Source organism: Leclercia sp. G3L, from assembly GCF_021117075.1.
Classification (GTDB): Bacteria; Pseudomonadota; Gammaproteobacteria; order Enterobacterales; family Enterobacteriaceae; genus Enterobacter; species Enterobacter adecarboxylatus_C.
On record NZ_CP088265.1, the window covers coordinates 3,730,371 to 3,843,033 of the forward strand.

At 54.8% G+C, this 112,663-nt stretch carries 115 protein-coding genes, 7 pseudogenes and 1 riboswitch (2 of these 123 only partly in view); of the genes and pseudogenes, 41 read left to right on the top strand and 81 right to left on the bottom strand.

Annotated elements, in window-relative coordinates; all coding sequences use genetic code 11:
- The 3 genes in view from pgaC to pgaA are tightly spaced (at most 9 nt apart) and all read right to left on the bottom strand, a layout consistent with a single transcriptional unit that may run on beyond the window.
- On the bottom strand, nt 1-105 hold the 5' portion of the coding sequence (pgaC, locus tag LRS40_RS19260) for a poly-beta-1,6-N-acetyl-D-glucosamine synthase (RefSeq protein ID WP_231312397.1). It extends 1,230 nt beyond the left edge of the window; 105 of the gene's 1,335 nt are visible here — the first part of the coding sequence; the start codon lies at nt 103-105; its stop codon lies off the left edge, out of view.
- Nucleotides 102-2,117, bottom strand: a complete 2,016-nt coding sequence (gene pgaB / locus LRS40_RS19265) for a poly-beta-1,6-N-acetyl-D-glucosamine N-deacetylase PgaB (protein ID WP_255673255.1) — start codon at nt 2,115-2,117, stop codon at nt 102-104. Before pgaB ends, pgaC begins: the two co-directional genes overlap by 4 nt.
- A 9-nt stretch (nt 2,118-2,126) precedes the next feature.
- A complete protein-coding gene (gene pgaA / locus LRS40_RS19270; RefSeq protein WP_370649922.1) occupies nt 2,127-4,592 on the bottom strand; it encodes a poly-beta-1,6 N-acetyl-D-glucosamine export porin PgaA in 2,466 nt (821 codons plus the stop codon).
- A 64-nt stretch (nt 4,593-4,656) separates the two neighbouring features.
- Between pgaA and LRS40_RS19275 the strand changes: the two genes are divergently transcribed.
- From LRS40_RS19275 to LRS40_RS19285, 3 genes are all read left to right on the top strand, one after another.
- Nucleotides 4,657-5,354, top strand: a protein-coding gene (locus tag LRS40_RS19275; RefSeq protein WP_103215986.1) for an IS1-like element IS1A family transposase whose coding sequence is annotated in 2 segments (ribosomal slippage) — nt 4,657-4,906 and nt 4,906-5,354 — 699 coding nt in all. Because the reading frame shifts where the segments join, the coding sequence is not laid out codon by codon here.
- A gap of 42 nt (nt 5,355-5,396) precedes the next feature.
- Nucleotides 5,397-6,875 carry a DUF1254 domain-containing protein gene (locus tag LRS40_RS19280; RefSeq protein WP_231312399.1) on the top strand — a complete coding sequence of 493 codons (1,479 nt, stop codon included), beginning with the start codon at nt 5,397-5,399 and terminating at the stop codon, nt 6,873-6,875.
- Between the two features lie 14 nt (nt 6,876-6,889).
- Nucleotides 6,890-8,353 (top strand): DUF1254 domain-containing protein, encoded by a 1,464-nt coding sequence (locus LRS40_RS19285; protein ID WP_231313920.1) that lies wholly within the window; start codon nt 6,890-6,892, stop codon nt 8,351-8,353.
- A 337-nt stretch (nt 8,354-8,690) separates the two neighbouring features.
- Here the strand turns inward: LRS40_RS19285 and dcp are convergent, their stop codons facing one another.
- Nucleotides 8,691-10,736 carry a peptidyl-dipeptidase Dcp gene (gene dcp / locus LRS40_RS19290; protein WP_231312400.1) on the bottom strand — a complete coding sequence of 682 codons (2,046 nt, stop codon included), beginning with the start codon at nt 10,734-10,736 and terminating at the stop codon, nt 8,691-8,693.
- A 153-nt stretch (nt 10,737-10,889) separates the two neighbouring features.
- On the opposite strand from dcp, the gene ydfG reads away from it, so the two are divergent.
- On the top strand, nt 10,890-11,636 hold the full coding sequence (gene ydfG, locus LRS40_RS19295; RefSeq protein WP_142489361.1) for a bifunctional NADP-dependent 3-hydroxy acid dehydrogenase/3-hydroxypropionate dehydrogenase YdfG: 747 nt from the start codon (nt 10,890-10,892) through the stop codon (nt 11,634-11,636).
- A gap of 91 nt (nt 11,637-11,727) precedes the next feature.
- Complete coding sequence (locus tag LRS40_RS19300) at nt 11,728-12,414, top strand: GntR family transcriptional regulator (protein ID WP_142489360.1); 687 nt, start codon at nt 11,728-11,730, stop codon at nt 12,412-12,414.
- Between the two features lie 42 nt (nt 12,415-12,456).
- Here LRS40_RS19300 and LRS40_RS19305 read toward each other — a convergent pair whose 3' ends face one another.
- The 4 genes and pseudogenes from LRS40_RS19305 to LRS40_RS19320 form a co-directional block, all read right to left on the bottom strand.
- Nucleotides 12,457-12,888, bottom strand: coding sequence for a universal stress protein (locus tag LRS40_RS19305; RefSeq protein WP_231312401.1), 432 nt, complete (start codon nt 12,886-12,888; stop codon nt 12,457-12,459).
- Nucleotides 12,889-13,046: 158 nt separating this feature from the next.
- Nucleotides 13,047-14,510: a mannitol dehydrogenase family protein gene (locus LRS40_RS19310; RefSeq protein WP_231312402.1), complete on the bottom strand. Its 1,464-nt coding sequence runs from the start codon at nt 14,508-14,510 to the stop codon at nt 13,047-13,049.
- 218 nt (nt 14,511-14,728) lie between these two features.
- Nucleotides 14,729-16,273, bottom strand: a complete 1,545-nt coding sequence (locus tag LRS40_RS19315; protein WP_231312403.1) for an MFS transporter — start codon at nt 16,271-16,273, stop codon at nt 14,729-14,731.
- A gap of 115 nt (nt 16,274-16,388) precedes the next feature.
- Nucleotides 16,389-17,684 (bottom strand): annotated as a pseudogene (locus LRS40_RS19320) (MFS transporter); the annotation flags it as partial.
- 228 nt (nt 17,685-17,912) lie between these two features.
- On the opposite strand from LRS40_RS19320, the pseudogene LRS40_RS19325 reads away from it, so the two are divergent.
- Nucleotides 17,913-18,029: pseudogene (locus tag LRS40_RS19325) on the top strand (DinI-like family protein); the annotation flags it as partial.
- An 85-nt stretch (nt 18,030-18,114) separates the two neighbouring features.
- On the opposite strand, the gene LRS40_RS19330 reads toward LRS40_RS19325, so the two are convergent.
- The 3 genes from LRS40_RS19330 to LRS40_RS19340 all read right to left on the bottom strand — a co-directional run bounded on the left by LRS40_RS19330 (nt 18,115) and on the right by LRS40_RS19340 (nt 19,288).
- A complete protein-coding gene (locus LRS40_RS19330) occupies nt 18,115-18,525 on the bottom strand; it encodes a hemerythrin domain-containing protein (protein ID WP_103179535.1) in 411 nt (136 codons plus the stop codon).
- 191 nt (nt 18,526-18,716) lie between these two features.
- On the bottom strand, nt 18,717-19,049 hold the full coding sequence (locus LRS40_RS19335; protein WP_103179534.1) for a hypothetical protein: 333 nt from the start codon (nt 19,047-19,049) through the stop codon (nt 18,717-18,719).
- Complete coding sequence (locus LRS40_RS19340) at nt 19,049-19,288, bottom strand: hypothetical protein (protein ID WP_103179533.1); 240 nt, start codon at nt 19,286-19,288, stop codon at nt 19,049-19,051. The genes LRS40_RS19335 and LRS40_RS19340 overlap by 1 nt, the downstream gene beginning before the upstream one ends.
- A gap of 640 nt (nt 19,289-19,928) precedes the next feature.
- On the opposite strand from LRS40_RS19340, the gene LRS40_RS19350 reads away from it, so the two are divergent.
- Nucleotides 19,929-20,120: a hypothetical protein gene (locus tag LRS40_RS19350; protein WP_231312404.1), complete on the top strand. Its 192-nt coding sequence runs from the start codon at nt 19,929-19,931 to the stop codon at nt 20,118-20,120.
- A 287-nt stretch (nt 20,121-20,407) separates the two neighbouring features.
- On the opposite strand, the gene LRS40_RS19355 is transcribed toward LRS40_RS19350, so the two are convergent.
- From LRS40_RS19355 to LRS40_RS19470, 24 genes are all read right to left on the bottom strand, one after another.
- A complete protein-coding gene (locus tag LRS40_RS19355; protein WP_231312405.1) occupies nt 20,408-21,364 on the bottom strand; it encodes a tail fiber domain-containing protein in 957 nt (318 codons plus the stop codon).
- A 9-nt stretch (nt 21,365-21,373) separates the two neighbouring features.
- Complete coding sequence (locus tag LRS40_RS19360; protein WP_231312406.1) at nt 21,374-21,676, bottom strand: hypothetical protein; 303 nt, start codon at nt 21,674-21,676, stop codon at nt 21,374-21,376.
- Nucleotides 21,676-23,349 carry a hypothetical protein gene (locus LRS40_RS19365; RefSeq protein ID WP_231312407.1) on the bottom strand — a complete coding sequence of 558 codons (1,674 nt, stop codon included), beginning with the start codon at nt 23,347-23,349 and terminating at the stop codon, nt 21,676-21,678. The genes LRS40_RS19360 and LRS40_RS19365 overlap by 1 nt, the downstream gene beginning before the upstream one ends.
- Before the next feature lie 158 nt (nt 23,350-23,507).
- On the bottom strand, nt 23,508-28,505 hold the full coding sequence (locus LRS40_RS19370; protein ID WP_231312408.1) for a DUF1983 domain-containing protein: 4,998 nt from the start codon (nt 28,503-28,505) through the stop codon (nt 23,508-23,510).
- 52 nt (nt 28,506-28,557) lie between these two features.
- A complete protein-coding gene (locus LRS40_RS19375; RefSeq protein WP_231312409.1) occupies nt 28,558-28,965 on the bottom strand; it encodes a hypothetical protein in 408 nt (135 codons plus the stop codon).
- Nucleotides 28,966-29,004: 39 nt separating this feature from the next.
- Complete coding sequence (locus LRS40_RS19380; protein WP_231312410.1) at nt 29,005-29,604, bottom strand: tail assembly protein; 600 nt, start codon at nt 29,602-29,604, stop codon at nt 29,005-29,007.
- On the bottom strand, nt 29,592-30,323 hold the full coding sequence (locus LRS40_RS19385; RefSeq protein WP_231312411.1) for a C40 family peptidase: 732 nt from the start codon (nt 30,321-30,323) through the stop codon (nt 29,592-29,594). Before LRS40_RS19385 ends, LRS40_RS19380 begins: the two co-directional genes overlap by 13 nt.
- A gap of 12 nt (nt 30,324-30,335) precedes the next feature.
- Nucleotides 30,336-31,106 carry a phage minor tail protein L gene (locus LRS40_RS19390; protein ID WP_231312412.1) on the bottom strand — a complete coding sequence of 257 codons (771 nt, stop codon included), beginning with the start codon at nt 31,104-31,106 and terminating at the stop codon, nt 30,336-30,338.
- A complete protein-coding gene (locus tag LRS40_RS19395; RefSeq protein ID WP_231312413.1) occupies nt 31,106-31,456 on the bottom strand; it encodes a phage tail protein in 351 nt (116 codons plus the stop codon). The genes LRS40_RS19390 and LRS40_RS19395 overlap by 1 nt, the downstream gene beginning before the upstream one ends.
- Before the next feature lie 33 nt (nt 31,457-31,489).
- Entirely contained in the window at nt 31,490-34,849 is a 3,360-nt protein-coding gene (locus tag LRS40_RS19400) for a phage tail tape measure protein (RefSeq protein WP_231312414.1), read from the bottom strand.
- The gene (locus LRS40_RS19405; protein WP_032611784.1) at nt 34,849-35,163 is read right to left on the bottom strand and encodes a DUF1799 domain-containing protein; all 315 of its coding nucleotides are present in this window, start codon (nt 35,161-35,163) and stop codon (nt 34,849-34,851) included. Before LRS40_RS19405 ends, LRS40_RS19400 begins: the two co-directional genes overlap by 1 nt.
- The gene (locus tag LRS40_RS19410) at nt 35,160-35,471 is read right to left on the bottom strand and encodes a phage tail assembly chaperone (RefSeq protein ID WP_231312415.1); all 312 of its coding nucleotides are present in this window, start codon (nt 35,469-35,471) and stop codon (nt 35,160-35,162) included. Before LRS40_RS19410 ends, LRS40_RS19405 begins: the two co-directional genes overlap by 4 nt.
- Before the next feature lie 51 nt (nt 35,472-35,522).
- A complete protein-coding gene (locus LRS40_RS19415; protein ID WP_231312416.1) occupies nt 35,523-36,200 on the bottom strand; it encodes a phage tail protein in 678 nt (225 codons plus the stop codon).
- Nucleotides 36,201-36,249: 49 nt separating this feature from the next.
- Nucleotides 36,250-36,660: a phage tail terminator-like protein gene (locus tag LRS40_RS19420; protein WP_231312417.1), complete on the bottom strand. Its 411-nt coding sequence runs from the start codon at nt 36,658-36,660 to the stop codon at nt 36,250-36,252.
- Entirely contained in the window at nt 36,632-37,240 is a 609-nt protein-coding gene (locus LRS40_RS19425) for a hypothetical protein (protein WP_231312418.1), read from the bottom strand. Before LRS40_RS19425 ends, LRS40_RS19420 begins: the two co-directional genes overlap by 29 nt.
- A 1-nt stretch (nt 37,241) precedes the next feature.
- Nucleotides 37,242-37,592: a hypothetical protein gene (locus LRS40_RS19430; protein ID WP_231312419.1), complete on the bottom strand. Its 351-nt coding sequence runs from the start codon at nt 37,590-37,592 to the stop codon at nt 37,242-37,244.
- A gap of 1 nt (nt 37,593) precedes the next feature.
- Nucleotides 37,594-38,076, bottom strand: a complete 483-nt coding sequence (locus tag LRS40_RS19435) for a DnaT-like ssDNA-binding protein (protein ID WP_103179518.1) — start codon at nt 38,074-38,076, stop codon at nt 37,594-37,596.
- Between the two features lie 37 nt (nt 38,077-38,113).
- Nucleotides 38,114-38,470, bottom strand: a complete 357-nt coding sequence (locus LRS40_RS19440) for an Ig-like domain-containing protein (protein WP_158251047.1) — start codon at nt 38,468-38,470, stop codon at nt 38,114-38,116.
- Nucleotides 38,395-39,348: a major capsid protein gene (locus LRS40_RS19445; protein ID WP_103179517.1), complete on the bottom strand. Its 954-nt coding sequence runs from the start codon at nt 39,346-39,348 to the stop codon at nt 38,395-38,397. The genes LRS40_RS19440 and LRS40_RS19445 overlap by 76 nt, the downstream gene beginning before the upstream one ends.
- Nucleotides 39,349-39,360: 12 nt before the next feature.
- Nucleotides 39,361-40,131 carry a hypothetical protein gene (locus tag LRS40_RS19450; protein WP_103179516.1) on the bottom strand — a complete coding sequence of 257 codons (771 nt, stop codon included), beginning with the start codon at nt 40,129-40,131 and terminating at the stop codon, nt 39,361-39,363.
- Between the two features lie 80 nt (nt 40,132-40,211).
- Entirely contained in the window at nt 40,212-41,297 is a 1,086-nt protein-coding gene (locus tag LRS40_RS19455) for a phage head morphogenesis protein (RefSeq protein ID WP_231312420.1), read from the bottom strand.
- Nucleotides 41,281-42,687, bottom strand: coding sequence for a DUF4055 domain-containing protein (locus tag LRS40_RS19460; protein ID WP_231312421.1), 1,407 nt, complete (start codon nt 42,685-42,687; stop codon nt 41,281-41,283). Before LRS40_RS19460 ends, LRS40_RS19455 begins: the two co-directional genes overlap by 17 nt.
- Before the next feature lies 1 nt (nt 42,688).
- Nucleotides 42,689-43,996, bottom strand: coding sequence for a terminase large subunit domain-containing protein (locus LRS40_RS19465; RefSeq protein WP_231312422.1), 1,308 nt, complete (start codon nt 43,994-43,996; stop codon nt 42,689-42,691).
- A complete protein-coding gene (locus LRS40_RS19470) occupies nt 43,974-44,963 on the bottom strand; it encodes a terminase small subunit (RefSeq protein ID WP_231312423.1) in 990 nt (329 codons plus the stop codon). The genes LRS40_RS19465 and LRS40_RS19470 overlap by 23 nt, the downstream gene beginning before the upstream one ends.
- A gap of 833 nt (nt 44,964-45,796) precedes the next feature.
- Here LRS40_RS19470 and LRS40_RS19475 point away from each other — a divergent pair.
- A complete protein-coding gene (locus LRS40_RS19475) occupies nt 45,797-45,997 on the top strand; it encodes a glycogen synthesis protein GlgS (RefSeq protein ID WP_231312424.1) in 201 nt (66 codons plus the stop codon).
- A 155-nt stretch (nt 45,998-46,152) separates the two neighbouring features.
- Here LRS40_RS19475 and LRS40_RS19480 read toward each other — a convergent pair whose 3' ends face one another.
- The 5 genes from LRS40_RS19480 to LRS40_RS19500 form a co-directional block, all read right to left on the bottom strand.
- Nucleotides 46,153-46,473 (bottom strand): hypothetical protein, encoded by a 321-nt coding sequence (locus LRS40_RS19480; protein WP_370649966.1) that lies wholly within the window; start codon nt 46,471-46,473, stop codon nt 46,153-46,155.
- Between the two features lie 34 nt (nt 46,474-46,507).
- Nucleotides 46,508-47,005 carry a lysozyme gene (locus LRS40_RS19485; RefSeq protein ID WP_231313922.1) on the bottom strand — a complete coding sequence of 166 codons (498 nt, stop codon included), beginning with the start codon at nt 47,003-47,005 and terminating at the stop codon, nt 46,508-46,510.
- Between the two features lie 6 nt (nt 47,006-47,011).
- The gene (locus LRS40_RS19490; RefSeq protein ID WP_168192050.1) at nt 47,012-47,242 is read right to left on the bottom strand and encodes a class II holin family protein; all 231 of its coding nucleotides are present in this window, start codon (nt 47,240-47,242) and stop codon (nt 47,012-47,014) included.
- A 530-nt stretch (nt 47,243-47,772) separates the two neighbouring features.
- Nucleotides 47,773-48,096, bottom strand: coding sequence for a four-helix bundle copper-binding protein (locus LRS40_RS19495; protein ID WP_103179202.1), 324 nt, complete (start codon nt 48,094-48,096; stop codon nt 47,773-47,775).
- 161 nt (nt 48,097-48,257) lie between these two features.
- Nucleotides 48,258-48,443 (bottom strand): hypothetical protein, encoded by a 186-nt coding sequence (locus LRS40_RS19500; protein WP_103179507.1) that lies wholly within the window; start codon nt 48,441-48,443, stop codon nt 48,258-48,260.
- Nucleotides 48,444-48,529: 86 nt separating this feature from the next.
- Between LRS40_RS19500 and istA the strand changes: the two genes are divergently transcribed.
- On the top strand, nt 48,530-49,552 hold the full coding sequence (gene istA, locus LRS40_RS19505; RefSeq protein ID WP_000627495.1) for an IS21-like element ISSen3 family transposase: 1,023 nt from the start codon (nt 48,530-48,532) through the stop codon (nt 49,550-49,552).
- Nucleotides 49,549-50,331: an IS21-like element ISSen3 family helper ATPase IstB gene (gene istB / locus LRS40_RS19510; protein ID WP_231312426.1), complete on the top strand. Its 783-nt coding sequence runs from the start codon at nt 49,549-49,551 to the stop codon at nt 50,329-50,331. Before istA ends, istB begins: the two co-directional genes overlap by 4 nt.
- 1,262 nt (nt 50,332-51,593) lie before the next feature.
- On the opposite strand, the gene LRS40_RS19515 is transcribed toward istB, so the two are convergent.
- Genes LRS40_RS19515 through LRS40_RS19550 form a run of 8 tightly spaced genes read right to left on the bottom strand, consistent with a single transcriptional unit; the run spans nt 51,594 to nt 55,043 of the window.
- On the bottom strand, nt 51,594-52,376 hold the full coding sequence (locus LRS40_RS19515; RefSeq protein ID WP_231312427.1) for an antitermination protein: 783 nt from the start codon (nt 52,374-52,376) through the stop codon (nt 51,594-51,596).
- Nucleotides 52,373-52,513 carry a YlcG family protein gene (locus tag LRS40_RS19520; RefSeq protein WP_103179505.1) on the bottom strand — a complete coding sequence of 47 codons (141 nt, stop codon included), beginning with the start codon at nt 52,511-52,513 and terminating at the stop codon, nt 52,373-52,375. The genes LRS40_RS19515 and LRS40_RS19520 overlap by 4 nt, the downstream gene beginning before the upstream one ends.
- Nucleotides 52,510-53,316, bottom strand: a complete 807-nt coding sequence (locus LRS40_RS19525; RefSeq protein ID WP_231312428.1) for an HNH endonuclease signature motif containing protein — start codon at nt 53,314-53,316, stop codon at nt 52,510-52,512. Before LRS40_RS19525 ends, LRS40_RS19520 begins: the two co-directional genes overlap by 4 nt.
- A complete protein-coding gene (gene rusA / locus LRS40_RS19530; RefSeq protein ID WP_103179504.1) occupies nt 53,313-53,675 on the bottom strand; it encodes a crossover junction endodeoxyribonuclease RusA in 363 nt (120 codons plus the stop codon). Before rusA ends, LRS40_RS19525 begins: the two co-directional genes overlap by 4 nt.
- On the bottom strand, nt 53,672-53,962 hold the full coding sequence (locus tag LRS40_RS19535) for a DUF1364 domain-containing protein (protein ID WP_103179503.1): 291 nt from the start codon (nt 53,960-53,962) through the stop codon (nt 53,672-53,674). Before LRS40_RS19535 ends, rusA begins: the two co-directional genes overlap by 4 nt.
- Before the next feature lie 2 nt (nt 53,963-53,964).
- Nucleotides 53,965-54,165: a hypothetical protein gene (locus LRS40_RS19540; RefSeq protein WP_103179502.1), complete on the bottom strand. Its 201-nt coding sequence runs from the start codon at nt 54,163-54,165 to the stop codon at nt 53,965-53,967.
- A gap of 4 nt (nt 54,166-54,169) precedes the next feature.
- Nucleotides 54,170-54,769 (bottom strand): DUF1367 family protein, encoded by a 600-nt coding sequence (locus LRS40_RS19545; protein WP_231312429.1) that lies wholly within the window; start codon nt 54,767-54,769, stop codon nt 54,170-54,172.
- 34 nt (nt 54,770-54,803) lie between these two features.
- Entirely contained in the window at nt 54,804-55,043 is a 240-nt protein-coding gene (locus LRS40_RS19550; protein WP_103179500.1) for a hypothetical protein, read from the bottom strand.
- A 771-nt stretch (nt 55,044-55,814) separates the two neighbouring features.
- Between LRS40_RS19550 and LRS40_RS19555 the strand changes: the two genes are divergently transcribed.
- Complete coding sequence (locus tag LRS40_RS19555) at nt 55,815-56,009, top strand: hypothetical protein (protein WP_139156339.1); 195 nt, start codon at nt 55,815-55,817, stop codon at nt 56,007-56,009.
- 68 nt (nt 56,010-56,077) lie between these two features.
- On the opposite strand, the gene LRS40_RS19560 is transcribed toward LRS40_RS19555, so the two are convergent.
- The 10 genes and pseudogenes from LRS40_RS19560 to LRS40_RS19605 all read right to left on the bottom strand — a co-directional run bounded on the left by LRS40_RS19560 (nt 56,078) and on the right by LRS40_RS19605 (nt 62,035).
- Complete coding sequence (locus tag LRS40_RS19560; protein WP_370649967.1) at nt 56,078-57,922, bottom strand: DNA cytosine methyltransferase; 1,845 nt, start codon at nt 57,920-57,922, stop codon at nt 56,078-56,080.
- Nucleotides 57,913-58,170, bottom strand: coding sequence for a hypothetical protein (locus LRS40_RS19565; protein ID WP_103179497.1), 258 nt, complete (start codon nt 58,168-58,170; stop codon nt 57,913-57,915). Before LRS40_RS19565 ends, LRS40_RS19560 begins: the two co-directional genes overlap by 10 nt.
- Nucleotides 58,170-58,352, bottom strand: a complete 183-nt coding sequence (locus LRS40_RS19570; protein ID WP_103179496.1) for a hypothetical protein — start codon at nt 58,350-58,352, stop codon at nt 58,170-58,172. Before LRS40_RS19570 ends, LRS40_RS19565 begins: the two co-directional genes overlap by 1 nt.
- Nucleotides 58,349-58,633, bottom strand: a complete 285-nt coding sequence (locus LRS40_RS19575) for a hypothetical protein (RefSeq protein WP_231312431.1) — start codon at nt 58,631-58,633, stop codon at nt 58,349-58,351. The genes LRS40_RS19570 and LRS40_RS19575 overlap by 4 nt, the downstream gene beginning before the upstream one ends.
- A complete protein-coding gene (locus tag LRS40_RS19580; protein ID WP_103179495.1) occupies nt 58,630-59,139 on the bottom strand; it encodes a hypothetical protein in 510 nt (169 codons plus the stop codon). The genes LRS40_RS19575 and LRS40_RS19580 overlap by 4 nt, the downstream gene beginning before the upstream one ends.
- Nucleotides 59,140-59,155: 16 nt before the next feature.
- Nucleotides 59,156-59,394: pseudogene (locus LRS40_RS19585) on the bottom strand (DUF977 family protein); the annotation flags it as partial.
- A gap of 12 nt (nt 59,395-59,406) precedes the next feature.
- A complete protein-coding gene (locus LRS40_RS19590; protein ID WP_103179493.1) occupies nt 59,407-60,096 on the bottom strand; it encodes a replication protein P in 690 nt (229 codons plus the stop codon).
- Nucleotides 60,080-61,066: a replication protein gene (locus LRS40_RS19595; protein WP_103181079.1), complete on the bottom strand. Its 987-nt coding sequence runs from the start codon at nt 61,064-61,066 to the stop codon at nt 60,080-60,082. Before LRS40_RS19595 ends, LRS40_RS19590 begins: the two co-directional genes overlap by 17 nt.
- Before the next feature lie 184 nt (nt 61,067-61,250).
- On the bottom strand, nt 61,251-61,805 hold the full coding sequence (locus tag LRS40_RS19600) for a toxin YdaT family protein (RefSeq protein ID WP_231312432.1): 555 nt from the start codon (nt 61,803-61,805) through the stop codon (nt 61,251-61,253).
- Nucleotides 61,806-61,816: 11 nt separating this feature from the next.
- Nucleotides 61,817-62,035, bottom strand: a complete 219-nt coding sequence (locus LRS40_RS19605) for a YdaS family helix-turn-helix protein (RefSeq protein WP_187799159.1) — start codon at nt 62,033-62,035, stop codon at nt 61,817-61,819.
- A 99-nt stretch (nt 62,036-62,134) separates the two neighbouring features.
- Between LRS40_RS19605 and LRS40_RS19610 the strand changes: the two genes are divergently transcribed.
- The 3 genes from LRS40_RS19610 (at nt 62,135) to LRS40_RS19620 (ending at nt 64,271) form a co-directional block, all read left to right on the top strand.
- Nucleotides 62,135-62,527 (top strand): helix-turn-helix domain-containing protein, encoded by a 393-nt coding sequence (locus tag LRS40_RS19610; protein ID WP_231312433.1) that lies wholly within the window; start codon nt 62,135-62,137, stop codon nt 62,525-62,527.
- A 271-nt stretch (nt 62,528-62,798) separates the two neighbouring features.
- Entirely contained in the window at nt 62,799-64,103 is a 1,305-nt protein-coding gene (locus tag LRS40_RS19615; protein ID WP_231312434.1) for a hypothetical protein, read from the top strand.
- Between the two features lie 9 nt (nt 64,104-64,112).
- Entirely contained in the window at nt 64,113-64,271 is a 159-nt protein-coding gene (locus LRS40_RS19620; RefSeq protein WP_231312435.1) for a hypothetical protein, read from the top strand.
- Between the two features lie 40 nt (nt 64,272-64,311).
- On the opposite strand, the gene LRS40_RS19625 is transcribed toward LRS40_RS19620, so the two are convergent.
- On the bottom strand, nt 64,312-64,509 hold the full coding sequence (locus tag LRS40_RS19625; RefSeq protein ID WP_231313923.1) for a hypothetical protein: 198 nt from the start codon (nt 64,507-64,509) through the stop codon (nt 64,312-64,314).
- A gap of 364 nt (nt 64,510-64,873) precedes the next feature.
- Here LRS40_RS19625 and LRS40_RS19630 point away from each other — a divergent pair, with 364 nt between their 5' ends.
- From LRS40_RS19630 to LRS40_RS19680, 11 genes are all read left to right on the top strand, one after another.
- The gene (locus LRS40_RS19630; protein WP_155166698.1) at nt 64,874-65,227 is read left to right on the top strand and encodes a hypothetical protein; all 354 of its coding nucleotides are present in this window, start codon (nt 64,874-64,876) and stop codon (nt 65,225-65,227) included.
- A 26-nt stretch (nt 65,228-65,253) separates the two neighbouring features.
- Nucleotides 65,254-65,454, top strand: coding sequence for a hypothetical protein (locus tag LRS40_RS19635; RefSeq protein ID WP_155166697.1), 201 nt, complete (start codon nt 65,254-65,256; stop codon nt 65,452-65,454).
- Nucleotides 65,454-65,651 (top strand): DUF1482 family protein, encoded by a 198-nt coding sequence (locus tag LRS40_RS19640; protein ID WP_155166696.1) that lies wholly within the window; start codon nt 65,454-65,456, stop codon nt 65,649-65,651. The genes LRS40_RS19635 and LRS40_RS19640 overlap by 1 nt, the downstream gene beginning before the upstream one ends.
- A 9-nt stretch (nt 65,652-65,660) precedes the next feature.
- Nucleotides 65,661-65,816, top strand: a complete 156-nt coding sequence (locus tag LRS40_RS19645) for a YdaE family protein (RefSeq protein WP_196221598.1) — start codon at nt 65,661-65,663, stop codon at nt 65,814-65,816.
- A gap of 138 nt (nt 65,817-65,954) precedes the next feature.
- A complete protein-coding gene (locus LRS40_RS19650) occupies nt 65,955-68,891 on the top strand; it encodes a RecE family exodeoxyribonuclease (protein WP_231312436.1) in 2,937 nt (978 codons plus the stop codon).
- A gap of 11 nt (nt 68,892-68,902) precedes the next feature.
- On the top strand, nt 68,903-70,018 hold the full coding sequence (locus LRS40_RS19655; protein WP_231312437.1) for a RecT family recombinase: 1,116 nt from the start codon (nt 68,903-68,905) through the stop codon (nt 70,016-70,018).
- 34 nt (nt 70,019-70,052) lie between these two features.
- Complete coding sequence (locus tag LRS40_RS19660; RefSeq protein ID WP_231312438.1) at nt 70,053-70,397, top strand: hypothetical protein; 345 nt, start codon at nt 70,053-70,055, stop codon at nt 70,395-70,397.
- Nucleotides 70,390-70,593 (top strand): hypothetical protein, encoded by a 204-nt coding sequence (locus LRS40_RS19665; protein ID WP_231312439.1) that lies wholly within the window; start codon nt 70,390-70,392, stop codon nt 70,591-70,593. The genes LRS40_RS19660 and LRS40_RS19665 overlap by 8 nt, the downstream gene beginning before the upstream one ends.
- Nucleotides 70,580-70,819 carry a DUF4060 family protein gene (locus LRS40_RS19670; RefSeq protein WP_231312440.1) on the top strand — a complete coding sequence of 80 codons (240 nt, stop codon included), beginning with the start codon at nt 70,580-70,582 and terminating at the stop codon, nt 70,817-70,819. The genes LRS40_RS19665 and LRS40_RS19670 overlap by 14 nt, the downstream gene beginning before the upstream one ends.
- A 99-nt stretch (nt 70,820-70,918) precedes the next feature.
- A complete protein-coding gene (xisR, locus tag LRS40_RS19675; protein ID WP_231312441.1) occupies nt 70,919-71,170 on the top strand; it encodes an excisionase family protein in 252 nt (83 codons plus the stop codon).
- Nucleotides 71,171-71,202: 32 nt separating this feature from the next.
- On the top strand, nt 71,203-72,486 hold the full coding sequence (locus tag LRS40_RS19680) for a site-specific integrase (protein WP_231312442.1): 1,284 nt from the start codon (nt 71,203-71,205) through the stop codon (nt 72,484-72,486).
- Between the two features lie 184 nt (nt 72,487-72,670).
- Here LRS40_RS19680 and LRS40_RS19685 read toward each other — a convergent pair whose 3' ends face one another.
- The 3 genes from LRS40_RS19685 to LRS40_RS19695 form a co-directional block, all read right to left on the bottom strand.
- Nucleotides 72,671-73,684, bottom strand: coding sequence for a Zn-dependent oxidoreductase (locus tag LRS40_RS19685; protein ID WP_231312443.1), 1,014 nt, complete (start codon nt 73,682-73,684; stop codon nt 72,671-72,673).
- 11 nt (nt 73,685-73,695) lie between these two features.
- A complete protein-coding gene (gene manD, locus LRS40_RS19690) occupies nt 73,696-74,910 on the bottom strand; it encodes a D-mannonate dehydratase ManD (RefSeq protein ID WP_231312444.1) in 1,215 nt (404 codons plus the stop codon).
- A 110-nt stretch (nt 74,911-75,020) separates the two neighbouring features.
- Entirely contained in the window at nt 75,021-75,347 is a 327-nt protein-coding gene (locus tag LRS40_RS19695) for a YnfA family protein (protein ID WP_231312445.1), read from the bottom strand.
- Between the two features lie 148 nt (nt 75,348-75,495).
- Here LRS40_RS19695 and LRS40_RS19700 point away from each other — a divergent pair, with 148 nt between their 5' ends.
- Nucleotides 75,496-75,825: a DUF1283 family protein gene (locus LRS40_RS19700; protein ID WP_231312446.1), complete on the top strand. Its 330-nt coding sequence runs from the start codon at nt 75,496-75,498 to the stop codon at nt 75,823-75,825.
- 39 nt (nt 75,826-75,864) lie between these two features.
- Here LRS40_RS19700 and LRS40_RS19705 read toward each other — a convergent pair whose 3' ends face one another.
- The gene (locus tag LRS40_RS19705) at nt 75,865-76,575 is read right to left on the bottom strand and encodes a YnfC family lipoprotein (RefSeq protein ID WP_231312447.1); all 711 of its coding nucleotides are present in this window, start codon (nt 76,573-76,575) and stop codon (nt 75,865-75,867) included.
- Nucleotides 76,576-76,681: 106 nt separating this feature from the next.
- On the opposite strand from LRS40_RS19705, the gene LRS40_RS19710 reads away from it, so the two are divergent.
- A complete protein-coding gene (locus LRS40_RS19710; protein WP_142489351.1) occupies nt 76,682-76,987 on the top strand; it encodes a DUF1161 domain-containing protein in 306 nt (101 codons plus the stop codon).
- A 150-nt stretch (nt 76,988-77,137) separates the two neighbouring features.
- Nucleotides 77,138-78,562: pseudogene (locus tag LRS40_RS19715) on the top strand (molybdopterin-dependent oxidoreductase); the annotation flags it as partial.
- 463 nt (nt 78,563-79,025) lie between these two features.
- On the opposite strand, the gene LRS40_RS19720 reads toward LRS40_RS19715, so the two are convergent.
- Both LRS40_RS19720 and LRS40_RS19725 read right to left on the bottom strand, forming a co-directional pair.
- Nucleotides 79,026-80,006 carry a hypothetical protein gene (locus LRS40_RS19720; protein ID WP_231312448.1) on the bottom strand — a complete coding sequence of 327 codons (981 nt, stop codon included), beginning with the start codon at nt 80,004-80,006 and terminating at the stop codon, nt 79,026-79,028.
- 62 nt (nt 80,007-80,068) lie between these two features.
- Nucleotides 80,069-80,560, bottom strand: a complete 492-nt coding sequence (locus LRS40_RS19725) for a hypothetical protein (protein ID WP_231312449.1) — start codon at nt 80,558-80,560, stop codon at nt 80,069-80,071.
- A 222-nt stretch (nt 80,561-80,782) separates the two neighbouring features.
- Here LRS40_RS19725 and LRS40_RS19730 point away from each other — a divergent pair, with 222 nt between their 5' ends.
- Nucleotides 80,783-81,091: a hypothetical protein gene (locus LRS40_RS19730; protein ID WP_231312450.1), complete on the top strand. Its 309-nt coding sequence runs from the start codon at nt 80,783-80,785 to the stop codon at nt 81,089-81,091.
- Here LRS40_RS19730 and LRS40_RS19735 read toward each other — a convergent pair.
- The 4 genes from LRS40_RS19735 to LRS40_RS19750 all read right to left on the bottom strand — a co-directional run bounded on the left by LRS40_RS19735 (nt 81,072) and on the right by LRS40_RS19750 (nt 84,721).
- Entirely contained in the window at nt 81,072-81,257 is a 186-nt protein-coding gene (locus LRS40_RS19735; protein ID WP_231312451.1) for a hypothetical protein, read from the bottom strand. The two genes, LRS40_RS19730 and LRS40_RS19735, sit on opposite strands and share 20 nt — an antisense overlap.
- A complete protein-coding gene (locus tag LRS40_RS19740) occupies nt 81,254-81,994 on the bottom strand; it encodes a KilA-N domain-containing protein (protein WP_231312452.1) in 741 nt (246 codons plus the stop codon). The genes LRS40_RS19735 and LRS40_RS19740 overlap by 4 nt, the downstream gene beginning before the upstream one ends.
- A 779-nt stretch (nt 81,995-82,773) precedes the next feature.
- On the bottom strand, nt 82,774-83,382 hold the full coding sequence (locus LRS40_RS19745) for a hypothetical protein (RefSeq protein WP_231312453.1): 609 nt from the start codon (nt 83,380-83,382) through the stop codon (nt 82,774-82,776).
- Nucleotides 83,383-83,395: 13 nt separating this feature from the next.
- Nucleotides 83,396-84,721: a site-specific integrase gene (locus tag LRS40_RS19750; protein WP_370649923.1), complete on the bottom strand. Its 1,326-nt coding sequence runs from the start codon at nt 84,719-84,721 to the stop codon at nt 83,396-83,398.
- A 300-nt stretch (nt 84,722-85,021) separates the two neighbouring features.
- Between LRS40_RS19750 and LRS40_RS19755 the strand changes: the two are divergent.
- The 4 genes and pseudogenes from LRS40_RS19755 to dmsD form a co-directional block, all read left to right on the top strand.
- Nucleotides 85,022-86,056: pseudogene (locus LRS40_RS19755) on the top strand (molybdopterin dinucleotide binding domain-containing protein); the annotation flags it as partial.
- Between the two features lie 10 nt (nt 86,057-86,066).
- A complete protein-coding gene (locus tag LRS40_RS19760; protein ID WP_231312455.1) occupies nt 86,067-86,684 on the top strand; it encodes a DMSO/selenate family reductase complex B subunit in 618 nt (205 codons plus the stop codon).
- Nucleotide 86,685: 1 nt separating this feature from the next.
- Entirely contained in the window at nt 86,686-87,540 is an 855-nt protein-coding gene (locus tag LRS40_RS19765; protein WP_231312456.1) for a dimethyl sulfoxide reductase anchor subunit family protein, read from the top strand.
- Between the two features lie 43 nt (nt 87,541-87,583).
- Complete coding sequence (gene dmsD, locus LRS40_RS19770; protein ID WP_231312457.1) at nt 87,584-88,183, top strand: Tat proofreading chaperone DmsD; 600 nt, start codon at nt 87,584-87,586, stop codon at nt 88,181-88,183.
- A 17-nt stretch (nt 88,184-88,200) separates the two neighbouring features.
- Here dmsD and atzF read toward each other — a convergent pair whose 3' ends face one another.
- From atzF to LRS40_RS19810, 8 genes are all read right to left on the bottom strand, one after another.
- Nucleotides 88,201-90,000, bottom strand: a complete 1,800-nt coding sequence (atzF, locus tag LRS40_RS19775) for an allophanate hydrolase (protein ID WP_231312458.1) — start codon at nt 89,998-90,000, stop codon at nt 88,201-88,203.
- A complete protein-coding gene (uca, locus tag LRS40_RS19780; RefSeq protein ID WP_231312459.1) occupies nt 89,997-93,599 on the bottom strand; it encodes an urea carboxylase in 3,603 nt (1,200 codons plus the stop codon). The genes atzF and uca overlap by 4 nt, the downstream gene beginning before the upstream one ends.
- A 152-nt stretch (nt 93,600-93,751) precedes the next feature.
- Nucleotides 93,752-94,384 (bottom strand): urea amidolyase associated protein UAAP2, encoded by a 633-nt coding sequence (locus LRS40_RS19785; protein WP_142489344.1) that lies wholly within the window; start codon nt 94,382-94,384, stop codon nt 93,752-93,754.
- A gap of 11 nt (nt 94,385-94,395) precedes the next feature.
- Complete coding sequence (locus LRS40_RS19790; protein ID WP_231312460.1) at nt 94,396-95,106, bottom strand: urea amidolyase associated protein UAAP1; 711 nt, start codon at nt 95,104-95,106, stop codon at nt 94,396-94,398.
- A 4-nt stretch (nt 95,107-95,110) separates the two neighbouring features.
- Nucleotides 95,111-95,887: an ABC transporter ATP-binding protein gene (locus LRS40_RS19795; protein ID WP_231312461.1), complete on the bottom strand. Its 777-nt coding sequence runs from the start codon at nt 95,885-95,887 to the stop codon at nt 95,111-95,113.
- The gene (locus tag LRS40_RS19800) at nt 95,884-96,699 is read right to left on the bottom strand and encodes an ABC transporter permease (RefSeq protein ID WP_231312462.1); all 816 of its coding nucleotides are present in this window, start codon (nt 96,697-96,699) and stop codon (nt 95,884-95,886) included. The genes LRS40_RS19795 and LRS40_RS19800 overlap by 4 nt, the downstream gene beginning before the upstream one ends.
- 17 nt (nt 96,700-96,716) lie before the next feature.
- Nucleotides 96,717-97,775, bottom strand: coding sequence for a putative urea ABC transporter substrate-binding protein (locus LRS40_RS19805; protein WP_142489340.1), 1,059 nt, complete (start codon nt 97,773-97,775; stop codon nt 96,717-96,719).
- 57 nt (nt 97,776-97,832) lie between these two features.
- Nucleotides 97,833-97,931: riboswitch (guanidine-I (ykkC/yxkD leader) on the bottom strand.
- Between the two features lie 217 nt (nt 97,932-98,148).
- Complete coding sequence (locus LRS40_RS19810; RefSeq protein ID WP_231312463.1) at nt 98,149-98,742, bottom strand: DUF4142 domain-containing protein; 594 nt, start codon at nt 98,740-98,742, stop codon at nt 98,149-98,151.
- Nucleotides 98,743-99,101: 359 nt separating this feature from the next.
- On the opposite strand from LRS40_RS19810, the gene LRS40_RS19815 reads away from it, so the two are divergent.
- Entirely contained in the window at nt 99,102-101,291 is a 2,190-nt protein-coding gene (locus LRS40_RS19815; RefSeq protein WP_231312464.1) for a TonB-dependent siderophore receptor, read from the top strand.
- A gap of 98 nt (nt 101,292-101,389) precedes the next feature.
- Nucleotides 101,390-101,629 (top strand): DinI family protein, encoded by a 240-nt coding sequence (locus tag LRS40_RS19820; RefSeq protein WP_106993802.1) that lies wholly within the window; start codon nt 101,390-101,392, stop codon nt 101,627-101,629.
- A gap of 161 nt (nt 101,630-101,790) precedes the next feature.
- Here LRS40_RS19820 and LRS40_RS19825 read toward each other — a convergent pair.
- Together LRS40_RS19825 and LRS40_RS19830 are read right to left on the bottom strand one after the other, a co-directional pair.
- A protein-coding gene (locus tag LRS40_RS19825) for an IS1-like element IS1B family transposase (RefSeq protein ID WP_095033700.1) occupies nt 101,791-102,488 on the bottom strand; the annotation gives its coding sequence in 2 pieces (ribosomal slippage) (nt 101,791-102,239 and nt 102,239-102,488; 699 coding nt in all).
- 244 nt (nt 102,489-102,732) lie between these two features.
- A protein-coding gene (locus LRS40_RS19830; protein WP_088569505.1) for an IS3 family transposase occupies nt 102,733-103,940 on the bottom strand; the annotation gives its coding sequence in 2 pieces (ribosomal slippage) (nt 102,733-103,619 and nt 103,619-103,940; 1,209 coding nt in all).
- Nucleotides 103,941-104,010: 70 nt separating this feature from the next.
- On the opposite strand from LRS40_RS19830, the pseudogene LRS40_RS19835 reads away from it, so the two are divergent.
- The 3 genes and pseudogenes from LRS40_RS19835 (at nt 104,011) to LRS40_RS19845 (ending at nt 106,464) form a co-directional block, all read left to right on the top strand.
- Nucleotides 104,011-105,195, top strand: a pseudogene (locus tag LRS40_RS19835) (IS3-like element ISEc52 family transposase).
- A gap of 9 nt (nt 105,196-105,204) precedes the next feature.
- Nucleotides 105,205-105,795, top strand: a pseudogene (locus tag LRS40_RS19840) (arginase family protein); the annotation flags it as partial.
- A gap of 96 nt (nt 105,796-105,891) precedes the next feature.
- Entirely contained in the window at nt 105,892-106,464 is a 573-nt protein-coding gene (locus tag LRS40_RS19845) for a TetR/AcrR family transcriptional regulator (protein ID WP_231312465.1), read from the top strand.
- A 140-nt stretch (nt 106,465-106,604) separates the two neighbouring features.
- Here the strand turns inward: LRS40_RS19845 and LRS40_RS19850 are convergent, their stop codons facing one another.
- Nucleotides 106,605-107,498, bottom strand: coding sequence for a LysR family transcriptional regulator (locus LRS40_RS19850; RefSeq protein ID WP_231312466.1), 894 nt, complete (start codon nt 107,496-107,498; stop codon nt 106,605-106,607).
- A 130-nt stretch (nt 107,499-107,628) separates the two neighbouring features.
- Between LRS40_RS19850 and LRS40_RS19855 the strand changes: the two genes are divergently transcribed.
- Nucleotides 107,629-108,480, top strand: a complete 852-nt coding sequence (locus LRS40_RS19855; RefSeq protein ID WP_231312467.1) for a nitroreductase family protein — start codon at nt 107,629-107,631, stop codon at nt 108,478-108,480.
- Between the two features lie 186 nt (nt 108,481-108,666).
- Here LRS40_RS19855 and melR read toward each other — a convergent pair whose 3' ends face one another.
- The gene (gene melR / locus LRS40_RS19860; protein ID WP_142489322.1) at nt 108,667-109,593 is read right to left on the bottom strand and encodes a transcriptional regulator MelR; all 927 of its coding nucleotides are present in this window, start codon (nt 109,591-109,593) and stop codon (nt 108,667-108,669) included.
- Between the two features lie 272 nt (nt 109,594-109,865).
- Here melR and LRS40_RS19865 point away from each other — a divergent pair, with 272 nt between their 5' ends.
- Together LRS40_RS19865 and melB are read left to right on the top strand one after the other, a co-directional pair.
- Nucleotides 109,866-111,221, top strand: coding sequence for an alpha-glucosidase/alpha-galactosidase (locus LRS40_RS19865; RefSeq protein WP_142489321.1), 1,356 nt, complete (start codon nt 109,866-109,868; stop codon nt 111,219-111,221).
- An 84-nt stretch (nt 111,222-111,305) separates the two neighbouring features.
- Nucleotides 111,306-112,663, top strand: partial view of a melibiose:sodium transporter MelB gene (gene melB, locus LRS40_RS19870; RefSeq protein WP_142489320.1) — the 5' portion only. The gene runs 70 nt beyond the window's last position; only the first 1,358 of its 1,428 coding nucleotides appear in the window; it begins with the start codon at nt 111,306-111,308; the stop codon falls past the right edge of the window.

Genomic DNA, 112,663 nt, shown 5'->3' on the forward strand with positions numbered 1-112,663 from the left:
AAAGATGAAATCAAGGATCACTTCACCGGTAAAAATCACCGCCACGCCGAGCGGAAAACTGAACATCAGGCAAAGGATCAGGAAGGCGATGAGGCGATCGGTCATTTTTGCGGATACCAGTAGGAGGAAAAAGCAGAACGGATCTCTGCCATCCGGGGTTGATCGTTAATGAAATCGTCCGGGTAGTAGCCATAGTTTCTGGCACCGCTCAGCTTGAGCTGCCGCATCCACCCGTTAAGCATTTCACCGCTAATGTTGTCCTGCCCTGCCCCCTTACGCCAGTCGCGTGCCTGAAGTTCAAAAACCGTTTTATCCAGCGCGCCAGGGTAACGGGCTACCTGCCCGACGAGTCTGTCCAGCCAGGCATTGGCATCGTTGACCGGGACATTCTCCATCAGCGGCATCGCCATCGGGGCTGTCCAGTCGTAAGTGCCGAGAAAATCATTCAGATTCTGCGCAAACCAGGTTTCGCTCTGGGGATCCAGTACCGGCATGGCGTAAATGTTGCGGGCGGTTTTGATCTGTGGGCCGCGCACGGCACGCACGGTTTGCGTGAGCTCCCGGGTAAAATCAATCAGGGCGCGACTTTTAAAGCGCGTCCAGCGCGCCAGCAGTTCCGGGTTGGCGCGGATCTGCGCGAGATCGTCCGGGAAGCCTGCTAAACGATAGGCTTTGAGCGCATCCGGGGAGGCATCCTCAAAATCGGTCAAAAAAGCGTCATCATGGAACAGAATGCCGCTGAAGTTGGCATGGCGCGCCAGGTCCTCGTAGATGTCGTTGATTCTCTGCCGGGCAACCGCACTCCAGGGTGATAAGCGCAAATACTGGCGATTATCTGGCGCAATTCGTCCGGTGTCTGACGACCAGGCCGCCACGCGAGGCACCGAGGGGTCTAACCCAAACGCCAGTACCGGCATCCAGGCGTAAACCTTCACTGCGGCACGGGTCTGCAACTGCCAGGAAACGAAGTTAAACAGATCCGCCCGCATAGGGAGCCAGCGACTGGGGAAATAGAGCGCATTGACGTTGCCGTCCCCTTTCGGATCGGCATAGGCCTGTAAAAAGACATGGGTGATCTTCATATCGAAAACCCGCTGAATGAGCAGATCGATATTTTTACGCTGTTGAGCCAGGTTTTTGTCGTACACATAGTCGAGATCGACATGCATAACCCGCATAGTTTCAGGTTCCCTGACCTGAGCTATCTGGCTGGCGAAGCTACGCAGCGAAGGGTTATTGGAAATCAGCACCCGGGGAACATCTTCCAGATTTGCGGCATTTGCCAGCCCCTGGTTCAGGGTGAAAGCTATCTGGTAGCCCTGCTGATGCGCGAGCTTCAGTGTTGTCCCGCTCGCCGCACCGTAGGGCCAGACCCAGGCTCGCGGTGCTTTCCCGGTGACCTCTTCGATTTTGCCCGAAATGCGCGACAGGTCAGCACGAATACGCTGTTCAAACTGCGCATCCGTTTCGTACTGTCCGCTGGTTTTATCGTAAAACCGGTTAGCGACTGCGGGCTCCTTACTGCCTTGCGGATTGGCCTGATGGCCGTAATGGGATGCCCAGGTGTGCGCCCCCACTTCCACAAGCCCCGACTCGCTGGCCTCGCGTACCATCTTCCAGGTGGCAAACTTTTCCCGCGGCGTCTTTAGTCCGCCAAAATCCACCAGCGAATGTTCCGGTGCATCCACCCAACTGCCGACAGGCGCCCACAGAGCAGGCCATTTGAACAACCGAAGCAGCGGCAAAACGCGTGTCGAGAAGCTACTGTATCCATCATCAAAGGTCAGCATCACCGCCTTTTCAGGCAAGGTGATTTTTCCGGCATGGGCATCCAGCACCTGCTGCACGCTAATCGGGTGGTAGCCGTTATCATGCAACCAGGCAAACTGGTCGTTCAGGGCGCTGGTGCGCACGGACAGATAGCGCTGATCGGCGGCACCGTCCTCCACGTCATGCCAGCCCAGCACCAGAAAGCTGTTTGTGGGCCAGCGCTGGTCCTCATACAGCGCCGGACGCTCGGAGGGAGGAAGGTAACGCGGTGCCGCGGCCAATGCACACATGCTCATCATCATCCACCCGACGATTACCCTCGCGGCGAGAAGCCATCGTTTCATCATGAAGCGCCCTTAAAACCTGACATTCAGATCAAATGCGAGGGCAATATTGCGCTCCCGCTTCCCGTCGTATGGACGCTTATCCCAGGTCAGTTTCACCCCGGCATCCACTACGTTATTCCATTGAATACGTTGCCCGTAACCTAACTGATTGATGGCCCCGGCACTGTGCCCTTTTTGCCAGTAGCCGCCCGCCCCCGCCTCAAACTGCTGCTTCCAGACCGTGTCGTAATGGCGGTACAGCACCTGTTCGGCGCGCAGCCCTGCAACCGCTGCAAGATCGCGTTTGGGGTTGTAATAAGGCACATTTTCTTTGCTGTTATGGCTGCCGCCGATGCCGGGGAGAAAATCCAGAGTAAAACGTGGTAGCGTCCAGAGGCGTTCTTTACCGCTGATACCGTATTCCAGTCGATCGTTGCCGTCGGTGAAATGGGCACCGAAAAGCGAAACTTGATATTCGCGTCGTTCGTTCTGATACCAGCGTAACCACAGATCGCCACCGTTGGCGTTTACCCCATTGCGCAGGGCACGCAGCGGCGTGTTACGGGATAACCGCTCCGCCGAGCCCCCGACCCGCCAGCTGTCGCTGAAATCGTACCAGCCAGAGAGGCGTCCGCCGATTTTCTGATCGCTGCCATCGTTGCGCCCGGAGACCTCCATTTCGGCCCAGCTATTCCTTGACGTCCATTCCACGCCCGCCAGCAGGTCCCGGCTTATTCCCTTCCCCTCCTCAAATTCGCCACGGGCAAAGTTGTAGCCGGTAAACAGTCGCCAGTTTTGGTTAACAGGTGGGCTATAAAGCGCAGCGTTGAGGGTAAAATCATTTTTGCCACTGACCGGACTGTCGGATGAGATGCCCTGAGACCCGGCTATCCGCAGTTCAGCTTTGTTATGCAACGCCATCAGTCGTTCAAGCTGCAACGTGGCGGCGTCATCCGGGCTGCGGGTAACTACATCCTTCGTCAGTTCGTCGGCCTGCTGCCACTCCTGTAGCTCCATGGCCGTCCATGCTTGTTGCCGTTCCAGCTCCAGGTTGCTGGGTTCAATGACTTCAGCAAGCTTAAGTTCGCGCTCTGCGGCACGGGGTAATCCTCTCGCCAGCAGCACTGACGCATAGGCAATACGCAGTGCCTGGTTACCCGATCCTGTACGCGCCAACCGCTCCGCATGCGTCTCGGCTGCAGGCAAATTATTGGTAGCGACCAGATATTCGGTTTTTAAGGTTCTGGCCAGCAGCCAGCTGTCATTGGGCTCCGGCGTAGGAGAACCGTAGACCTGTCGCAGGTAAGGGTTCTCTTTAGTGTATGTATCCAGTTGCTGCTTCGCTTCGTCGAAATGGTTGTTATCGAGACGGGCAAACAGCAGTTCCTGTTGATCGTCCATGGTCAACGGCTGTGATGCCAGGGTCGAGCCTCGCGGAAAATAGATGCTTTCAAGCAGCGACTCAGCTTTGTCCGGCTGCTTCTGCGCAAGATATGCAGAAGCGATCCATCGTCTGGCGTAGTCAGCAACCGGCGTTCCGCTCGCCTCGAGCGATTCAAATTCGGCGATCGCTTCATCCATGCGTTTACGGATAACCAGCGCCCCCAGCCGGTCAATTCTGGCGCGTCGCACATCACCTTGCGCCTCGGGATGGGATTTCCACTCGGCAATCAGCGCGTCATAGCGAGCCAGTGCTTTATCTGCCACCAGAAATCGTTCCTCTTCATTGCGGGTGGGCGTGAACGCAGTGCGGACGGTTTGCGCCGCCGCATCCAGTTCAAGTTGACGTGTAATGGCATCAGGCTGCGGGAAGCGCTCTGAAAGGGTCAGCGCGGGGCCGGCAATGCGGTTGGCCGACATGGCAGCCAGCAGCGTGGGCACCACGTTTTTGTTGTGGTCTGAGTCGGTATCGATTTGGCTGGCCGCCAGTACTGAATCCCAGTTTTTCCCCTGAGCATGATAAACATAAGCCAGCAGTGCCTCCCTCTCTGGCCCCGGCTCCTCGTCTGCCCAGCGCCGGGCTTCGGTGATGGCCTGCTCGTTGCGATGGGCATCTGCGAGCGTCATTATCCAGCCGGTGCGGGCGTCGCTATTGCCGGGCTCATCTTGCAGAACGGTTTCCCAGACGGCCAGCGAGTCATTCCACTGCTTTTGGTTACGCAGCGCGCGGGCGGCAGCGACCTGCCCTCTGGCAGGGATGGCCATGCTTTGGCGATAACGATCCCATACCGCCAGCGTCTCAACGTCATTATTGGCCCATGAGGAAACCTGAAGCCAGTCAGCAATCTCTCCCGCCGTTAACTGTGTCTGCTTTTCCCGAACGGCAAGGTATTGCAATAAAGGCTGGCGGTCGCCATCCCGTGCCTGAATAATAAGTTCGTCGTAGGCAGACATTTCGGCGTATGCCCATGTCGGGAATAACATGCTCACCATTAATAAATATCGTCCTGAACGTAAGGGTTTAATAACGCAAGAGGAGCAGGAAACTCTGAACATGGCTAACCCGGTGATGCTGCCAACTTACTGATTTAGTGTATGATGGTGTTTTTGAGGTGCTCCAGTGGCTTCTGTTTCTATCAGCTGTCCCTCCTGTTCAGCTACTGACGGGGTGGTGCGTAACGGCAAAAGCACCGCCGGACATCAGCGCTATCTCTGCTCTCACTGCCGTAAAACATGGCAACTGCAGTTCACTTACACCGCTTCTCAACCCGGTACGCACCAGAAAATCATTGATATGGCCATGAATGGCGTTGGATGCCGGGCAACCGCCCGCATTATGGGCGTTGGCCTCAACACGATTTTACGTCACTTAAAAAACTCAGGCCGCAGTCGGTAACCTCGCGCATACAGCCGGGCAGTGACGTCATCGTCTGCGCGGAAATGGACGAACAGTGGGGCTATGTCGGGGCTAAATCGCGCCAGCGCTGGCTGTTTTACGCGTATGACAGGCTCCGGAAGACGGTTGTTGCGCACGTATTCGGTGAACGCACTATGGCGACGCTGGGGCGTCTTATGAGCCTGCTGTCACCCTTTGACGTGGTGATATGGATGACGGATGGCTGGCCGCTGTATGAATCCCGCCTGAAGGGAAAGCTGCACGTAATCAGCAAGCGATATACGCAGCGAATTGAGCGGCATAACCTGAATCTGAGGCAGCACCTGGCACGGCTGGGACGGAAGTCGCTGTCGTTCTCAAAATCGGTGGAGCTGCATGACAAAGTCATCGGGCATTATCTGAACATAAAACACTATCAATAAGTTGGAGTCATTACCTTACTACTCTATTGTCGGGATATACCTATGAGACTCCGAATAATCACCTCTGCCGTTTTGCTATCACTCGCTTTAACCCAACTGACAATTGCCGCAGACGCGCCGCTTTCTCCCCTGATGAAGCAACTGAATAACGGTAACTGGCTACCGGAGCAGGAGGCGCAGTCATTAAGCGACGAGCTCTATTATCAGGATGCGATTCAGGCCTACATTCAGACCCTGCCGCTGCTGAATACCATTGGCCTGCGTGATGGCTCTGAAGCCGCGTTTGGCAAAGGCTATAACATACTGCCTATCTGGAAAGAGCGTATGGACAGCCGGGCGGTAGTGCCTACGCCTAACGGGGATGTGATTTATTCCATGAGTTATCTGGATCTGAAGGAGACCGGGCCGCTGGTTATCAAAGCGCCCCCGAACGTCATCGGCATGTTTACTGACTTCTTCCAGAAAACTATTACCGATGTGGGTGCCATCGGGCCGGACCGTGCCCGGGGCGGCCTCTATTTACTCCTGCCGCCGGATTACAGCGGGCCTGTGCCGCAAGGGTATTACGCGTTTAAATCCTCCACCTATAACGTCTTCCTCTTCTTCAGAACCATCATGGGTAAAGGAGAAGGTAAACCCGATCCGATACCGGCGGTGAAAAATGCCGAAACCACTCGCGTTTATCCTCTCTGGGATGTGGAAAAAGATGTGAAGCCGATGCAGTTCCCGGATGCCAGCGGCAAGCGGGTGAACATGGTTTATCCCACCGACGCCAGCTACTGGCAAAAGCTGAAAACCTTCGTCGATTATGAACCCCTTACCGCGATCCCGGATGCAACCCGCAGTGCGCTGCTCAGTATCGGCATTGTGAAGGGCAAGCCTTTCACCCCAACGGCCAAACAGCAGGAGTTACTGAATAAAGCCGTGGAAACCGCCCCTCGCATGATCCTGGCACGTCGTCAGATAGGGCGTGATGACCATCGTCAGCTCTATTACAAAGACCGCCAGTGGGAGACCTCATGGGCAGGCGCTACAGCAGAATGGATGCAGTACGGCACGCTTGATGCCAATCAGCGAGCGGCCTTCTTCCAGATTGCTTACTCCAGCGCGGCGGCGATGGTGATGCATACCACCGGCGCGGGTTCCAAATATCCGTTTGCCACGAAAGACAGTACCGGAAAATTCCTGAACGGTAGCAATACCTATAAATTGCACCTGCCGCCAAACCCGCCTGCGGCGCTGTTCTGGGCCGTAACTGCCTACAACATCACTGACGGCACCATGCCGGAAACCGATCAGCTGCTGCCGTCCACCAACGGCTATTACAACATCCCGAAAAATAACGACGGCTCCATCGACCTCTGGTTCGGTCCGAACAAACCGGACGGTGTGGAAGACAGTGCGTTTATCAAAACCGTCCCTGATCGTAATTTCCTCGTGGCCCTGCGTTTGTACGGTACTGAAGATGGATTTTATGACCAGACCTGGATCCCGGACGACCTGGTTCAGACAAACCAATAAAGGTGAATAACGTGATGAAAATAAAATATCTGGCGCTGTTTACGACGCTGACGCTGAGTGCGGGTGCGTTCGCACAAACCGAACCGCTGACCATTCCTCATGCCACCCAGTTCGATCAACTCACGCAACCTTCGGCTGATGTCACCATGCCGGAGAGCTATGTAAAGGCCATCGCGCAGCAGGCCTATATCTGGGGCTGGCCAATGGTCAATCAGTTTAACCGTCGTGAAACCATCACCAAAGCGCCTTACCCGGCGCTGAACGGCGGCATGGTGCCGGTTGCGCCGATGGGCCAGCTCAGTATGCTGACGGACTACATCAAGCCGGAGGAGACCTTCGTCACCTGTCCAAACCAGGACGTGGCGTACGGTCTGGGCTTCTTCGAACTTGATAAAGAGCCGATTGTCATTCAGGTTCCCGATTTCGGCGATCGGTTCTGGGTCTATGCCATTTACGATGCCCGCACCAATCAGATTGGTAACGTCGGTAAGCCTTACGCCACCAAACCCGGTTTCTATCTGCTTGTCGGGCCCAAATGGAAAGGGGAAACACCGCAGGGCATTACCGGTGTGATTCAGTCCTCTACCGAGATGGCTAACGTTATTCCTCGCGTCCAGATGGATGACACCCCGGAAGACCGGGCGGCGATTCAGGCCCCGATCAAAGAGATTATGACCTACCCGCTGAGTCAGTTTGACGGCAAAATGAAATCATTCGAATACTCGAAAATCCCGGCGATCGGCGATAAACCGGATGCCAGCGCAGGCGAGACGCGCTGGGTCATTCCGGAGAAATTCTTCGACCAGTTCGCCAATGTTCTGGAAAAAGTGCCACCACTGCCTGGCGAAGAAGCCATGTACGCCCAGTTCCGTCACCTTGTCGAAGCTGGCAAGAAAAACCCGGAAATTCGCAAATGGATGGATGCTGCTGCCGTTGAGACGGATAAAACCGTCATTGCGGATTTCTTTAAGTGGAAGAACAACGGCGTACCGGCGGGCAACGGCTGGAATCGCTCGAAAAACAACGCCGAGTTTGGGGTGGACTACTACAACCGTACCGGCACATCTAAATCGAATATGTTCGATAACAAACCGAACGAAACCCAGTACTTCTATACCGATAATGATGCCGCGGGTAACCAACTTTCCGGCGACCACGATTACACGGTGACCTTTGCCAAAGGCGAACTGCCGCCGGTGAAAGGGTTCTGGTCGTTAACGCTCTATAACAGCAAACATCTGTTCAGTCCTAACGAACTGAACCGCTTCTCCCTGGGCACCAAAAACAAAAACCTGAAGTACAACGACGACGGCTCCCTGACCCTGTATGTCAGCAAAACCCGCCCATCAGAAGATAAAGTCAATAACTGGCTACCGGCGCCTGACGGCAACCTGTCCCTTTATATTCGCGCATACTGGGGTGAACAGCCGATTCTGGACGGCACCTGGCAACCACCTAAAATTGAATCAGTGAAGTAAACCTATCTTTTGGCATCTTTCCAGGCAAGGTGCCTTTCTTTTCTTTATTGCTGATGTAATGTCCGCTCTTCGCTCATAGCGGACCAGACTGTTGCAAAAAAACCACGCTAAAGCGGCATCAAAGACGGTCAGGCCGATTTCTCGGCTGCGCATAGTTCTGAAGCCTGATGTATGAAACGCCGGGCACTACGTGAATTATTGAACCGTATCCCCCTGCAAATTTCGCAGAATTTAAGGATTCATTTTGGGGAGAAATTTTGGAGGAGTTTTGGGGAAGAAAAAAACGGACAAAAAACCGGGCATCGCGCCCGGTTCTCTTTCCAGCCTGAAAAAACCTCTACGCGCTCAACCCGCGATTCACCAGCATCGGCTCGATCTGCGGATCGTGCCCGCGCCATGCACGATAAAGTTCAGCTAAATCAGTGCTATTGCCACGGGACAAAATCGCCTCGCGGAATTTCTGCCCGTTTTCGCGGGTCAGGCCGCCCTCTTCCACAAACCACTGGTAGCCATCGTCGGCCAGCATTTGCGTCCAGAGATAGGCGTAATAGCCCGCCGCATAGCCGCCGCCGAAGATATGGGCGAAGTAGCTGCTGCGATAGCGCGGCGGTATCGCGGAGAGATGCAGCTGTTCGCGCTCCAGGGCTGCGGTTTCAAAGGCCTCAACATCCTCTGGCGCTTCGCTGGCGGCTAACCCGTGCCAGTTCATGTCCAGCAGCGCGGCGCTGAGCAGCTCGGTCATGTCATAGCCTTTATTGAACTGGGTCGCACTGAGCATTTTCTCGCGCAGGGCGTCTGGCATCGGCTCCCCGGTTTCATAGTGGCGGGCATAGTGGGCAAAGACCTGCGGATGGCTGGCCCAGTGTTCGTTGATTTGCGACGGGAATTCGACAAAATCGCGCGGCGTGTTGGTCCCGGAGAGCGTAGCGTAACGCTGGCTTGCAAACAGTCCGTGCAGGGTATGACCAAATTCATGGAACAGGGTGATCACATCATCCCAGGAGATCAGCGCCGGCTCGCCCTCCGCCGGCTTTTGATAGTTGCAGACGTTATAGATCACCGGACGGGTGCCAGATTCATGGGACTGTTCGACAAAATTCCCCATCCACGCCCCGCCGCCTTTCGAGTCGCGGGCGAAGAAGTCGCCGTAAAATAGCGCCATCCCTTCCCCGTGGTGGTCGAAGATTTCCCAGACGCGCACGTCAGGATGATAAACCGGGATGTCGTTGCGCTCGACAAAGGTAATGCCGAACAGCTGGGTCGCCGTCCAGAAGACGCCGTCGCTCAGCACCCGGTTGAGGGCAAAATAGGGTTTGACCTGTGATTCATCCATGGCGTACTTCGCCAGCCGCACGCGTTCGGCATAAAACGACCAGTCCCAGGCCTGCACGTTAAATCCGCCCTGTTCATCATCAATCACCTTCTGGATATCGGCCTGCTCCTGCAATGCGCGCCCGCGCGCGGCCGGGACAATGCCGCGCATAAACGCCAGCGCGGCGTCGGGCGTTTTCGCCATCTGGTCGGCAATTTTCCAGCTGGCATAGCTGTCGAAGCCCAGCAGTTCAGCCTGACGCGCCCGCAGCGCTACCAGACGACGTACCAGCTCACGGGTATCGTTGGCATCGTTTTTTTGCGTGCGCAGCCAGCCCGCGTTGAACAGATTTTCCCGGGTCTGGCGATCGCGTAGCTGTTGCAGGGCCGGTTGCTGGGTGGTGTTGAGCAGCGGAATGAGCCAGCGATCGCTAAGCCCCTTCTCCGCTGCCGCCTGGGCTGCTGCCGCCTGCTCTGCCTGGCTCATGCCATCCAGCTGATGAGGATAATCCACCACCAGCCCGCCCGCTTTATCAGCCGCCAGCAAACGCTGGTTAAACTGGCTGGTGAGGGCGGCAGACTCCGTATTAATTGCTTTCAGCGCCTGTTTTTGCGCCTCTCCCAGGCGAGCACCGGCCAGGATAAAGCGCTGGTGCAGCTCCTCGATCAGGCGCAGGGACTCTGCGTCCGGAGCCATCGTCTGCCGCGCGTGATAGACAGCATCCACCCGGGCAAAGAGCGCGTCGTTCAGCCAGATATCATTGGACAGCGCCGCCAGTTCGGTGGCGATAGCCTCCTCCAGCTGCTGCAGATAGTCATTAGTATGTGCCGAGGTCATGGCAAAGAAGACGTTGCTCACCCGGCTCAGCAGGCCGCCGCTGTTCTCCAGCGCCAGCACGGTATTGTTAAAGTCAGGCGCCGCCGCAGACCCGGTGATTGCGGCGATCTCTTCGCGCTTCTGGCGGATGGCGTCGTCGAAGGCCGGGCGATAGTGGCTGTCGTCAATCAGATCAAAATGCGGTGCCTGGTACGGCAAAAGGCTGCTTGCGGTAAAAGGGTTAGTGCCAGACATATCAGACTCCTGAATACGATGAATTTCACCAGAGTAGGCCAGCCCGGCAGTCGCTGCAATCTCTGTGACCCAAAGGGGGCAAAATGTCGCCTTACTCTGCGTCAGATCACATGCTATGGTAGTAAAACACAAAAAGCGTTGAGGAACAGTGAGATGATTATATTAGTTACCGGGGCGACAGCGGGTTTTGGTGAAAGCATCACGCGTCGCTTCGTCGCCAACGGGCATAAGGTGATTGCCACCGGTCGTCGTCAGGAGCGTCTGCAGGAGCTGAAAGAGGAGCTCGGAGAGAACATTCTGACCGCGCAGCTGGACGTGCGTAACCGCGCATCCATTGAAGAGATGATGGCTAACCTGCCGGCTGAATGGCGTGACATCGACGTACTGGTTAACAATGCCGGGCTGGCGCTGGGGCTGGAGCCTGCCCACAAAGCCAGCGTGGAAGACTGGGAAACGATGATCGACACCAATAACAAAGGCCTGGTCTATATGACCCGTGCCGTCCTGCCCGGAATGGTCGAACGTAACCGTGGTCATGTGATCAACATTGGCTCAACCGCGGGCAGCTGGCCTTACGCAGGCGGTAACGTCTACGGCGCGACCAAAGCCTTTGTGCGCCAGTTCAGCCTGAATCTGCGCACCGACCTGCACGGCACCGCCATCCGCGTGACGGATATCGAGCCAGGCCTGGTCGGCGGGACGGAGTTCTCCAACGTGCGCTTTAAAGGCGATGACGATAAAGCCGGTAAAACCTACGAGAACACCACCGCCCTGACGCCGGATGATGTCACTGAAGCCGTCTGGTGGGTGGCCACCCTGCCAAAACACGTCAACATTAACACCGTTGAAATGATGCCGGTCAGCCAGAGTTTTGCCGGTCTCAGCGTCCATCGCGGATGACCTTTCCCCGCCCGGCCTTAGGGCCGGGACTGGGATGCCGGGCAAAAGAATGGTAGTATTTACCGGTTAATTCTTTGAGAAATCACAACCAATGGCCGCTGAATCGCAACTCAATCCGACCCAACCCGTTAATCAGCAGATTTACCGTATTTTGCGCAGCGACATTGTGCACTGTCTGATCCCGCCGGGCACCCCGCTCTCTGAAAAAGAGGTGTCGGTCCGTTTTGATGTCTCTCGCCAGCCGGTTCGTGAAGCCTTTATTAAGCTGGCTGAAAACGGTCTGATTCAGATCCGCCCCCAGCGCGGCAGCTACGTGAATAAGATCTCCCTCACCCAGGTGCGTAATGGCTGTTTCGTCCGTCAGGCCATTGAGTGCGCCGTGGTACGACGCGCAGCGAACCTTATCGACGATCATCAGTGTTACCTGATCGAGCAGAACCTGCATCAGCAACGCATCGCCATTGAGCGCAAACAGCTGAATGATTTTTTCCTGCTTGACGACGAGTTTCACCAGAAACTGGCACAAATTGCCGACTGCCAGCTGGCCTGGGACACCATCGAGAATATTAAGGCAACCATGGACCGCGTGCGTTACATGAGCCTCGATCACGTCTCGCCGCCGGAGATGCTGCTGCGTCAGCATCTGGATATTTTCAGCGCGCTGGAAAAACGCGACGCCGATGCGGTAGAAAAAGCGATGACCCTGCATCTGCAGGAAATTGGCGAGTCGGTGCAGTTAATTCGTCAGGAAAACAGCGACTGGTTTAGCGAAGAGTAATGGGTCCGCATCCCGTCAAATGCCCGGGATGCGGTAAGTTATTTAGCGCACCACTAAGACCGGAATTTTGGCATAGCGTAATACCGATTCGGCGTTCGAGCCCAACAGATGGGTCGTTACCCCCGGTTTTTTCGAGCCGATAACAATAATATCGAACTCCCCTTCGGCACCCATCGCGATAATTTCATCGCGTACGCTGCCAAAACGCACCGCGGTGTGAATACTGTCAGGCGGAATATCAAAGAGTCGTTTTAACTCATTCATCTTTTTATTTGATTCTGCGGTCATATACGCTTCGAATTTAATGATATCCGAAGAGAAGCCACGCAGCATGGCGCGGCTGTTGACCGGGAGGACGTTTAATAGCGTAATTTCGGCATTATCCGCCCGCGCCAGAAACGCGGCATGACGCACAGCCTTATCACTTAAATCCATTTCAAATACATCGACAGGCATCAAAATTTTTTTATACATACGCCTTCTCCTTATATCGATAATGTTTTATTAACGATATTCAGAGTGACACGCGTTTATCAAACGAAGGTTAAACAGCAGGGTCAGGAAATAAGCGGTCTGCGTAAAGAAGTGTGCGAATAAGATCATGCCGCCGCGAGCGGCGGCATGAGAGAGCATTAGATCTGCGCGGCGTAGTGGGCAACGGTAGCTTTCGCCCCGTTCTTCAGCAACGCAGCGTAAGCACTCATCACGGCGTCAACAAACACCGCATCCAGCGGGAGCTCCTTCCCGAAAATGGTCTCAATCCCCAGCAGGGCTTTGACGCGGCTTTCGCCTTCCGCACTGCCCTGTACCGCCGCCTGGATCACCGGCAGCAGCGGATCGCACACTTCGATAGCCTCGCCACGCTCATCGACGCCGCCGACATAGCGCATCCACCCGGCAATGCCCAGCGCCAGCAGCGGGAAGGATTTCTGATGCACCCGGTGCCAGCGCACGGAGTCCAGCATACGCTGCGGCAGTTTCTGGCTACCGTCCATAGCGATCTGCCAGGTACGGTGGCGTAGCGCCGGGTTGCTGTAACGCTCGATCAGCAGATCGGCGTAACGTGCCAGATCCACCCCGGTGACTTTCAGCGTCGGGGCCTGCTCGTTCAACATCAGCGCGTGGGCGGCGCGCCTGTAGTTCGCGTCTTCCATGCAGTCGTTAATATGCTGATAGCCCGCCAGATAGCCCAGATACGCCAGGAACGAGTGACTGCCGTTGAGCATGCGCAGCTTCATCTCTTCAAACGGGATCACGTCAGCCACCAGTTCGGCCCCGGCTTTCTCCCAGGCCGGACGCCCGGCGACAAAGTTATCTTCGATGACCCACTGACGGAACGGCTCGCAGGCCACCCCGGCCGGATCGCGCACGCCGGTGATCTGTTCGATTTTGCTCAGGGTGTCAGCGGTGACAGCAGGCACAATACGGTCGACCATAGTGGACGGGAAGGTCACGTTGGCCTCAATCCAGTCGGCCAGCTCACTGTTAACCGCCCGGGCATAGGCACAGGTGACATTGCGCATCACGTGGCCGTTCTCCGGCATGTTGTCGCAGGACATCACGGTAAAGGCTGGCAGTCCGGCGTTTTTACGTCGAGCCAGCGCCTCCACCACCACGCCCACCGCGGAAACTGGCCGATGCGGATTCTGCAGATCGGCGGCGATCAGCGGGTGATCCAGCATCAACTGACCGGTGGCAGGCGCGTGGCAGTAGCCTTTCTCGGTGATGGTCAACGAGACGATCGCGACCTGCGGTTCACACATGGCAGCCAGCACCGCTTCCAGCCCATCCACCTGGGCGTGCAGGGCTTTTTTAACCACCCCTACCACCCGCGCCGTCCAGGCATCGGCTGACATTTCGGCGACGGTGTAAAGATTGTCCTGGGCCTTAAGATCCGCGATCTGCTGCTCGCCGCCAATCAGGTTAACCTCGCAGTATCCCCAGTCGCTGCCGTGGTCTGCTGCCAGCATATCGGCGTACACCGCCTGATGAGCGCGATGGAAAGCGCCAAAACCCAGATGCACGATGCGCGACTGCAGGGCATCGCGGTTGTAATGAGGAAGCGTGGCTTGCGCATGTAATAACGGATTTTTCATGATAGTACTCGTTAATGTGATTAAGCGATGGATCCGGGCCGATATTGCTGCTCCGCCCCGGCTTACTAACCCAACTAGAATGGTAGACGGCATAAAAAATTCTCTGCCGTTAACCATACTGATTGTTGATAGGTCGATATTGATTTACGTTAACTTTTCACCATCTGGTGTGACATCAATTGAAAGTTGTGTGACAGCATTAAAATGTTGTAGACCATTCAACCGAGGCTGGTGACGCTCTCAGGTGGCTTCTCTGACAGTGAATCCGTTTCCGTCCAGAGCCTGTCATAGTCATAGCCCGTCAGATCCTCAACAATGCGCCGCACGTGCGGTTCAACCGCCGCTTTGGATCCGTTAGCCCGCAGGCGTTCCACCTCTTCCACAAAAATCTGGTGAGTCTGTTTGTTCAGACGGAACGTCAGGGCCTGCCAGAGGGCGAGGATCAGCAGTCCAGCCGTGCCGATAAACATCAGCATGGCAATCATGTGAATCGCTTCCGGCGGCTGGACCTGACTCCCCTTCACGAAGCCGCCGGTTTGCAGCAGAAAGCCGACCACGAAGGTGGCAATGGCGACCGTGGTTTTGCGCGAGAAGGTCATCACCGCGGCGAACAGCCCTTCCCGGCGCTGGCGGCTGACCATTTCGTCAATATCAGGAATGAACGGGAAAACGTTCCACGGGGTGAACTCCAGCACGCAGCGGCCTACCTGATGCAGCCCGGCAAGGATGAACAGCGTGGCCACGGTATTCAACGCGGGGATCTGATACACCGCGAGGAAACCGGCCAGGCACAGCATCATCACCGCATAGGCGAAGACATACAGCCGGGCCGGACCGTATTTGATGATCCCAAGGCCGGCAATCAGCGTCACCGGCAGTCCCACGATACTCATCGACAGCAGGCTTCCCGCCAGCGATGACGAAACGTTAAGGCAGTAGACGCAGAAAAAGACAAACACGGTGTTGTAGACGTCTTTACCGGTGAATGACAGCAGATAGATCGCCAGATGCTTTCTGAAGGCGCGGATTTTAAGCGTCGAGGCGTAGGATTTAAACAGCTCGCCAATGGCATTCAGTTTGTCAGCCAGGCTGGTGGGTAACGCAGACTTTTCCAGTTCCGCCTGCATCTCCGGGGTGATCTCCCGCTCCCAGGTCACTTTCCACGAGATAAAGACGCAGACCATGAACAGCACGGCGAAGATGACGCCGTTAATCAGATAGGCACTGGCGCTCTGCTCGCCAAAATAGCCGATCAACAGCCCGGGAATAAAGGTCGCCAGAAAGGTGCCGGACGCCGACAAAAACATGCGGCAGGTGGATAATTTGGTGCGTCCATTAAACTCTTTGGTCATCTCTGATGGCAGGGTTTCCCACGGGATCAGCACCATGGCGGCAATGATTTCAAACGCCAGATAGACCGCCAGATAAAAGCCGTAACTCATGCCGTCGAGCCACAGCAAGGCGTAGACCAGCATCAGCGGCGCGCCAATCAGCAGGAAAAAGCGCCGGCGGCCAAATTTTTTACCAAAATAGTTCTTGTAAAAGTGGTCGGTCAGGCTGCCCATAAACAGGCTGACTACCGCGTCGACAATACGGGCGATGGCCACAATCGATGCCGCTTCCATCGGCGATAAGCCCACAAAGGTGGTGTAGAAAAATAACAGCCAGGCGCCAATCACGGTAAAGGCGCCGCCGCCCATAATATCGGTTAATCCGTATCCAATACTCACCGGAATGGTGATGTTTTTCTTTGCACGAGACATACAGTTTCCTTACCTGAAAAAAATCCAGTTAATTCCCTGAAGGGGCCACCTGTTTTTGTTGTTTTAGGGGGGATAAAAAAAGGCTCTCCTGCATTTACAGGAGAGCCTTCAGGCGTCAGGAGATGACGCGATGCTTATTGTTAACGCCCAGCGCGGCAGATTTGTCTTCCGCGGCATCCTCCAGGATGCTCAGGTCACGGTCACGCACTTCTGGCATCAGGAGGGCGGAGATAAGACCGATAGCGGAATAGACCACCACCATAACCGCAATTGGCCACCAGGAGCCGGTCATGTTGCAGAAAATTCCCGCCAGCACCGGACCAAAGCCAACCGCCACCAGACCGCCCGCCTCTTTTGAGATCGCCATGCGGGTGAAGCGGTTTCGTGAGCCGAACATCTCGGCCATGGTGATATTTTCCAGGGCAAAGAGTCCGAGTACCGCAAAGTTATGGATCACGATAATCGAGGTCATGATAACGCCCGGGGTGTAGGAGTTATCGACAATAATCGACAGCATCGGGTAAGCCAGAATAATGGCGGAAATATTCAGCACAATATAAGGCAGACGACGGCCGATTTTATCCGACAGCCAGCCCAGCAGCGGGATGGTAATAAACCCAAGGATCGAGCTGATCATTAAGGCATCGGTCGGAATGCTTTTATTGAACAGCAGCGTCTGCACCAGGTAACCGGCGAGAAACGTCTGGATCAGACCGGAGTTACCCGCCTGGCCGAAACGCAGCCCGGTCGCCAGCCAGAAGGATTTGCTCTTCACCATCGCACCCAGCGTACTTTCCTGCGCAGCAGCCTGTACCGGCGCTTCTTCGGCGTTGACCTGCTCAAATACCGGGCTCTCCTTGAGGTTCATTCGCAGCCAGATAGCAAAGATCATCACCACTACGCTGGCAAGGAACGGCACGCGCCATCCCCAGGCAAGCAGCTCTTCGCGGTCAAGGAAGAAAAACATCACTGCCCAGATGGCTGTAGCGCTGAGGGTGCCGCAGTTGGTGCCCATCGCCACCAGCGAAGAGATAATGCCGCGTTTCCCTTTCGGCGCGTACTCTGCCAGCATGGTGCCGGCACCGGAGATCTCCGCGCCAGCCCCCAGACCCTGGATAATACGCAGCGTCACCAGCAGCACCGGTGCGAAGATACCAATCTGCGCATAGGTCGGCAGCACGCCGATTAGGGTAGTACAGATCCCCATCATGGTGATGGTGATAAACAGCACCTTCTTACGCCCCACGCGGTCGCCCATTTTGCCGAAAATAAAGGCCCCGACAATACGGGCGATATAGCCGGCGCCATAGGTACCCATCGCCAGAATAAGCGCCATCGCGGCCGACTGTTCCGGGAAGAAGATCTCGTGAAAGACCAATGCTGCGCCCAGCGAATAGAGCTGGAAGTCCATAATTTAAAGCGCTGTGACGGGTCTTTGTGGGATTGTCCTTAATTCCTGAGTATTTAACAGTAACTTGCCGCTCGTGAAATGCATCCATTTGTTCTTTTGCATATCACCTGCGGTACTTTTATGCCCCATCCATGCCCCATCCATGCCCCAATATAACAGCACACCACGCCATCATCCGTGATTAATGCCTTGCCTCTGAGCTTAGTGAACTGCGTTCGACAGCCGGGCAAATCGATGCAAACGAACGGCTTAAACAGAGATGCCAGCAAAAGCGATCGGGAGAAGCTGAACCGCATGCTGGAGGAAATGTTTGAAGAATCCGATATGTGGTTAGTTTCGGAGTAGTGCCAGCTTTTACCAAGTCCTTTTCATACCTTTCTGGATACGGGAAACCAAATTCCCGTATTGGATGAACCATTGCCGCCCTTTTTTAAAGCTGCTCTACCAGCGGATAAAAATTATGATCCTCGCGCTGCATTCGTTCATGCACCTTGCGCAACACTACATTCGCGTCGCGGCGAAATGCCTCGTCACAATTGATAAGCTTATTTGCCGTATTCCAGCGACGGGAAAACTTTTCATACTCGGCAACAATATCAGCCATCTCGCGCTGAAAACTTACGCTCATTGTTTTTAGCTTTTGATCGTTCACCTTTTCCAGATAAGGATATAAAAACTGATCTTCGGCAGAAAGGTGTACTTTAATCACAGAACTCATACTGATAACGGTTTGAGCGATTTCTTGCGCATGAGCCGTCACACCCGCCCGGCTAAGCTCCCTGAGGCGGCTAATTTTATGGATAATCTCGGCATGCTGGATCTTCATTTTATCAATATTCACTGGGGAATCCCTTAATGAGCTTTGCAATTTATAACATATATATTAAATGCATCTTTAAAAATAAGCAACCTGAGTTGTTTTTATTAAATTTTATAAATTTACGTTATGTAAATACATAATAAACAAAATTTGAATGCAAATATAAAGAGATCTATTGCCAATCTTCGGAATTTTTCTATCGTACATATGTCTCAAAACTGCGCCAATGCCGCCTCAGGAGATATCGCAGCATCAGTGCTGTTGATAAAGTGCATCACCCGCCTCATAACCTCAGCCTCTTCAGCTGCATCACCTTCGATCGCTTCGCCGTCATCCGTGATTAACGCTTTTTCCATGACCCGAGCGAACTGCGTACGCCCGCCGCTGAGGATCAGCAGCACCTGATTGTTTACCAGACGGCTGACAGGTTCGATCACCGCAAACCCGGTTGACGTTTCCAGGATGCGACTTTCGTTCGTGGTGCAAATGCTGGCCGGGGACAGGCGCTGCTCGACATAATCGGTGGCTGGAGATACGAAACCCATCAGTGAACCATCCCCATGTTGCGCAGGATCCAGTAGTGATTGTCGGTTCCGTCAGTTGTCTTATCCGTGAAATCTGGCTGGTAGCGTTGTATCCACTCGTTAGCGTCGGTCCGGCTGAAATGCCAATGGACCTTTGCCAGTTGTCGGATAAAGTCTTCAGTGCGCAAGCACCGGTAGCCCTTGGGGTTTAGCTGTATTGCGGCCACAAATGCGGCGTGAATGTCGGAACGGCGGGGCATGGTGACCTCTCAATTATTATTACTGTTTATTCACACAGTAATTTTAAGAAGGGGCCAGGGCAAGGAGGCTGTGCCTATTGATAATTACTGCTGAACATCTGCTTGTACTGCCGAATTAACCAAGCGAGTGCATAGAACTTTTTCGGAGACAGAGGTTAAGCCGATGCCGGGCATACTGGGAGAAGTTTTCGAAGAAGCCAATATGTGGCTGGTTTCGGAATGAGTCATGTAAACCCTTAAGGACTGCATCGATCATCGCAAGCCGCTTCGTGTCACAAATGATTAAACCACCTGTTTAGGCCATCGCCTTCTGCGCGGAGTTGGAAGGATGGAGCGCTTAGTAAGCCGGGTTCCGCATACGGAACATACCGCGCCGTGTGGCAGATTTTGCTCGGGATTGAAGGAGGTGAAAAAGAACCGATTACTTTTGCAAGCAGGACAGATGAATTTCATAACAAGTTTGCCCTCAGACTGTTGGCTGAACCAGCCTCAAAACCCTTTCAATGTGCTCAAATGAACATCACTTCACTGCCTTTATTATGCTTCTGGCCCGATACCAAAAGCCCCGGACAATACAGATATTTGGAGCCGGTTCAGGCGTCATTCTGAATGGTTTTAATGATGCTCCGGACCGCACCAGATGTTTAATAACGCCCTTGAAAGACCGATAAGCCCCGACACGATAAGCACAAACAAACCGGCTAAAAACGCAACATTGCCATCCGAAACTCCTTATCAACGTCGTAAAAAAGGCCTGCCGATTAAGCAGGCAAATGAAATCAGCACAAACAAACAGCTTACTCTGATACAGGTGCCGGGTGCCTCCCGGTGACTCGTTACCAGCTATACGAGCCGCAAGCATATTTACACCTACAGAACTGGATTGCCCCGCCGCATAGGGGGATTCACCTTCATTAAATTTAGATGATTTTAAACGAAGCGCTAATGCTTCCTACCTAAAGTAATGGCTAATGCCGCCGATATGTTAACTACCTGCGTCATGAACGCAGGATTAATAACAAAGCTAAGGGAGTTGTGCCCGCTCCCGTGCGGGCTTTTTTTTCTTCAAAGACATCGAAATGCTGCTGATGATAATTACTGATGAACATCCTGGTGCCGTTACGCTTTCAGCGCCTGAACCTCAGCCTGCAGCTTGTCTAACTTCTGGTTTGTCGCCTGTAGCGCTAATGTCAGCTTAGCGATCATGGCGTCTTTATCCAGAATGTAACTTTTTGCAAATACCGCATTGTCATGAATATCCTCTCCAGGAGAGATGCCCTCACCCTTGACAGTTTCTGGTGAAGTCTCAGCCAGGTCGTTTGCAATGAAGCTGAGTTTGGTTTCACTCTCCGGCAGGATGCCACGCGCTTTGTACTTAAAGGTAGCCGGCTTCCACTGCAAAACCTCCGTCAGCGCAGCCATTTTGTCAGTAACGTATACCTTGTTCTTTTTAAGTTCGGCATCACAGGTACTTTGCATCTGGATAGTACCTACGTTTGATGAGTCAATGTAGGCTATTAGCGTGCTATTCAACCAGTTGAAATTGAAGGCGTTATCGTGATTATCAATCCCACCTGTCCCGGCCCGACAGGTATACCCGCCAGCCACGGATATAGACGCGATGTCCTGACTGGCGGAACTTGAAGCACCTATTCTCATAATCCTGCGCGTATAGGGCTCACCCGCTTTATTGTAGGGATAACTGTTCACGAAAACGCCCGCGTTAGTATTCCCGAACAGTTGCAATGAGGGTGATATTCCGGTCTGTCCCTTAAATACTGCCCCGTTACAGAATATCTGCCCATTTTGCCCAATCTCTACGACATCGGCGTCAGCCGGAGGGGTTCCCCCTTTGACAGTGATACGGCCCCGACGGGTAATAGCCCCGGCAGCGTCCTTAAAATACAATGCTTCAAACAAAGCAGAAGCGGCCTCGGCTCCTGCGATATTAAATTGAGAGCGTATCTGACCACCTAAAGTAGACGTGCTATTACCTGGCACTGATGCGCTGTTGATTAATGATATCCATGTACCATTGGCCTGCGTCAGTTCAATGCTGTCAATTCGGTTTGCCATGTAATTTCCTTATGCCCAGACACGAGCAGGCGTTTTGGGTGTCACGATGAATTCATCCAGCGGTGATAAATCAAGCCCGTCATTCATTACCCGGATATTGGCGTGATAACCGGGTTCCCCGGAATATTTTATTAACTCGTTTTCCTGCCCCGGATTTTCAATATCGCTGACGATGGTAATAACCCCGATGACATCCAGGCAGATATCCGGGTGGTATAAACAGCCCTGCTGTTCATCATCAATAAATCCCGCCGCGATTAATTGTGCGTGCATTTCTTCGGCGTCAGCGAAGCGCAGATATAAGTCTTTCATCAGCGAAGTCCTTTAATTTGATTGTCTGTAAGTACGCGATGCCAGATTCGGAAGTTGCGGATGTGATAGACGATGCTTGGGTTTCCTGAAATTCGCAACGACGTAGGAATGCCCCCTGGTGTTGTTGGATCAATCATCCTTGCATTAGATTTTCCATCAAAATAGATAGTGGTTGTGTTTGTTGTATCAATTGTCTGTGCATAGACCTTTGCCGGAAATGGATACGTTACTGAGATAGTGGCTCCGGAAGATCCGATATAAGAAATCAACGACGTAGGGTGGGCTCTCAGAATAATGTCGTTTGCGACACCAATGGCTTGAACAAGATCAGCGTACCCAGCAGTTGGCATAAAATATTTATTAATCGCAATTTCGAAGGCTGTGGTTCTATTGAAGCGATCACCTATTGTTCTGTAGCCAATATTTCCGGAAGGCTGTAACGCTAAAAAGTCACTGGTTCGTGTAGCCGCTGCCGAACCCGTCGGGATATAGCTGGTTGCTATTGGAGCCTTTTCAACCTGTGGCATCTGCACGTAATATTCAGAACCAACCGGTATTACAGAGTCCGCTGCCGCTTTAGCTACAGATAAATAGACTGCATATGTTGCAGTCACAGGAACCGTGAGTGTGGCTGAAATTAACGCATAGCCATCAGAGCCTAAAGATGTATTTATTGTCACATTCGTTGGGGCTGACCCGGATAATGCTCCCGTGATAACATCGAAAAACGCCACGCTTGTTGCTGTACCATCTTGCATAAAAGCAAGGCGTAGAAGTCCGTAATTGCCTTTTACCCTACACGATACAGTTATAAACCCTCCAGTTATGGCACTTATATTGGTGGACAATCCAAAATTTGACACATTAACAGCAGTGTTAATCACACCTTTGCAAGTAGCGGCCTGAGTTGTACCATCGGCAGCAATAACAGTCTTCGTCAAAGAGGATGAACTGGACCACTTTGACGCGTCATCGCTATTAAGAAAATAGTTGGTGCCTTGCCCTTCGACTAATAACCCTCCTCGCTCAAAGCGCGGTTCGTTAATAGATGCCGTCTGAAGCATTCCTGACTTATCAATATACGTCGCTGAGGTTGAGCGGACAAAAGTCATCGACTTTGAAGGTAGTTCCAGAACTTTTCCCGAAATGGTCAGGGTATCGTATGGCGCAAAGCCAGCCAGCAGGCGCAGATCATCACTGAGTGGCGCCCAGACGTCAGGGTATGGGGCGTCCTCATAAGGTACTGACGTCAGCTGCTGCGCGGCGGCCAGCGATGCTGCGGCACTACTGGCGCTGGCCCCTGCGTTGTTCTCTGACGTTTTAGCATTCGTCTCAGATGTTTTCGCATTGGTTTCTGAGGTCTTCGCAGCGTTCTTCGACGCGAGAGCATTCCCCTCAGACGTTGCCGCATTCGTGGCGCTGGTTGCAGCTGCGTTTTTGGAAGCCAGTGCATTCGTCTCACTGGTTTTGGCAGCGGTCGCGCTGGTCCCTGCCGCGTTCGCGGCGGTGATCAGCTTCGACCAGCTGGGGCCCGTTTTTTTCGAACCATTTGCCAGAGTAACGGTGACGTCACCAGTGCCCGATAAAATCAGGTCCTGGTTGACGATATCAATCTGCGCCTGGCGAAAACCTTCCGTGACGGCGTTCGCTAAATCGTCATCAAGTATGGCCATTCGTGATGTCCTTAAAATGAAAAACCCAGCCGGAGCTGGGTTATAAGGGTGTGATTATTGAATTCAGAAGAAATAACGTGTGCGGAGCCGAAATACTCACATCGGATTTTTATTAACAGCCCGTGCAAGCCAAATCGCCAGCATCCACCTGACCGGAATTAATTACCTGAATAACCCGAGAAGTTTGGGGAATTTCTTTTGGTAATTAACGCCATTGATGGCTGCATATCCATAAAAGTATTGGCATTAGTTATTCCTCTCAGGCCAACACGTATAGTTACAGGCCCTGAATTTGCAGGTATATCCAGACTACCTGTCACAGGTACATAACTGTTAACCTGACGACTGACACTATTGGGGTCGTTATACGATAGCTTTAAGCCAAGAGACACTACTGTAATATCTCTCCCGTTTATATTGATATATGCTTCCAGAGAGCCATTATAAGCTTCACTTTCATTCCAGACGACAAATGTCGGAACAGCGATAGTGACGTCATATGGGACACCCCCCGCCCAGGTAACCTGTCGATAAAAATCTCTTTGTTGGCCTGGATCTCCCCTGAATCTGCCACCAGGGAAGGAGAACATATTAACGACATCGCCTACGATTTTGTTCGCGTAAACTGTGCCTTTGAAGTCTCCATCCGTCGCGTAAACTGTCCCTCTGAATTCCCCACTGGTTGCGTATATCGTCCCCCTGACCGTCACGCCGTTAAACGTGGCATACCCGGATTTATTGATATGCCAGCCGACATTGCCGGTCCCGTCCCAGTTGCTGGACTGGAGGTAATTGCCGATCTTGCCGTTGTCGATGGAACCATCCTGGATGAACACCGATCGCATGAACATCTGCCCGCCTGTGGCGGCAAACACCAGTTCCTGTCCTTTTGTCGTCGGGTTATAAACCGCAAACGTATCGGCAGAAATCAGGAAGTTTGAGGACCCGGTTGCATCAATGCCCAGCTGAATACCCGCGATACGTTTAACCCCGTTCGCTTCCACCTGAACCTTAACGCCCCACTGGGCACCCAGCTTACCGGTAATGTCAGCAACAGCTTCGCTGGTCGTCTGCACGCTGGCATTAGTCTCGCCAATCGCAGCCGTAACCTGCTCGATGCTGATCGCCGTGGCGCTTTCCAGATCCGTAACGGCTTTATCAATGCGCGTAATGGCGGCGGCGTTGGTCTGACCGTTTTGCTCAACCGTCGCCTTAAGCGTGGTGACCTGCTCCGCCACGGCACTCGTGGCATCCGCGGCGGTCTTCCGGCTTTCGATGATTTCAGCCATCGTTTTCGTTTCGCCAACAGCATACGTCACGCGCTGTTCAGAGAACGCGGTGAAGCTGGCGAGCGCATTGGTGACGTTGCCGACAATACCGGCGTCCCGGCTGGCCGTGTTGCCGTCCACATCCACTTTCAGCGTATCGATGCGGCGGCCGAGCGCGCTGTCAGCATTCGTGCGGGCCGTGGTTTCCGTGCTGATGTCCGAAGTGTTCTGATCGGTTGTGGCCTTAACCGCAGCCAGCGCGGTGGTCTGCGCCTTGTTGTTATCAGCGACGGCTTTGGTGACTGTGGTGATATCTGCGGTGTTTTTGCCGACGGTAACCTGCAGGCCCGAAAGCGTGGTGGCCTGAGCCTCCTGCTCAGTTGTCAGCGTCGCCAGCTCCTGAGTAACGGAAGCCTGGTTAGCGTTAACGGTCGATTCCAGCTTCTTCCGCTCTGTCACCTCCGCCTCCTGCGCCGTGATGCGCGCCTGGCGTTCGGTGTACAGCAGGCCCGAGGCCAGTTTTGACGGGTCGTCACCGGTATAACCGCCCCGGATCTGCGTCGCCAGCGTCTCGCGCGCCGTGGCTTCCGCCTGGTCGCCGGTAACACGGGCTGTCGTTTCCTGCTGCAGGGCGGCCATCCCGGCGCCCGGCGTTGGCCGCCCGATCGCCACCCAGTCAATCAGGAAGTAGTTTGTCGCGTCCTGTTTGCTGGAAAGGTCCAGCCGAATCTGGTTAATCGTCGTCTCGGCCAGCCAGGGGATATCGTCGCATTCCAGCGTGGCAACGCCATCGGCGTTATACGCCGGTTCGGCCACCACGAAGCGGTTGGTTTCGTTGAAACTGGCCGCATTGCGCCAGCGGATTTCCCCCGCCCATGCAGGCGATCCCACTTTCCTGATGCGCAGCTTCAGAAAACGATACGCAGCTGCTGTTATGCCCAGCGTCGCAGGAGAAGTAACGTACGGGTCCGATGCGTGGTTGGCAGGACGCAGCCAGCCGTTAACAATGGTTGGCGTGCCGTTCCCGGTCCAGCCCTCTGCTGTCGAATCGAAATACCAGATTTTGGCCGGATCGAACTGAGAACCGGTCCCCGCCGACACCTGCGCAATCTGCTGCGCCAGCGATTCGGTGCTGGTCTGAATCGTCTGGTTGACGTTGCTGATATCCGCGACGCGCTCGTTCTTCTCGGTCAGCAGCGCCTGGCCGCGGGCCGCTGCCTCGTCGGTGATGGCTTTCTTACGGTCCGTGATCTCCTTTGCCAGGCCCGCTTTGGTCGCCGCCGACTCTGTTGTGACTGTGCTGATGTCGTCGCGCGCTGACTGGATATCTTCACCCAGATCAGTTATATCCGAAACCAAGTCTTTGTAGGCGTCGGTCTGTTTGATCTGGTTATCGATATCCAACAGGTAATCCGCGGCATCCGAGCTGCTGCTGCCCTGAATGAAGGCAGTCCAGGCTGACTTATTGCCGGTGCGATCCACCAGCCGCGCCCGGTACCAGAACCCTACCCCGGCCTTTAGCCCAAGTTGCTGGTAAATTTGCTGGGGATACGGGACGCCAGCCAGCAGCATCGGGTTCGCGCCGGTTGATACCGTGGAATACTGAATCTCGGTTTGTAGCGTATCGCCAGTGCCCGCAGGGAAATCCCAGTCCAGCTGTACCCCCCAGAGCAATGGTGTAGTGCGGAAATTAACTGGCTTGGGCACATCACCGATCCGGCCCTTAAGGTGGGTCAGCGCTGACGTTGCCCACAGGCTTGATGCGCCACCGGCATTAATTGCCCTGACCCGCACCAGGTAATCACCTTCGAAGATCCCCGGCACTTCGATATTCCGTAGGCCGGTTTGCGGAACGTTCACCCATTCGCTGCTCCCGCGGCGCCACTGAACCTGATAGGCGATCACATCGGCCTGCGGCTTCCCGGCTTTATCCAGTGGGACGTCCCAGGACGCCGTCAGCGTCGCGATGCGCTGCCCCTGGCGCACCGATTCATAACTCGTTACCACGATATTGCCGGGCTGTGAGACAACTCCCGTGGGGATGAGGCTGATCGGCGGGATATCGAGGCGCGCATTGTGGTCGACGGCATCATATTTCGATGCGTTGTATTCCGCGCCGGTAATGGTATAGGTGTTTTCCTCATCGTTAAACGTCAGGTTCGTGACGCGGAAGTACTGCAGGCGCAACTGCCCAGCATCGATAACGAATATAGCGTTTGGCGCTGGCGCCGCTGTGAACGGCGTGGCCACGATCAGCTGCGTACCGTTGACCGCCTGAATAATCCGGCTTTCTACAATGCCACCTTGGGTGCGGATCATCAGTGTGTCACCCGCGACGGCACTGGTACCGCGATCGGTTGTTACCGCTTTAAGCCCGGCGTTATAGTCCGTGAGGCGCCCGCCATATACCCTGCCTGAGACGCGCTCATCAGCAAAAGCGAAGACGGTGCCTGGCACAAAGGCGAAGCCATCCAGCCCGGTCTGCAGCGTAATGATGCGGTCCAGCGAGTTGGAATAAACTGCCCACCCTCCACGGCGTTGCGCCTCACTCTCGCGCGTGCAGCCGATGGCCGTGAGTTGCGTCTGCTTGAATTTGAACTGCTTCACCAACTCAGGAAACATTACTGCGGTGGTGCGGTCCTGATAATGGTTATCCGGGTCGCTGAAGTTAATCAGCGCACTCGAGAATCGCGTCTTTTCGCTGCCGCTGGAATACGTTGGCTTGCCCACCACGGATGCGCGGGTGAGGATCTGCAGTTTCGACGTGTCTGCCGGCATATCAGAGACAACATTGAACATGTTGTTGCCCCAGAACGTCATGCCGTTGAAGCCAGCAGCGATGTCCTTGATAACCTGCCAGGCGTCGGCCTGCGACTGGATATAGACGTCAAACATAAATCGCGGTTCTGTGCCGGTACCGCCCTTCCCGTCCGGTACCTGCTGGTCACAGCGCTGGGCAATGCGGTAGAGCTCCCATTTATCGAGCATATCCACCGTTACCCGGCGGCCCAGACCAAAGCGCGGCTCTGTCAGGACATCAAACCAGATCCACGCCGGATTGTTGGTCCAGCCCCATTTGAATGTGCCGTCCCATGCGCCACTGTACGTCCGCGCAACAGGATCGTAGTTCTGAGGGATGCGGATTACCCGGCCTTTCGGCTTGCAGGATATCTTCGGGATGTTGCTGAATGCTTTGGCGTTGAATGACACATACAGCAGCGCGGTATGCGGATAGCGCAGGCGGGCGTCGATCACCTCAGTGATGGCCTGCACCTGCGTTTTGTTCTGCAGCATCTGGCTGGCGCTGTCGGCAGTATCGCGGACCACACGGATCTGCCAGCCAGTGGTGGCTTTGGGCAGATTGATGCGGTGCGTCAGTTCGTACAGTGAACTGAGCTTTTCCGTTACCGTTTTGGTGAGCACTGTCTGGTATGCCCCGCCATCAACCGCAACGTCGATGTGATATGCGACGGTTGTGCCGACGATATCACCGTCGTTCTCCTGCTGCTGCAGGCCGGTGATCCCGATGCGCACCAGCACAGCATCAATCTGGGTATTGCTGATAGCGCGTGTCCAGGAGGTAGCCTTCGTCAGCGATACGCCAATACTAGTCTCGTTCTCCACAGCAGGAAAGCCGGGGATCGGCGTCTGCGTCTGCGTGCCGGGGCGAAAATCCCAGGAGACATTCTCAAAGTTCATTGAGCCGTCTGGGTTACCCAGCGGCGTGCCGTCGAGGAAAATCCGGGTCGCATCCAGCCCGCCAGCAAACTCACCTTCGCCAAGTGCCAGCAGCATGCGGCAGCGCGCCATTGACTGAGCTGAATCAGGCTGTTCGACAGGCGTGTGCTGCTTCTGGCTGCCACCCTTTGCACCAGTAATCGTTGCCATATTGCATCCATAAAAAAACCCGCCGAAGCGGGTTGGTTTTACCGTGGGTTTATCACTCAAAATACGTGACTGCAGTTATCTCATAATCGTAAGTATTTTCAGTCCCGGGCTTTTCCACATGGGTAATGATCTCTCCCGATTTTAGATGCCTTTCAAGGACGTCAATAGTCGAACTGAATTGCTGATAATCTCTGCCCCAGTCAATTGCCAGAGCCTTCTTATCAACACTCGTTGAACTGATGAATGAATAATCTCCGGGAGGTAGAGAACCATATCCGTATCCAGTGATAACCCCATAAACCCTTTGCTCAGGTTTGATATGCCCTCTGGAATCTATAGCAGCGACAAACTCCAAAGTTGAATCGAGGCGGATATCATTTTCCTGTTTCAACCACTTAGCGATAATTTTTACTGCTGGCATTGTAGTTTTCCCTGTAGTAAATGCTGAAGAAAGTAGCATAACACTCCGCGGGCTAACTGTGGCCTATGTTGCTGAAAATTAAATATCTTCTGCCACGATCCCCGCGCTGATAATCGCACCTCCGATTTCACGCTCGCCATACAGCAGAGCAACCGGATTGCCCATCGCCAGGGTATTCACTGCGCCGCCAAAGGCATAGCTCGGTTTGTTGTCCGGGTCATCGCGCCCCTGCAGGCCTTTGGGCTGCGGCGATAGCATCTGGTAAATTCCGCCGGCCATCATTGAACCACCGGACATTATCAGTCCTGCAGCAAACGTCGCGCCGATACCGGTCCATCCAGTGAGAATGCCCGTTGCAATGCCGGCAACCACCATGACCGCCCCGAGAATGGTCTGGAACATGCCGGCCTTTTTCGCCCCTTCCATAATCGGCGCAATACGGATGTCACTATCGCCGCCCAACTCCTTGTAGTCCTGAACCCCTATATTCCGCTTACCGCGGAACACCGCAAACGTCATGCCGTTCTTTTTGGCGTTCATCAGGTAGCTTTCCAGCCCGTCCAGGTTGATGCAGAGTGCCTTCACAGCTTCTGCCGATGTCTGCACGGCCAGTTTATGGACACGCCCGAACCGGGCTCCCAGCGCTCCATACAGGCGGATAGCGGTTAAACGCGCCATGGCTGTATCTCCTGCGGAAGGTCTTTGTGGCGAACGCAGATCATGGTCCGGTCTTTGAAGTAACCGCGGGCATACGGCGTGATGCAGGATGGCTGTCCATACAGGTGGTGAAGCAGCTCACCTTCCTCGGTGATGATCCCCGCGTGGTTCCACTTGGCAGACTCCACCTGCATGATGACCATGCAGCCGGGCGCCGGTTCGCATTCGACAAACCTTTCCCGCTCCCAGTTTTCGAAATAGAGGTTGTCCGGGTACTGACTTTCCCACCACGGGTAATCAACGCGGAAATCGTTAAGCATCACGCCCTGAGTGACGTGCCAGTCCATGACCAGCCCCCAGCAGTCGTGCGAACCCAGAATGAACGGGCGGCCAATCAGCGGTATGGCGTCCGGCGTTACTTCTGCGTATTCATCGCAGTCCGGAGCGTAGATGCCCCAGACCACGCCGGAGTTATTACACTGCTGGCGATCGAGGTCAGACGGGATAGGCCGTGCGCCGTCGCCCGGGTGGGAGTGAATGACCCGGATAATGGTTCCGACATCCTCAGCGTTCGCCCAGTGTTCGCCATCAATACGGAAATGATCTGTCGGGTTTTCGTGGCTGTTCGGAACCGGGATGTAACGTTGACGCCGCCCCGCTTGGATAACGAAGCCGCAGCACTCGCGCGGGGATTCCTCCAGCGCATGCGCGCGGATCGCCGCCATAATGGTTTTGTTCATAGGTATGTCCGGTTATCGGGAGAAGAGAACGGTTGCCGGGAAGCCGCCAAAGTCGAGGTTTGCTGCGTTAGGCTGTGCCAGTCCGGCCCCAAACCGTTTGCGGCAGTCACTGAGGCAGCCGCCGCACACATCCAGCGCCGGGTCAGCGACCGGATTACCCTTCGCATCAAAATACGCCATACCGTTATAGGTACAGCCATCACCGCTGCGGTACTGCCCGCGCAGGGCCCATTCGCACAGAGAGGTGATTTGCCGTGTGGGAATGACCAGATTTTGCAGGTCGGCTGGACTACTGAGAGACCACGAAACGACTTCGTCGTCTTCCGCGGTTTTGGTATCCAGCCAGAACGTCTGCAGCGTGAACATCGTCGGATCAGCGGTCGGGTTTACACCGCCCGGAAAGTTCACCGCGTCCAGATAGACGGCGTAGGTGTCGATGATGCTCACCTTCGCATTCACCATATCTTTGAACTGAAGGCACAGCGCCGTGATGTGTCCGTCCAGGTTCGACACGCTGAGATCAGGCTCTGCCGCCTGGTCTGTTGAAAGCTCAAGGCCTGACATCTGGAAGGGCCAGAACTCATAGACCTCTCCGTCCCAGATAATGGGCTTTGGCCCGAGCTTATCTTCGTCTCCGTTCGTCGCGTCAATTTCTTCAGGTGTATGCGGTAACGGACTGTAATGGAAGCGGTGGATCCCGCCACTGAATTCTGACGCATCCACCTTGATTAATCGCACCCTGCCACCGGGTGCCAGTTTTGCTGCCTGATCGACCAGAGCCATTATGCGAAAACTCCATATGCACGCCTGATAGTGAACGTCAGCTCCGCAACGTTGCTGCTGATGAGATTCTTACGCACTGAGTTAGCCACGACGCGATAAAGGCCCTTCTCCTCTCCCGGCGGGGTGATAATGAATGCCTTGACCGTGTGGGCCAGCAGGAAGGCGCGGATCTCGTTAACCTCAGTATCCTTGCCGACATATTTCATCGGGACCTGTATGGCTGTGGAGTTAATGCCGTTATCAGCGACCTGCTCATAACCGTCGCCAAACTGGGAGGAGCGGATCGCCTGATCGTACTCAATAGCCCCGCTGCCCAGTTGTACAGGCCATTTATAGGTTTCGACTGCCATGTTTACTCCATAAAAAAAGCCCACCTGAGTGGGCTACCGGCCTTTAACAAAGTTGTAGATCATTCCGCCGTTCTTCAGGTGCTTCTGCACTATCTGGGTGGCTGCATTCTGCATCTCCACCGCCAGCGCCCGGCCCATGGCATCGCCAGAGCCTTCTGATTGCGCTGAAGCATTGCCGTTGGCATCGACGTGTACGGTTGTTTGGATCACTGGTGCCGTATTACCCGCGCCTGCGTCATTGCCCAGGCCGAACATGGGTGCCCGACCGACCAAACCACCGCTGGCATAGCCCCGGGCGTTGTGCATCATGGCATAAAGGTTGCCCACGCCAATTGCAGCTGTGGCCTCTTTGGTGAAAACAAATTCATCCTTATGTACGATGCCTGCAGGCTCATATTTGCCTCCTGGTCCGGTATAGCCACCAGAATCATAAAGGCTTACGCCTGAATTAGCCGCACTGGTGTAGGCACCTGATGGCGTGCTCCAACCGCTACTGCTGACGCTGCCAGTAACCCACCCCAGCGCGGATTGTACGGCATAGGCCACCAGCAACCGGTTGATGACATCAGCGATCATCTTCATCATCGATGCAGCAAAGTTTTTGAAGCTGGCTGTGCCAGTGGTCACGAGGTTCGTCATCATATCGGAGATACCGCCCAGGGCTGACTGCGCCACGCTTTGCATGGAGGCATAGACGTTCGTAGCTGAGTCCAGGTATTCGGACCACCCTTTCTTAAAGCCAGCCCGCCAGTCACCGCGAAGCTTATCCTCCGCTTCGTAGTAGTCGTTAGCAGCTTTAAGCTCCTTCTGGTAGCCCTCATCCTTAAGGCTGCCGCCAGCATTAATCCAGCCACTGCGCAGCTGAGAGAGCGCCGTCTGGCGGCCTGCCAGCCTGTCGCTCATCGTTGCGCCTGATTCAAGCCCGGCCCGCTTCTCTGCCATCTGCGTGACATATTTGCTGGCCGTGTCCATGCGCTTGTTCAGCTGCTCCTGGGCGGTGATCTGGTCACCCAGCAGCGCCTTCTGGCGCGCCAGCGCCAATACCTGGTCTTTGCTGGCCAGCAGGGATTGTTCCTGCTTGGAGAGCTTGCGCTTACCGGCGGCTTCCTCCAGTACGGCAAACTGCGCCTCGGTTTTCCATAAATCCTTACGCTGCTGACTGATAACGTCATTAATGCCTTGGTGCTCTTTCAGAACCCTGAGCTGCGCCTGAAGGGCCAGCAGATCAGCCTGCGCTTTGTCTTCTGCGCTGTCTCCAGCAGAAACCGCCGCCCCTCTGTTCTTTTTCTGTCGGTCTTTCAGTATTTGCTGCGCTCGGTCAGTAACCTTGCTTTGCTGGTTCGGGCCGCTGTCTACCGTTGTGCTCCTGTCACGGTTTACATAGCCCATTTCACCTTTACGTACTCGCGCATCGCGTGCAGTGTAGGATTTCTCCAGCTCAGCAATGTCTTTTTTGGTCTGGGCAATAAATGCTTTATTGTCTGTAGCCATATCCCCGAACAAGGACTTCATGCCGGGAATATTTTTGGTTTTCTCATACGCGGAGTTGGCAAACTCGGCAATGAGGACATCACCCTGCTTCAGTAAAATCTGGACCTGCTCAACTGTTCCTGCGACGACATCGATGATCAGATTAAGAGCACCGATAGTATGATCTCCCACCCACTTCCAGGCGTCGGCAGACCATTTTTTTATGCTATCCCACATCTGTTCCAGAGGCGTGCTTGCATCATCAATTTGCTGCATACGCTTTTGCATCGTATCGGCAAAAATCCGCATGCCCTCGCTGACAGCTTCTTGTTTTTTATCTGAGTCCTCCAGCCCGGCGATATAATTTAATTGCGAGACCGACAGAAAGTTATACTGGGAGTTCAGTTCAGCCAGCGCCTTGACCGGCGATTTCATTATTTCGGCAAACGAGGCTTCAATTTTTTCGGCCCCACTACCCATTACCTGTGTCCATTGCTGGGAGGTCTGCGCCACGAGTTGCAGCTGGGCGGTGGTGAACTTCCCTGACTGGGCCAGGCGGGCCAGGGTTTCAGCAACTGAGTTGGTGCTGGCGGTCGTGTTCTCACCTATTTGTTCAGCCATTTTCCATAGCTGGGCTGTAGACGTCGCAGACGCTCCGCCGGTTAACACGATCGCCTGATAAAGCTCGCGATTAGCCTGCTCGGCCTGCCATGCGGCTATAGCCATACCGCCAAGGATCGCAGTAAAACCACCCACAGCCAGCCTGGCTGGCGTCAGAAACCGCAACAGGCCGCTGGCGTGCTCGGCATTCTCTGCCAATGCGTTGGCATTTTCTGAAAGAGATTCTGAAGAATCATCAGACGCGTCTTTAATTCCCAGCAACTCTTCCTTGATGACTTGAAACAACCCACCAATACCACCGAATGAGTCACTGATTTGCCCGCCCTGCTGGATCAGCACCATCCATAACGGCATGCCACCTGCAATGGAAGTGGCAATATCAGTGAACTGTGCGGGAAGCATCCTCAGGGCCTGCTGATATTGCCCGGCGCTGAGTGTGCCTTTATTGAACACCCTTTCCTGCTCGCCAAGCTTTGCGATGAACGGGGCGGCCTGCTCCGACACACCGAGCTGAGCGGCTCTCATCTCCAGCAGCTCGATCCGCGTCTTGCCCATTGCGTTCGCCTGGTCCTGAAGCGAAGAGATGAACGAATCGCGAATGTTCTGGTTACGCCTGAGTTCCGCAGCCTCAGCCCGCTCTGTTGCCTCCAGCTCGGCGATCGCTTCTTTCAGCATGCGCGACTGCTGGGCTGCAATCTGCCGCTGGGCAGCCTCCTGCTGGACGGCGCGCTCCTGCTCCCGCAGTCGAGCAATAACCGGGGCAGCTTCCTCGGCGATCCCCATTTGCGCTGCCCGGTACTCGGCCATATCCGCCTTACTGGCGCGGAAAGTCGCTGCCTGGTCAGTAATGGATCTGAGGAAGTTTTCCTGCGCGGCGGTGGCGCGCTGCGTCTCCTGCGCCTGCTTTAACCGTTCCTGCCCTTCAGCAGTCTCGGCCTCCATGACCCTGCCGAGTTTCTCCCGGGTAGTTTCCAGGACGCTGTTGTAGCGGGAGTAATCCTCATCAGGCACCAGTCCGCTCTTACGGAACCTGCTCAGGCTTTCCTGCAGGTTGTCCAGCTCATCCAACGCCCTGTTCACCGGACTGATTTTATTCAGTAGGTTCTGCAGCTCCTGCTGCTGCTCTTTCAGGCTCTGGGTATTCTTTTTCTGATCGGATGCACCCGCGCGAAATACCGAGTTCAGATCATCGGCCTTATTTGCGGCGCCGCCAGCCGTCTGTTGGAAATCGTCCAGCGCCTTGTTGCCGCGCTCCAGCTCGGCGGTATTCACCCGGAGCGAAATCGTTGCAATATCAGACATTAAGCCCCCTGATGGACAATCTTCAGCGCCGCGCTTTCCATTACGCGGATATCCGTTAACGCGGTTGCCTCATCCTCCACACCATTAAGCTTCATCAGCCAGGGCAGCACGTTGTAATCCAGCCCGGTGATGCCGCCCATACCCGTGCGCCATTGGGTGCCCATCGACTGGAAAACAGCGAACGCGGGCCAGACATCCGGCCATACTTCAACGGTCTGCTCTTCTTCGGTGTAGTCGTCAGCACTCAGGCCAAACGCGGCCAGGTCTTCGGTGGAGGGTTCAGGCGTATAAAACGCCGAGGCAACCGCTATCAGTTTTTTTCGCGATTACCCGTCAGTTCGCTGTAATAGGTCCTGACGATCGCTTTCATCGCGCCCGGGTAGTTGTCCAGCAGCACTTCAAGATTTTCCTGGCTGAACGCGTCAGGCAGTGCCCAGCCCTCGGTGATCTCCACCAGAAAATCGACGGCGGTTTTACCTTCCATTGTTTCGAGTGCGGCCAGCTCCTTTAGCGGCTTGTGGCGGAAAGTAAACGTAAGCATGCCGTCATCATCACCGGCGCGCGGGATCGTGACGTTGGCTTTAAACGTGGGTTTGGGCTGAAGCTGGAATTTAGTGGCCATGTGTTCCTCGGCAGAAAGAAAGGCCCGCTGACGGGCCTGTTAAAGGGTGAATCAGACAGCCGCCTGTGGGGCAGCATCTTTGTAAAAGGTGATATCACGGGACTGGATGGCAAACGCCGGCTGTACCGTTTCGACGTTGTTTACGGCAGTGGTCGGCTGCGGATCGAAAGACGCCTTCCCGGACCAGTAACGCATCTCTTTTGCCTTTGGTACATACATGCGCAGCGGCAGCGTGTCACCTGAACGGTCAGCAGCTGACAGCACGGCATAGATGGGCAGCGTGGAGTCATGCGCCATGGTGAAGGTCTGCGACTTGGCCGCCTTGTAGGTCGCCAGGTTGCGCTGACGGTCATCGGCAAGGAACTGGATCTGCGTGTACTGCTGATCGCCGCCGGACTGTGCAACCTCGGTGATCTGCGGGATTTCAGTCCACTCGGATACTTTGCTGAGTGAACCAGCACCCGAGCCAGCCGGGAAGAAGTTGGTATCGGTGCTGTTAATCACCCCGATCGTCACGCTGGTGGTCGTCTGCGCGGTGACACGCGCCACCAGGCTGTCAATCAGTGCCCAGCCGCTGGAAACCAGTACCACGTCTCCCACAGCGAGGCCGTGGCCGTTTGCAACGGTAAAGACGGCGCCTGCGGCATTGCTCACGCCCGTCACCGCCACTGGCGTGGCAAGTTTCGAGCCGACAAATACCGTGGCGCCATTAGGTAATGCGAAGCCCATAGGGATTCTCCATGTTGAAATATAAAACCGGCAGAGCCGGTGGGGATGATCAGGCTGAGATATCAGCCCGATAGTTAATGCTGACGGGGATGGAGTAGGACACACCGTCCGGTATGCCGCGGTAGATGGCGGGCGGTGATGTCACCCAGGCGGTAAAGCCGTCGCCGGGGATCTCCTGGTTCTCCGGGAATAGCCCGGCGACGCGGCGGGCCAGCGCTCTGGCCTGTGATTTGCCGCCACCCGCTGGCGCGACGACGGTGACCTGATACACGCCGGGGTAGGCCCGGCAGCCCCCGGCCATATCAATGCTGTACGGCTGCGCGGGCATATCATGGGAGATCAGATACAGTCCGTCGCCAGGCGGGTCGAACTGAATGTTATCCCACGCTACCTGCACGCCCTCGCCGTCTGCCCACAGCCCCAGCATGGCCTCAAGCGCTGTTGTGATGTCCGGTATCATTTTTAACCTCGCTGACTGCCTCGCTGAAGTACCGCTGGAACTCGGCGGCGGTAATGCGCACCATGCCGCCGGGCGCCTGGCTGGAATGCCCCATCTCCAGACGGTATGCATACGGGACGTTGTTGCAGAAATAGACCGCCGTGGTACCGACTTTGAACTGCTCCAGCACCAGGTTACCTGCGGCGATCGTCTCGTGGCCAGCCTTATCGATGCGCCCTGTCTCGCCCGTTGCCAGCTGGTCAAACGACACCTGCCAGTTGCCGCGAAAACGCCCGCCCGTATAGCCCGGCGGTGCCTTCAGGTCCATGCTGTCGTTAACCTTACGACCCGGCCGCAGCCGCCCTGCTTTAGTCAGGTTGCCCGGATTCTGCCGCAGTTGGGTATTGTGCTCGGAGACCGCCGCGTTATAGGCCGCCGCCGTCTGGTTGACTGCCCACAGCTCTGGATTGCCGACAGGCGACATCTGCACCAACCGCGCCAGGATTTTGATGCCGACCACGCGCACCACTTCCTTCTGTCGCTCCTTTGCCTGGCTAACGAACGTATTAATGGACATCATAAACGCCTGGTTATCTGACATGCTATGCCCTCAGCTGGGCCCGGTAGCACAGCAGCAGTTTGCCAGGCTTAACCGGGTTGGGCTTTTCAATGCGGTACCATTTGCCGTCCACATCCACCATGTCACCGATGCGCAGCTCGGTATCAGCAGTAAACACAATGCGCGTGTCGCCGTTTATGATGACCGTGCCGTCAATTTCGCCGGGTTTATACTCAGTCCGCACGCCGATAGCAGTGAAGCTCTTATCCGGCTCGCGATGTTCAACGCCGCCGGTGACCGTCATGACGCCCTTGCGCTTTACCGGGTACGCCGCGCCGTTTTCAGTGAGCAGGCGCGTGCTGGTGGTTCTCATGCGGGTGTAGTTAACAGGCATGTTATGCACGCTCCGCAAAAGTATTTACTGCATAGCCACGACCACCCGCCAGATCGCCGAGCAGGGCCATCACCGCCGGGTAAGAAGGTCTGAACACCTCACCATCAGCGACGGCATAGGTCGTGGTTACGGCACCCTCCACGCGCTCGGACTTCACCGCAGCCTCACGCGCGCTGCCCAGCAGATCGCCATCCATCGCCTCGACCGCCAGCATGCACTGCGCGGTAACAACCTGACGCGGTACCTCACCGGCAGGCAGCTCGTACCCGTCAAGGATGATCCCGGCGCGCGGCCACGCCAGCGCCTGATTCGGTTTGATCCGCCAGCCAGACCAGTCCAGCCCTTCAAGGTAATCCATCGCTCTGATGAGCAACGGCGCGATCTTTTCCGGCAGCGTAATGTCGCGCAGTTCTGCAAAGGCTCTCAAATCCGCCTCGCCCGCGTAGCTGTTCATGGCTGGTGAAGTGGTATCGGTAATGATCATCATTGCACCCAAAGAAACGGGGCTTTCGCCCCGTCAGTTACTCTCCGGCAGCGGCAGTGAAAGTGATTTCTTCACTGGTTTGTGCCACACCTTCGACCGTACCCGTTACGGTGAACGTTCCGGCAGTATCAGAGGTGAGTTTCACCGTGGCGCCACCGGCAGAGCCGGTCTGCGATCCCGCAGTGCTCAGCGTGCCGCCAGTAGACGACCAGGCGACAGCCGCTCCGGACACGCCCGCGCCGTTACGCGTATATTTCAGGGAAAGGGTAACCGCATCGGTACTGTCAGCAGTTGCGGAAGTTTTATCCGCTGACAGTGTTACTCCCCCGGGGCGGTTCCCAGCTTGATCAGCACGCCTGCAGTGGACTTGTTGCTGGTGAAATGCTTCTTCCAGTTACCGGCCGTGCCGATGGCGGTCAGATCCGGGTTCTCACCTTTGGCCGTATCCCAGCTGTAGCCCAGCAGTTCAACATTCACCGTACCCTCCGCACGGTAGCCAACCGCGAGGTTTTCCTGATCATTGATGTCGTAGGAGCGGAAGCCCGGCGCCTGCGATTCGGTCACGGTCACCGCACCGGCCACCAGCCCCAGAATGGCGGCGGCATCCATGGTATCGGTCACCAGCACCGGCTTACCCAGGGTGCCCGGCTGGCCGCCGTACACCACCACGCCCGCTTCTTCGTAAATCTTGCTGGCGATCGCCTCGTCCACGATGTCGAAGTAGGTAGCGGAGTGCATGACGAACAGCACCACGCGGTTAAATTTGTCGCCGTATTTGCGCAGCCCGCGCGTAAGGGTTTTCTTTCCGTCGGTTTCGATATCGGCGGTAACAACCATATCGGCATTAGCTCCGATTGCAGCCGTTAGCGCCTTCAGGCCATATTTCACGTAGCCTTCCAGGGTGGCATCAGCCACATCAACGCCGATCACCTCGGAGAACTCATCCACCGTGCGGCCACGGCGTTTGAATGCCTCTTCAGTGGTTTCGTACGGACCGTATTTCCACGGCGCCTTAACAGATACCGCTTCGCCTGCACCGATTTTTTTGCCGTTCACTTTGCCGACGGAGTTCACGTCACGCGACTCGATGGAGCCACCTACCTTGTAGAAAGCGCGCTTGCGGAAGTCGCCTTCAATCAGCTCGTTATCCAGCAGGATCGCACCATTGGAAGAGGTGTTAAACACTTCCAGATTATCCTGGCGGCGCTCGAGGAAAGCGGTCTGTGCCAAATCGTCATAGATGACCAGATCGTTATTAACAGTTGTAGCCATTGAGTAAGTCTCTTATTTCGGGAGTTTGAGGAAGGCCTGCTGGCCATGCTTGCGGATATAGTCCGCCTTTTCGCTGGCGCTCATTTCTGAACGTTTCTGGCTGCCACCACCGCCTGGTTTGTGTCCACCCGCACCGGTACCTTCTGCACGCGGGAACAGGTGCGGTGCCGTCTCCTTGAGCGACTCCGCCCATTCAAGCGGGCTTAGTGGGGTTTTGCCGTCCTTACCGAACAGAACGTCGCCATTCGCATCAACTGCTACGGCCTCGCCTTCGTCGTTGAGCTGGAATGTGCCTCTGGCACGCAGGATCAGGTCATCGGATGCTTCCGCCAGTGCGCCAGCTTTTGACGCTGCCGCCCGGATGGCATCACCCAGTACACGATCCCGGAACTTGCCGGAGAAGGCTTCGGCCTTTTCCGCGCGTTCATTGGCCGCTTTGATCTGCTTATCGACATCAGCGCGCAGGCGCTCGGTGCGCTTATCCAGCACCTCGTCAATTTTCCCGGCGGCGATCAGCTTTGCCTCTTCGTCGTCGGAAAAACGCTGCAGGATGCCGCGCACGGCATCAGGGTCGATGCCTTCATAGCGGGACAGGTTGTCTTTCTGCTGCTTGATCGTACCCAGCAGCTCAGAGTTTTTGGTTTTCAGGCCGGTCACCTGAGCTGCGACCTGATCATCAATCAGCTTCTGAATTTCTGGGGTGATTTCGGTACCGCCACCCCCGCTGCCCTGGCCATCGTCTTCAGGTGCGTAGTATTTCAGGAGCATATTTCGGATTAACATGGTTTCCCCTTGGGATGTTATGGGCCTAGCCCAATAAAAAAGGCCGCCCGGAGGCAGCCATGTGTAAAAAGGTTTTGGGGTCAACTGAGCGCTTTCAGTCGGGCCAGGCTTATCCATTCGCCTTTGTCCGTGAACATCTCCCCGAACTTTACCTCGCCAGCGCGGTAAAGCGCGGCCCGCTCCGGCCCGAGGATCTCATCCTGTCGCTGCGGCGACTGCCGGGCCAGCCATTCAAGATAGGTGGTATCCGCCGGCACCTGCCCGTCCATGCTGGCGCGGATGCCTTCATCCAGCTCTTCGCTGTCGATCCCGAGCTCACGCCATGATTTGGTAATCAGCGTCTCCGTGGAACGGCAGCAAAAGTGAATTTTTCCCGGCCCCTGCAGGTAAGGCACCTTGTGACCAATCGGTTTGTTGTTCAGGGTGTAACGCAGGCGATCACGGATGATGCACGTCGGCGTGGTTTTATTGTCCAGCGTGGAGAGCCACTGCTTACCCTTCAGGATATCGCTGTTGGCCTCTGCAAAGTTAGTCCGTGCCGTGGCCGCCAGGTGATTCACAGCCGTTTTGGTAATGCTGGTGGCATTGGTCCGGCTGACCTGCAGCGCCCCGTCCTTATAGCCTTTGCTGGCGATCCCGCGCACCTGCCGGGCAATGGTCTCCGTGGTATCACCCATCAGGTAGCCGCGGCGCACTGCATTAACAACGCGTGCCATGCGGTCGGCTTCCAGATTATCGACCCACTCGCTCAGTAACCGCCCGTGAAAGGGCTGGGCCATGGCTGCCGCGTATAGCTGCTCAGGCGTGATACCCTGCAGCGGGTACCGCTCTTTCACCCGCTGCGGCAGCAGCGTATCAAAAAGGCTCAGCTGATAGCCCGCTTCGTGCCCGGCCAGTTGCAGAAGCTCATCCGCCAGGCTGGTCTGCATGCCCGCGATGGCCTGCTGGTTAAGCTCACGTACGCTGCCAAGCAAACTTTCGAGACGGGCCACGGTAAACTGACTGGTGGGCAGACTGTCCATCGCCACCAGCAGGCGCGAGGTGAGTTCGGCGTCACTGTCATTCAGCAGCTTCACCATGCGGTTTGCCAAGCCAGTGCTGTAGCGGCTGATCCAGACGGTGTGGGCTATGGCTTCGTCACGTAACCTTTCATTTACTGTTGCCATTGTTACCGCCGATCAGGGTGGGATTGGGGTTGTGCAGCTCGTCAATAATATCGTCGGGGCTGTCTGCCGGATTGATGAGGTCAAGCTTCTGCAGCGCACGAACCATATCAGTGTCGCGGATTGCACCGGACTGCCAGGCGTTCACAATAGCGGTAACCATGCCGGACTCGGCGACCTTAGCAATGAACTCCTGGTTGATCGCATAGGCCGCCTGCTGCTCGCCGACGCCCAGATATTTCGCGCACCAGCCGATGGCCAGTGAGTAGGCCTCTGATACGTTGGACACGCAGATACCCAGCACGGATGTGGATGATGTCTGCTCGCTGCTGGACTGGGTCGCAGTCTTCACCGCTGCGTTCTGCTCAATGAGCCGCGCACCCAGCTGCACCATGTAGTCGCGCTTGCTGTCCATCGCTTCTTTCGCCAGCATGTTGGGCTGAGCCTGGGCATAACCAAAACTGCCCTCACGGGGCAGAAGCAGTGGCGAGCGGGAGCCGATTTTGACCCCCTTCTTCTCCAGGTGATCGCGCCATCCTTCATCCAGCCCCGTCATGTACGGCTGAACCTGGCCGGAGAACCACACGCTGTCTTCGTAATCGGCGCTGTTCCGGAAGTGTCCATGGTTTATCTCCACCAGCGCAGCCAGCGGAGAGTCATCGATAGAAGGATCGTTGTTCTGCGCGCCGACGAAGGTGAACGGAATTTCGTCCCAGCTGTCTTTGCCTTTGGGCTTTGGCTGGTATTCGCTGGTAACAGCGAACGCGCCGGAACCGGCATCCCCGCTGCGACGCCACACACGACAGACGAAACGCCCCTCTTTGAGCGCCAGCTCGCGATACTGGACCTCATCCTTGAACGCATAACCATCTTCCTTCTCCACGCATTCCCGCAGCACCACCAGCACCAGTTGATCGCGTCCGTTGATACGCTTCGTGCGCCAGTTGATGATGTTCTCGGCCAGATAACGCAGGATGATGGCCTGGCCACTGCCCTCAGCGTAATCGACATAAAGCCCGTCACGGGCCACCTCCAGCACGTTCTCGGTCACCAGCTGCGACTGCTGGTAAATGCTGGTGCCAGCGCCGTCGGCGTTCTTCAGGAGATAGCTCAGTTTCTCCGGCGCGGAAAAGGTCGGATCCTTTCTGAAGGCCAGCCCGAGGAGGCCAATCTTGGTATTACCAGTAATCGCATAGAAGACCGCCCGCTGCAGGTAGTCTTCGTTGCGCTTGCGGTTGCGTAAGCTCTTGTCTGTGGGGTCGAGCAAAGGCAGATAGTTGTTGCCCGGATCTTTTACCGCCTCCGCCCCTTTGCAGAAGTCCCTGGTTTTCTTCCAGGCAGCACTGGCCGCCCGGTGTTCAGGACGAACCCAGGTGATGTCGTTATTAGCCATATCAGAAGGTGGTATCCATGGTGATTGAGTATGCTGGTTTAACGATGGGGTAATCCTTCACAATGAAATACCCGCCACCATCGTTGGGGTGATCGTTATCCGCCTTTTTGTCCGGCTCGCCGTTTTTATCCCATACCTGCTGCTCAAGACTTTCCGTATAGACCGGGCAGCGCTGGACGTTGACCAGGTAGCGGCGTTCGCCCAGCGCATTGCAGAACATGGCGTTCATCGAGTTGATACGATCCTTCACCGGCGGGTTGGAAGCGTTAACCATGACGCTGAACCCCGCCTCTTTAAGCTGAGCGATATCGGTCAGGCTGGCGCAGTTGGATTTGCGGCTGTCGCCGGAGGCGTCCGGGTATATGTAGATCTGGCGGCTGGCAACGTAGCGGCCGCCCTCATAGCGCCAGAACTCTTCCTGAATGCGTTTGATCATCGCCGGAGTGTCATAGACCTTCACCAGCTCCCGCACCGCTCGCGGCAACCCTTCACGTTTCACATGAACGATGGCGGCCATCTTACCGACGTTGAAGTCCATGCCGATAAACAGCGGCTCGCCCGGCTGCTCTTCGTCGGTGCAGTTATTCAGCGTACGATCGAACTGGTGGTAAATGGTACCACTGGTCAGGTTAGTAAAATGCCCGCGCAGGTAGGCCTTAATCAGCTCCGGCGGATAACTCGCCAGCAAGGACGGGATATAGTCATCCGGCAGGTTCGCTTCGTTATCGAACGTGGAGGCCTGCACCAGGCCATACAAGGTTGCCAGCTCAGGCTTATCGCGCACTGCCTTAACGAACTGCTGGTAAACGAACTTATACCCCTCCGGCGTGGTGGTGACGTCAATGCCGTTACGCAGGCCGGTGACATTGTAACGCATGCGGGCGATGATCTTCCGCCAGGCCTGTTGCGCTTTGAGCGCAGGCATTACGTCCAGCTCATCCACCAGCGCGTTGCCGATTTTAAACCCGACGATCGTGGCCGGTTTCTCCATCGAGCGGCAGATAGTGGTTCCCCGGTACTGCCGCCCGGCATAGAAATGGACCTCTTTGTTGCTCTCGTTAATCTGGACCTTTAGCCCCCAGTCGAACGCCACCTCTTCCACTGTCGGGTAGAAGATGTCGCGGATCTGCGGATAGGTCGGTGCGAAATAGCCCTGGTTGATTTTGGGAAACTCCCACATCCCCTTGCAGATGCCGCCGCAGCCAACCCACGTCTTACCGGAACCGAACCCGGCAACATAGGCCTTAAACTTATGCGGCATAGCGAGGAAGCGCGCCTGGGGAACATTAAGCGTCGGCGCTATCATCACGAACCCTCGCGTCTACCACGTTAATGTTGATTGCAACTGGTGCCGGGACATCATCATCTGGATCGGCTGCCAGCTCTTTACGCAGTTTCTCCACCTCCAGCTGTCGGCGCTCAATTTCAATTTGCTGTAGCCGCTGCGCAAACTCGCTATCAGCCAGCCCAAGGCGCTTCATCACAGCTTCATACATACGCTCACGGCTTATGGCCGTTATTTCAACGCCATTTTTGCCAAGTTTCACACCGGAGTAAGCCAGAGCTGCATCTGGGGGAAGTTTTCGGGTGTCAGCGAAATATGGCTGCCCTATTCCGTCGCCATTGCAGCGTGGGCAGTCAGGATTAGGCTCGCGATTGTGGTCATAGCCATAACCGCCAGGGTCTTCCGGGAGTTTTGCGCGCTCATTGCCTTCAACCTTTGCGATAGCCTCATCGAACTCCACAGCGTCGCGCCATTGGTAGTGATGACCGAAGCCCCAGCAATAACGACAGGCACCGCGGCGATACTGCGAAAGCTGGTTTGCATCGAAGGTAGCGAGTTGCCACATCTGCGCGAGGACTTCATCAGCACTGCCGAGAGTGCGCGCAATGGACGCTTTCTGCTGCTGCGCAATAGCCTGCGCAACTGAAGTTTTCTTAAGTAGCTGATGACCGATTTGCTCAGCTGTCTTTTTGCTGTACCCCGCCCGGATAGCAGCCTGCGTGGCATTACCATCCTTGAGGTATTCGGCAACGAAAAGTCTTTGCTGGGCCGTCAAGCCGTCATCATCCACCAGCTCTTCTGCGCACTTCTCTTTCTGCGCAGTGCGCACTTCCTTCTGCGCAGTTTTTTGCGCAGCTGGCTTTTTAATGTACCTGCGCGCAGATGTGTAATTCAGTCCCTGCGCTTCGCACCACTCTTTCGGCGATATACCCATTTTGGCATGCGCGGCGAGGAACTTGTCTTGCAGCGCTCCCCAGTCCGGTTTTGCCATTGGTCACTCCATTTATTCCCTACAGGGTGTAATTGTGATTTTACCGCTACGGCCATTACGATGGGCCCGCCAATGGTAATGGCAATAAAAAACCGCCTACAGGCGGTTACATAATTTGACTGTTATAAGGTCACTCATAAAATTGAGGTTTACTCTCGATCGGTCGTAAGCAAATGGTGCCCTTGTTTTATCCCCAGGAAGATAAATCGATGCTCTTATCCGCCACTGGAATTACTTTGCTAGCAAGAGATGAGCCAGCGAAATGGTGGTTTGTTTTTTTTAAAGTTGCAAAAATATTGCAATTTCTAATGAAAGTGTTATTGTCCCCGCGCTATGAAAGCTAGAAGCACATAAGTAGAAAAATAGTTTGACTCAAAGTTGCCCCGCACCGGGGCTTTTTTGTTCTTAACATCTCATCCCGCCTCACTATCGCACCCAGACAACTTTTATCCTTTCTCGTTTTAACCGAGCGTATATACGCTTGCATTGATGAGTGTAACCACTTATCTGTCAGTGATTTAAGCGGCTTCGCTTCTAGGACTGTTCCCATACCGATAATCCGACAGCGCAATTATGTTTATAGGGTAACGATATGCACTTGCATGCCCTTATAAGCAGCCCGGATTTCCTGCTCATAAGGGTTTTCTTTTATGGGCTTTGCAAAGAATTATATTTCAGGTACTGCTATCGCACATAAGCCTGCAGACCTGTCAGTTCCTTTGTGACGGTTTCAAGCCTGCTTATGCACCGGGATGAACGCGCGTACGATTTTTTGAGCCATACTTACAACAGTCGCATTTTTCTTTTTGTTTCATCAAACAGAGGAGGAATGTATGCAGTTAGTAAGTGAGAAAGGTGTCGTGTCTTCCCGGGATTTAGATTTTCTTGCCTCTAGTTTTGCCCGGATGCACTTGCAAGGCCGACATCTCTGCACGGATGCATTAACCGGCAACATGGATGAAGACTGCCGGCTGTGGTTCCTTCAGCGTTATGACTTTTACGTTGAACAGCTAAAAGATAAGGAACTGCAGTAGTAAGCACAGGCCGGGTGGTGACAGCTGCCCGGCACTCACTTTAAAGTAACGCTTTATACCAGGCCTGCCAGCGATACGTATTGAGCCGCAGCTGGCGCAAGCATTGCGCGGTTTCAACATCAGCCTGCAGATCTTCGTCACTGTTGGCACCAGCATCACTTCCCTTGCACGGGTCCTGCATCAAATCCGCTGATGGAATTGGCAGCGTCGATAGCCTGTTGCCGCAGCCGGACAGACTCATCATCAAAATCACAAACGGTACGATTCGGATCCTGTACATATTTCACCACGTCGCGGGTTATGGTTCGGTAGATGATCCGACCTTGGTCGCTGGCATTCGCGGCCTTCTGCTCAACAGGCTGAATCGCCTTCTCTGCTTTCGCGCGCTTATCGGCGGCCAGCATGTTGATGTGGTCGGCGTGGGCGTACCAGCCATTCCGGTACCGTAGCTCGCCATAGCCAATAGCAAGCAGCATGCCCACGAGAGCAATCAGCAGAACTGTTCGAAGGCTACAGGTCATATTTGCTCTCCGCCAGGCACATTGAGCGCTCCATCTCTCGCCGGTTCTGGAGGCCTTTCCACTTCATACCACCAGCGTAAACCCAGCGCCGCATCTCTTCGCACGCTCCGTCGTGATCGCCTTTGTTCAGTTTGCGCAGCAACGTGGACTTGGAGAAAGCGTCAGAGCCAACATTAAAAACAAAGCTGTAGAGCGCGGCGCGCTGATACTCCCCCAGCGGCACCTTAACCAGATTGTCTACCGTTCGCTTTGATGGCTGGAGGTCTTTCCATAGCAGCTGGTCACATTCGCGATCGGTATACTTCTTCCCTCTTACGATATCCCGGCCCGTATGGCCGTCGCAGACAGTCCATACCCCGGCGACGTCTTTATATGCTTCGTACTTCCGCCCTTCTACACCATCCTGCCCGCCGAGAAACAGGGAGGCAATCAGCATTGCACCACCACCAGCAGCGGCGATGAGTTTGTTACGCAGGCTACTGGTCATTGGCATTTAATCATCTCCGACTTTGACTGCTGGGCCATACTTCTCAAGCGCCTTAACCTGTGCATTGGCGACCTTACGTTTGAAATACCAGTTGATAAGCCCTGTAACGATGATCCCGGCAATACCAGCCAGTACGCCAATGGCGCTCCATTCGTCAGGACTCAGTTTTGTGAGGACGCCGTTCAGGATGGTTCCTCCTGAGGTGCCGAGGGCGACTCCGGTGACAAGTTTGCTCATACGGGACATTTCTCTCACCTCGCTGGGATGCGGGTGTTGTTTGGGTAGGGTTCAGGCTTTCCGGATGAATTAACGACAAGACGAGTGATGGGGGTTCCGGGAGCCTGAGATAAAAAAAGGCCCGCATTTTCAGCGGGCCTAACTGAGTTTAAATCTAAGTAGGTAGGCATGTTCCCCAGCCACCATCCGTATTGCAACTGTGTCGAGCAGCATTACTGACCGGTCAGGAGCTCCGGTTAATGGTTATGGCTTGGTTACGATTAAATAATAGCACTACTAACGAAGCGCATATAAAAAAAGCCTGCTTTTGCAAGCAGGCAATACTAAACCCAGGTATTGATACTAAGACAGGTGCCGGGTGCCTCCCGGTGACTCGTTACCAGTTATACGAGCCGCAAGCATATCTGCACTTAGCAGTTAACTGGATTGCCCCGCCGCACAGGGGGATTCACCTGACTCTTAACAATAGCAAAAGTTTGTCAGAATTCTAAAGTGTCGATGCTCAAACAGAAAACTGGAAGCAAGTTCCATTAAGCCATCGAGCGGCACGCTTCTGCGCAACGAAGGCAAGCTTCAGAGCATTTCTGACAATGTTCTGCTTCGTGCTTCCCACATTCTTCACCGCATTTCTGACAGACTTCTGCGCAGACACGGCATAGCGATTTGGCAAATTCACTATCAAAGGTCATAAATTGCGCTGCGAGCCGACAAATATTCGCGCACTGCATATCGAGTCTTATGCACTCACGCATCATATCCACTTGTTCTTCTTTCAGACATGAAGCAGCACAATAATCACAGGCAGCCGCGCATTTGTAGCAGGCCTCGATGCATTCAGCATGGTTAATTGGCATATTTCGCTCCTTTCAGTCGTAAGCAGAAAACTAAGTCTGGTTACAGGAGTGCGATGATGCCAGTTAATAGGAGCGTTATTCCAAATTCGCCTAAATTGTAATTACAGGGAACGCATTCGAATAACGACTACCTTCATCAAATTCCGAAACGACTAACGATCTCATGATGGTGTAAGAGGACCTTCCAGAACTTCTGCTTCACCATTATCACAAATGGGATCCCCCTGCGTCAGGTGCCAGATACCGGTTACGGTCTTACCCGTTTCAAGGTCTTCGGTTTCTCCGTGGGTGTAGTAGGCAACCTGGACCTTCCCTTGGTGCTGTATCCAGTAAAATCCTTCCTCCATTGTTACCAACGGTGCAAAACTGATCCACCCCAGCGGTTGAAAATTGATCCAGGGGTTAATCTGCTCCTCTGAATACAGGGGAGCTTATGATCACTTTTGAGATTCGTATGGAAATTAAAGTCCTGCACAAGCGGGGAATGAGTATCCGGGCCATTGCCAGGGAGCTGGGTATTTCGCGCAATACTGTCCGCAGCCACCTGAAAGCCAAATCTGAAAAGCCGCAGTATTCACCACGCCCGGCACCATCATCACTGCTCGATGAATACCGTGATTACATCTCTAAGCGGATCAGCGATGCGCATCCCTACAAAATCCCGGCGACCGTTATTGCCAGGGAAATCATGGAGCTGGGCTATCGTGGAGGGCTTACTATCCTGAGAGAGTTCATCCGTAAACAGACCCTGCCAGCACAGGCAGAACCGGTCGTTCGCTTCGAAACCGAGCCCGGACGGCAGATGCAGGTTGACTGGGGGACCATGCGAAACGGCAAGTCACCCCTGCATGTGTTCGTCGCTGTTCTGGGATACAGCAGAATGCTTTACATCGAGTTCACCGACAACATGCGCTACGACACGCTGGAAGCCTGTCACCGCAATGCGTTCAGCTTCTTCGGCGGTGTACCGCAGGAAGTCCTGTACGACAATATGAAAACGGTGGTGCTGCAGCGTGATGCTTACCAGACCGGGCAGCACCGGTTCCATCCTTCCCTGTGGCAGTTCGGCAAAGAGATGGGCTTCTCTCCCCGCCTGTGCCGTCCCTTCAGGGCGCAGACTAAAGGCAAGGTGGAGAGGATGGTGCAGTACGCCCGCAACAGCTTCTATATCCCGTTAATGACACGCCTGCGTCCGATGGGGATCACCGTCGATGTTGAAACCGCAAACCGTTACGGCCTGCGCTGGCTGTACGATGTGGCCAATCAACGTAAGCATGAAACTATCCAGACCCGCCCCTGCGATCGCTGGGTGGAGGAACAGCAATCCATGCTGGCACTGCCACCGGAGAAAAAACAGTATGACGTGCAGGTTGATGAAAGCCTGATGACCTTCGACAGGCAGCCGTTGCATCATCCGCTCTCCATCTATGACACGTTCTGCAGAGGAGCCGCATGATGGTCGAACTGCAACATCAACGGCTGATGGTGCTTGCCGAACAGCTCCAGCTGGACAGTCTTATCAGCGCAGCGCCGGCGCTGTCGCAACAGGCGGTGGATCAGGAATGGAGCTACATGGACTTCCTGGAGCACCTGTTACATGAGGAGAAACTGGCCCGGCATCAGCGTAAACAGGCGATGTACACGCGGATGGCAGCCTTCCCGGCGGTAAAGACGTTCGAGGAGTACGACTTCACCTTCGCCACCGGCGCTCCTCAGAAGCAAATCCAGTCGCTGCGATCCCTGAGCTTCATAGAGCGTAACGAAAACATCGTGTTGCTGGGGCCATCGGGCGTGGGAAAAACGCATCTGGCGATAGCCATGGGCTACGAAGCAGTACGGGCGGGCATCAAGGTTCGCTTCACAACAGCAGCGGACCTGCTGCTACAGCTGTCCACTTCACAGCGTCAGGGCCGTTACAAAACGACTCTCAATCGTGGTGTCATGGCCCCGAAGCTGCTTATCATCGATGAAATAGGTTATCTGCCGTTCAGTCAGGAGGAAGCCAAGCTGTTCTTCCAGGTCATCGCCAAACGTTACGAGAAGAGCGCGATGATCCTGACCTCCAACCTGCCGTTCGGGCAGTGGGATCAGACGTTCGCCGGTGATGCAGCGCTGACATCGGCGATGCTGGACCGGATCTTACATCACTCACACGTCGTGCAAATAAAAGGGGAAAGCTATCGACTGAAGCAGAAACGAAAGGCCGGGGTTATCGCTGAAGCTAATCCTGAGTAAACAAGGTGGATCAATATTAAACCGTTGGTGGTGGCGGTAAGTGGATCACTTTTTACCCGTTGTTGACATCCATAATCATTGTCCTCTGCAAGCTCTGACAGAACTCATCAAGATGACATTATCTGATATGTAAACCGGAATCCAGGGTTGCTGTGCGCCACATAACTTACATCAGGGCCGGACAAAGAAGTGCATGAGTGGGTGTGATGCCGGGTGCCTCCCGGTGACTCTGCGCCAGACCACAGAACCGCGTTCTACTCACCTGCCAGTCTAGTCGCCCCGCCGCATAGGGGGATTCATCACAGGCACAGCCTAGTCTTCTTCCTGCCATAAAGCTATTTATATCTGTATATTTATTCAGTATGAACAAAAAGACCAGCAGTGCTGTGCTGGTTAGGGTCAGGTAAAACAAAAAGGCCGCCAATCGTCAGCCTTAAAAACTGTGGTAATGGAACTGTAGTGCCGGGTGCCTCCCGGTGACTCTGCGCCAGACCACAGAACCGCGTTCTACTCACCTGCCAGTCTAGTCGCCCCGCCGCATAGGGGGATTCATCACAGGCACAGCCTAGTCTTCTTCCTGCCATAAAGCTATTTATATCTGTATATTTATTCAGTATGAACAAAAAGACCAGCAGTGCTGTGCTGGTTAGGGTCAGGTAAAACAAAAAGGCCGCCAATCGGCAGCCTTAAAAACTGTGGTAATGGAACTGTAGTGCCGGGTGCCTCCCGGTGACTCTATGCTAGACCACAGAATCGCGTCATTCACCTCCCAGTCTAGTCGCCCCACCGCTTAGGGGGATTCACCACAGGCGCAGCCTAATCGCTTTCCTGCGATAAAGCTAACTTTATCTGTTTATTTATTCGGTATGAACGAAAAAGACCGGCGATACTATGAAGACCAGAATCATGTAAAACAAAAAGGCCGTCAATCGACAGCCTTAGAAATAGAAGATAATGAGGTTGTGGTGCCGGGTGCCTCCCGGTGACCCTGCGCTAGACCGCAGAACCGCGTTTTACAAACCCGACTCGTTTTGCCTAGTCGCCCCACCGCTAAGGGGGATTCACCACCCGGGCACTCTACGTTGCTTGCATGTTAAAAGATATATTTAACTTACAAGTTACTTAATAATAAAAAACCCCGCCGTAGCGAGGTTCATAATTTTTAACTCTGGACATATAAAGCCCATCGTTAGTAAGAAATTAACACAGATTCCGGAAAAGTAAATAGCCCTCGCTTGAAACGTAAGCTATTTCCGTGAGCGCTATCGCGTTATCTGTTTCAGCTGCGCCTCTGCCCACGCCTCTTCAATGTCGAATTTAGTGATCAACTGGTCGTAGAACCGCTTAACCGACTTTTCCCAAGTAGCAACAGAGATCGCATCGGTAATCTGGCAAACAGCCGCATGTGCCTCAGTCGAAGGGATCCGCTCGTACCCTCTCCCGCCGCAGCGCTTGCAGTCGGCCAGAACCGGAACACCCTGCTGATCGGTCAGTTCTTTGCTTACCGCTTTACCGCGCCCCCGGCAGTCGCTGCATGCCGCGCTGACCTGGCCTGCGCCATTGCATTTTTTGCAGAGCACCTTAACGGTCTCTTGAACCTTCACCATGCCGGCCACGGTCATCTTGCCTTCCGGCTTGCGGTATTTATTGGTGAAGACGTCGGCCAGAATGAAGCCGGCCCCGGCACAGCAATCACACTGCTTAACGCTGGCTGCGCTGCGGGAATAATCCTCAAAGGCGAAGGCTGCCAGCTGGCGCATCACCAGTGGTTTAACTCCGGCTTCCAGTTTGCGCAGTGCGGCAACCTTATCGCATTTGGTCAGCGCGTACTCGGCCAGCAGCGCGATCGCCCTCTCCCGGTCGTTGTTGCTGATCCCCATCTTTCCGAGGAAAGCACTGTACCCCATGGCGGCGCGTTCCTGCGTCATGCCCATGGCAGCCATGATATCTGTGCCGGTGAGCGAGTCTGAACCAGTGGCGCGCGGGGAGTCGCTGATCATTGTGGACTTTGCGAAGTGGTATTTCACGGTGTTTTCGAGGTTCATGCTACGGCTCCTGCCACCTGGTAAATGCGAATAAAGTTACGAAGAATGCGGTAGTCCACCAGCACCGTTCCCGGGCGGCGGTAAATGCGAAGACGCTTCCAGCGCAGGCGAAGTAGTGCGATCAGTTCTGGTTTCATGCGGCCACCTGCTTTTTCAGTTCTTTGAGTTTTTTCTTCCCTGTCCTGGATGCAGGCTTGAACAAGCAATCGAAGGCCGACATACCCGCCCTTGCCCTGCTACGAATGGTTCCGTCTGTAAGGGACACTCTTGGGTCATTAGCCCATTCAGAAGGGGTTTTCGTTTCCCCATCCCATTCGATAGCGATGCTGTTTTTCCTCGTGTATTTGGGTGGGGTTGGCGGCTTAACCGGCACGTTACCGTTATGGGTTATCTTCGGCGCAAAAAGGCAGTCAAAATCAGTCATCCCCCGCTTCTTACGGCGGACAATGGTGCCATTGCTTACGCTTATTCTTGGATCTCTTGCCCATTCATTTGCCGTCTTAGTTTCACCAAGGTATGTGACCGCTATGGCATCTTTTCTGGTGTGCGCTGGCGGACTGCTTCTGCGCGTATTGCAAGTCCCACAAAGTGGCCTTAGGTTCGATTCGTCATTGTTCGTAACCACTTCATCGATATGGTCTATATGTACAATTTTCCAGTTAAGGCCTTTCCCGCAAAGCTCGCAATCAGGAAGGCTTTCTCCGTACTTTGCGTAAATAACCGCTCGATGCTCGTAGACTGCACCATTTGCCATTGCTAGCGGATGACCAGGGCGGTGAAGCATTTGATAGCCCTTATCGTTTTGAGACCGATCTTTCCTTTTCCCCGATTTGATGAGGTCGTAAGTCCCATACCGCATCATCCGGAAATAGTGCTTTTGGCATACGCACTGCTGAATGTATGTGGCTTCTCGTTCGCAACCATCTACTTTGCACTTCATGCAGCCTCCAGCTCAGTAACAGTCAGTTCTAGTTTTCCGCCTTTGACGATCGGCATGCGTTTAACGCGGTAGTCTTCGACCAGTTGATCGTCTTCCCAGAACCCGGCTTTAGTCAGCGCATCGAATGCCGCCTTCTGCAGGTTGTCCAGATCGCGGCGGCGGCGGTCAGGCATATGGCACTCAATGCAGATCTTTACCGGGGATGTGATGCCGATATCCAGCATCTCGTCTTTGATGATCTGGGCTACGCGGTCTCGGTAGGCCTGCCCTTCTGTGCTGATGTGGGTTCGCCCGCGATTGTGCCGGTAATAGCGGTTGTTGCTTGGAGGCCACGGCAGGCTGATTCGATATTCGCTCATGCTTTTACTTTTCCCTCTTTCAACCAGATAACCTGCGTGCGGGCCATGCCTTCCAGCGCGCACCCCTTTGCATAATCCGCATCAACCAGGTGGGTGCGGCGGTCTATTTCGTCGTGACAGTTGCTGCATGCGATGGTGGCGATCAGGTCAGGCGGCTTAAGGCCGGTGCCGCACAGCCCAGCCAGGCGGATATGCGCCAGAATGGACGTTTCGGGGTTGCCATTGCACACACCGGGGATACGCACCTGGCATTCACGTCCGCGTGCTTCTTTGCGTAAATCAGCCATGCTCACCCCCAGACCTTTTGGCGGAACGTACGCGGCGTGGACTCGAGGTACGTAACCTCCTGCCGCTCTACGCTGACGGTCCAGGTGAGGTAATCAGGATTGAGGCTGCGCTTAACGGCTACGCCGCGGCGCTGGTACTGCCGCTGAAGTTCATCGGCCTGCTCGGTTGTGCATTCCGTGTAGTGGAACCATGATTTCGCCATCTGGTCAGCTCCCGAAGCTCATCAGCTGCGCGGCGGCGTTCTCAGCCTCGCGCTGATCCCTGAATGCCCGGGACAATATCCAGCGCCACAGAACATCGAGCGCGGCCCTGTAGAGCTGCTGAAACTCGGTCTCGTCCATATTGGCAAAGGCGATACTGCGGGGGTGTTTGCGGAGGGTGCCGTCAGGCAGCTGGATGGTGTCGTAGTGGCCGGATTCGATGGTGACCCAGGCGCGATACGCGTCGAAGGATTTGCACAGGCTGATGCCATTGGTGATGCGGCGGCTGCCCACCTGCTCGAGATATTGCTCGGCAGCATCCAGCAACGCGGTTTCACTCCCACCGAACGAAGCCAGATATTTGGCGTAGCCGGTCACCAGCTTGCGTTCGTTGGAGGAGATAGCCCCGCCGGTTGGCTCCCAGTATTCGAAGCCGAGATTCAGCAGAGCGAAGAAGCGACGGTGGAAGGCCGGGTTACGGACCTGTTTGAAGTCGGCCACCAGCACGGCGCCGAGCTTGATTTTTGATTGCAGTAATTCGCTGGTCTCCGGCGATGCGGGGATCAGGGTTCCTGCAGAATTCTTGATGAGTTGTAACTGCGCCATGGTGTTCTCCGTGGCGCATCAGGTCAACGGGTGTTCAGTCCGTTGATATCATAATATCAGAGGGTTGATTGACGCGGTAGCCGAGGCGGCGAAGAAAACGGGTTCCGGACGACAGATTGAAGATCCCTTCGTCCTCCAGCAGCGGGCGGCACGACACCAGACCATTCCTGGTGTAGACGAGACATCGGCTTTCAAACGGCATAGATCCAATAAGCTTGCCGTCTGAACGCCTGATAATGTCGTACCAGTCACCCTGCTCCTGCTTTTCTTTCACATCGACCTCCTCACTTTGCTATCACCAAATACCCTCTCCCGGCGGGGAGAACTCCACTCCACAGAGCCAAAATACCAAATGGCGCAAATTTCCTAATAGGTTCGCCGGAAGAAAAATTCATTTTTCTCTGTAGCATCTTAACCATACAACAAAATACTGTATGTATAAACAGTATTTATTCGTTTGGCTTAAGTATGCACATGAAATACATGCCTGTGCAAGTCCATTCATCTTATTGATTTAAATAAATTTTTACGCTACTTCCGTGTAAAAACCGACCTTATTTTTTAACACTTTGGCGGCACAGAGAGCACCGGGGTAAATACCTGATTAAAAAACTCTCACCTCCTCTGGGCGAGGGGTGAAGCAGCTTTTATGGATAATTTAATGGGGTGACACTTTTTGTCAGGTTGATAATTTGTTGCCGGTCGCCGGTTATTAACTGATCGATTTAATAGATCAATATTCTTGTATCGATCGGTATTATCGATCATGTGCAAATCACCTATGCGCCGGGCGCGAAAAAGGCCTCCGGAGAGGCCCTGGCCGTCGATATGGGGATTCCCATATTGTTTGTATGGGAAGTTGTGCGCTCGAGCGAAATGGTTGCCCCACCAAAACTGGTGAATTGAATATATGAGTAGATTTATTTAATGTGCGTTTCACGTCTATGGAAAGTACAGCAAATGATAAAAGCCAAGTGCTAAATGGAACTACATAAAAACTATAAGAAATTGCGCGTCAACGGTTTCCTTCATTAAAGGTGTTAACATGTCTCAAGAGCCCACTGTAAGCCAATTTATTTGTGGCATTATTCTTTTTGTTATCGCTGCTATTCCGCTTGCAGGTATCGGAATAGCTATGCTGGTGATGGCGGAAGGGATAGAACGTTGGTCTGGTCTTATGTTCTTAGCTTTGTCTTTTGGCATTTGCCAAAGTATCTGGAGAAGGTTCTCTGGCAAATAAGGACAATTGATTCGCCGGGCAATGCCCGGCGTTTTCAAGTTGAAATAAGTCCTCTATTAATATTATCTTTAAGCAGCCCACTCCCGTTGTTCGCACATCTCCGGCAAATTCACCCTTACCAGCGCTTCAGCGAACGGCGGCGGCACGGCGTTGCCGCAGCGGGCCACCTGCTTATCCTTCGCGTACTTCACGCCGCGGTAGTCCTGGTCGATGATGTACCACTCCGGAAAGCCCTGGGCGCGGTACAGTTCCGCTGGCTGCAGCATGCGCATGCCGATATCCACGATGCGATACACCACGCCATCCACAGTCACCAGCCCGTCAGAATCCACGCCGCAATACTCCCGCAGGAATGCCAGCACCTGCGCCGCGCGCTGCTCGTCATAGCCACCCGTCGCCAGGCTGGTTTCAACATTCCCGACATGCAGGCCGCCCGCGGTTAACCCCGGCGCTGGCGCATCAACCACCCGGCCATCCCGGCAGGTCCCGCGCAGCATTACCAGGTGCGACGTGACCGCAGCGTGGTGATTACCCGTTGTGACAGTATGAGCAGGTTGGTCAGCAGCACCGCCAGGGTGCCCAGTGTTATTAACCATCAGGTGCGCAGCGACAACGGCGTGATGATCGGTGGTGACCGTGTGGACCGGTTCGTCCAAAGCCACGCCAGCGCCCTGGTAGTTCCCGCCGAAGTGCTTAACCAGATTAGCAGCCACCAACCCGAACTTGCCGCCACCGGCGGTGATCGTGGCGCTCGGTTCGTCAGCGCGATGTCCAATGCTGGCACCGAATTGCCGGGCGATGACCGGCGCTACAACACATGCCCGTGACTCTTTCAGGATGGTATGCATGGGTTTATCCAGCGGTCGTGGCTTCGCCTGGTACTCACTGCCTCCGCTACCCGCCAGGAACGGTGTTACCGTCGGTACCGCGATCGCATAGCCGTGCGTTTTTGTGATGGTCTGCAGCGGTTCCGCCAGCGACTGTCCGCGGAAGCAGTCGTATTTCCCTTTCGTCGTGGTGTGGTTGCACTTCACGATAAACGGCGAGGCGCTATCAATCACGAAGCGCTGGATGCCGCGCGCGATACGCTTAAGCGTGTTCTCCGCCAGCGGCTTCTTACGGTCGAAGATGGACTGTGCCGGAATAGACCAGTCGATACATTCCGCCGCGGTACGCCATGGCGCCAGCTTGCCACCCTGCACTGCTGGCGTTTTCGGATCCCCGTGGGTCGGCACCGGCCAGGTCACCGGCACGCCGTCGCAGCGCATTACCATGAAGAACCGCTTCCGGATGGTCGGCGCGCCAAAGTCGCAGGCACGCAGCTCTCGGTGATCAACGGCATAACCAAGCCCGGCCACCAGCTGCTGCGCCAGCTCGCCGTCGGCGGCAATGCCCAGGAACTCGCAGCACTCCGCCAGCGCCGGATGCCCGGCGGGGATACCGCCTGAGAGCATGCCGCAGAACGCCTCGAAAGTTTCTCCGGCGCGGTCAGGATCCGGGCGCTGACCGGCGTCAGCCGATACGATAAGCGGCCCCCACGTTTTGAACTCCTCCACGTTCTCCAGCATCATCACTCGTGGCCGTACCGCCAGCGCCCAGCGAATGACGATCCACGCCAGCCCGCGAATCTCTTTCTCCACCGGCTTTGAGCCTTTGGCCTTCGAGAAGTGGCGACAGTCCGGTGAGAACCACGCCAGCCCCACCGGGCGACTAGCGGTCGCCACCAGGGGGTTTACATCAAAAACGGATTCGCAGTAGTGCAGCGTGTCCGGGTGGTTGGTGGTGTGCATCGCCACGGCGTTGGGGTCGTGGTTGATGGCAATGTCCACGCTGCGGCCGATCGCCAGCTCAATGCCCGTACTCGCCCCGCCGCCGCCGGCAAAGTTATCAACGATGATTTCTCTCACGCGTATTCCTCCATGGCGGCAGCCAGCGACCGGGCCGCAGTAACGATGGCCGGTACCGGCATTTTCTCCAGCCACATGCGGTTGATGTGATGCTTCAGGCGGCGCTGGTGATGCGCCGGGAGATCCCCGGCGTTTTCAATCTGGCCGTAAACCATGCCCACTTCGGCAGGCCAGACGGTTTCGGCGACATCCACCAACAGCAGGCTTTCCAGTTGGACGATCCGCTTTGTCGCGTATTGCAGCATCTGCTCCATCAGTTCACCTCAACGCATTTGATGTTGTTGATACGCGGTGACGTTTCATTCCAGGAGCGTTCCCGGTCTGCAACGGCTAGCGCTTTTATGGCCGCCTGGCACTGAGCCATGCTCTCCATCGGTTCGACCTGCATGTTCATGCTCTGGCTTGATAAAACCATAATCAGGAAGACGTAGCTCATTGGGCTGCCTCCCCAGCAGGCATCAGTGCCTCACGCACACATGGTTTGTAGTAGTGATTGAAAGCGAATCTCAGCCCGAGTTTGGTCGGCATTTCTTGCTTACCAAGCAACTTAAGATGTTTGCAGATAGTGGTTGCAGTCCATCCTGAGTGATACCCTGCTGCACGTTTCAGGACCGTTTCAGCGAGGATGGTGCGGAAGTCATCGCGCCCGAAGTTGGTATTCTTGAAAGCGGCATTGATCACCTCATCGGTCAGGTTTGCGACGATAGCGTTGCTCATTGGGATGCTCCCAAGCGAAGTTGTTCGGCGAACTCTGCAACCGCATCCGACAGCGAGCGGTAATAAGCTTTTGACTCAACAAACACTGAGTTTTCTTCACCGCAGAAATCGATGAAACCCTCTGCCCCCTGCGCCCGCACTTCAGCCAGGAAGGCGTCGGTCTGTTTGAAAGGATTCTCGGCGTTTACGTCCCGCGATACGTAGGTGTTGATTTCAGAGACATAATCCAATGGAACTCCAGCCATCATGCAGTCTTCACCTTCGGACAAATATTCCAGGTGGTTTTCACTGATGTCGGTGAGCAGGCGCAGCATCTTGCCGTTCTCCGCACCCAGTTGATCGCGCTGGGCGCGCGTGGCATGCAGCGCCGCGGTGGTGCAGTCCAGGCGTTCGGCCAGGCGCGAAACAATCTTCGCGATGTCCATGATTGGCGTGTCGCTGCTCAGCGCCTTCGCCAGGTGATGACCAACGGCCACCAGCTCTTTGTTGCTCAGTGAATCACTCATGGGATGCTCCTCGGTGCGTATAACGTTCCATGTCAAAGTCGATAACTGCCCGCTGGTCGCGGAAGACGCCGCTGCGCCCGTGGCGGATAAGATGGCCCTGCTCTATGGCAGCCCGAATGTATTTCTCGGCAGTAGTGCGATGCAGGCCGAACATGGCGGCGATATCGTTAGTCGTTGCGCGGCCATGCTTTTTCACCAGCTCGATAATCCAGGCGATGAACAGGGTGCGCTCGCTATGGTTTTAGGTTTAGCCATAGGGATCTCCTGTTAAATCAGACCAGCGGCTTTGCGCTGCGCATATTGGGCTTTCAGCATTTCTGCTGGCGTGGGTCCGCTGGCCTTGGCCGGAGCGGCGATAGCGCGGCGGATCGGCGGTACCGGCTTACCTGCTGCAACGCGCTCTTCCCATCCAGCCAGGACCTTGCCGGCGGCCTGGCGCATCTCGCTCTCGGTCATCTGGCGATCGGTACTCTGGCGGCGCAGCTCAATGCAGATGTGATACAGAACTGGTGCTGGCCATGGGTACTGCTCGCTGGTCGGGAACCGGAAGACCAGGCGGCGCCATTTCCAGTACTCAGTCATCACGTCATCAACGCTGAACCCGAGCAGGCAGCGCCCCTCTTTGCACCAAGCAACAAACTGACCGGGTGACGGCAGGAATGGCTTCTCCTGGCGGCGGGCAATCCGCATGCCTGCGGCCACCTGTGCCATGGTAGTGATCCCGTTCTCCTGAAATGCCATCACCCACTGGCGGCGCAGTTCGTTGAACTCGCTCTGCTCACGGAAAGCAGCCATTGCTGCCGGAAATGCAGCACGCAGCGCGCTGAACAGGGAGTTGAAGATTTCAGCCGTCTGCTCAACCTGCGGGCGTTCTGCCGGGGCTTCAGGCATGTTATGGGCGATGCGGCGAAAGCTTTCGCGATCGCAGTTCGCCAGCTGCTCAGATAGTCTTTCCATCGAACACCTCGTTGATCCAGTCTGTATTGTTGAAGTCGATGCCCTGGGCTGCTGGCCGGACCCCGGATGGGTTGTTCAGGCGTTTGGTGCTTAGCTGGTCCCACTGCTTTCGCAGGCTGGATGGGCTCAGGATGTTGGTCTTCCAGAAGCTATCCTTGCTGACCCACTTGAGTAGCTCGCAAATTTCGTAGTGAGTGCGGTTGTCCTGCTGGCGCATCAGACGGATGGTATTGGCCCACTCAACCCATTTCGGCTCACTGAGGCTTGGGTTGACCGTCAGCAGCTGGGCATAAATCCAACGGGCTGCTTTCAGGTCATCAGCCGTTCCCCATGATTTACCGGAGGGGGTGTAAATTCCGTCTACGGCTTCAGGATGGCGAGAAAGAAATTTTTCGATCGCTTCGTTTCGGGATTCGGCAGAATTCCGGGACGAGGATCTTTTAATATTTATATTGTTGTTATTACCTTGTTGTTCATGATGCGCGGCGAATTGCGCGGCCTCATGCGCGGCTAAATGCGCGGCATCACTACCGGAAGCACCGCCGTTGCTGGGTTCCTCATGCGCGGCGTAATGCTCGCCGTTATGCTCGGCCAAATGCGCGGGTAAATTGTCCATTTTTTGAGCATAAAGCATGTAATTTGTGATGGTTATCACGGTGCCTTTTCGCTTCTCTCCCGCAGTAGAAATCATCCCTTCCTTGACGAAAAGTGCCAGCATTCTCTCCACTGCGTGACGGCTTGTTGGCTCCCCTGCCCGATCACATAATTTCAGCCCGAGATCGGCTGACGTGGTCACCAGTTGTCCGGTTTGCAGCGGCCACTGACGGCCTTTAAAGTTTGCCGTATAAGGCTGACGGGCAGCGCCCAACAGAAGGTTTTCCCACAGCGTGCGCAGGAACACATCTTTCGCCCAGGGCTTCTTCAATACACTCCGGTACAACGGGATGAATCCGGTCTTCTGGTTCTCCATCCGGTTGCTCCTGACGGCACTGCGTGCCGCAAAATCGGCGTAAGCGACATTCGACATGGCTATGCCCCTTTCGCCTGGTGTTTTGTACATGCATTTGCCATAATGACCTCGCATTTACGTCCCGTATTTGCATCAGAAAGCCGTTGGTGTTCGAGCACCGCGGCTTTCGCCTTTTTAGATCCCGTCATACAGCCCCCAGCATCGTTGTAACCATGGCCATCAATGGCGCCACAGAGTCCGGGCCATCCAGGTAGAAGCTGGCGACAATCTTTTCGCTGATCTCCTTCAGCCGAACCTGCTTTGGCGCTTTGAGCATGACGGCCTGAGTAGCCTCGGCGTCTTCCTTCACCGTTCTGGCAATTCGAAGCGCAACATCATCGAGCTGAACAACGCGATCGCGATACGCCAGGGGTAACGCAGAGATAATCGCTGGCGCCAGCAGCTCTACGTTCGCCCGATATGCTGCCGAGTTCTCTTTGTTGTCCAACCAGCGAAACATCTTTACGTTCCAAACGCCCGGCTGAACATTGAGATCAATCCCTTCAATCGCCAGCTCTTCTGCCGCTTCTTTGATTTGCAACGCAACGACCAGGCGCCCCTCATCTGCCGCCCAAGCTCGGACGGCTGCGCATAAATTACGGTGGTCAACGTTACCAGTTGTCTCTTCACTGGAGTGATACTGGAATATCAGGCGATCTGTCGGTGCTCTGTTATTCTGTTGAAAAGAAAGTGTTTGCATGATCAATGCTCCTACTTTGGTAAACCGTCGGTGGGGTTCGGGTAGATATCGGGGCGCAGTTCATGGGGAGTGACGCCGGTGACTGCATAAATTTGCAGGACGCGATCTGCAGGAACGACACCTCGATAGCGGTTCCGCCAATGGCTGACAGTCATGGCGCTTACGGTTAGTAATTCGGCTAAGCGGGTGGCGGTTCCTGCTTTGGTAATGGCTTTATCAATAGCTTTCATAATTAGCTCCAGTGGCAACGACTCAATTAAACAAAATGTTTATAGATAAGTCAACATTTTGAATATTGAGCTAATAAACTTTTGGTTTAGAATTCGTCCATGAAAGAAAAAACTCATCAGATTAACCACCCACAAGTTCAAAGACTTAATGAGGTCCTTGAGCTTAAGAACTTGACTAAGTCAGACATGGCCCGCATTTGTGGCGTCAGTGCTCAGTCGGTCAATAACTGGTTCGTTCGTGGGACGATTGGGAAAAGTTCAGCCATAAAGCTGGCGGATGCGCTTGGGGTTAGCCTTGAGTGGATTCTTGGCCAGGATGTTGGTGAGAAAGACGGACTTAAGCCAGACGAACAACGCCTGCTAGAGCTCTATCGCCAGCTGCCGGAAGAAGAGCAGCAGAACATGCTCCGCATCTTCGCGATCCGCCTGAAGGAGCTAGATGAGTTGTATGAGCGGTACATGAAAGGTCGGATCCGGTCGCAAGGAGATTGAGATAATTACTTATTGTTAGCGATCTCCTCTGATTTACGGTAACCGCAAGATCATCGTTGTGGCTATGGAGACGACGCGGCTACTGGTTCGAAAGGCTATATATTCTGGTCGGCACATAGCTGGTGATAGCGGGTTGAGAACATTTTTGAACTAGTGTGGTGGCGGGGCGGCCTGAGTTTTGTGGTGGCAGATTTTGAAGATTTACATAAAGCGCGAACATTCTTACGGTTCATGCCGTACCTATATTTCACAGGAATTTAGAGGATATTGAATGACAGCCGAAATCGCAGTTTTCAATAAATCAGCAGTTGCCCTTGCCGCTGACTCTGCAGTCACAATCTCCGGAGGAGATGGTGTAAGCAAGATATACAACGGTGCAGACAAACTGTTCGCACTAAGTAAGTATCACCCCGTCGGAATAATGGTTTTTGGTTCTGCAAATCTATGTGGTGTGCCATGGGAGATGTTGATAAAGGAATTTAGAAAAAAAATAAAGGACGAACACTGCGATACGGTCGGTGAGTATGCACAGAAATTTTGGGATTTCCTTTGTAATGGAGAACATCTGATCCCCATGGATTTAAGGGAAAATTATTTAATAGATACTTTTGCCAATAAGTTTTTTCCTTCATTAATAAACCACATTGATGAGAGAAGAATAAAGCATTTTATTGATGAGAATGGAATAAAACCAACAATTTCTGAAACATATGAAATTTTAGAGGAAGAGGCGAATAGCGTATTAGCAAACATATCAATTCAAGACTACCTTGAAGGTTTTGATGAGTCTGATATTGCTATCGCTAGAGAGTTCTCCCTCCCTATTGCAAGGAATATCTGTGAAGACAGATTATTAAAAGAAGATGGCACAGAAATACCAGAATCTCTCTGCGAAGTTATTGGCAACCTTTTTGCAATGATAACCTGTAAGAAATCACCTTTTGGGCATAACACGGGTTTAGTATTTGCGGGTTATGGTGAACTTGAATACATGCCAGCTATATTGGCTTTCGACGTTCATGGGTTCTTTCAAAACAAATTGAGATTCTCTCCAAACTTGAGCAAGAGTTCATCTGGAGGTGTCTCAGCAATAAAAGCTTATGCTCAAGAGGAAGAGGTAGAAACTTTTCTACATGGAATAAGCTGGAATCTGAGAGGTTTTATGTTTGCTGGGTTTGAAGTTGAAAACAATCAGCTATTGAGCGATATGTCTGAACGAATAAACGCCACGTCAGCAACAGATGCAGAAAAAGAACAATTAATTAGAGATTTTTCTGACAAGTTGGATGAAAGACTAGCAAGCTATAACGAAATAATCACAAGCCACATAAACGACAACTTTAGCTCAAAAGTGACTGAAATGATTGAGTTTTTACCAAAACAAGATTTGGCATATATGGCTGAATCATTGGTTAACCTTACAGCATTTAAAAGAAAAATATCTAATGACAACGAAACTGTTGGCGGTCCGATCGATGTTGCTATAATATCTAAAGGCGATGGTTTCATATGGGTCAAACGTAAACACTACTTTGATAAAGAACTTAACCATCATTACTTCTCACGTATCTCTTAAGGCGTTGACATGGTTGAGAAAACTTTAGAAAAAGAAATTGAACTTCGCGAATGGCAAAAGATGTTTAACCCCTCAAAAGTCGAAGCACAGCCGTCTGTTATTCTTAAAGAAAAGCCTCAGAGCAGAGAAAAAGAGACTAAGAATAGCTCAGCATATTTCAACTGGTAATCGAACCCTATGCTAAACCCGGCCACCGCGCCGGGTTTTTTTATACCCCTTTGCTCACCAGCTCCGCCGCCTTCTCAAACACCTCATCCTGAACTCCATCGCCCTTCTGTCTCCCCAGCCTCACCAGCTCGTCAATGATGCTCGCCCGGTTAATGGGCTTTTGAGCTGATACTAGGCCAATCACTGCCGCCCCAATTGCCAAGCCAACCAACCCAGTCTGTTCGTCTCTGTTCTTCATCATTCCGCTCCGTTGTGCCCCCAGAAAGATTAGCACCGAGTGACGTACATGCTAAATGCCTGCTCTTCACTCCGATCCCGGCCATCGCGTCGGGATTTTTTTTGTCTGCAACTCACAGTTTCTCTTTCAAGCCAGCCATCATTAAACTTTTTGTTTATCTATAATTACTCATTTAGTTGACACTGGTTTAAACATTGTGTTTAATCTATCTCACCAAGACGCACCACGAACCACCTAGGCATGGAGCCCACGAAGTAGCCGCCGACGGCATACGAATAGTCGGATGAGGTGGAGTGATTAACGCGCATCAGGTTAAAGAAACGTTCCGCCAGCCTGGCGACAAGGGCAAACAAGAGGGGTTTATATGACCGGTCCGAACAAAATGAAGATAGGCGAGCATAAGGGTGGTTATTTCTCTGAAAATGACGAGTTCAAAACCGAGTTATCAACCGAGGCCCTAAAAGAGCTGATTGCGGAGTACAAGCTCTGCTGCCGCCAAGTTGCAGTGAAAAATTCAATAGCCGCATCCCAGCTTTGCGCACATGAACTGGCAGAGGCTAAACAGTGGCAAATTCGTAAAAAACACCTCGAACTGTTTTTGCGCTGCCTGAGCTGCCCGGAAGATAAGTTCGCTGTAGAAAACTTAGTCGAGCACTTTAGTGCTGAACCTGAAGACTGGTCGTTAATTTTGAAAGAAAAGATCAACAACGACTATTAGGCGACAAGGGCAAACAGGTGATTGAGATGAAAATTAACCCAGCAGTACCAAACAGCGGTCGCGCCGTTCCAATGCGCAACCAGCGTACCGGCGCAGCATGGCTGGTCTCTTTTAACTACACCGAAGGTATGTACTGGCATGAACCGCAGGGAAATCTGCGCCACATCCGCCGCCCGTATGCTTCACGCAATATTGAACCGCACCTGGTTCCGGCGGGGACGCACTGATGGGGACTTTATTCGCACTCGTCCTGACAATCGGCATGACCAATGGTGAATTTCAGGATGTGGTTCTCGATGTCTATGACAGCCAGCAGCAATGCGAGCAGGCCGCCATTGACCAGAAGGTTTCGGGGAATTGCTACCCGGTAGAACAGATCGTCCGCAGCGAAGAAGTACCAGCGGAAACCACGGTTAAGTTCTGAGGAGTGATTATGCAGACCAAATGCGGTTATTGCGGCAAGCCAGTTGAAGGCGAACCGGTAAAAAGCGAGCTGTTATTCCTTCAGGGAAATCGGCTGGCGCGTAAAGAAAAAGAGTACTGCTCTGAGCGTTGCGCCTCGCACGACCAGATGGCCCACGAAGCCTAACGTAAAACCCGCGCAAGGCGGGGTCTACGTCCGGTGCCACCGACCAAAGTACACCGGAAAACTACTCAAAACCAAAAATACACCCAATGGGCTCTATCTCTGGCCCGGGGATCTTACATCCAAAAATGAGGATCTGACATGGAATTTTTCCATCTGCTTAAGGCCAGTCAGAAGTCTGGCAAGAAAGATGCAGTGATTTGGTTCACTGCGAAAAGTGCAGCGCGCGCAAACCTGCAGCTGGATGTCGCACTGGAAGACGCCGAAATCGAAACCGGCCGCGGTAAGGACTACGCCAAGCCGATCCGTACCGACATGCCTGTTGTTGACGACCTGCCAGAAGAAGGCGTGATTGATTACACATGGTGCGAGCGCTACACCCTGGCCGACGACCAGCGCACCTGGAATGTCATCCCGGGTGCCATACAGTTGGCGCAACCAGACGAAGTGATTGTTGAAGGTACTGACATCACTGTTGTCGACGGCGTGGATATCGAAACTGGCGAAATCGTTGGTGATGTAAGCGGCACCGAAACGGTCTGTGATGCTCTGAGAGAGTTCCGCGAACGCAAACTCCCTGTACTGACGACCATTGCCACCCTGCCTTTCCGTCAGCGCGTACTGGCACAGTTCATCGCGGACAAACAGTATTTCTATCACGTCGATGAAGAGCAAAAGCGAGCCATCCTGGAGCTTGAGCTGGATGTGGATAACAGCTATGCGCAGAACCTGATCCTGGCTGCTGAAAACGTTGAGGCGTTCAAGAAAGCGTACGAACCCGACATCTGGAAAGTGGTCAACGCACTGAAAACTATCTTCCCTGTTGAAGGAAAACGTACAGAGCTGTCTGTGGTCATCCAGTTCTTTAAAGCATGGTTCAACACCGAGAGCATCGATCGCGGGATCCTGACGCGCGAATGGGCCGCAGGTAACCGCATCAGCCACGTGCAGCGCACTGACGCAGGCACTAATGCTGATGGCGGGTACGTAACTGACCGCGGCGCTGATGCGCACCATACCCTGGATACTCTCGATTTGGAGATCGCCTGCGCCCTGCTGCCGATGGATTTTCACCACTTTGAAATCCCTTCCAGTGTTTTGCGTCGCGCAAAAGAGATTGTCGCGACCAAAGAAGAACCATGGAAATCGTGGAGCAAAATCCTGCGCAACCAGCCTGGCGTTCTGTCAGTGAACCGCGCGGCCATATTCAACCTGGTGCGCATCGCGCCGGAGAATATCCATCTGACGCCTGCGGCTCACCTTGAGTTCGTGAACCGGACGATGACGGCTGAATTTAATGCTGCCGTTGAATTGCTGCCACTGCCTGCACCAGTTGAACCTGAGATTGATAGCCAATTTGTTGATGAGCAACTGGCGGCCGACCGCGGCGAATTTGTAGAAGGCATCAGCGACCCAGAAGATCCGAAGTGGGTTAAAGAAAACCTGGCCGCGTCCACCCAGCCGCAGGTCGCGAATCTCGGCGGCGGCATGTTCTCCATCGAAGGCCTGATGAACGAAAACCAACCACAAACAGATGACCGTTCATCGGTTACAGAGGAGACCACCAGCGATGTGCAGATGGAAGAGACTGACCCGACGGAAGGAGAAGCTGGTAACCCGATTCAACCAGGCGAAAGCGCTGATGCAACTGATCCGCAGGCAGATTCCGTAGAACTGGCTGACATCCTTGCTGCATCGGAGTGGGGAGTAGCAAGCGACACACCACTGGAAGCCGAGCCAGTAGCGCTGGAAGGTGAGCTGATGCCGCAGGAACCGGCCCCGGAATACCCAGCGTACTTCGAACCGGGCCGCTATGAGGGCCTGCCGAATAACGTGTATCACGCAGCGAACGGGATCAGCAGCACCCAGGTAAAAGATGCCCGCGTTAGCCTGATGTACTTCAACGCGCGCCACGTCGCAAGGACCATCCCGCGTGAAGGCTCCAAAGTGCTGGATATGGGCAACCTGGTGCATGCGCTTGCGCTGCAACCGGAAAACCTCGATGAAGAGTTCAGCGTGGAGCCGGTGATCCCGGAAGGGGCCCTCACCACCGCGGCGACCCTGCGCGCCTTTATCGACGAACACAATGCCAGCCTGCCCGCGCTGCTGAGCGCTGACGATATCAAAGCGCTGCTGGAAGAGCACAACGCCACCCTGCCCGCGCAGGTGCCGATGGGCGGCAGCCTGGAAGAAACAGCGCAGAGCTATATGACGCTGCCAGCTGAGTTTCAGCGTATCGAGGCAGACCAGAAGCAGACCGCTGTCGCAATGAAGGCCTGCATCAAAGAGTACAACGCCACCCTGCCTGCGCCGGTGAAAACCAGCGGAAGCCGCGACGCGCTGCTGGAGCAGCTGGCGATCATCAATCCTGACCTGGTGGCGCAGGAAGCGCAGAAACCGGCATCGCTGAAAGTGTCCGGCACCAAAGCGGAGATGATTCAGGCGGTGAAGTCCGTTAAGCCGGATGCGGTATTCGCTGACGAACTGCTGGACGCGTGGCGCGAGAACCCCGGCGACAAGATTCTGGTGACCCAGCAGCAGATGGAAACGGCGCTGGCCATTCAGAAAGCGCTGCATGAGCACCCGACCGCCGGAAAACTGCTGCTGCACCCTGATCGCGCTGTTGAGACGAGCTATTTCGGCATCGACGAAGAGACCGGGCTGGAAATCCGCGTACGCCCGGATCTGGAAATCGACATCGACGGTGTTCGCGTCGGGGCCGACCTGAAAACCATCAGCATGTGGAACGTGAAGCAGTCCGGCCTGCGCGCCCGCCTGCACCGGGAAATCATCGACCGCGATTATCACCTCAGTGCAGCCATGTACATGCAGACCGCAGCGCTGGACCAGTTCTTCTGGATTTTCGTCAACAAAGACGAGGGTTACCACTGGATCGCCATCGTTGAGGCCAGCGAAGAACTGATTGAGCTGGGCATGCTCGAGTATCGCCAGACCATGAACCGCATCGCAAACGCGTTCGACACTGGCGAGTGGCCAGCGCCGATCACCGAAGACTACACCGACGAACTGAACGACTTCGACCTGCGCCGCCTTGAAGCGCTGCGTACTCAGGCATAAGGGGAATGACGATGGAAAACATGAATATTGTAACCGCGGAGCAGCAGGCTCCAAACACTATCTCTGCCAGCAACGCCATCTTCAATGTGCAGGCATTAACCCAGCTGCAGGCCGTTGCCGGCTTGATGGCTCAGGCTGCTGTAACTGTCCCTGAACATCTTCGCGGCAACCCAGCCGACTGCATGGCCATCATCATGCAGGCCATGCAGTGGGGCATGAATCCTTACGCCGTGGCGCAGAAAACGCACCTGGTCAACGGCGTGTTGGGCTACGAAGCGCAGCTGGTGAACGCGGTGATCTCGAGCTCTAACGCCATTGCGGGCCGTTTCCATTATGAGTACGAAGGGGACTGGTCGAAATGCGCCAGTAGCCGTGAAGAGATCGTGAAGAAGCCGGCGAAAGGCGGCGGGACGTACGAAAAGAAAGAAATGGTGCGCGGCTGGACCAGTGCTGACGAACAAGGTCTGTCGGTTCGTGTGGGTGCCGTCATTCGCGGCGAAAGTGAGATCACCTGGGGCGAACCGGTGTTCCTGTCCAGCGTGATTACACGTAACTCTCCACTGTGGATTTCGAATCCTAAACAGCAGATCGCGTATCTGGCCCTCAAGTATTGGGCGCGTCTGTACTGCCCTGCGGTCGTTCTGGGGGTGTACACCCCGGATGAAGTCGAGCAGCGCACTGAAAAGGAGATCAACCCGGCCCCCGCCCAACGTGTAAGCCTGGCTGATATCTCCGGTGACACTGTAACTACCACTCACAGCGCGCAGGAGTCGGCGGCAAACATTGACGCTATGGCTGATGAGTTCCGGGATCGCATTGAGAAGGCAGAAACACTCGATGAAGCCACCAGCGTCGGCAATGAAATCAACGACTCGAAAGCCACTCTCGGAACCACCCTTTTCACGGAGCTGAAGAATAAGGCGACGCGCCGTTATCACCTGGTGAAGCACCACAATGCTGTTGACGCAGCTATTAATTCCCTTCCGCAGCCTGGCGAACCGGGTGCTGCTGAGCGGTTCGCGGAAGCTGAACGCCTGCTGGCAACGGCGAAGCGCCACCTGAGTGAGGAGCTGCACGATAAGTTCAGCATCACCCTGGCAGATATGAAACCGGAATACGTGGCCTAAGGGAGGCGGGAGGGTTCGCCCTCCCGGTAACGACATGAGTAAATCACTAAATGCACGCTGTATCCGCCGCTGGGAAGTTGAGTTCAAAGGCCTTTGCGATTCGAAGGTGAGTCCGTTGTGGCGAAAGCACCATCTGCGTGGATACATCCGCGAGTGCGGCCTGATAACTGCTGACAGTATGGTTGAGCGAATTGCGGAAAATAACGCGAAATTTGACTTCGACGGGTCTGTAGCTGGTTGGTCTTCAGAGTTCTCTGTCTGGTATGGCGAATGCAGGGAGCGCTATCGCAAAGAGGCAAAGACCATTCTTGATGCGTTTGCCAGCAACGAAGCTATCGACGAAGAGATCCAGAACGAGCTGGAGGCCTGGAATGACTGAGCTGAATTATAACCCGGCAGACCCCGACAAAATGCAACTCCCGAAGGGTAAGACCTGCGGCGACTGCGCGCATATCCGCCGCTGTAAGGCAATTTTCGGGCATACCGAAACCGATGCATATTGCGACTGGTCGCCGTCCCGAGCGGTTTTCCGTCAACCATCTAACCCAGAAGGCGGTGACCATGCGATTGATTAACCGCAGCACGCAGTCACCACTGGCGCGTCAGGCATGCGACATCGCGCTGGCGGCCCATCAGGAACGCTACGGCGATTATGGCCGAAGCAAGATGCGGGAGACGTACACGGTGCGGGTGGAAGGAGTGAAGGTCTGGGTGGAGGTGGTGAACCGGAAGGCGAGCTACGTGGCCACGGCGATGACCGGCATGCGCCGCCTGCGATCCTTACCCGGGCAGGTCGCCTGATATTGAAATATCACTAAGAAACCTAAAACAGCTGATAGCTGTGTCGGGTGCGGAGATATAACCAATTCGCCCCGGCATTAAGTTTGAGTGGAGAAAGGTATGAGCGAAGTAATCATGATGGTATCGCCCGGGAAATGGGTGTCTGAGGAGCAGTTGATAGCCCTGAAGGGGATTAAAAAGGGGACGCTGAAGAAGGCGCGGGAGAAGACTTTTCTGGAGGGGAAGGAATACAAACACGTCTCGTTTGACTGTAGCCCATGGGACAACAGCCCTTGTTTTTACAACATGGACGAGATCGACCGCTGGATTGAGCGCCAGGCCTTAGCGAAACCGCGGCGACAATCTGCTTAAATACTCTGACCATCAACCAACGAGGAATCGTTATGAAATACCCAACAGGAGTGGAAAACCACGGCGGCACGCTAAGGCTGTGGTTCATCTACAAAGGGGTCAGAGTGCGTGAAAGCCTGGGGGTGGCCGACACCCCCAAAAACAGAAAGGTGGCCGGCGAGTTACGGACGTCGATCTGCTACGCCATCAAAACCGGCACCTTCAATTATGCCCAGCAGTTCCCCTCCTCCCAGAACCTGGCGCGGTTCGGGGAGGCGAGGCAAGAAGTAACAGTCGGCGAGCTGTCTGGGAGATGGCTTGCACTTAAGGAAATGGAGGTGGCTGAATCATCGCTCAACACTTATGGGCGAGTCATCGCAAATGTCATGGCTATTATTGGTCCTGACACCCTCCTCACCTCAATCACTAAAGAGAGCATGCTGGAAGTCCGGAAGGAGCTGCTGACGGGTTTCCAGGTCATGAAGCGGGGTCATAAAACTCCGAAGCGGGGTCGATCCGCAGTTACTGTGAACAACTACATGACCGTGTTGTTCGGTATCTTCCAGTTTGCGGTTGAAAATGGCTACATCACAAAGTCACCAATGAACGGCGTGGCCCCTTTGCGTGAGTCCCGCCCAGATCCTGACCCGATCACCCGTGAGGAGTTTCCTCGCCTGATTGCCGCCTGCCACCATCAGCAGAGCAAGAATCTGTGGGCTATCGCCGTTTACACGGGGTTGCGGCCGGGTGAACTGTGCGGACTTGCCTGGGAGGATGTGGACTTGAAGGCGGGAACAATCACCGTCAGAAGAAGCCTGACTCAGAAAGGGATATTCACGCTGCCGAAAACCAATGCGGGCACTAATCGGGTTGTTCACCTGATCGAGCCTGCCCTCGAGGCATTCAAAAGCCAGTATGAAATGACCCGTCTCTCTCAGGAGCATAACGTAGCTGTTAAGCTGAGGGAATACGGAAAGAAAGAGTTCAACAAGTGCATGTTTGTCTTCCTGCCGTCTCTCACAGCCAGGGCCGGAAATTATGGTAAGCACTTCTCGATAAACTCCATTGGGAACTCTTGGGATGCTGCGATGAAAAGAGCCGGCCTTCGCCACCGGAAATCCTATCAGTCGAGACACACCTATGCATGCTGGTCACTTTCGGCAGGAGCAAACCCAAACTTCATTGCCAACCAGATGGGGCATGCCGATGCGCAGATGGTATTTCAGGTTTACGGGAAGTGGATGGAGGAAAACAACCTGGACCAGATCGCGATGTTGAGCTCAAAATTAAGCGACTTTGCCCCAACCATGCCCCACAGCGACAGGACCGCTGCATAATATCTTTATATATCCTCGACATACCCCTCCTAGCGCTGAAAATCCATAAATTCTAACGCAGTGCCAAGCCACCCGGATACGGCGGCTTTGACCAGGTCAGATGTCGTTCTTTCATGTTGTACTTGAGTCATATTGGCTATCTCAACAGGGTAAGATGCGTACCGCTAAACCGCATTCATCGTTATCAGAAGGTCAGCAATACCTTGCAGCACTGCCGCTGGTCTTTCTCAAACAGTTCAATGGCGTCTTTAACGTGCTGATACTCAAAGGTATGGGTAATAAGTTTGTCAGGATCGATTAGCCCTTTTTCCAGCCAGTCGATCACCACCGGGAACTTATTGGCATTCAGACGGGACGAGAAAACAGACAGTTCTTTGCCGGTAATTCCCTGCTGCACAATCTGGCTCGGCTCGCTGGAGAAGCCCATCAGCACGATGCGCGCCGCCGGCGAGGCCAGAGTAATGGCTTCCTGCAAAATGGAGGGATGACAGGCCGCATCAATAATCAGCGTCGGCTTGATACCCTTCTCGTCCAGCACCGCCTGCAGGGACTGGTTGCCATTGTTGATAACCCAGTCGGCTCCGCTGCGCTGCGCCATCGCCAGGCGCTCTTCGATGCGATCGACCACAATCACCTGCTTCACCTTATAGACGCCTTTCAGCGCCTGGACGGTGACCAGCCCCATCGGGCCAGCGCCATAAATCAGGGCCACATCCTGTTCTGTAGGGCTGGCGTGGCCGGTGACGTTGGCCGCGATGGTGAAGGGTTCCACCATTACCGCGTACTTATCGCTGATGGACTCCGGGATGACCCAGGCATTTTTGGCCGGTACCACGGCGTACTCACTGAAGCCGCCGTCGCGATGGACGCCCAGCACCACCAGCGAGGTGCAGACGTTCGGTTTGCCGACCGAGCACGGGTAGCAGTGGCCGCAGCTGATCACCGGATCCACCGAGACGCGCTGCCCCAGGCGGGCGCTATCGACGCCATCACCGACGGCATCAATCACGCCAAAGAACTCATGGCCGATGACGCGCGGATATTTAGCGAACGGATTATGGCCGCGATAGATATGGCTGTCGGAACCGCAGATCCCGGCCAGCTTCACCTTGACGCGCACCTCGCCCGCGGCGGGAGCAGGTAACGGGCGATCTTCGATAACCAGCGTATTCGGTTGTTGAATAACGATACTTTTCATCTTCTGCTCCTTTACCAGTTCCACAGCGTGCCGTCTTCCAGACGGGCAACCGGCAGGTAGGCTGGATCGTAGGGATATTTTGCCGCAAGTTTTTCATCAAACTCGATGCCCAGGCCCGGTTTATCGCCCGGGTGCATGTAGCCGTCTTCGAAGGTCCAGTTGGTGTTGAACACCTCCAGCATCTGTTCGGAATAGCCCATGTACTCCTGCACGCCAAAGTTCGGCACCCACAGGTCAAAGTGCAGCGCCGCCGCGTGGCAAATCGGTGACAGATCAGACGGACCGTGCGAGCCGGTGCGCACCTGATACAGCGAGGCGAAATCGGCAATCCGGCGCATCCCGGTAATACCACCCGCGTGGGTGATGGTGGTACGGATATAGTCGATCAGCTGCTCTTCTATCAGCTGCTTGCAATCCCAGATGCTGTTGAACACTTCGCCCACCGCAATTGGCGTAACAGTGTGCTGGCGGATCAGACGGAAGCACTCCTGGTTCTCAGCCGGGGTTGGATCTTCCATCCAGAACATCCGGTACTGCTCAATGCTCTTACCGAAACGCGCGGCTTCGATCGGCGTCAGACGGTGGTGCATGTCATGCAGCAGGTGTTCATTAAAGCCATACTTGTTGCGCACGGCGTCAAACAATTTCGGGGTAAAATCGAGGTATTTTTCGGTTGACCACAGCTGTTCATCCGGCCAGTTGCCTTTGGTAGCGGGTTCATACGCCAGCCCTTTTCCTTTAGACATACCGTAGGTGGTTTTCATTCCCGGCACACCGCACTGAACGCGGATCGCCTTGAATCCCATCTCTTTATGGCGGGCGTAATCTTCCAGCACATCGTCGATGGTGTGACCGGTAGTGTGGCAGTAAACCATTACCCCTTCGCGGGAGGCGCCACCCAGCAGCTGGTACAGCGGCATATTGGCGGCTTTGGCTTTAATGTCCCACAGCGCCATGTCGATGGCGGAAATCGCCGACATGGTGACCGGGCCGCGACGCCAGTACGCGCCTTTATAAAAGAACTGCCAGATATCTTCGATACGGTGGGCATCACGGCCAATTAACTGCGGGCAGAGATGATCTTTCAGGTACGAGGCCACGGACAATTCGCGGCCATTTAAGGTGGCATCACCCAGGCCAACGATCCCTTCGTCGGTGGTGATTTTCAGCGTGTCAAAGTTACGCCCTGGACAGGTGACAAAAACTTCAGCCCCTACAATCTTCATTTTTCGGTTCCTTACATCTCTTGTTGTGATGCAGGAAATTTACGCAACAACCCTACTACCATACAAGTATGAAGATCGAAAAACCCTCGCTCGATCACAGAATGAGGCGCCTAAGCGCGCCCCCAGCCTGCCACAATAATCAGCATGCCGCACAACGCAACCAGTGCGCCAGCCCAGTCATACGGGCTCAACTTCACGCCATCCACCACCCGCAGCCACAGCAGCGCGGTGCAGACGTACACCCCACCGTAGGCGGCATAGACGCGTCCGCTGGCCGCCGGATGCAGCGTTAACAGCCAGACGAAAAGCGCCAGGGCGATGCCCGCGGGAATTAACAGTAGCACCGACGCGCCTTTCTTCAGCCACAGCCAGGGCAGAAAGCAGCCAATAATTTCGCACATCGCGGTGGCAAAAAAGAGCAGAGTTGTTTTAAACATATTTAACGTTGTCTGATGAGTGATGCGGTATCATACCCGAATGTGAAAGGATCCTTTCCACATGCCCGATGTGGGTTTGCCCTCAAAATGGACTGTTATAGAATCTGCGGTGGGGATTCGAATTTCCACCATCCATAAGGAAATTGCTATGAGTAAATTGAGCACACGTCTCTGTCTGGTTGCCCTGCTGGCCGCGGTCTTCGTCGCGCCAGTATCCGCCAATACCAGCAAACTGATTATTGAATCCGGCGACAGCGCCCAGAGCCGTCAAAATGCCGCCATGGATAAAGAGCAATGGAATGACACCCGCAACCTGCGCCAAAAGGTGAATACCCGCGTGGAGAAAGAGTGGGATAAAGAGGATGTCGCCTTTGATGCGCGGGATAAATGCCAGCAGAGCGCCAACATGAATGCCTACTGGGAGCCCAACACCCTGCGCTGCCTGGATCGCCGCACCGGCCGCGCGCTGGCGCCCTGATTTCTGCCCGACATTACCGCGCAGCCTGCTGCGCGGTGCTTAGTAATATTCGATACTGTTTTTAATAGTGTACTTACGCGCCACCGCAGGCTTCACGCTCGCGTCCACAATTTCCAGCACGCACTCTTCCGGATTGTTATGCCGGTCGTACTCGCAGGTCTGTTTCACATTACCCAGCGGTTTATCATTCAGCAGGCTGACGGCGGTATAGTCCATTCGCTTACGCTTATCTGATGACGGGGTTGCCGTAATCGACAGATGCTGCTCCCCGGCCACGGTGGTTTTCCCCAGCGGATAGCCGTCAGTATCGTAGCGATAGCGGACTTCCATATTTTTACCGTGGGCGCTGACGATAAACCCGTTGTCGTCGGTATCCCATGTAATGCCCGACGCAGGCATCTCTGCCAGCTGGCATTTACCCTGCAGCCGCAGCTTTTTCTGCTGGGTCTGGGCATCGAGATAGTAGTTGGCATCCAGCACCAGGGCGATGCCGGAATTCGACTCCAGATCCTGCAACTCGAGGCTGTCAAAGCAGCCCTCCGCCGACAGCGTGCCGCTGACGCGCTTCGCCACCTCCCCTTTATCATTGAAAAGCGTCTGGCTAAAGTCCTTCACCGGCCCGCGGAGCGGATCAAAATCGAACTCGTTAGAGAAGCTGGCCATCTCTGGCGTAAACGACAGCGGTGCGGTGGCGTTATCACACCCCGCCAACAGACCCGCCAGGACAAGTACAAGCGCGTGTTTATTCACATGACCTACCGATAGACGAAGATAACTCACGGTCATATTAGCAAATACAACCATTTACATTAACCCTGCTACTATTATAGTCATACACAGTCGTAAGGAGGCAGATATGAAACGGTTACCCTGGATTACTGCACTTTTGCTGGCGGGCGTTGCCCCTGCCGCACTGGCGGCACCCGATAACTGCGAGCGGATCAAAAGCGATATTCAGCAGCGAATCATCAACAATGGCGTACCGGAAAGCGGCTTTATGCTGAACATTGTGCCGAACGATCAGGCCGATAAACCCGACGCCGAAGTGGTGGGTCATTGCGCCAATGACACCCTGAAAATCCTCTATACCCGCACCAGCAGCGGAAATTATCCGGTGAGCGGCGGCGGCACCCAGGCCCCGGCACCGCGCGAACCGCAGTAGACAGGCTCCCCCGTTCAGGCGGGGGAATCCCCTTTGTTTTGATATACATTAATATTATCTCCCCCTTAATAGGTAACACTCCCACTCCGTTAGCCTGATCCTAATCACGGCTTAAAACGTTCACAGATAAAGAACATAATGGAGTGAGCTATGTCAGAGAATGCGCAAGGCGGCGGGATCAGCCGCCGCACCCTTGTCAAATCCACCGCCATCGGATCCCTTGCCCTTGCCGCAGGGGGTCTGTCACTACCTTTCGGTTTACGCCCCGCCGCCGCCGCACTCAAAGATTCGCTACAACCCGGCCCGGATAAAGTGGTGTGGGGCGCCTGTTCGGTTAACTGCGGCAGCCGTTGCGCGCTGCGGCTTCACGTGCGGGACGATGAGGTGTACTGGGTCGAAACGGACAATACCGGCGACGATGTCTACGGCAACCATCAGGTACGCGCCTGCCTGCGCGGGCGCTCGATCCGTCGACGCATCAACCATCCCGACCGATTGAATTATCCCATGAAGCGTGTCGGCAAACGGGGCGAAGGCAAGTTCGAACGCATCAGCTGGAATGAGGCGCTGGATCTGCTCACCAACAGCCTGCGCGACGTAGTAGCGAAATACGGCAACGAAGCGGTCTACATTAATTACAGTTCCGGAATTGTCGGCGGTAACATCACCCGCTCCTCGCCTTACGCCTCTCTGGTGGCCCGTCTGATGAACTGCTACGGCGGGTTCCTCAGCCATTACGGCACTTACAGTACGGCGCAAATCGCCTGTGCCATGCCCTACACCTACGGCAGTAACGACGGCAACAGCACCTCCGATATTGAAAACAGCAAGCTGGTGGTGATGTTCGGCAACAACCCGGCGGAAACCCGCATGAGCGGCGGCGGGATCACGTATTACCTGGAGCAGGCGCGCGAACGCTCGAATGCGCGCATGATCGTCATCGATCCTCGCTATACCGACACCGCCGCCGGACGAGAGGATGAGTGGATCCCGATCCGCCCGGGTACGGACGCGGCCCTGGTGGCGGGTATCGCCTGGGTCCTGATTAACGAAAACCTCGTCGACCAGCCGTTCCTCGACAAATACTGCGTCGGGTACGATGAAACCACCCTGCCGGAAGGCGTCCCCGCCAACGGTCATTACAAGGCGTACATTCTGGGCCACGGCGAGGACGCCACCGCCAAAACGCCGGAGTGGGCTGCGGCTATCACCGGTATTCCTGCCGACCGCATCATCAAGCTGGCACGGGAGATCGGCACCGCCAAACCCGCGTATATCTGCCAGGGCTGGGGTCCACAGCGACAGGCCAACGGCGAGCTGACCTCCCGCGCCATCGCCATGCTGCCGATCCTCACCGGCAACGTCGGTATTCACGGCGGCAACAGCGGCGCGCGTGAATCGACTTACACCATCACCATCGAACGGATGCCGCTGCCGGATAACCCGGTCAAAACGCAGATCTCCTGCTTCAGCTGGACCGACGCCATCGCCCGCGGGCCAGAGATGACCGCCACCCGCGACGGGGTGCGCGGCAAAGAGAAGCTCGACGTGCCGATCAAATTCATCTGGAACTTCAAGGACTTGAAGTGAGACCGCATTACACCTGAGGTCCTACATTGAGTCAAGACCTTGTGTCAGCCTTTGTGTCAGCCTTGTGTCATTCAGTTACTCGTTAGAGTCACGAGAGGCCTCCAGTGCTTGTAGTCAGGACTGAGCGTCTCAACCACCAGCCTAAGGTGATAACTTACCGTCTCGACCCCGGTCTGTTGGACTCCCAGCAGGGGGCCTATGGGGGAGCTGTCGTCTGCTTAAAGAGTGATATGGGTCCTCACATTTTTCAGTCAAAAACTCATCGTCTAATAGCCATTAGCCAAACAACAAGCACTAACTTCAGCAGGAAGACCCCGAGATAGACTTTGTGTAGGTCCATTAGGTCCTCCTTCTCATTGCACTTGTGAACTAGATTACTAGTACAAAATAAAGGCCAGACATCCAGTTCGGAAGTCTGACCAATAGTCGTTATTGTTAGTTAGTTAGATTACTTGCTAAAGCTCAGGCACTTAACCACTGGTAACACAGCAGTAGCACTTCCTGTCTTCATCTTCACAGTCGTAGCAGCCTCAGCGACCACGAATACCTTACCGAGAATCTCAAGGTCATGGGACTGAGAGTCGCCATCCCGGGAAAGAACCACAGTGATATGTTCGCCATCATGACGCAGACAGCCAAAGGACAGACAGGTGAAGTGCTTCGCCAACATGAATAGGCCATGGTCAGTCCCGTTATAGTAGGCGATGTCTGTACCCAGCATGTCCTTTACTGCATCCTCTCCACCAAAGCCGTTCTTCACAGCCAGACGGGAGAGAGCGGACATATGGGACTCATGAGCAAGGATGCCATAGCTGGACACCTCAGAGCCATAAGCGGAGTCGGTACTCTCAAACAGCGCGTCTACGATAGCCTCCGCCTTAGGCAAAAGACTCCCGGTCAGCTTCGGATAATCTACCGTCTTCAGCAGCTTAGAGGTCAGTAATACATCGACCATTTTAGCGTTGATGGTACGGACCACATTCTCGCAGATGTTCAGAGCGTCTTGCTGAAGTGTCCCAACAGTGAAACCAGTAGAGGACTTGGAGTCCCACAGCTTCGCCTGATGGCTGACGAGAATGGCCTTTTCGATTGGTTCAACGGTGATCTCGCTACCAGCGGCAGCGGTGACTACAGCGGGAGTCTTACCGCCACGTACCGGAACGACCACGGAGCGGTCAGCCAGAGTGTGAGCAATGATTGGGGTCGGTAAGCTGTTACGGGTCGGCAGCAGCTCAACAGGGAAAGGGATGTTCTCCTGAGCGTCTTTAAGCACACCGTTCAGCATGGACTTGACCAGCTTAGCCAGTTCAAGAGCGTAGAACTGCGGGTCCGCGTTAGTTGGTAAGCCTTCGTTAATCTGGAGGTTGTCGGTGTCGGTGATACGAACAGGCTCAATGCCAAACTGGAAAGCGTCTTTAGTCATAGTCATGATAATTAATCTCCTTGAGTTCAATGCTTGAAGCCCCTAACAGTAAGTCAGGGACCGTGTTCTTAGATGGAATCCATCCAGTTAGCGCCACTATCGAGGTCAGCCATAATTGCAGCCTTGGAGCGACCAGCGGAATGGGTAGCACTGCGAACCTCCGCACCATAGGTCCGGCGTTCAGCTTTAACCTGTTCGCGGCGCTGTAGCTCTTTCTGCCATTCGTCTTCGGTCATGAACATTTCGCGGGTACGCTCTTTCTGAGACGCCAGCTCTTTAGCGATACGCTCAGCCTCGACACGCTTATTCATCTGGCGGCGTTGGTAGGCGGTCATCAGGTCATTACTGAAGAAGTTACCAATGGTCACGCCAGCTTCAGCCAGAGCTTCCAGTAACTCCATTGTCTCGCGGCTGGTAGACGGCAGGCCAGACAGATAGCCCGGAATGAGGGTCTTGATAGCGAGCGACAGCGGATAGGACTGACCGTCCAGCTTGCAAGTATTTGCGTAAAGGTCGATGTCGGTGACTTTGAGTTTCCAGTCGTTTTGGTCAAATAACATTGTTCGTACTCCTCTTGAGAAGGTGAGAACTATCGGTATCGCAGACACAGTTATGCCTACGGGTCTCCCCGCATCGGTCATTCTCAAAAGGTTTAAAATAGGGTTAGGTTTGATCACTCTGAACGATCAATTGGAGACATTGCGATTGGAACAAACGATCAATAGGTATGTGGTTATTTGCTAAGCTGCGACAACCTTTACAAAGACACTCAGGAATGTTTCATGCCCAAATTAGCTATTAGCTTATTACTTTACTTGGCCTGCTTTTATGCAGTTGGATACAGCGCTGGATATATAACAGGTGGGATAACTTGGCACACACTGTATATGCTTGAACGTATAATCACCGTAGCCCTACTTGCATTCATTCCAGTGTTTATCTTTGCGGTTTTAATAAAGGCACCCAAAGAACAGAGAATAATAAAATCACTTTCTGCCGCAGCAATTAATATCATTCCTTCGGCTATCGCATTACTTGTGGGATTTACTGACGCAGTGACCAGAGGATTACTTACTTATTTCCTCGGCTAATTTCCATATCACGGATAACCAATCTTTCTATTAGCTCATTACGAGAGTAAAACGGTCGGTTATCCGTGGCGTCTTTATCCAAACCAAGCATCGACAAAAGTAGTGAAGTACGGAGACCACGGTAACGCAGGGTCAAACGGCCTTCGGGAGTGCGTGGGTCAATCATACGCTGGCTCCTTTACGCTTCTCAGCTTGCTTCTTTGCACGCCGGACAGCAGCCTTTAGTCGGTCACCCTCTGCTATAAGCTCCCGCCACTTCTGGGCGTTTTCTTCCATCCAAGCATACCCACTCGCTGTTACCTGCCATGTACGTTTGTTCATTACGATTTTCTCGACAAATAGACCACGTTCAAAAGCTGTAGATGCCGGACGTATTGCATCAGTGCAGCTATCCGGGTCCCATTTCTGGACGAACTTACGGGAGCGCGTCAGGCCCTCTTTTAGCTTCACAGGTGCAAGTCCCAAGGCTTTACATGCCCAGTTCCACGGTACGGAGCCGCCACGTGATAGACGACCGTCAAAGATGTCTGCTTTAGGGGCTGCGATGGATAAACCAGCGTTAGCCTCGTCAGCTTGTTTAACGGCGACACGTTCACGAATGACAGCATCATTACGCATGAAGATGAAAGCGCGTATGACCATTAGGTAGAACTCGGTCGAGACCCACATAGCATAAGCCACAGTCCCCTCCTCAGTCGCCCACGTACCGTTACCATTGGAGGTCCGGAAATTTCCGGAGCTGCTTAAAGCGTCTCTAACTTTGTTGTTCCAGTCAGATGGCGACTTTCTATCCTCCAGTCGCAAGACCCGGTGAATCTCGTTCAGATTCCACATACGCTGGTCGTTGCAAATGAACGAATGCTCATTAATCACGATGGGTAGAGCTTCGATGTTGGCATTCATAATAAAGGTTGCTCCTTTAGTTAAGCACTTTCGTCCCCTGCGGGTTTCCACACCAATTCAGCGCAACCAAGTGGAGCCGCCGAAAGTGCTTACGAAAGCGAATTGGATTGATTGGTCGGGGATGACCACGTAATTAAAGTGGAAGACACAGAAGAATATTTCCGCATGACTTGACGCATCAAGACCAGAGGCAGGCATAAGTATTTTATCGGTGTCGTTCCTATAGTGAGGGTATAAGATTTGCGACCATATATTTACTTTGGCTGGCTGGACTTAAAGTTCTTCTTATTGGAATTGTGATAAACACAATCCATAACAAGACAAACTCATGGTCTCTCCAGCCTGCTGGTCAGGGCTCAAAGTCCAACCTCAGACACCACTACTGGTCTAACCTCTTTGAGTTTCCGCCTGTCCACAAATGGGTGGCAGACCTCAGCAATGATGTCTTGGTTCTTCAGTTATCCGCGCAGCGATTATCACAGAGCCAACTTAAAGCCGGATGTGGTCTTCTGCTCCCCGCCTGTCAAAAGGGAAGATAACCTACGTTAAAGAGAATGGTCTCAGGCCAAGGTGATTTAACACTAGGCGCTGCGGATGGTTTCCAATCGGTCCGCTACCGGAAGCCTGAGACTTAATGAATGTATGTGGGTCGGGGACTTAGGGCCTCTCCCTACAGTGAGGGTATAATGCTTGCTAATGGTCACCAGCATAAACTATATCATTTGCAATGTTCCACAGAACCATATCTATTTCCTATAGTGACAGTTATGTCCCCACGCTCAAGCACTGGGCCACATTGACACGCCACTGACGCCAAAAGCTAACATCAGGCTTCTACGCTCGGCTGCTGGAAGGTAACCTTCAGAAGGCCTGTAACCGTTATCAGAAATCTCATGGTCAATATGCTTTGCCATTTCAATGTATTTTGCAAGGCGCTCAACAGTTAATCCACGAAATTGTTCAGAGTTTACCGCCAAGACACTTCTTGCAATATCATCTTGGTTATCCAAATGATCCGCCGAGAAATTAAAGCTCGATGTATACGAATCGCCGTGAGCAATAGCGTCTCTTACCTCAAGACACTCTTTGATAATTTGGTAAGGTTTTGTCCCCATATAATTGTTTATACCGCACAACTTTAACGTATTCTTGTGCATTGTCTTTCTGCACTCTTTCTGCGTCTTATCGTAGCCGGGGTCAACCTGTTTTCTATAGAAGATGAACATTGCCTCAATAGCAAAAGCAGTAAATATTATACCTGTGCGGCAATGATGCTCACGTTGCCAATCTTCCGAAGCCATTCCAGCCAGCCCCAAACAAGTTTCAGCAGTATTCATACATTCATATGAAGGCTTATTTTCTTTACGGACTTTAAACTCTTTAACCATTATGATTCTCGACTCACATCCCTACCAGTGCCAGATTCAGCGCATCAGCCAGACGTCCTACCGCGTGTCCCTTCCCGTACAGGTCGTAAGTGATTGACTGCGAGCTATGACCTAAGATGCCTTGAGCGTCCACCAGATTGACTCCACGCTCTTTCATACGGGTCGCCAGCCAATGCCTCAGGCTATGGAGAGAGACGTCCGTAGAGTCTGGCAGGGCCTCAGTCAGGACCCTAGAGTTAAACCAGCTTGAGTAGGCGCTCGGTGTCATCCTGAAGAGAGGACCATCATCAGGCTGAGCGTCTACCCACGACAGAAAGGACGTCAGGTCAAACCCATAAGCGCCATCGGTTAGCGGTACAAGTCGGACTGAATGCTTGTTCTTTACGGACTTCCCGTCCCCATCTTCATTGATGTCGATGCAGACCATCTTATCAATCGTTACAACGTCACGTTTAGCTAGGTGGCAGACCTCAGCAGACCGAGCACCCGTGACTACAGAGACCAGAGTTGCCCACCTGCGAGCCTCAGAGGTCGTGTGAGCGGTGTGTCGTGTAAACTGATACTCAGCCTCTACCCGGACAAGAAGTCTCTCCAGCTCCTCGTCAGTGAATGCTCTACGCTTCGAGTCGACATCCTTGGTCAGCTTCATGCGCTCAATCGGATTGCGGCCCTCAAGTTGCCCATTCATCAGACCGTAATCAAGGCACATCTTCGCCTTGGTCAGCAGCTTGTTAATCGTCGATGGTCTCACTTCATCAGCTAGCATAGCGTCCCTCACTGCCAGCCACTCAGAGCGGGACATCAGGTCCATATCTGGTGCGATGAACCGAGAGACAGTATTCAGTGAGGACGACAGGTCCTTGTAGCTGGATGACTTCAGGGTCGTAACCTTCTCAGACAAGACAGCCTGTACTAAAGATGACCAATTGCTCGTCTCTCTCGTGAATACTTCCGGGCTGACCCCCTGCTCGTTACTCAGAATTGCCATAGAGTCGCCTATAGTTGAGTAATCTGTAGGGTTATCATCACTAACCAGCTTAATCAGACCAGAGGTATCACCAGTGTCTACGCGCTGCTGTGCTGCGGTCACGACTTCCAGCGCCAACCTTATGCCCTTCTGCTGGTCCAGACTCAAGGCTTGCGTAGCGGCTAGCTCCCTCAGGTTCGACTTCTCGTCGACCAGAGTAGCAACGTCTACCCCATTCCAATAATCATCACTAGCGTCTGTCAGGAACTGCTCAGCCATGGCCCGGAGGTGGGCTGTAAGAGCCTGTAGTGAGACTTCCGGCTTATCCAACATGAATGCTTTAGCTGTAGCGGCTAACTCTCTCTGACGCATGACGGCGACTCTCCTGTCTGTACTGCGGGTCGATACTGAAAGAAATGGCTTGGTGTCCCCTTTAAGCCGTAGACGGATAGTATACCTACCGTTGGCTCTGCGGACTATCTGAGGCTTAGCCAAGAGATTGATTTGTGTCAGCCTTGTGTCAGGACTTGGGGTGTAACCTTGCGTATACAGATAGGGAGACCCAGATAAAGAACTGGGTGAATATACAGCGTTATCATGATTAATGTCATTCATATCAGGACCTTAAGTAGCATTGAGTCAACTACTTCAAGTCCATCCATCCGTCTGACAATGGAGTTCATCTGGAACTACGCTGGCAACACCATCATCAACCAGCATTCGGACATCAACAAAACCCACGACATTCTGCAGGACGAAAGCAAATGCGAAATGATTGTGGTGATCGACAACTTCATGACCTCATCGGCGAAATACGCCGACCTGCTTCTGCCCGATTTAATGACCGTCGAACAGGAGGACATCATTCCCAACGATTACGCCGGGAATATGGGCTACCTGATCTTCCTTCAGCCGGTGACCGCGCCGAAATTCGAACGTAAACCCATCTACTGGATCATGAGCGAAGTGGCGAAACGCCTCGGGCCGGATATCCATCAACGCTTTACCGAAGGCCGCACCCAGGCGGAGTGGTTGCAATATCTGTACGCCAAAATGGTGGCAAAAGATCCGCAGCTCCCCTCTTACGAGGCGCTGAAAGAGATGGGTATCTATAAGCGCAAAGATCCCAACGGTCACTTCGTGGCGTATAAGAAATTCCGCGACGATCCCGAGGCCAACCCGCTGAAAACCCCGTCGGGTAAAATCGAAATCTACTCCAGCCGGCTGGCAGAGATTGCCGACAAGTGGGAGCTTCAGGAGGACGAAACCATCAGCCCGCTGCCGGTGTATGCCTCCACCTTCGAAGGCTGGGACTCGGACGATCGCGGCCAGTTTCCGCTCCAGCTGTTCGGCTTTCACTACAAAGCCCGCACCCACTCCAGCTACGGCAACGTGGATGTGCTGCAGGCTGCCTGCCGCCAGGAAGTGTGGCTCAACCCGGTGGATGCCCAGGCTCGCGGGATCAAAAACGGCGATATGGTGCGGGTCTTCAACACCCGCGGCGAAGTGCGCATTGCCGCCAAAGTGACGCCGCGGATCATGCCGGGCGTCAGCGCCATGGGCCAGGGGGCATGGCATCAGGCGGATATGCAGGGCGACCGCGTTGACCACGGCGCCTGCATGAACACCCTGACCACGCACCGTCCGTCGCCGCTGGCGAAGGGCAACCCTCAACACACCAATCTGGTGCAAATCGAGAAGGCGTAAGGAGTAGCCGATGACCACTCAGTATGGATTTTTTATTGATTCCAGCCGCTGCACCGGGTGCAAAACCTGCGAGCTGGCGTGCAAGGATTACAAGGACCTGACCCCGGACGTCAGCTTCCGCCGCATTTACGAGTATGCGGGCGGCGACTGGCAGGAGGACAACGGGGTCTGGCATCAGAACGTGTTTGCCTACTACCTCTCCATCGCCTGCAACCACTGCGAGGATCCGGCCTGCACCAAAGTCTGCCCCAGCGGGGCGATGCACAAGCGCGACGACGGCTTTGTGGTGGTGGACGAAGATGTCTGCATCGGGTGTCGCTACTGCCATATGGCCTGCCCGTACGGCGCCCCGCAGTACAACGCCGCCAAAGGGCATATGACCAAGTGCGACGGCTGCCACGAGCGCGTGGCGGGGGGTCACAAGCCGATCTGCGTCGAATCCTGCCCGCTGCGGGCCCTGGACTTTGGCCCGATAGAAGAGCTGCGCAAAAAACACGGCAAGCTGGCCGCCGTTGCCCCGCTGCCGTCGGCGCACTTCACGAAGCCGAGTATCGTCATAAAACCCAATGCCAACAGCCGACCCACGGGTGATACCACCGGCTACCTGGCCAATCCGAAGGAGGTGTGAGATGGGAAACGGATGGCATGAATGGCCGCTGGTTATTTTTACCGTGTTCGGCCAGTGCGTCGCTGGCGCGTTAATCCTGGCGGGCGGAGCCTGGCTTCGCGAGCACGACCCGCGGGTGCGCTATCGGCTGGTACGCAGCATGTTCTGGTTGTGGCTGGTGATGGGGATGGGCTTTGTCGCCTCCGTGCTGCACCTCGGCTCGCCGCTGCGCGCCTTTAACTCCCTCAATCGCGTCGGCGCATCCGGCCTGAGTAACGAAATTGCCAGCGGGGCGCTGTTCTTTGCCGTCGGCGGCTTCTGGTGGTTAGTGGCCGTGCTCGGCAGGATGCCCGCTTTGCTGGGTAGGATCTGGCTGGTGCTGAGCATGGTGCTGGGGCTGGTCTTTGTCTGGGCGATGACCCGCGTGTATCAGATAGACACGGTGCCCACCTGGCATAACGGCTACACCACCCTGAATTTCTTCCTGACGATGCTGCTCGGTGGTCCGCTGTTTGCCGCCCTGCTGGTGCGGATGGCGAAAGCACCGTTTAACACCCGGGCGGCGGCAGGGATCGCTGCTTTGGCGCTGCTGGCAAGCGCGGCGGCGGTGATCCTGCAAAGTGGCGAACTCGGGACGATCCAGAGTTCAGTCCAGCAGGCCAACACACTGGTGCCGGATTATGGTTCCCTGCAGGTGTGGCGTATCATACTGCTTGCGGCCGGGCTGGGCTGCTGGCTGTGCGCGCTGGTGCGTCGTAAAACGCCCACTTTACCAGGGCTCACGCTGGGGCTGCTGCTGGTGGTGGCCGGAGAGCTTATTGGCCGTGGCGTCTTCTACGGTCTGCATATGACCGTGGGTATGGCGATTGCCGGATAATCTGTCAGCGCGGGGCAACCCGCGCCGTTCAAGGAATGCAGTAATGAATGAAGGTTTTGCATTTACCGCCCGGGTACTGGGCGCACTGTTTTATTTCGCCCCGGACAGCGAGCAGGCTGCCCCGCTGGTGACGGCCCTGACCCAGGGCGACTGGCAGCAGGACTGGCCGCTGCCGCCCGGGCAGTTAGCCCCCATCGCCGACACACTGCGCCAGCAGGCCGACGAACCGCTCCCCGATGCCTGGCAGCGGCTGTTTATCGGCCCCTGGGCGCTGCCCGCCCCTCCGTGGGGATCGGTGTGGCTGGATCGTGAATCAGTGCTGTTCGGCGACTCCACCCTGGCGCTGCGCCAGTGGATGCGCGACAACGGCATCGCCTTTGAGATGGCGCAGAACGAACCGGAAGATAGCTTTGGTACCCTGCTGTTGCTGGCCGCCTGGCTGGCAGAAACCGGGCGTGATGCTGAACGGGATCAGCTCCTGGCCTGGCATCTTTTGCCGTGGAGCACCCGTTTTCTCGCCGTGTTTGTCGAAAACGCGGGCCACCCGTTCTACCGGGCGCTGGGACAGCTGGCGCAGCTGACGCTGGCCGACTGGCAGTCCACGTTATTGATTCCGGTGGCAGAGAAACCGCTGTACCGTTAATAACATCCCTGGCTTGCTCACTGCTTGTGGGCAAGCCAGGCTCTCCAGCCGCCAAATGACGTGATATCCTGCGCCCCCTGCAGACCATACTCCTCGCAGATGAATCCCGTTAACCAGCGCCCGTCCTCCAGCTCCACTTTCCCCAGCCCCAGCGGCGCCGGGATCCCGGCCAGAAACGATCCCACTTCGGCGTGGGGCAGCTCCCACACCTCAACGGCAAGGGATGCCCCCTGTTCGCGGTCGCGCACCATGCCGGGGCGTTTTCCGTCGGCCAGGGCATACAGCCGATAGTGCGGCGCGCTGCGGGTTGCTTCGCGCAGGGTCGCCCCGCGCTGGCGCAGCTGGTGGTTCAGCGCCAGCCCGTCGAGATGCGCCCCGCAGACCACCACCGACAGGCGATCGTGGCTGGCGGTGGCCGCAGGCTCAGCCGTCTGAATCTGACGACCGCCAGGCAGAGCCAGCTGCTGGTGACGTTGTAACGCCCCGGCCAGGCTGAGCAGATACTGATCGGTAAAGGCCCGACCAAACAGCGTCACCCCTGACGGCAGACCATTCGCCATAAACCCTGCGGGTACCGCCACGGCGGCATAGTCCAGCAGGTTCATGAAGTTGGTATAGACTCCCAGCTCGGAATTGCGCTTTACCGGCTCCTCCGCCAGTTCCGCCAGAGTGACCGGGCGTGGATAGGTCGGGGTTAACACACAATCCAGCTCCGCCATGATCCCGTCGCAGAGGGTTTTGAAATGCTGGAGTTTGTACTGGGCATCAAACGCCGCCACCGCGTCGGTGCCAGGAGCTTTGCGCAGCACATCGCGGATCACCGGCAGTACCGCCTCCGGCTGCTGCTCAATCAGTTTCCCGGCAAGATGATAACGCTCCGCCACCCACGGGCCGTCATAGAGCAGCGTTGCCGCCGCTAAAAATGGGGCAAAGTCGATGGTTACCGGGATGCCGCCCAGCGCGATCAAGTCGTTTTTTGCAGCGTGGTAAAGCGCCTCACTCTCCTCGCAGCCGAGAAACGCCAGCCGGTCCGGCACGCCGAAGCGGAACCCTTTTTCGGGTGCGCCAAACGCCTGCGCCCCGTTCCATGCCGGGTTAGCCCGGCTGTAGTCGTCGCGTGGATCTTTCACCGCCGTCAGCGCCAGCAGCTGGCTGGCCTCGGCAGCGGTGGCGGTAAAGAAGGTCACGCAGTCCAGGGTACGGCATGCCGGGACGACACCCGCCGTGGAGATTAACCCTTTGGTCGCCTTCAGCCCGACCAGGTTATTGAGCGATGCTGGAACGCGCCCGCTTCCGGCGGTGTCGGTACCGAGGGCAAAGCTCGCCAGCCCCAGCGCCACCGCCAGCGACGAACCCGAGCTGGAGCCCCCCGCCGGATAGTCCGCATTAACGCTGTTGCGGCAAATTCCGTAGGGCGAGCGCGTGCCGTTTAAGCCGGTGGCGAACTGATCAAGGTTGGTTTTGCCCAGCGGAACGGCCCCCAGCGCAATCATCTGCCCGACGAGGGTCGCATTCTGCTCTGCCCGGTAAGCAAACGCCGGGCAGGCCGCGGTGGTGGTAATTCCCGCCAGGTCGATGTTGTCTTTGATGGCAAAAGGCACGCCGTAGAGCGGCAGCGTCTGGGGTGATGCGCCTTCCAGCGCGGCCAGGTACGGCTCCAGCTCCTCTGGCGTGAGGATATAAATAAAGGTATTAAACTCCGGGTTTAACGCCAGCGCCCGCTCCCGCAGGGTGTTAATCACCTCGCGCGGCCTGTAACGGCCCTCGCGGTAAGCCTGCGCCAGCATATCGAGACGTAAATCAAAGGGCTGCATCATGCTGCTTTCTCCAGAACCACCACACACTGACCCGCCCGCACCGAAGAGCCCGGCTGGACGCGCACCTGGCTGACCACCCCGTCCTGCGAGGCCAGCAGCGGGATCTCCATCTTCATTGACTCCAGCACCACCAGTACATCGCCCTCGCGTACCTGCTGACCGGGTTCAACGTTCACCTGCCACAAATTGCCCGAGACAGGGCTGTCGATGCCGGCCTGTCCCGGCCTGAGCGGGGTATCCTCCCCCTCCTCCGCCAGCACGTCGCTGCTGTCGAAATGCGCCTGGCCGTTAGCGATCCAGCGCTCGCGCTCGGCGTTAAAGGCCCCCTGCTGATGGGTGCGAAACGCCTCAATGCCCTGGGCTTCGTCAGCGAGAAATTGCTGATACTCCGCCAGCTTCAGGGTGGTGTGCTCGATGCGCAGCGGGTAGCGCCCCAGCGGGAAATCGCGGCGGATGGTGAGCAGCTCGTCAGCAGAGACCGGATAGAAGCGGATCTGGTCGAAGAAGCGCAGCAGCCAGGGCTTGCCGCCAAAATCCTCTACCGCGTGATAGCGACTCCACATCTGTAACGTGCGGCCGACAAACTGATACCCGCCCGGCCCCTCCATGCCGTAAACGCAGAGATACGCCCCACCGATCCCCACCGAGTTCTCCGCCGTCCAGGTGCGCGCCGGGTTGTACTTGGTGGTGACCAGACGATGACGCGGATCCAGCGGCGTCGCCACCGGTGCGCCGAGATAGACATCCCCCAGCCCCATCACCAGATAGCTGGCGTCGAAGACCGTTTTGTAAACGTCGTTCACGTTCGCCAGATCGTTAATGCGGCGGATAAACTCGAGGTTGCTCGGACACCAGGGCGCGTCCCGGCGCACGGTGGTCATGTACTTGTCGATGGCCTTCTGGCAGGCCGGATCGTCCCAGGAGAGCGGCAGCCAGACGATGCGCGACGGCACCTCCAGCGAGTCCTGCTCGCAGACGCTCTGCCACAATCCAGCGATCGCTTCCAGCAGCGCTGTCAGGTTGAGCGCCTCCGGCTGATAGTGAATTTGCAGGGAGCGAATGCCCGGCGTCAGGTCGATCACGCCGTGCAGCGCCTTCGCCTCCAGAGCCTGCATCAGGGCGTGGGCGCGAAAACGCAGGACCAGATCCAGCTCCGGATCGCCCATCTCCAGCAGCAGATGGGTGTCACCGGAGAGTCGCGCCACCAGACGTTTATCGCCCTGGCCCTGCTCGAGCACCACCGGCGAGGCGATCTCCGCCGGCTGCCAGTCCAGATTTTGCGGATGCAAACTGCGGATCTCAGCCTCCTGTGCCTGCGCCAGGCGTCGGGCGGTGGCGATGTCGACGGGCACAAAGCGCACTCTATCGCCCGCTTTCAGCTGCCCGACCGCGTGCAGGTCGGCCTCAATGATGGTGACCGGGCAGACAAACCCGCCCAGGCTTGGGCCATCCGGGCCGAGGATCACCGGCATATCGCCGGTAAAATCCACCGCGCCAATGGCATAGGGGTTGTCGTGAATGTTCGACGGATGCAGCCCCGCCTCGCCGCCGCTGTCGCGCACCCACTCGGGTTTAGGGCCGATCAGACGCACGCCGGTGCGGCTGGAGTTGAAATGCACTTCCCAGTCGGTAGTCAGGAAGGTCTGCATATATTCCGGGGTGAAATACTCCGGCGCGCCGTGCGGGCCGTAGATCACCCGCAGTTCGCGGACGGCGTCCAGGTTAGTGCGCAGGGCCAGGGGCAGCGCCTGCTCCGGACATGGCGAGGTTAACGGCGCAATGTGCAGCACATCCCCGGTACGCAGGACGCGTCCGGCGTGACCGCCAAACTGCCCGAGGGTAAAGGTGCTTTTGCTGCCGAGGTAATCCGGGACGCTAAACCCGCCGCGCAGGCACAGATAGCTGCGCACGCCGTCGCCAGTGATATCCCCCATCCGCAACGTCATGCCGCTGTGCACACTAAAGACCCGGTTGTTCTCCAGCGGCTCGCCGTCCAGCGTGAGGGCGATCTCCGCCCCGGTCACCACCAGTTGGGCGTCGCAGTTGAATTTCAGCGTCGGGCCGCTGAGGGTGATCTCCAGCGCTGCGGCGCGGTCATCGTTGCCCAGCAGGCGGTTGCCGAGACGCAGCGCCCGGCTGTCCATCGGTCCGGAAGGAGGTACGCCGACCGCCCAGTAGCCGATGCGCCCGGGATAATCCTGCACCGTGGTTTGCGTTCCGGGGCTAAGCACCTCCAGGGTAGAGGCCTGATAAGCCAGCCCTTCCAGGCAGCGGGTCCAGGGCTCGCCGCTGGCGAACGGGGTAAAGGTTAAAATCTGCTGCAGGTAGCTGCGGTTAGTCTCCACCCCGTACAGGCGAGTGTCGCCCAGGGCGGCGTGCAGGGCATTAATGGCCGCATCGCGCGTGGGCTGCCAGGCGATGATTTTCGCCAGCATCGGATCAAAAAACGGTGGTACCTCGCAGCCGGACTCTACCCAGCTGTCGATGCGCAGGGTGCGACGGTCATCCACCGGGAACACCACCTCGGTGAGCAGGCCTGGCGAGGGCTGGAACTGACGGCCCGGATCTTCGGCATAGACCCGCGCCTGAAGGGCGTGGCCCGCTGGGGTCAGGCTTGCGCGCAGTTCCGCCAGCGCAGGCAAGGTTCCGGCGGCCAGTTCAATCATCCAGCGCACCAGATCCACGCCCCACACCTGTTCGGTAACGCCGTGCTCCACCTGCAAACGGGTATTTACCTCGAGGAAGTAGAACCGGGCGGCATCGCTGTCGTAGACAAACTCCACGGTACCCGCGCTGCGGTAGTTGACCGCTTTGCCCAGCTTGATGGCCGCCGCACAGAGCGCGTCCGCCATTCCGTCCGGCAGATTGGGCGCGGGGGTCTCCTCCAGCACCTTCTGGTTCCGTCGCTGCACCGAGCAGTCGCGGACGCCGAGAGCGATCACCTCCCCCTTGCCGTCACCAAACAGCTGGACTTCGAGATGACGCGCCCGCTCGATGTACTTTTCAATAAAGACGCCCGCATCGCTGAAGTTATTTTTCCCCAGCCGCACGACGGCGTCGAAGGCATCAAAGAGTTCCGCGTCGGTATAGCAGACGCGCATGCCGATCCCGCCCCCGCCCGCGGTGCTCTTCAGCATCACCGGGTAGCCGACCTGTTCTGCCGCGCGCAGCGCCTCATTCACGTCCGCCAGCAGTTCGGTGCCCTCCAGCATCGGCACGCCCTGGGCTTTGGCCAGCGCCCGGGCGGTGTGTTTCAGGCCAAACAGGCGCAGCTGCTCCGGCGTTGGTCCGACGAAGGCGATACCCGCAGCTTCGCAGGCTTCGGCAAAGGCGGCGTTCTCGGATAAAAAGCCGTAGCCCGGATGAATGGCCTGGGCACCGCTGGCTTTCGCCGCGGCGATAATTTTGTCGCTGACCAGATAGGTGTTCGCCACCGGGCCGTCGCCCAGGCTCAGGGCTTCGTCGGCCTCGCGAATGTGCAGGCTGCTGATATCCGCCTCGGAATAGACCGCCACGCCGCCGATATTCATGGCGCGCAGCGTGCGCAGGATGCGGCAGGCAATCGCCCCGCGGTTGGCAATCAGGAGTTTTGTCAACATAGTTTAGACTCAATCGTGGCGGGTCGTCCCGCCGAAAATTGGCTCACCGCATGGTCGTCCACGGGGAAAAAAGATTTACGGCAGGATCCGTCCGGCGCGCACTTCAAACAGGCGGTAGAGCATCTGGCGCAGGCGCTGCCAGCGATTTGGCGTCAGTTCCATATCAGCACCTCCGCCGGGGTTGGGTTCCAGCCATTACAGGGGTTGTTGAGCTGCGGGCAGTTGGAGATCAGCACGATGACGTTGCACTCCGCGCGCAGCTCAACGTATTTCCCCGGGGCGGAGATGCCGTCGGCAAAGGTCAGCCCGCCCTGGGGCGTTACCGGCACGTTCATAAAGAAGTTGATGTTGGCCCCGATATCGCGCTTTTGCAGGCGGCCATCGTGCAGACAGGCGCAGAGGAAGTTGTCCCGGCAGCTGTGCATATGGCGTTTGTCGAGGGCATAGCGCACGGTGTTGCTCTCCTGGGCGCAGGCCCCGCCGAGGGTGTCGTGACGCCCGCAGGTATCGGCCACGATGGTCAGCAGCGGATTGCCGAGGTTGGAGTACAGCACGCTGCCGCTGGTCAGATACGCATTGTTCTGACGGCGCAGGGTGCGCTGGGCGTCGTAGCGCTCCCGCGGGTTATCGGCGCTATAGAACAGGGTATCCACCGCCTGATTCCCCTCCAGATCCAGCAGGCGCAGGGTCTGGCCCTTTTTCACTTCAAACAGGTAAGGCTCGCCCGCCGGGATCACGTGGCGGAAGGTCGCCTCCTGAGGCTGTTTTTCGCTGATAATGGTCATCTTGCGGCTCCTTACAGGGCGAAAAGTTGGGTGTTGGTGATGGCGCGGCCATTTTCCGGGCGCGTGAGGAGTGCGTTAATGGCGCCCTCCTCGTCCTCTGCCTGCCGCCAGCTGAGCTGCACCGGGCGCGGGGCATACTCGGTGGACGGGTCCATCGGGTGTTGCAGGGCGGTCATCACCATCAGGGTGTCCATGGGGGCATACAGCTCTACGTAGCTCCCCGGTTGGGAACGATCGCGGTGGAAGCTGAACCGACCGCTGTCATCCACGGTCACTTTGCTGAAGAAGTTGACCACCATCAGCAGATCTTCGAGGTTGAGATCCCATTTGCCCATCTCCACCAGCAGGTTGTCGGTGCCGTTGCGGAAGAAGCCGTTGCGCAGCTCCTGATAGCGTCCCTGACCGTATTTTTCCGTCACTTCGGCGGCATTGAGCACGCCGCCAAAGGGATCGTGCCAGCCGCTGGTATCGGCGGTAATGCCTGCCAGCACCCGGCCCATATCGGAGTAAAAGCAGTGCCCGGCGGTCAGGCGCGCGGTGTGCTGGCCTTTCAGGGTATCCGGCAGGTTCAGGCGCTCGCTCTTTTCATGGGGGTTGAGCATCATCAGGCTGACGTTGGCCCCGCCGTCGAGGTCGGTCATGCGCAGGATCTGTCCGCGCTTAAGTACAAACGAGAGGTGGCCGCCGCCCGGCAGGATCTCTTCACGTAAAGTCGTATTCATAGCGTTAACCCCTTAAGGCATAAACGTTGTCGGGAGTCGAACCGCTCAGGGCCGAAAGCCGTGTCTCGTTGAGCGGAATGTCGTAAGTGATGCGCGCACCAAAGGCGTTCGGGGCCTGCGGATCGAGGCGCACCTTGTCGAACACCAGCAGACGGGTGCCGAGGTTGAAGCCTTCGGAGAGATCGTGGGTGACCATAAACACCGTCATGCGGGTTTCGCCCCACAGCTGTAACAGCAGCGCATGCATGTCTTTACGGATCCCCGGATCCAGCGCGCCAAAGGGCTCGTCCAGCAGCAGGACGCGAGGCTGCATGATAAAGGCCTGGGCGATGGCCAGGCGCTGCTGCATCCCGCCGGAGAGCTGCGCGGGATATTTGTCGAGGGCATGGCCGAGGCCGACCTTGTCCAGCATCTGCGCGGCCTGCTCACGTGCGGCGCGTTTTTTCGTGCCAAACAGCCGCCCAAGCAGCGGGGATTGCGGCAGTTCAAGACCGATCGCCACGTTATCCAGCACGCTGAGGTGCGGAAAGACCGAGTAGCGCTGGAACACCACGCCCCGGCGGCTGTCCGGCTCGGCGGTGAGCGGTTTGCCGTCCAGGGTGATGGAGCCCCGGCTCGGCCTCTCCTGGCCGAGCAGCAGGCGCAGAAAAGTCGATTTCCCGCAGCCGGACGCCCCGACCATCGAGCAGAACTCGCCCTCGTTGATCTGTAAATTCAGACGCTCCAGCACCACATGGTCGCCGTACTCCTGCCAGATATTGTTGATGGTGATAAAACTCATGCTTTCCCTCCTTCTGCCCACGGGAAACAGCGCTTGTGCAGCTGGCGCAGCGCCAGGTCCATCAGCCACGCCAGCAGAGTGATCCACAGGACATAGGGGATAATCACGTCCATCGCCATATAGCGGCGGACAAGGAAAATGCGATACCCCAGCCCGGCGGTGGAGGAGATCGCCTCCGCCGAAATCAGGAACAACCAGGCTGAACCCAGCAGCAGGCGCAGCGAGGTCAGCAGGCGCGACAGCAGCTGCGGCAGCACCACCCGCAGCACCAGCGTCCAGCTGTTGGCCCCCAGGGTCTGGGCTTTGATCAGGATCTCCGGCGGGATTTCGCAGGCGCGGTGCTCCAGATCCCGGGCCAGCATCGGGGTGATGCCGATAACGATCAGCATGATTTTTGACAGCTCATCCAGCCCGAAGACGATAAACAGCACCGGTAAAATTGCCAGAGGTGGCACCATCGACAGCACCGTCATCAGCGGTGAAAGGGACGCCCGCCACAGGGGAAACACCCCGGCGGTGACGCCGATACACAGGCCGATCAGCGAGGCGATCGAAAGCCCCACCAGCAGACGGGCCAGGCTCACCAGGGTGTCGACCCAGAACAGGTACTCGCCGCTGCGTTTATCCGGGGTAAAGGCCATCCGCGAGATCGCATCCAGCATCTGTTGCAGGCCCGGGAGCAGCTTGTCCTGAGGGTTGGCCTCAAGTCGCACCGCCGAGCCAAAAAAGTATGCGGCCAGCAGCAGGACAAAGGGCAGCATAACCAGCATCAGCCGCATGCCCGGGGTGGGATGACGATTTATGTGTCGCATGGAGACTCCGTCACTCATCACAGCTGGCCAGCGGCGGCCATTTTCACGAAGCTGTCGTCAAAGCGCAGTTTGACGTTGTTGGCATCGCCCTGGGTCACGTTGCCCGGGAAGCTCATGCCGATAAAATCGGCGCTCTGCGCCCCATCGCCGAGCAGCCCTTTATCGAAGGAGAACGCCGCCACGCGCTGCATGGTTTTCGCCAGATCCGGCGAGGTGACAAAGGCGATGTTGTCCTGCGGGGTGTAGAACAGGTGGGTGGTTTTCAGCTGCGCCTGATAGCCGGTGAGATCGGTACCGGAGGCCGCCGCCATCGCGTTCAGGGCATTAGCGTCCTGGGCTTTCATCAGCCCCATCATCTCGTACCACGCCCCGGTCAGCGCTTTGCCCAGCGCCGGGTTGTCCTTCAGGGTTTCGCTGTTGACCACCATCATGTCGATCAGCTCGCCCGGCACCTGCGAGGAGCTGAACACCTCGGTGGTTTTCGGCGTGCCTTTGATGACCGAGAGCTGTGGGTTCCAGGCCACGGCAGCCTGCACGTTTGCCGTGTTGAAGGCCGAGACGATATCTGCATCCGAGGTGTTCACCACGGTGACGTCTTTTTCCGCCAGCCCCGCTTTCTCCAGCCCGCGCACCAGCAGGTAATGGGAAACGGACAGCTCCGGCAGGTAGATTTTCATGCCTTTCAGATCGGTGAGGGTTTTGCCCTCGCCCTTCATCACCACACCGTCGTTGCCTTCGGAGTAGCTGCCGAGGATCAGCGCCGTGGTGTCTACACCGCCCGCCGCCGGTATGGTCAGCGCGTCCATGTTGGTCATGGTGCAGCCGTCAAACTGGCCGGCGGTGTACTGATTGATGGATTCGATGTAGTCGTTGAGCTGCACAACATTGATTTTGATGCCGTACTTGTCGGCCCATTTATCGATGATTTTATCGGTGCTGATGGTGCCCCAGGGCATCCAGCCGGCGTAGAGGGTCCAGCAGACGTTGAACTCTTTTTTGACGGCAGCAAAAGTGGGGAGACTGACCAGCATCGCCAGCGACAGTACAAGAGAGCGGAGTAATGGCGTTTTCTTCATGCTTGACCTCTGAGTGGCACAAAATAAGGGGGCAGCGCGACACCGTCTGGTGCTGCTGTCTCCCGGGCTTTTGTCCCGCCGTGTAACCTCTCAGAGGTCGCCAGCTCTTGGACCAGCCATTCACCGCAGTGAACCGGAACCCTAGCCAGCTATTTTTCAAATTGTGTGGTGCTGCCCTTTCGCGTTTATATCTGCAAGGGGTGTGCCAGGAATTTTTTATGGGGATTATCAGAAGGTTGGTAATTTACAGGGGTGGGATCTCACCGTTTTGGTGAGGGAGTGCGGGGTGGGTGCACTGTCGTGGTGCCCAGGAGGGGCCCAGGAGTAAAAGGGAAATCCTGGTGCAGAAACGTGCGCCCACCGAACAACCTGGTTACTTACTTCCTGCCTTGCCGGGTTGCATCGTCATCTGCTGGGCAGACTTAAGGTGCTGCTCAACCACCGGCGTATGCGCGTCGGCCAGGGCCTTCACATCCGGGTCCTTGATATTTTTGGCGTCACTCTGCAGCTTCGACAGCACCATCTGATGATCTTTGGTGCCGGCGTTTTCCATATACATCTTGTCAAATGCATCGCCGCTCTCTTTTTCCAGCTTGTCGGCCATGGCCTTATGCATGGCGTCCGGCTCAGTTGGCAATGTTACGCCCTTCTGCTGGGCGACCGCCTGGACTTTGGTCAGGGCAGCGCCGTGGTCATCGACCATCTTCTGCGCGAAGGCTTTAACTTCGCTGCTCTCGGCCTTACTGAGCGCAATCTTCGCGGCGGCAACTTCATTAATATTGGCCTGCGCCATGTCCTTTAACGCTTTTTCATCGCCGGAGTCGAGTTTGGCCATCGATCCGGTCTGGCCTACGGCGCTACTCTGAGCGGCGCTTGACGACGTCTGGGCCTGCACGCCGACAGTGCAGAACATCGCTGCTACTGCCGATACGGCTAGCAGCGCTTTCAAGGTTTTACGCTTTTGCATTTTGTTCTCCTGATGGTCATGGATTAGGTTGTGTCAGGTATTTAACCGCGCGTCGCCTCCTGGGTAAGTGATAACTGCAATTGTCAGTATAGTGGAACATTCTCCTCGCTCATGTTTCGGCGGAAGTCTTTCTCGGTATTACGCCGTGGCGCAGTGAGTTTTCTTTCACGCCTGACCCGCCCCCCTAATAAACCCCATTAAAATCATGCCATTATAGAAACATTTTTTAACATTACCTGTTTACTTTGTAATGATTATTCATATCATCTTGATAATCACTATCACCTGACCGGGTGATGTTCTTGCGGTAAGGGGCATTCATGCCACCGACACCTCGAAAAATCAGGACGATCATAATAATGAAACCGCGTTACTCCTGGGCTTTAAACCCTTGTTTATTGATGATGCTAGCCGCTAATGCCTCAGCAGAAGGACAAAAAGAAGAGTCGCTGGTGGTCTCCGCCAGCCGTACAAACCACTCTATTACCGATATGGCGCAGACCACCTGGGTTATTGAGCAGGCTGATATTGAGCAGCAGGTTCAGGGAGGCAAAGAGCTTAAAGAGGTACTGGCGCAGCTGATTCCCGGAATGGATGTCAGCAGCCAGGGACGTACCAACTACGGTATGAACATGCGTGGCCGTTCAATGATGGTGATGGTCGACGGCGTGCGTTTAAACTCCTCGCGCAGCGACAGCCGCCAGCTGGACTCCATCGATCCGTTCAATATCTCCCGCATTGAAGTCATCTCCGGGGCGACCTCTCTCTACGGCGGCGGCAGTACCGGTGGCTTAATCAATATCGTCACCAAAAAGGGCCAGCCGGAAACGGAAGTCGAGTTTCAGACCGGCCTGAAAACGGGCTTCAACAGCCATAACGATAATGACGAGAACATCGCGGCGGCGGTCAGCGGCGGCAACGACAACGCCTCAGGGCGACTGTCAGTGGCGTATCAGCGCTTTGGCGGCTGGTACGACGGCAACGGCGACGAGGTGATCATTGATAACACCCAGACCGGTTTGCAATACTCTGACCGCCTGGACGTGATGGGCACCGGCACGCTGAATATTGACGATCATCAGCAGTTGCAGCTCACCACGCAGTATTACAAAAGCGAATCCGACGGTAAGCACGGCCTCTATCTTGGCGAGAACTTCTCGGCAGTAACGGGCGCCGGCAATGCATACAACAAAAATAACCTCGACTCCGATCGTATTCCTGGCACCGAACGCCACCTGATCAACCTGCAATATTCGAACACCGATTTCTGGGGCCAGGATCTGCTCGCGCAAATTTACTACCGCGATGAAAGCCTGACGTACTACCCCTTCCCTACGCTTTCAGGCGGCCGGGTCACCAGCATTGGCGCTTCGCAGCAAAAAACCGATTTCTACGGCGGCAAGCTGACCCTCAACAGCAAACCGCTGGATGCGCTGACCCTGACATGGGGTGTGGATGCCGAACATGAAACCTTCGACGCCAATCAGCAATTTTTCGACCTCAGCAAAGCGGCGGCCAGCGGCGGCATGAAGCTGGATAATGCGTATAACGTGGGACGCTATCCGGGCTACAGCATCACCAACCTCGCCCCCTTCCTGCAATCGAGCTACGACTTCTCCGCTATCACCCTGAGCGGCGGCGTGCGCTATCAGTACACGGAAAACAAGGTCGATGACTTTGTGGGTTACGCCCAGCAACAGGCTATCGCCACGGGGAGAGCCACCTCGGCAGACGCGGTCCCGGGCGGGAAAACCGACTACAACAACCTGCTGTTTAACGCCGGCATTCTGGGTCATCTGACCGAACGCCAGCAGCTGTGGTTTAACTTCTCTCAGGGCTTTGAGATCCCGGATCTGGCGAAATACTACGGCTCCGGCACCTATCAGTTGGTAAACGGCCATTATCGCCTGGTCAACAGCGTTAACGTTAACGACTCAAAACTCGACGGGATTAAAGTTGATGCTTACGAGCTGGGCTGGCGCTACACCGGGGATAACCTGCGCACGCAGATTGCCGGTTACTATTCGCTCTCTGACAAAACCATCAACATTAACAAAAGCGACATGACCATTAACGTCGAAGATGACGAGCGTCGCATCTACGGTGTTGAAGGCCAGGTGGATTACTTCTTCACCGACAGCGAGTGGAGCACGGGCGCAAACTTCAACGTCATCAAATCGGAAACCCGCGTCGACGGGAAATGGGAAAAGCTGACGGTAGACAGCGCCAGCCCGTCCAAGATGAGCGCATGGGTCACCTGGGCGCCGGGCGACTGGACCTTGCGTCTGCAAAGTATGCAGACGTTTGATTTGTCTGATGAAGCCGGGAAGCAGATTGATGGCTATAACACCGCTGACTTCATAGGCAGTTACCTTCTGCCGGTGGGCAAGCTGAGCTTCAGCGTGGAAAACCTGCTGGATGAAGACTATACCACCGCATGGGGACAGCGCGCACCGGGGCTCTATAGCCCAACCTACGGTGCTGAGAACCTCTATACCTACAAAGGACGCGGTCGTACCTTTGGCCTGAACTACTCGGTCTTGTTCTGATCGTCACTTCTGCCGCCTGCATAGCGGGCGGCAGTTGACAGATGTCATTGCCCCGGTAAGAATGCTGTACATTAAAACAGTATTTGAGGGGATGTGTGATGTTCGTTGAACTGGTTTATGACAAAAGAAATGTGGCGGGGCTTCCGGGTGCAAGAGAGATCATCCTGGCTGAACTGACCACCCGAGTGCACCGGATCTTTCCGGATGCCGAGGTGAAGGTGAAGCCGATGCAGGCGAACGGCCTGAATAGCGATGCCAGCAAAAGCGATCGGGAAAAGCTGAACCGCATGCTGGAAGAGATGTTTGACGAGGCCGATATGTGGCTGGTTGCGGAGTGAGGTTTAAAGGTCCGGAGACCGCTTCCTTTTGAGGTTTACGCGTTAACATCAACCAGCGCCTGTAAACCAGAATGCCTGAAAAAGGTTCTGCTCGTTCATTCATAGAGCCGAACCTGGGTCCATAGAGTGCCAGAAGCGGAATTTTCGGTAATGACTCCAACTTATTGATAGTGTTTTATGTTCAGATAATGCCCGATGACCTTGTCATGCAGCTCCACCGATTTTGAGAACGACAGCGACTTCCGTCCCAGCCGTGCCAGGTGCTGCCTCAGATTCAGGTTATGCCGCTCAATTCGCTGCGTATATCGCTTGCTGATTACGTGCAGCTTTCCCTTCAGGCGGGATTCATACAGCGGCCAGCCATCCGTCATCCATATCACCACGTCAAAGGGTGACAGCAGGCTCATAAGACGCCCCAGCGTCGCCATAGTGCGTTCACCGAATACGTGCGCAACAACCGTCTTCCGGAGCCTGTCATACGCGTAAAACAGCCAGCGCTGGCGCGATTTAGCCCCGACGTATCCCCACTGTTCGTCCATTTCCGCGCAGACGATGACGTCACTGCCCGGCTGTATGCGCGAGGTTACCGACTGCGGCCTGAGTTTTTTAAATGGCGGAAAATCGTGTTGAGGCCAACGCCCATAATGCGGGCGGTTGCCCGGCATCCAACGCCATTCATGGCCATATCAATGATTTTCTGGTGCGTACCGGGTTGAGAAGCGGTGTAAGTGAACTGCAGTTGCCATGTTTTACGGCAGTGAGAGCAGAGATAGCGCTGATGTCCGGCAGTGCTTTTGCCGTTACGCACCACCCCGTCAGTAGCTGAACAGGAGGGACAGCTGATAGAAACAGAAGCCACTGGAGCACCTCAAAAACACCATCATACACTAAATCAGTAAGTTGGCAGCATCACCTCTTTTCTCGTATCTTTCCCCCGAATCGGATGGCCCTGTTGAGTCTGTTCCGGTGGATGTGAAGTGGTTTACTGAATTTGGCCACCTGAACAGAGGTGATATGCTCACCTCAGAACAACACAGGTGCCATAATGAAAAAAAGAAATTTCAGCTGATCTTGACCCGCCATCTCCGGACAGCTTTTGTATCTTAAGTTAACGATGTCCGCTGCCGCCGATATTCCCTCGGGGAGTGATATCCCAGCGCGCTGTGCGGGTGGTTTTCATTGTAATGTGTGAACGCTGCTGCAAGGTTTCGCAGGGCTGTTCTCACATCTGGTTTTGCCATGAACGCGATATAGTCTTCCTTCATCGTCTTCACGAACCGTTCGGCCATGCCATTGCTCTGCGGGCTGCTCACCGCTGTTGTACACGGCTCCAGATTCAGCTCTCTGGCGAACCTCCGCGTTTCATGCGCGGTATATGCTGAACCGTTATCCGTCAGCCATTGAACCGGTGTGGTCGGCAGCCCGTCGCCGAAGCGCTTTTCCACCGACCTCAGCATCACATCCTGCACCGTCGAACTGTCGTAGCCTCCTGTGCTCGCTGCCCAGTCTATGGCTTCTCTGTCGCAGCAGTCCAGCGCGAACGTGACCCGCAGCTTCTCACCGTTGTCGCAGCCGAACTCGAAGCCATCTGAACACCAGCGCATATCGCTTTCTGCCACCGCGATTTTGCCCTTATGTTCACGCTTCGATCGCTCTGGTTTGTCATGCAGTAACAGCAGATTATGCTCGCTCATAAGCCGGTAAAGCCGTTTGGCGTTCACGGGGGGCAGTCCCTCTGTACGACGTTGCGTACGCAGGATGCCCCACACACGGCGATAGCCGTAACTGGGCATATCGCTGATGATATCGAGGATCTCTGACAGTATTTCAGCGTCTGCTTCGTCATCACGCCGGTTACAGCGCCTGTCCTGCCAGTCGGCAGAACGGTTAATTCGCAGTGACAGCTGCGCACGCGACACGCCCATGGTGCGGCTGACCAGGGCTATTCCCCGTCCTTTGGCAACAAGGGCGCGTGCGCTATCCATTTTCGCGACTGAGCGTACTCCACGGCTTCTTTCAGGATCTCAACTTCCATCGTCTTCTTGCCCAGCAGGCGCTGAAGCTCCCGGACCTGCTTCAGAGCAGCAGTAAGCTCAGAAGCTGGAACAACTTCTTCTCCGGCCGCAACGGCGGTGAGGCTGCCTTCCTGATATTGCTTCTTCCACTTAAACAGCAGGCTGGGCTGGATGCCATGCAGGCGGGCGACATGGGAGACATTCATGCCCGGCTCCATCGTCTGCTGGATAATGGCGATCTTCTCCTGAGGAGTTTTACGTTTACGGACTTCTTGTCCTAACAGGATCCCGGTCATCTCAAAATTGGCGTTAGTGTTAGACATATATTCAAGCCTATCTCTTATCTGGAGATACAGCTACTGTCTGGTGTTTCAGGGGGCTACATCAAAAAGAAATTTCAGCGCAGAGTTTAAACGCGAATCCGCTCAACTGGTCGTTGACCAGAATTACACCGTGGCAGATGCAGCCAGCGCTATGGATGTCGGCCTTTCCACAATGACGCGATGGGTGAAACAATTACGTGATGAGCGGCAGGGAAAAACACCAAAAGCCTCCCCCATTACCCCGGAACAAATTGAAATCCGTGAGCTCAGGAAAAAGCTACAACGTATTGAAATGGAAAATGAAATATTAAAAAAGGCTACCGCGCTCTTGATGTCAGACTCCCTGAACAGTTCTCGATAATCGGGAAACTCAGGGCGCGTTATCCTGTGGCCACTCTCTGCCATGTGTTCGGGGTTCATCGCAGCAGCTACAAATACTGGAAAAACCGTCCTGAAAAAGCCAGACGGCAGACGGGCTGTATTACGCAGCCAGGTACTTGAACTGCATGGCATCAGCCACGGCTCTGCCGGAGCAAGAAGCATCGCCACAATGGCAACCCAGAGAGGCTACCAGATGGGGCGCTGGCTTGCTGGCAGACTCATGAAAGAGCTGGGGCTGGTCAGTTGCCAGCAGCCGACTCACCGGTATAAGCGTGGCGGTCATGAGCACGTTGCTATCCCGAATCATCTTGAGCGACAGTTCGCCGTAACGGAACCAAATCAGGTGTGGTGCGGTGATGTGACCTATATCTGGACGGGTAAGCGCTGGGCGTACCTCGCCGTTGTTCTCGACCTGTTCGCAAGAAAACCAGTGGGCTGGGCCATGTCGTTCTCGCCGGACAGCAGGCTTACCATGAAAGCACTGGAAATGGCATGGGAAACCCGTGGTAAGCCCGTCGGGGTGATGTTCCACAGCGATCAAGGCAGTCATTATACGAGCAGGCAGTTCCGGCAGTTACTGTGGCGATACCGGATCAGGCAGAGTATGAGTCGGCGTGGAAACTGCTGGGATAACAGCCCAATGGAGCGCTTCTTCAGGAGTCTGAAGAACGAATGGGTGCCAGCGACGGGCTATGTAAGCTTCAGCGATGCAGCTCACGCAATAACGGACTATATCGTTGGATATTACAGCGCACTAAGACCGCACGAATATAATGGTGGGTTACCACCAAACGAATCAGAAAACCGATACTGGAAAAACTCTAACGCGGTGGCCAGTTTTAGTTGACCACAACAGGTATCACTGGCTCCTTTTTCACATCTGCTCAATAAATACGGTGATAAACTGGGTGTGCTCTGGATTGACTCTCACCCTGACGTGCAGACTGCTAAGCAATATCCAAACGCTCATGCCCATGTTCTTGGAGCACTAATTGGTACGGGTGATAAAGATTTAGTTGCTCACGTAGCCACCAGGCTTAATCCCTCAAAAATAATGATTGCAGGTATCCACGATCCACTGGCTTATGAAGCTGAATACCTTGCTCGTCATAACATTGCGACTATCGGTCCTGAACAAGTCAAAAATGGTGGGAAAGAAGTTTTGGAGTGGATTCACAGGGAAAGCATTGAGTATCTGGCGATACACCTGGTTCTGGACGTTCTCGATCCGTCACTTTTCCGTTCTGTTCTTTTCGCTATGCCTGGCAGAGGCGAGCACGACTTTGGCGATGTAGCAGAAGGCAAGCTGACTATTGAAGATGTACTTAATCTGATAGCTCAGGCTACCTCAAAAACGGCACCGGTCGGCCTTACGATTGCTGAACATCTGCCGTGGGATATGCTGAACCTCAAGAAAATGCTCAGTGTATTGCCGCTGATGAAGTGATATCTGATTCCATGAGCCAGAACTACAGAGTTAAGTCTGGCTCCTCGAAGCAAACAGCGTTAAAGTCCGGGCACCGTATAAAACATTATTCTCGACATGTTAAAGAAAACTGAAACCTACCATAAGCTGATTACCGCCGCTGCTGCCTGTTTTGCAGAAAAAGGCTTCAGTGCGACAAGCGTGCGTGAAATTTCTACCCGCGCTGGGATCAGTCAGGGAGCGATGTACACGTATTTTAAAAGCAAGGATGACCTCATTAAGGCTATCGTTCTTGAAGAGCAGAATTCAGCGCTGACGGCCCATAATGCTCCATCCAGGGGTACTCATTTCGACCGCCTTTGTGCGCAGGTTACTTCGTGCATTAGCGATGTAGGCTACCCAGTTACACATCAATTGTGGGTAGAAATCATGGCAGAATCTGCGCGGAACCCTGAACTGCAAAAAACGTATATTTCCAGTGATACCATCATGCGGCAAAGTATTGCAGGGATTATCGCAGAAGGTATTGCTTCAGGAGAGTTTCGACAGGACATTAGCCTGGAAGAAACCACGATTATACTTTTTGCCTTTATCGACGGATTAATTGCACGCAAAGCGATAAACGCGTCTTTCTCTTTCAGCCGTGACCTGCCAATGTTTTTTGAGCTAATGTCAAAATTATTGAAATAATACCAAACTGGTCCAGTCATAACTGATAGCGCATGAATCGCAAACGTCCGTTGTTCGCTCAAAGCTGCTCTCGACCGCACGCCCCTGCCCTCTACATACCAGTAGCGGGCCACGTTGTTTTACCCCAAGCCATGTTGTCACTAATGGTCAGAAAATTTGTCTATCATCCAGTCTATGAATAGCCTCAGCCGGGCATTCAGCTGCTTTGTTGGTGGATAAATGATTGAGACAGGAAATTGCCTTTGCGTTACGTCTTCAAGAACAGGAACAAGTTCACCAGATTCAATAAAGCGCCTGGCAACGGAAGCATGGGTTTGTCCAATGCCCATACCCTGTACAAGTATGCTAATCAGAGCGGCACTGTCGTTCGCGGCGATATCAAAGGCCACTAACTGTGTATCGTCTCCCCGGCTGCGGAAACGCAGAGGCCATGCCTCACCTGTTGCGGCGCTGAAATAGCCGACGATCTTATGTCCATTCTTAAGATCGGAGAGGTTTTTCGGCACGCCATACTGCTTAAGATATCCGGGGCTGGCACAGGTAATTAAGCGATCTTTATACAGCGTGCGCGCAACCAGAGACGAGTCCGCCAGTTCTCCCGCGCGAATGGCGCAGTCCACCCCCTCCTCTATGAGATTAACCGGGCGATCGCCCACCCCAAGCGCCAGCTGAATATGCGGATAGCGTTCCCGGAACTCCTGTAGAACCGGCATCAACACAAAATTGGCCAGTGATGAATGAAGATCAATTCGCAGCCTTCCTTTCGCCGCTGTCCCTACATCGCGTATTGCGCCTTCGGTCTCATCAAGCTTAGTGACAAGCCTACTGATCCTCCGGTAATACTCAGCACCCTCAGTGGTTAACGCGACAGAGCGCGTAGTGCGCTGTATCAGCTTAGTGCCCAGATGCGCTTCTAACTCTTTGAGATTCTTACTGACCGTAGAGCGTGGCAAATCCAGGTGTGCTGCGGCCTTTGTGAAAGAGCGCGTCTCAACAATGCGCTGGAATATACGTATAGCTAATAGATGATCCATGCCTCAATTCTAAGGCATACACTCCGATTGTGCACACATATGAAAACTGAAGTCGCAAATCCGGGGATTATCTGTTTTGTCAGCCCGGCTATTCTGCGGTCATCAAATTTGCCGAAGGAGAGTAAAAACCATGACCGAAATGAATGCACAACAGCAGGCATTGCTTGAGGCCCGATACGGTGCAGAGCAACCAAAACCTGACAACATTATCTGGACGCCTCAGATAGAAGCGCTTCTGAGCCATAAATCTGTCAGGACATTTTTGCCTGAAGCTCTGCCGGATGGGGCAATAGAGACGATGGTTGCTGCGGCACAGTCGGCATCAAATTCTTCTGCCCTGAACCAGTGGAGCCTGGTGGCCGTTACTGACCCGGCCCTCAAACAGCGAATTTCAGACACTGTAGCCCGCTCAGTACCCGTGGACCGTATCCCATGGATCGAGGAAGCTCCTGCATTGCTGCTCTGGGTAGCAGACCTGTCACGTGGTGCAGGAATTACAAAGGATGCCGGGAAAGAGCCTGTTGTGCTCGACTACCTTGATTCTTTCCTGATGGCTTCGATTGACGCAGCGCTTGCCGCCCAGAACGCAGCCGTTGCAGCGGAATCTATGAGCCTGGGGATAGTTTATCTCGGCGTCATGCGTAACATTGCGAAAGAGGTTGCTGACATAATCAACCTGCCTGATTACAGCTTTGTCACTTTTGGGATGGCTGTAGGATTGCCAGATGATACCAGAACCAGCAGCGTTCGCCCGCGCCCTGCCCAGCCGATGGTGTTACATTACAATCATTACGATGAGAGTCGTTATCGCACCTGGATTGAAAGATATGAATCCGCCTATAAGACATTCCGTAAGCGCCAGAATATGAGTGACAAAACCTGGGCTGGATCCGTAGTTGAATCCGCGATAAGCATGGATTATTTAGGCGGAAGAAATAAATTACGTGAGACAGTCATACAGCGCGGTTTCAAATTGAAATAACGGGGGGCTATCAGCCTTGCAGCTGAATTTTGGGCTCTTTTTTTGAGCCCTCTGTGGCCCGGCTTAAGTTCCGCTTTTCACTCAATATTCAGCGCCAGGCAATCAGAACTGTTTCAGCGCGAACGCCTCTTGTACTTCCTCTCCACAACTGGGCTGACGCGCATGATTATTAAGCGACCCGGTTAATTAGCAGCCATTCCTTAACTGGCGCAGTTTGCGATAGTTATGCGGCGACATCCCGACATATTTGTTAAATGTGCTGTAGAAACTACTGCTGGAGTGGAACCCTGCGGTGAGAGCGATATCCAGAATCGACTTGTCCGTATCGCTAAGAAGTGCCCGCACATGGTTAATGCGCATCGCAGTAATATATTGCTTCATGGTGAGCTGCATGACGCGCTGAAATATCCCCATCGCATAATTCGGATTGAGTTTGACGTGTTCAGCAACCTGTTCGATGGTCAACGCCTGGTCGTAATTATTGCCGATAAACTCCAGCATTTGGCTGACATAAAATTGTGCATGGCGTGACACATTGTTACCGCTGCTGCGCGTACGGGCGGGTTTATTCACCAGAATCGGCTGCCAACCTGACAGGCTAAAACGTTTGAACATAAGGCAGATTTCATCGATGACTAACTGGCGAATTTGCTCGTTGGGGCTTCTGATCTCCTCCTGCCAGCGCTGAACTTCAAAGGGGCTAAGCTGCTGCGCGGTCAGGGATTTCAGCACCGTACCGTGGGTGACATGATTGATAAGCTGCCGGTCCAGCGGCCAGGAGAGAAAAAGATGCATAGGAAGACTAAAAATAGCCATATTTTTGCATTCACCAGGGCGGGTGAGCTGATGCGGAGTACAGGCCCAAAATATCGTGATATGTCCCTGCTTAATCTGCACCGTTTCATTATTGATTAAGTATTCTACGTCGCCGTCAAAAGGAACATTCACCTCGACCTGCCCGTGCCAGTGGCAGGCTTCCATATGCTGAGGCCTGCGTAGCTCAATATCCATGCGTTGGTATTCGGAGTAAAGCGATAAAGGACTGCGCGTATTGCTATCGGTGCTGCTGCACATATCCGGGTCGGGCGGAAGGCTATTTGGGATGATATTCATTGTTCTCTCCGTTTCCTGAATTGTCAGAAATACTGGCACAAAAGTCTTTCAGTGACTGTGAGAATGAGAAAAATTTGGCGATATAAGCGGGCGGTTATCAGTCTGTTAGCCGAGATTATCTGCTTTCCTGACGAAAAAATCCGGAAAACTCATATTTAAATGGGTGATGAAACCAATCTGAGTTTTCCGGAATGCTAAGTAAGGAAGAGGGAGGAGAACCGGTGCACGACATGCCAATCTGACGGGGTTTACTTATGCCACGGAGAAAGAAAATGTCAGCACCAAAAATTACCTTTATCGGCGCAGGCTCGACGATTTTTGTTAAAAACATTCTCGGAGATGTTTTTCATCGCCCGGCGCTGAAATCGGCCCATATTGCCCTGATGGATATTGATGAAACGCGTCTGGAAGAGTCACATATTGTAGTGCGTAAACTGATGGACTCCGCAGGTGCCTGCGGAAAGATCACCTGCCATACCGACCAGAAACAAGCCCTTCAGGACGCTGATTTCGTTGTGGTTGCTTTCCAGATTGGCGGCTACGAACCCTGTACCGTCACGGACTTTGCCGTCTGTAAAAAACACGGCCTGGAACAAACTATTGCCGATACCTTAGGCCCTGGCGGAATTATGCGTGCCCTGCGCACCATCCCGCATTTATGGCAGATTTGTGAAGACATGACGCAAGTTTGTCCGGATGCCACGATGCTTAACTACGTGAATCCGATGGCGATGAATACCTGGGCTATGTATGCACGCTACCCGCAGATTAAACAGGTGGGGCTGTGCCACTCGGTGCAGGGAACGGCTGAAGAGCTGGCGCGTGATTTATCTATCGACCCGGCGTCCTTGCGCTATCGCTGCGCCGGTATCAACCATATGGCATTTTATCTCTCGCTTGAGAAAAAAAATGATCAGGGTGAATACGTCAGTATTTATCCGGATCTGCTGAGAGCTTACGAAAGTGGCGAAGCGCCGAAGCCCAATCTGCATGGCAATCCGCGCTGTGAAAATATCGTCCGCTACGAGATGTTCAAAAAGCTGGGCTATTTTGTGACGGAATCTTCTGAGCACTTTGCAGAATATACGCCCTGGTTTATTAAGCCTGGCCGCGAAGATCTGATTGAGCGTTACAAAGTCCCATTAGATGAGTACCCAAAACGTTGTGTTGAGCAACTGGCTAACTGGCGCAAGGAACTTGAAGAGTACAAAACGGCAGAACGCATTGACATCAAGCCATCTCGTGAATATGCCAGCACCATTATGAACGCGCTGTGGACGGGTGAGCCAAGTGTTATCTATGGCAACGTGCGCAACGATAACCTTATCGATAACCTGCCACAGGGCTGCTGTGTTGAAGTAGCGTGCCTGGTGGATGCCAACGGTATTCAACCGACCCGTGTTGGCGCACTACCCTCACATCTGGCAGCGCTTATGCAAACCAATGTTAATGTTCAGACCTTACTGACCGAAGCGATTTTGACAGAGAATCGCGACCGCGTTTACCACGCCACGCTGCTTGACCCTCATACCTCAGCCGTGCTCGGAATTGAAGAGATTTATGCCCTGGTTGATGACCTGATTACAGCACACGGTGACTGGTTACCGGCCTGGCTTCATCGCGCATAACCCAGTACGCCGGGCGTCATGCCCGGCTTCTCACATATCTAATAACAGAAGGAAGGCACTGGTGACAGTGGCCTGGTACCCTATATGAGCATATCAATTACAACAAAACTCAGTTATGGATTTGGGGCGTTTGGTAAAGATTTCGCTATTGGCATCGTTTACATGTATCTGATGTATTACTACACCGATGTTGTCGGTTTATCGGTAGGCCTGGTGGGCACGCTGTTTTTAATCGCAAGGATTTGGGATGCTATCAACGATCCGATCATGGGCTGGATAGTCAACAGCACCCGTAGCCGCTGGGGAAAGTTTAAGCCGTGGATCTTGGTGGGAACGATAGCCAACTCGATTGTTCTGTTTTTACTGTTTAGCGCGCATCTGTTTGAAGGCACAACGCAGGTAGTGTTCGTTTGCGTGACCTATATCCTATGGGGCATGACCTACACAATCATGGATATTCCGTTCTGGTCGATGGTACCCACCATTACCCTGGATAAACGTGAACGCGAACAGCTGGTACCTTTTCCACGTTTCTTTGCCAGTTTATCCGGGTTTATCACCGCAGGCGTTACGCTACCGTTCGTCAACTATATCGGCGGCGAAGACCGAGGTTTCGGCTTCCAGATGTTTACGCTTATATTGATAGCCTTCTTTATTGCTTCAACCCTCATCATGTTACGCAACGTGAAAGAGGTTTACTCGTCAGACAGTGATGCAACCGAAGACAGTAGCCGCCTCAGCTTAAAGGCCATAGTGGCATTGATCTATAAAAACGATCAGCTTTCTTGCCTGCTGGGTATGGCGCTGGCATACAACATCGCAGCAAACATTATTACGGGGTTCGCGATTTATTACTTCACCTACGTTATAGGTGACGCCAGCCTCTTCCCCTATTACATGTCTTATTCGGGGGCAGCAAACCTGTTAACCCTGATCCTGTTCCCGCGACTGGTAAAAGCGTTGTCACGCCGCTTACTGTGGGCGGGAGCATCGGTGCTACCGATTTTTGGCGGTGGGGTGCTGCTCTGGATAGCGCTGGCTGGGTATCACAATGTGTGGTTAATCTCCCTTGCCGGAATTTTGCTGAACGTAGGGACAGCCTTGTTCTGGGTGCTACAGGTCATTATGGTGGCGGACACCGTAGATTATGGCGAGTACAAACTCAACGTTCGGTGTGAAAGCATTGCCTATTCGGTTCAAACGATGGTGGTTAAAGGAGGCTCGGCGTTTTCTGCATTCTTTATCTCCCTGATACTTGGCATCATCGGTTACGTACCAAATGTTGCGCAGTCTGAAAGCACCGTAACCGGTATGCAGTTCATCATGATTGCGCTTCCGGCGCTCTTCTTCCTGATCACCCTGATCTTCTACTTCCGCCTCTACAAACTTAATGGCGATATGCTGAGAAAAATACAGATCCACCTGTTGGATAAATATCGTCA

Coding starts and splice junctions, on each gene's coding strand:
- pgaB (WP_255673255.1), bottom strand. CDS start 2,117: ATGATGAAACGATGGCTTCTCGCCGCGAGGGTAATCGTCGGGTGGATG.
- pgaA (WP_370649922.1), bottom strand. CDS start 4,592: ATGTTCAGAGTTTCCTGCTCCTCTTGCGTTATTAAACCCTTACGTTCA.
- LRS40_RS19280 (WP_231312399.1), top strand. CDS start 5,397: ATGAGACTCCGAATAATCACCTCTGCCGTTTTGCTATCACTCGCTTTA.
- LRS40_RS19285 (WP_231313920.1), top strand. CDS start 6,890: ATGAAAATAAAATATCTGGCGCTGTTTACGACGCTGACGCTGAGTGCG.
- dcp (WP_231312400.1), bottom strand. CDS start 10,736: ATGTCTGGCACTAACCCTTTTACCGCAAGCAGCCTTTTGCCGTACCAG.
- ydfG (WP_142489361.1), top strand. CDS start 10,890: ATGATTATATTAGTTACCGGGGCGACAGCGGGTTTTGGTGAAAGCATC.
- LRS40_RS19300 (WP_142489360.1), top strand. CDS start 11,728: ATGGCCGCTGAATCGCAACTCAATCCGACCCAACCCGTTAATCAGCAG.
- LRS40_RS19305 (WP_231312401.1), bottom strand. CDS start 12,888: ATGTATAAAAAAATTTTGATGCCTGTCGATGTATTTGAAATGGATTTA.
- LRS40_RS19310 (WP_231312402.1), bottom strand. CDS start 14,510: ATGAAAAATCCGTTATTACATGCGCAAGCCACGCTTCCTCATTACAAC.
- LRS40_RS19315 (WP_231312403.1), bottom strand. CDS start 16,273: ATGTCTCGTGCAAAGAAAAACATCACCATTCCGGTGAGTATTGGATAC.
- LRS40_RS19335 (WP_103179534.1), bottom strand. CDS start 19,049: ATGGGTTTCGTATCTCCAGCCACCGATTATGTCGAGCAGCGCCTGTCC.
- LRS40_RS19340 (WP_103179533.1), bottom strand. CDS start 19,288: ATGCCCCGCCGTTCCGACATTCACGCCGCATTTGTGGCCGCAATACAG.
- LRS40_RS19350 (WP_231312404.1), top strand. CDS start 19,929: ATGTTTAATAACGCCCTTGAAAGACCGATAAGCCCCGACACGATAAGC.
- LRS40_RS19355 (WP_231312405.1), bottom strand. CDS start 21,364: ATGGCAAACCGAATTGACAGCATTGAACTGACGCAGGCCAATGGTACA.
- LRS40_RS19360 (WP_231312406.1), bottom strand. CDS start 21,676: ATGAAAGACTTATATCTGCGCTTCGCTGACGCCGAAGAAATGCACGCA.
- LRS40_RS19365 (WP_231312407.1), bottom strand. CDS start 23,349: ATGGCCATACTTGATGACGATTTAGCGAACGCCGTCACGGAAGGTTTT.
- LRS40_RS19370 (WP_231312408.1), bottom strand. CDS start 28,505: ATGGCAACGATTACTGGTGCAAAGGGTGGCAGCCAGAAGCAGCACACG.
- LRS40_RS19375 (WP_231312409.1), bottom strand. CDS start 28,965: ATGCTACTTTCTTCAGCATTTACTACAGGGAAAACTACAATGCCAGCA.
- LRS40_RS19380 (WP_231312410.1), bottom strand. CDS start 29,604: ATGGCGCGTTTAACCGCTATCCGCCTGTATGGAGCGCTGGGAGCCCGG.
- LRS40_RS19385 (WP_231312411.1), bottom strand. CDS start 30,323: ATGAACAAAACCATTATGGCGGCGATCCGCGCGCATGCGCTGGAGGAA.
- LRS40_RS19390 (WP_231312412.1), bottom strand. CDS start 31,106: ATGGCTCTGGTCGATCAGGCAGCAAAACTGGCACCCGGTGGCAGGGTG.
- LRS40_RS19395 (WP_231312413.1), bottom strand. CDS start 31,456: ATGGCAGTCGAAACCTATAAATGGCCTGTACAACTGGGCAGCGGGGCT.
- LRS40_RS19400 (WP_231312414.1), bottom strand. CDS start 34,849: ATGTCTGATATTGCAACGATTTCGCTCCGGGTGAATACCGCCGAGCTG.
- LRS40_RS19410 (WP_231312415.1), bottom strand. CDS start 35,471: ATGGCCACTAAATTCCAGCTTCAGCCCAAACCCACGTTTAAAGCCAAC.
- LRS40_RS19415 (WP_231312416.1), bottom strand. CDS start 36,200: ATGGGCTTCGCATTACCTAATGGCGCCACGGTATTTGTCGGCTCGAAA.
- LRS40_RS19420 (WP_231312417.1), bottom strand. CDS start 36,660: ATGATACCGGACATCACAACAGCGCTTGAGGCCATGCTGGGGCTGTGG.
- LRS40_RS19425 (WP_231312418.1), bottom strand. CDS start 37,240: ATGTCAGATAACCAGGCGTTTATGATGTCCATTAATACGTTCGTTAGC.
- LRS40_RS19430 (WP_231312419.1), bottom strand. CDS start 37,592: ATGCCTGTTAACTACACCCGCATGAGAACCACCAGCACGCGCCTGCTC.
- LRS40_RS19435 (WP_103179518.1), bottom strand. CDS start 38,076: ATGATCATTACCGATACCACTTCACCAGCCATGAACAGCTACGCGGGC.
- LRS40_RS19445 (WP_103179517.1), bottom strand. CDS start 39,348: ATGGCTACAACTGTTAATAACGATCTGGTCATCTATGACGATTTGGCA.
- LRS40_RS19450 (WP_103179516.1), bottom strand. CDS start 40,131: ATGTTAATCCGAAATATGCTCCTGAAATACTACGCACCTGAAGACGAT.
- LRS40_RS19455 (WP_231312420.1), bottom strand. CDS start 41,297: ATGGCAACAGTAAATGAAAGGTTACGTGACGAAGCCATAGCCCACACC.
- LRS40_RS19460 (WP_231312421.1), bottom strand. CDS start 42,687: ATGGCTAATAACGACATCACCTGGGTTCGTCCTGAACACCGGGCGGCC.
- LRS40_RS19470 (WP_231312423.1), bottom strand. CDS start 44,963: ATGGCAAAACCGGACTGGGGAGCGCTGCAAGACAAGTTCCTCGCCGCG.
- LRS40_RS19475 (WP_231312424.1), top strand. CDS start 45,797: ATGCAGTTAGTAAGTGAGAAAGGTGTCGTGTCTTCCCGGGATTTAGAT.
- LRS40_RS19480 (WP_370649966.1), bottom strand. CDS start 46,473: ATGCTGCTTGCTATTGGCTATGGCGAGCTACGGTACCGGAATGGCTGG.
- LRS40_RS19485 (WP_231313922.1), bottom strand. CDS start 47,005: ATGACCAGTAGCCTGCGTAACAAACTCATCGCCGCTGCTGGTGGTGGT.
- LRS40_RS19490 (WP_168192050.1), bottom strand. CDS start 47,242: ATGAGCAAACTTGTCACCGGAGTCGCCCTCGGCACCTCAGGAGGAACC.
- LRS40_RS19495 (WP_103179202.1), bottom strand. CDS start 48,096: ATGCCAATTAACCATGCTGAATGCATCGAGGCCTGCTACAAATGCGCG.
- LRS40_RS19500 (WP_103179507.1), bottom strand. CDS start 48,443: ATGGAGGAAGGATTTTACTGGATACAGCACCAAGGGAAGGTCCAGGTT.
- istA (WP_000627495.1), top strand. CDS start 48,530: ATGATCACTTTTGAGATTCGTATGGAAATTAAAGTCCTGCACAAGCGG.
- istB (WP_231312426.1), top strand. CDS start 49,549: ATGATGGTCGAACTGCAACATCAACGGCTGATGGTGCTTGCCGAACAG.
- LRS40_RS19515 (WP_231312427.1), bottom strand. CDS start 52,376: ATGAACCTCGAAAACACCGTGAAATACCACTTCGCAAAGTCCACAATG.
- LRS40_RS19520 (WP_103179505.1), bottom strand. CDS start 52,513: ATGAAACCAGAACTGATCGCACTACTTCGCCTGCGCTGGAAGCGTCTT.
- LRS40_RS19525 (WP_231312428.1), bottom strand. CDS start 53,316: ATGAAGTGCAAAGTAGATGGTTGCGAACGAGAAGCCACATACATTCAG.
- rusA (WP_103179504.1), bottom strand. CDS start 53,675: ATGAGCGAATATCGAATCAGCCTGCCGTGGCCTCCAAGCAACAACCGC.
- LRS40_RS19535 (WP_103179503.1), bottom strand. CDS start 53,962: ATGGCTGATTTACGCAAAGAAGCACGCGGACGTGAATGCCAGGTGCGT.
- LRS40_RS19540 (WP_103179502.1), bottom strand. CDS start 54,165: ATGGCGAAATCATGGTTCCACTACACGGAATGCACAACCGAGCAGGCC.
- LRS40_RS19545 (WP_231312429.1), bottom strand. CDS start 54,769: ATGGCGCAGTTACAACTCATCAAGAATTCTGCAGGAACCCTGATCCCC.
- LRS40_RS19555 (WP_139156339.1), top strand. CDS start 55,815: ATGTCTCAAGAGCCCACTGTAAGCCAATTTATTTGTGGCATTATTCTT.
- LRS40_RS19565 (WP_103179497.1), bottom strand. CDS start 58,170: ATGGAGCAGATGCTGCAATACGCGACAAAGCGGATCGTCCAACTGGAA.
- LRS40_RS19570 (WP_103179496.1), bottom strand. CDS start 58,352: ATGAGCTACGTCTTCCTGATTATGGTTTTATCAAGCCAGAGCATGAAC.
- LRS40_RS19575 (WP_231312431.1), bottom strand. CDS start 58,633: ATGAGCAACGCTATCGTCGCAAACCTGACCGATGAGGTGATCAATGCC.
- LRS40_RS19580 (WP_103179495.1), bottom strand. CDS start 59,139: ATGAGTGATTCACTGAGCAACAAAGAGCTGGTGGCCGTTGGTCATCAC.
- LRS40_RS19590 (WP_103179493.1), bottom strand. CDS start 60,096: ATGGAAAGACTATCTGAGCAGCTGGCGAACTGCGATCGCGAAAGCTTT.
- LRS40_RS19595 (WP_103181079.1), bottom strand. CDS start 61,066: ATGGAGAACCAGAAGACCGGATTCATCCCGTTGTACCGGAGTGTATTG.
- LRS40_RS19600 (WP_231312432.1), bottom strand. CDS start 61,805: ATGCAAACACTTTCTTTTCAACAGAATAACAGAGCACCGACAGATCGC.
- LRS40_RS19605 (WP_187799159.1), bottom strand. CDS start 62,035: ATGAAAGCTATTGATAAAGCCATTACCAAAGCAGGAACCGCCACCCGC.
- LRS40_RS19610 (WP_231312433.1), top strand. CDS start 62,135: ATGAAAGAAAAAACTCATCAGATTAACCACCCACAAGTTCAAAGACTT.
- LRS40_RS19615 (WP_231312434.1), top strand. CDS start 62,799: ATGACAGCCGAAATCGCAGTTTTCAATAAATCAGCAGTTGCCCTTGCC.
- LRS40_RS19620 (WP_231312435.1), top strand. CDS start 64,113: ATGGTTGAGAAAACTTTAGAAAAAGAAATTGAACTTCGCGAATGGCAA.
- LRS40_RS19625 (WP_231313923.1), bottom strand. CDS start 64,509: ATGAAGAACAGAGACGAACAGACTGGGTTGGTTGGCTTGGCAATTGGG.
- LRS40_RS19630 (WP_155166698.1), top strand. CDS start 64,874: ATGACCGGTCCGAACAAAATGAAGATAGGCGAGCATAAGGGTGGTTAT.
- LRS40_RS19635 (WP_155166697.1), top strand. CDS start 65,254: ATGAAAATTAACCCAGCAGTACCAAACAGCGGTCGCGCCGTTCCAATG.
- LRS40_RS19640 (WP_155166696.1), top strand. CDS start 65,454: ATGGGGACTTTATTCGCACTCGTCCTGACAATCGGCATGACCAATGGT.
- LRS40_RS19645 (WP_196221598.1), top strand. CDS start 65,661: ATGCAGACCAAATGCGGTTATTGCGGCAAGCCAGTTGAAGGCGAACCG.
- LRS40_RS19650 (WP_231312436.1), top strand. CDS start 65,955: ATGGAATTTTTCCATCTGCTTAAGGCCAGTCAGAAGTCTGGCAAGAAA.
- LRS40_RS19655 (WP_231312437.1), top strand. CDS start 68,903: ATGGAAAACATGAATATTGTAACCGCGGAGCAGCAGGCTCCAAACACT.
- LRS40_RS19660 (WP_231312438.1), top strand. CDS start 70,053: ATGAGTAAATCACTAAATGCACGCTGTATCCGCCGCTGGGAAGTTGAG.
- LRS40_RS19665 (WP_231312439.1), top strand. CDS start 70,390: ATGACTGAGCTGAATTATAACCCGGCAGACCCCGACAAAATGCAACTC.
- LRS40_RS19670 (WP_231312440.1), top strand. CDS start 70,580: ATGCGATTGATTAACCGCAGCACGCAGTCACCACTGGCGCGTCAGGCA.
- xisR (WP_231312441.1), top strand. CDS start 70,919: ATGAGCGAAGTAATCATGATGGTATCGCCCGGGAAATGGGTGTCTGAG.
- LRS40_RS19680 (WP_231312442.1), top strand. CDS start 71,203: ATGAAATACCCAACAGGAGTGGAAAACCACGGCGGCACGCTAAGGCTG.
- LRS40_RS19685 (WP_231312443.1), bottom strand. CDS start 73,684: ATGAAAAGTATCGTTATTCAACAACCGAATACGCTGGTTATCGAAGAT.
- manD (WP_231312444.1), bottom strand. CDS start 74,910: ATGAAGATTGTAGGGGCTGAAGTTTTTGTCACCTGTCCAGGGCGTAAC.
- LRS40_RS19695 (WP_231312445.1), bottom strand. CDS start 75,347: ATGTTTAAAACAACTCTGCTCTTTTTTGCCACCGCGATGTGCGAAATT.
- LRS40_RS19700 (WP_231312446.1), top strand. CDS start 75,496: ATGAGTAAATTGAGCACACGTCTCTGTCTGGTTGCCCTGCTGGCCGCG.
- LRS40_RS19710 (WP_142489351.1), top strand. CDS start 76,682: ATGAAACGGTTACCCTGGATTACTGCACTTTTGCTGGCGGGCGTTGCC.
- LRS40_RS19720 (WP_231312448.1), bottom strand. CDS start 80,006: ATGACTATGACTAAAGACGCTTTCCAGTTTGGCATTGAGCCTGTTCGT.
- LRS40_RS19725 (WP_231312449.1), bottom strand. CDS start 80,560: ATGTTATTTGACCAAAACGACTGGAAACTCAAAGTCACCGACATCGAC.
- LRS40_RS19730 (WP_231312450.1), top strand. CDS start 80,783: ATGCCCAAATTAGCTATTAGCTTATTACTTTACTTGGCCTGCTTTTAT.
- LRS40_RS19735 (WP_231312451.1), bottom strand. CDS start 81,257: ATGATTGACCCACGCACTCCCGAAGGCCGTTTGACCCTGCGTTACCGT.
- LRS40_RS19740 (WP_231312452.1), bottom strand. CDS start 81,994: ATGAATGCCAACATCGAAGCTCTACCCATCGTGATTAATGAGCATTCG.
- LRS40_RS19745 (WP_231312453.1), bottom strand. CDS start 83,382: ATGGTTAAAGAGTTTAAAGTCCGTAAAGAAAATAAGCCTTCATATGAA.
- LRS40_RS19750 (WP_370649923.1), bottom strand. CDS start 84,721: ATGCGTCAGAGAGAGTTAGCCGCTACAGCTAAAGCATTCATGTTGGAT.
- LRS40_RS19760 (WP_231312455.1), top strand. CDS start 86,067: ATGACCACTCAGTATGGATTTTTTATTGATTCCAGCCGCTGCACCGGG.
- LRS40_RS19765 (WP_231312456.1), top strand. CDS start 86,686: ATGGGAAACGGATGGCATGAATGGCCGCTGGTTATTTTTACCGTGTTC.
- dmsD (WP_231312457.1), top strand. CDS start 87,584: ATGAATGAAGGTTTTGCATTTACCGCCCGGGTACTGGGCGCACTGTTT.
- atzF (WP_231312458.1), bottom strand. CDS start 90,000: ATGATGCAGCCCTTTGATTTACGTCTCGATATGCTGGCGCAGGCTTAC.
- uca (WP_231312459.1), bottom strand. CDS start 93,599: ATGTTGACAAAACTCCTGATTGCCAACCGCGGGGCGATTGCCTGCCGC.
- LRS40_RS19785 (WP_142489344.1), bottom strand. CDS start 94,384: ATGACCATTATCAGCGAAAAACAGCCTCAGGAGGCGACCTTCCGCCAC.
- LRS40_RS19790 (WP_231312460.1), bottom strand. CDS start 95,106: ATGAATACGACTTTACGTGAAGAGATCCTGCCGGGCGGCGGCCACCTC.
- LRS40_RS19795 (WP_231312461.1), bottom strand. CDS start 95,887: ATGAGTTTTATCACCATCAACAATATCTGGCAGGAGTACGGCGACCAT.
- LRS40_RS19800 (WP_231312462.1), bottom strand. CDS start 96,699: ATGCGACACATAAATCGTCATCCCACCCCGGGCATGCGGCTGATGCTG.
- LRS40_RS19805 (WP_142489340.1), bottom strand. CDS start 97,775: ATGAAGAAAACGCCATTACTCCGCTCTCTTGTACTGTCGCTGGCGATG.
- LRS40_RS19810 (WP_231312463.1), bottom strand. CDS start 98,742: ATGCAAAAGCGTAAAACCTTGAAAGCGCTGCTAGCCGTATCGGCAGTA.
- LRS40_RS19815 (WP_231312464.1), top strand. CDS start 99,102: ATGAAACCGCGTTACTCCTGGGCTTTAAACCCTTGTTTATTGATGATG.
- LRS40_RS19820 (WP_106993802.1), top strand. CDS start 101,390: ATGTTCGTTGAACTGGTTTATGACAAAAGAAATGTGGCGGGGCTTCCG.
- LRS40_RS19845 (WP_231312465.1), top strand. CDS start 105,892: ATGTTAAAGAAAACTGAAACCTACCATAAGCTGATTACCGCCGCTGCT.
- LRS40_RS19850 (WP_231312466.1), bottom strand. CDS start 107,498: ATGGATCATCTATTAGCTATACGTATATTCCAGCGCATTGTTGAGACG.
- LRS40_RS19855 (WP_231312467.1), top strand. CDS start 107,629: ATGACCGAAATGAATGCACAACAGCAGGCATTGCTTGAGGCCCGATAC.
- melR (WP_142489322.1), bottom strand. CDS start 109,593: ATGAATATCATCCCAAATAGCCTTCCGCCCGACCCGGATATGTGCAGC.
- LRS40_RS19865 (WP_142489321.1), top strand. CDS start 109,866: ATGTCAGCACCAAAAATTACCTTTATCGGCGCAGGCTCGACGATTTTT.